The following is a 111,340-nucleotide window of genomic DNA, read 5'->3' on the forward strand; positions in this document are numbered from 1 at the left end:
CATTCCGAACCCGGAAGCTAAGCCTGACTGCGCCGATGGTACTGCAACCGAAGGGTTGTGGGAGAGTAGGACACCGCCGAACTCAACATGAGAAGAAGGGGCGGGACCCCGGTCGAGAACCTGAAAAGGTTTTCCCGGAGTCCCGCCCCTTTTTTTCATGCTCGAAAACGGCAGGCCGAAACGAAGGCCCGCCAGCGTCACTCCGGCCGGCGCAGCAGGTACGTGTCCATGATCCACCCGTGCCGCTCCCGTGCCGCGGCCCGCGTCTTCCGGATCTTCGCCGCCAGCTCGTCATCCAGCGGACCGGACAGCAAAATCTCGTCCGGCGTCCCGACGTACGCGCCCCAATAGATCCACAATCCCTGGCCCGCATACTGATCGAACGTGGTGTGCGCGTCGAGCAGCACGAAGACGTCATCAGTGTCACTCGGCCAGCCGTCCGCCAGCCGGCGACCCGTCGTGAGCTGCACCGCGCGGCCGATCTGGTTCATCGTCGTCCGATGCCGTGCGACCAGCGCGGAAATACTGCTGATCCCCGGCACGACCTCGTAGTCGAACGCCACATTCCCGCGCGCCAGGACGGCCTCGATCAACGCGATGGTGCTGTCGTACAGCGCTGGATCGCCCCAGACGAGAAACGCGCCGGTCTCGCCGTCAGCCAGTTCATCGCGGATCAGCTGCTCGTAGACGTCGGTGCGGAGCTGGTGCCAGTCGGCGACCGCGGTGCGGTAGTCGGCGGGCGTCCGGTCGCGGTCCGGGTCCTTCGCGTTCACCACGCGATACCCCGGCCGATTCACGAACCGCTCCAGGATCTCCTGGCGCAGCTGCACCAGGTCGGCTTTCGCGCTGCCCTTGTCGAGCACGAAGAACACGTCGACACGATTGAGCCGGTCGATTGCCTGCACCGTGAGGTGTTCCGGGTCGCCGGCGCCGATCCCGATCGCGTAGATCTTCCGCATCCTTGCAGTCTCTCCCGGCGGGTAACCGGGTTCACCAGAGGGTCCACTGGCATGCCGCTACCCCCTAGGGGTATAAAGGAGTCATCAGTGAAGAGCACGATAGGGAGTGTGGCGATGACCGAAGCGACTTACACCGTTGAGGGCATGACCTGCGGGCACTGCGTCGGATCGGTGAAAGAGGAGGTAGGCGGCCTGACCGGCGTGCAGACGGTCGACGTCGACCTCACCACCGGCGCCGTGAAGGTCACCAGTTCGGAGCCGCTTTCGCGCGAAGCCGTCGAGGCTGCCGTCGCTGAAGCCGGCTACCAGGTCGTCGCGTAAAAAGGAGTGAGATGAGCACCACGACACCAGCCCCCGTGCAGTCGGTCGAACTCGCCATCGGCGGGATGACCTGCGCGTCGTGCGCTGCTCGGGTCGAGCGGAAGCTCAACAAGGTCGAGGGCGTCAGTGCGAGCGTGAACTACGCGACCGAGAAGGCGCACGTCGAATACCCCTCCACCGTTTCGGTCGACGACCTGGTGGGTGTCGTCGAAGCGACCGGCTACACCGCGCAGGCGCCGCAACCGGAGAAGCCGGAAGAACCCGAGCAGGACGAGACACGGCCGCTGCGCGACCGGCTCCTCTACTCGGCGATCCTCACGGTGCCGGTGATCGTGCTGGCGATGGTCCCCGTGCTGCAGTTCACGAACTGGCAGTGGCTGTCGCTGACGCTCGCCGCGCCGGTCGTGGTCTGGGGTGCGTGGCCGTTCCACCGCGCCGCGTGGACCAACCTCCGGCACGGTGCGGCGACGATGGACACGCTGATCTCGCTCGGCGTCTCGGCCGCCACGCTGTGGTCGCTGTACGCGCTGTTCTTCGGTATGGCCGGGATGCCCGGCCTGCGGCACGGCTTCGAGTTCAGCGTGTCCGGGAGATCCGGGACCGACAACATCTACCTCGAGGTCGCGGCGGGAGTCACCACGTTCATCCTCGCCGGCCGCTATTTCGAGGCGAGGTCCAAGCGTCGCTCCGGCGCTGCGCTCCGGGCCCTGCTCGAACTCGGTGCGAAGGACGTGACGGTCCTGCGCGACGGTCGCGAGCAGCGGATCCCGGTCGAACAGCTGCGGGTCGGGGACACGTTCGTGGTGCGGCCCGGCGAGAAGATCGCGACCGACGGAGTGGTTACCGACGGTGGCTCGGCAGTCGACGTCAGCATGATCACCGGGGAATCCGTGCCGGTCGAGGTCGCGGTGGGTGACGGGGTGACCGGAGCGACGGTGAATGTCGGCGGCCGGATCGCCGTGCGCGCCACCCGGGTCGGCGCGAACACGCAGCTCGCGCAGATGGCCCGGCTCGTCGAAGAAGCGCAGAACGGCAAGGCCGCGGTGCAGCGACTGGCCGACCGCGTCTCGGCGGTGTTCGTGCCCATCGTCTTGGTACTGGCGCTGGCAACGCTGATCGCCTGGCTGCTGACCAGCGGAAACGTCGCCGAGGCGTTCACCGCCGCGGTCGCGGTGCTGATCATCGCCTGCCCCTGCGCACTGGGGCTCGCGACACCGACCGCGCTGCTGGTCGGCACCGGTCGCGGCGCGCAGCTCGGGATTCTGATCAAGGGTCCGGAGGTGCTCGAGTCCACTCGCCGCGTCGACACCGTGGTGCTCGACAAGACCGGGACCGTCACGACCGGGCGAATGAGCCTGGTGGACGTCCACGTCGGGGAAGGCGTCACGGAGCGCGAACTGCTGCGTTATGCGGGGGCGGTCGAGCACGCTTCGGAGCACCCGATCGCGAAAGCGATCGCAGACGGTGCTCGCGAACGGGTCGGTGATCTCCCGTCCGCGACGGAGTTCCGGAACACCGAGGGCCTCGGCGTCTCCGGCCTCGTGGAGGGTGCGGCTGTCCTCGCCGGCCGAGCGGCGTTCCTTGCGGACTGGAGCGTCAAGGTCGACGACCGGCTCACCCAGGCCAAGGCCGCAGCGGAAGAGCAAGGCGCGACGGCGGTATTCGTCGCCTGGGACGGCGTGGCACGAGGCGTGCTGGTGGTCGCGGACACGATCAAGCCGACGTCAGCACAAGCCGTTGCCGAACTTCAGGCGCTAGGGCTGCGTCCAGTCCTGCTGACCGGCGACAACGCTGGTGCCGCGCGGGCGATCGCGGACGCCGCGGGCATCACTGAGGTCGTGGCCGAGGTACTGCCCGAGGAGAAGGTCGCCGTGATCAAGCGACTGCAGGCCGAAGGTCGGGTGGTGGCCATGGTCGGTGACGGTGTCAACGACGCCGCCGCGCTCGCCCAAGCCGACCTCGGACTGGCCATGGGCACCGGAACGGACGCGGCGATCGAAGCCGGCGACCTGACCCTGGTCCGAGGCGACCTGCGCGCAGCGGTCGACGCGATCCGCCTCGCTCGCCGCACGCTCGGCACGATCAAGGGAAACCTGTTCTGGGCGTTCGCCTACAACGTCGCGGCACTGCCGCTGGCGGCGTTCGGCCTGCTCAACCCGATGATCGCGGGCGCCGCGATGGCGTTCTCGTCGGTGTTCGTGGTGTCGAACAGCCTCCGCTTGCGACGGTTCCGGGCGGCGTGATTCGTTCTGGGAACGGGCCAGTGGCGGGATTTCCCGCTGCTGGCCCGTTTTCGCGTTCGCTGGGTACTGCGCTTCGGCAGCTGCGGATCGCTGGCTGCTGAGCTTTGAGCGTTACGGATCGCTGGTTGCTGAGCTTTGACAGTTACGGATTGCCGGGCGCTGATCTGGCCAAAGCGGCACCCTTTGCCTCGGACTTGGTGAGGCGCTGGGAACACCGGACTGCTCGTGCGCTGAGCACCGGGTTTACCGACAGCCGCGCGCCGGGAACCAACTGGGCCTTGCGTCAGGAACGCATCAAGCGGGCAAATCGCGCCGGGAGACCCGGACTTCAGACCTGCTTCCCTCCGCCCGCAGCGGAGGGCTTGGACGCGGCCTCACGGCAAGACCGTAACGCCGGACTACCGGCACTCACGCGCTGCGGAACGAGCCGCGAGTTACGTCAGGAACGCACCAGCCGGGCGATCGCGTCGGAGGCTTCGCGCACCTTCAGGTCCGCTTCCTCCCCGCCCGCCGCCGCGGCCTGGACGACGCAGGTCGCCAAGTGCTCGTCGAGCAGCTCCAGCGAGAAGGACTGCAACGCCTTCGTCGCCGCGGACACCTGGGTCAGGATGTCGATGCAGTACTTGTCTTCCTCGACCATCCGCTGCAGGCCGCGGATCTGGCCCTCGATCCGGCGAAGGCGCTTGAGGTAGGCCTCTCGTTCACTGCCGTAGCCGGTCATCGCACATCGTCCCTTTTCTCGGCATCCCCGTTGGTTCACCCCTGAGTATACCCACCCGGCGTATCCGGGGCCGGTGTTCAGCCAGAGGTGGTGACCGCAGTGACTCCGACAAGCGTCGGTGTGCGGCATCGGCTCGGCACCGGAGTGCGGGCGTGCCTTGGCGCGGCATGTGCTGTGGCCACGGTTTGTATGTCTGCCCAGCGTATCCCGAGGTCAGCGCTCAGCCGGTGGGGTGATCTCAGTGACGTCGGCGACGCGGTGGTACGCGTCGTTGGTTCTGCACAGAGGAGCCGTCCCATCGCAGCGACCAACCGCCGAGCACGCCCACCCCGGCTTGCCCGGGCCGGTGCTTAGCCAGCGGGGGTGGCCGAGATGAGCGCGGACAATCGGGCGAGTTTATGCATCAGGGACAGTCCTTCGGGCTTGTTCTCGCGGCGGATGGCGTTGCGCAGGACCACGCGATTCGTGCGGCGGCACTGGTCGCGCACAAGGTCGCGGCTCATGGTGGCCATCCGTCGAGCGCCGACGGCGGGTCCACGGCTGGCGTTCGACCGGGGATCACCTGGGTAGTTTCGATAAGCGCGGAGGTGTCGGGATGCGGGTTCGTCGCTTGCGATGGCTGCCCGCCGATCGGGCCCCGCAGGCAGCCACGGCTGGCGTTCGACCGGGGATCACCTGGGTGATCTTCGATAAGCGCGGAGGCGTGGGGATGCGGGTTCGTCGCTTGCGATGGCTGCCCGCCGATCGGCCCCCGCAGGCAGCCAGGGCTGGTGCTCGACCGGGTGGGGTTCACCCAGGGACTTCGATAAGCGCGGCGGTGTTTGGGCACCGGTTCGGCGCGAGGTGGCGCTGGTGACGGCTGCCCGCCGAGCGGGCCTCTGCGGGCAGCCAGGGCTGGTGTTCAGCCAGTCGGGGCGGCCTCGGTGACTTCGGTGAGCGCGGAGGTCCGTCGTTGGTTCGGCACGGGGGTGCCGTCCGGGGCGAGGTCGGCGTTCGCGGTGGCCAGCAGTTCGCGGGCACCGCGCAGTGCGGCCTTCACCCGCTGCTGGACAGCGGCGAGTTCGGCGACCCGTTGTTCGGCGTCGGCGACGACTCGGGCGGCGTGGTCGGTGGCTTGGCCGACGTGCGCGTCGGCCTCGGCGCGGGCGGTGGCGGTGCGGTCGGCAATTTCGCGGAGTGCGTCGGTGCGACGGTCGGCCAACGTGCGCGTGAGGTGTTCTTCGAGCCGTCGGCGTTCTTTCGCTGCCGCTTCGTCGGCAGCTTTGCGTTCTTCGACTGCGCGGCGCAGCAGATCTTCGTGTTCTCGCCGTTGCTGCACGCGGTCCGCGGAAACGGCTTCGACGAGCGCGCGTTCCTTTTCGGTGAGGCGGACGGCTTCCGCCTTGGCGTCGGCGATGATCCGCGCGGCGGTGTCCTCTGCCCGCGCGGTGATCTCCGCGGCTTCCTCGCGCGTCAGCTCGACCATGCGGCGGGAGCGTTCCTGCAATGCGTCCGGCTCGATGGGGGTGCGGCTGATCCGGTCGACCGTCGCGCGCAGTTCGCGATTGCGCTCGGCGAGTTCGGCGGCCTGTTGTGCCGCGGCGTCGCGTTCTGCGGCCAGGCGCCGGAATTCCGCCTCGACCCACGTGACGAATTCTTCGACCTGGCCGCGCTGATAGCCGCGCCAAGCCGAGTCGAAGGACGGCCGGACGGACATCAGATCCTCGCCACCGCCGGGGGCCATGCTCTCACCTCCCATTTGGATGGTTTCTCCTCGGCGCTCGTTTTTCTTGCCGCACCGGGGTTTCCGCACTGCCTCCAGTGTGCCTGAAGTCCGGCGATCCGTGTGAGTCCGGGGCGGGTCAATCTTCGAGCGGGTCCTCGGTGCCCGTCGCGGTGCTTCGCACGCCGGGCAATTCGGCCAGTTCCGCGGTGAGTTCGGGAAGATCGCCGCGCCCCTGCAACAGCAACGTGACGACCGCGATCCGTTGTCCCTCTTCGGAAACTGTTTCGCGGTCGACCGCCACCCGGTGGACGGCCCAGCCCCGATCGGTGCAAGTGGCGAGCACGGCTCGCAGCACGCCGTGCCCGTCCGCATAACTCAACCGGAGGATCGGCGGCTGCCGCCGATGGCGCGCGACGAACCGGGAAAGCCGCGGGAATCCGCGAGTGATCACCACGAGCCCGGCGGTCGTCGCGACGGCCAGCACCGGCAGCCCGGCACCGCACGCGACTCCGACGGCCGCGGCGAGCCAGACGGTCGCGGCGGTCGTGAGGCCGCGCACCGCGTCGCGGCGCACGAAGATCAGCCCGCCGCCGACGAACCCGATGCCGGACACGATCTGCGCGGCGATCCGCGACGGGTCGAGCGCGACGTGCTCGATGCCGAGCAAATCGGCGAAGCCGTATTTCGACACCAGCATGAAGACCGCCGACCCGACGCCGACCAGCGTGTGCGTGCGCAGGCCGGCTTGTTTGTTGCCGACCTCGCGCTCGATGCCGATCACCGTGCTCAGCAGCAGGGCGAGCAGCACCGGCGGCAGCAGTTCCCACTGTTCGCCGGTGGACCAGAGAGCATGCACGGACGTACCTCCTCGCCCGTCACTGTGCCCGGCCCGCGGAGAGCCCGCGCGCCCGGCCCGGCGGGCACGCCTAAGCTCGGGCAATGGCCCGTTACTTCGACGTGCACCCGCAGAACCCGCAGCGCCGCGCCCTCGCCCAGGTCGTCGACCTGCTGCGCGACGACGGGCTCATCGCCTACCCGACCGACTCGTGCTTCGCGCTCGGCTGCCGCATCGGCAACCAGCAGGGGATGGAACGGATCCGCACCATCCGCAAGCTCGACCACCGGCACCACTTCACGCTCGTCTGCCAGGACTTCGCCCAGCTCGGCCAGTTCGTGCACATCGACAACGCGGTGTTCCGCGCCATCAAGGCCAGCACGCCCGGCCCGTACACGTTCATCCTCCCGGCGACGAAGGAAGTCCCGCGGCGGCTGCTGCACGCCAAGAAGAAGACCGTCGGCGTGCGGATCCCCGACCACGTGGTGACCCAGGAACTGCTCGGCGAACTGGGCGAGCCGATCCTGTCGAGCACGCTGCTGCTGCCCGATTCCGGCGAGCCCCTCACCCAGGGCTGGGAGATCAAGGAAGAACTCGACCACGTCCTGGACGCCGTGATCGACTCCGGCGACTGCGGCGTGGAACCCACCACGGTGATCGACTTCTCCTCCGGAGAGGCGGAGGTCGTGCGGCACGGGGCGGGAGACCCGTCCCGGTTCGAGTGAGCGGGGTCGTCATCGGTTTCTTGCCTCCTGACGGGTTCTTGATCGGATCCTGATTCGGGTGTTGCGCGGACGGTGGTTTTGCGCCACTCGGCGCGAACGCTGTTGACGCGGATTGCTCGGCTCGACGGCTGCTCATGACAACTTCTTGACGTGACGGTCCTTGAGACGGCGGCTGCGGAGATGGGCCGCGCGAAGCGACGGCTGCGGACGACGGCGGCTCGAACCGTCTGCTGTCGGCTCGGAACATTTCCGGCGACGTTGCAGCGGGGGTCGCTTGACCCGACTGCCGTCAACTGCCGTCTGCTCAGGGCCGCTGCGGATGCGAGCGCACCCTGGTGCAGGCCGCCGGAAGTGCCGACAGCGGAGTGGCAGCGGACCGGTCGCGCGGTTTGCTGGCGAACGTCCTCCTAATGCAGGTTGTGGATAGTTATCGCGGTTCGAGACGTCGCGGTCGTGGTCGCGAAAATCTCGATGGCGACCGCCTCGGCGGTGATCGGCGCGATCCGGTGACGCGTCTGGCGTGAAGCGCAGGGATCGTCGCCGCGCGGGCGCTCTTTCTCAGCCCCGGCCCCGGCCCGGCCCGACCTCAGCCCCGGCCCCGGCCATGGCTCTCCGGCTTCCCGTTGGCGCGGTCCGCAGCCATGCCTCGCTGTCGCTGTCATCAGCGGATGCAGTGTCCTTCAGGCTCGGGCCGCGGGTGGGTGCGGGCTGGCACGGTGGCGCGGCTCAACCTGGAGGGACAGCGGCGGATAGCGGCCGATCGATGCCGAAGCGGGCTGGCAGAGACCGGCACAGGGGGTCCGCGCTTTCAGATGTGTCCGATCAGTGCTCCTCTCTTATGTCGAATGCGTGGCAGATCAGGCGCACGGGGCGGGCGAAACCGGGCGCCGTCGAAGTGATCGCACGGTGGCCTCCGCGGGGGCGTTGAGCAGGCGGGACAGGGCATCGGCGAGCGGGACCTCCGACGTGGAATGCCAACCGACGACAGCGTCCGGCCGCAGCAGCAGTGCGCCGTCGGCAGGCAGTTCCGTCTCGGCCAGCCACCCCTCGTCCGATATCGGAACGAGGCGAAGGCCCAGGCGGTCGGCTTCGGCTTTCCAGCGGACGTTGTCCGGGCCGGTGAGCAAGGCGAGGCCGGGGCCTGCCAAGTCCACTGTGGACGTCGTGGCGTCGAGCCAAGCGTGGGGAACTCGGGTACCTGGACGGCCGGCTGGGCCGTACCGGTCTTCCGGTGCGGGACCGCGTCCGTCCGGCACGAAGGCACCGTGTTCGTACTGCACGCCGAACAGCGCGGCGAGCGGGTCGATGCGCGGCGCGTCCTCGCTGGTGATCGTGGCGATCATGGTGCCGAGATGGCCGCTGGTCATGCTCGAGAACTCCGCCGTCGCGTACCCGATCGGGTATCGCTCGGCGTGGTAGGTGTCGAGCAGGGCGGGCGTCGCTGTGCCGGCCAGTACCGCGGCGAGCTTCCAGGCGAGGTTGGCGACGTCTGCGATCGCGGTATTCGCACCCGCGGCGGCCATCGGCGGCATCGCGTGCGCGGCGTCGCCCGCCAGGAAGACCCGGCCGGAGGAGAACTGGTCGGCCACGTACATCCCCGACTCCCAGCGCATCAGGCTCAGCACCTCGACCTCGAGGTCCGGCACGCCGACGACGGTGCGCAGCAACTCGCGCCAGCCCTCCTCTCCCAGGGATTCCGAGCCGGGGAAGTCAGAGGTGGAGAAGAGCCACCGGTCGGTGCCGTTGACCGACACGAAAGCGCCGGAAGCGGCTGGGTTTTCGATCCGGCACAGGTTGAACGGCTTGTCCCGGACGAGCTCGGCGAGATCGGCGCGGAAACAGACGTCGAGATTGTCGGCCAGGTGCCCGTGCCCGCTGCGCGGAATGCCCAGCGCGGTGCGGATCGGACTGCGCGCGCCGTCCGCAGCGACCAGATAGTCGGCGCTGACCTGGTACGGCGCGCCGCCGGCTGGGCGCAGTTCGGCGGTGATCCCGGCGTCGTCCTGCTCGAACGACACCAGTTCGGTGCCGAACCGGACTGACACGCCGCGCTCCACAGCGGCCTGCCGCAGCACTGGTTCCAGCACGTCCTGCGGGCACAGCACGCTCGGCGCGGGACTGAGGTCGGGCATTTTCGCGTGCTGGTTCAGCCGTTCGCGCAAAGTGTCGGTGACCTCCGGCCAGGTCGCGTCGGCCAGCGTCGTGCCGGAGAGCATCCCGGTGAACGACGCGAGCGGTGCGCTGGCCCGCTCGATCTCGTCGATGAGGCCGAGTAGGCGGAACACCTCCGTGCTGCGCGGATTGAACCGGCGTGCTTTCGGCTGCGGGGACGTGCCGGCGTGCTTCTCCACCAGCACCGGTGCCACCCCCTCGCGGTGAAGCAGTAGCGCCGCGGTGAGTCCGGCGATCCCTCCGCCGCAGATCAGTACAGGAATTCGTGCAGTCATTTCGCAACCCCCAGGGTCGTGTACGTCGTACATCTTGTGTACGTTGTACATGACGATGTACTATGTACGCAAGCGGGCTGGAGACAGGGAGATGAATGGGAGATCAAGGGCCGACACCGCCGATTTGGCTGTTGCCTGAGCCGCCGGAACGCGGATGGGGCCTCGGACGAGTCGACATCGTCCACGCGGCCGTGCGCCTGGCCGACCACGGTGGCGCGGAGGCACTCACGATGCGGGCAGTGGCGAAGGAGCTGGGCGCGTCCACTCCGATGTCGCTGTACCGCTACGTGCACAGCAAAGACGGTCTGGTGGACCTCATGCTGGACCTGGCGAACAGCGAGGTGCACACCCCGGAGGTCCCGGGCGAGGACTGGCGGGGCGAGCTGACGGCTGTCGCGGTCGACACGTGGACGATGACGAAGCGGCATCCGTGGTACGCGCGGCTCGTGCACCAGCGGCCTCCGGCGGGTCCGAACGCGAGCCGGCGGACCGAGTTCGTGCTGGCGACGTTCGACCGGCTGGGGCAGGACCTCTCGTCGGCACTCGGGTACGCGCGGTTGCTCGACGGATATGTCACCGGGCAGGCCCTGCAGTGGGCGGAAGAGCGGGCGATGTGGCAGCGCAACGCGTTCGTCGACGTGGTGGACGTGCAGCGGCAGGCGCGGGCCTGGTTCGGTGACGCCGTGTCGGAGGACGGACCGTATCCGTTGCTCGTGCGGGTGCTGGAGAGCTTTCTGGCCGAGCGGCACGACGCGGACGGCGAGGCGGCCGAGGTTGGCGCTGAGGGTGCCGGTGGTGCGGGAACGGGCGCGGAAGCGGACGAGCCTGGCCGGGTGGCCGGTGCCGGTGGGCCGGACGCTGGGCCGGGTGCGGAGGCCGTCGGGCCTGGGCAGGTGCCGGAGGCGAGTCGCGAGATGGCTGAGGCGGGCCGCGAGGTGACTGGCTCTGATCGGGCGGCCGGGGTTCACCGGGGCGGGGCTGGAGCTGGTCGAGGGGGCGGGAGCCGTCCCGAATCGGCTGGGTCTGGTGAGGCGGTCGCCGGGGCTGGGGCTACCGGGCCGGGTCGGGCTGGAAGCGCCGGGGCAGATCGGGCTAGGGCCGCCGGTGTGAGTCGGGCTGGGGCTGGCGCGGCGGTTGGGACTGCTGGGCCGGGTCGGGCCGGGGCTGCCGGGGCGGATGGAACGGGTCGGTCGGCGGGAGCGGAAGCCGCTGCTGACGTGCGAAAGGTTGCCCAGACAGCGGCCGAGGACGCGCAGTTCGAGCTGGGTCTCGAATGTCTGCTGGACGGGATCGCCGCGCGGCTCCGCTAGGTTGGTGCGCCTGGACCTGCTGTGGGGGAGAACGACGTGAAGTTCCTGCTGACGATGCACATGAACCCCGAAGTATGGGAACAGCTGAGCGAGGAAACCCGCCAGGAGGTGATGGACGGGCACGCGGACTTCGTCGCCAAGATCCGCGCGTCCGGCGAGATGATCAACACGCAGGCGCTCGGCGGGCCGGAGGACAGTGCAGTCGTGCGGGTGCGCGGCGGGGTGCCTGCGGTCACCGACGGTCCGTTCGCGGAGTCGAAGGAGTTCCTCGCCGGGTTCTACCTGGTCGAATGCGAGAGCCGCGACCGGGCGCTGGAAGTCGCCGCGATGATTCCCGACGCGGGGATCGACGGGCTCGGCATCGAGGTCCGGCCCGTCGTGTTCTTCGCTGACGCGGAAACACAGCCCGACCTCGGCTGATGACGGACGTCGGCGAGCTGCTCCGGCCGCTCGTGCCGCAGGTGCTCGGGACGCTCGTGCGGCGGTACGGGCAGTTCGAGGCGTGCGAGGACGCGGTGCAGGAGGCGCTGGTCGCGGCGGTCGAGCAATGGTCGACAGGCGAGGTGCCCGACAATCCGCGCGCCTGGCTGCTCACAGTCGCCACCCGGCGGCTGACCGACCTGTGGCGCAGCGAGAGCGCGCGGCGGCGACGCGAAGAAACCGTTGCGGTGCAGGACGTCGCGCTGACCGCGGTCGTGCCCGGGCCGGAGGACGAGCAGCCGCCGGAACAGGACGACACGTTGACGTTGCTGTTCCTGTGCTGCCATCCGGCGGTCACGCCCAGTTCGCAGGTCGCGCTGACGCTCCGAGCGGTCGGTGGGTTGACGACGGCCGAGATCGCGCGCGCGTTCCTCGTGCCGGAAGGCACCATGGCGCGCCGGATCACGCGGGCGAAGGAAAGCGTCGCGGCGGCCGGTTCGACCTTCGCGCCTCCGTCCGCTGAGGACTGGCCGGCTCGGCTGCAGGTCGTGCTGCACGTGCTGTACCTGATTTTCAACGAGGGATACACGGCGACGTCGGGCGAGGATCTGCACCGGGCCGAATTGTCCGAGGAAGCGATCCGGCTGACCCGCGCCGTGCGCGCGTTGCTGCCGGACGACGGCGAGGTCGCCGGACTGCTGGCGCTCATGCTGCTCACCGACGCGCGACGGCCCGCGCGCACCGGGCCGGACGGAGCGTTGACGCCGCTCGCTGAACAGGACCGTCGACAGTGGACGGTGCCGTTGATCGTCGAGGGCCTGGAGCTGGTGAACCGGGTGCTGGGGCAAGGTCCGGTGGGGCCGTACCAGGTGCAAGCCGCCATCGCGGCGCTGCACGACCAAGCCGCGGGTGCGGATTCCACTGACTGGGCCCAGATCCTGGAGTTGTACGGCCTGCTCGAACAGCTCTCGCCCGGCCCAGTGACGACGCTCAACCGGGCGATCGCGGTCGCGATGGTTCACGGACCGGAGAAAGCGCTGGCGCTGCTGGCCACTCTCGAGGACGACGCGCGACTGAAACAGGGCCACCGGCTCGACGCGGTCCGTGCGCATCTGCTCGAACTCGCCGGCGATACCGCGGGCGCGCACGAACACTATCTGCGCGCGGCGAAACGGACGAGCAGCATGCCGGAACGCCGGTACCTCCAGGCAAAGGCGGCGAAGTTCCTTCCACGGGAAGGGTAGGCGGGTCGGGCCAACCGGAGAGCGGACTGTCAGGCGCTCGGGTAAGCGCAGCGAGTTCGGTCAGGCGGCTGGGTTTGTGCGTTCCAGGAGGAATACCCGGATTTCGCGGTGGGCGGCGCGCTCGGCGTAGCGGTCGTAGGCGGGCCAGTAGGAGGCGACGGCGTCCCACATTTCCTGGCGTTCGGCGTCTTTCAGGAGGCGGCCTCGCACCGGCAAGGTGCGGCCGTGGACGGAGACCGTCGCGTCGGGATGGGCCAGGAGGTTCGCCGTCCACGCGGGGTGGTGTTCGCCGCCCCAGTTGGAGCCGATCACGACGAATCCGCCGGAGCGTTCGACGTACAGCAGCGGGACCTGGCGCGGTTCGCCGGTGGTGCGGCCGATGGTGGTGAGCAGGAGGGTGCGCAGCCCGACTGCCGCGCCTACGCCCAGGCGGCCGCCGCTGATGCGGAGTAGCAGGCGGTCCGCGGGCATCATCGCTTGGCCGAACGCCGCGAATGCCTTGCTGCGGCCCAAACCGGCGAACATCCTGCGCAATTCCATGATCGGCAGCTTACGGGGCGGCGAAGGGGCCAGCTGGCGGGGCGGCGTCTCGGGCGGAGGGGGAGGTGGAGTGGCAGTCGCTCGGGCTTGGTTGGTGCGGGGCGGGAGTGCGACGGGGGTGGGCGGAGGAGCGGTGCTGATGGCAGCAGGGGTGTTGGCGGAGAGCGCGTGCGGTTCGCGGTGGGTCGAGTGGCGGGGGAGTGAGGCTGATGGTTGGCAGCCAGAGTGTGGGGACGGCCTCGTGCGGCTGGCGGTGGGCTGGTCGACGTAGGAGAGGTGTTGATGGTTAGCGGCGGGAGTGCGGGGGTGGGCCTCTTGCGGCTCGCGGTGGGTCGAGCGGCGGAGGGGTGGAGAGGCGCTGGTCGTTCAGCGGCGGGAGTGTGACGGAGGGCCGTGGACAGCACGCGGGTGGGCTGATCGGCGGGCAGACGTTTCAGAAGCAGGTGGCGGGGAGGGCCGGATGCTGGGGACGGTGTCCGACACCGACGAGGGGCGAAGAGACTGCTCGGATCGAGTGGCGGGCGGGTCGCAGAGGCCGACATTGGTGAACTGCACTGGCGGCGGGCGTTCGGGGCGGGGAGAAGGGGCGAAGAACCGGCTCGGGTGCGGCGGCGGGGCAAGCGCAGGCCGAGGAACCGCCGCGGAAAAGGAGGCCGACGAGCCCCGCAGAAGAAAGGGGCCGACGAGCAGCCGCGGAAGAAGGCGAGCAGCCGCGGAAGAGGAGGCCGACGAGCACCCGCAGAAGAAGGCGGCCGACGAGCCCCTCGGCAGAGGGCTAGAAACCGCTCGTCGTCAGCTTCAGCAAGGCGTCCGTGATCGCGGGAGCGTGGTCCACCAGGTAGAAATGGCCGCCTGGGTAGGTGGTCAGGGTGAAGTCTCCTCGGGTGTGCGACGACCAGGCTTGGACGTCCTCGACGGGGGCGTGCGGGTCGGCGTCTCCGGTGTGGGCGTGGATGGGCGCGGCGAGCGGGCCCGCGCTCGGGCGGTACGTTTCGACGGCTGTGTAGTCCGCTCGCAGGGCCGGCAGGAACAGTTCTCGCAGTTCCGGGTCTCGCAGCACCTTCGGATCAGTGCCTGCCAGGCCTTCGATCTCGGACAGCAGGCCGTCGTCGTCTTGGAGGTGGACTTGTTCGTTCACCAGGCGGGACGGGGCTCGGCGGCCGGAGATCACTACTGCTTCCGGGGGTGTGCCCCGTTCCTCCAAACGGAGGCCTACCTCGTAGGCGAGCGTCGCGCCCATGCTGTGGCCGAACAGGACTATCGGGAGGTCCAGCCACGCCAGTAGGGCTTGGGTGACGCCGTCCGCCAACTCCTCGATGGTGCGGAGGGCGGGTTCGGCCATGCGGTCTTGGCGGCCGGGGTATTGCACCGCCAGGACATCGACGGCTGGGGCCAGCGCCTTCGACAGCGGATGGAAGAACGGAGCCGCGCCGCCCGCGTGCGGCAGGCACACCAAACGGGCGGGGGCGTCGTCGGCGGGGTGGAAGCGGCGTAGCCACGGGTCCGTCATGTGCGCGATTTTACCGGGGGGCGGACGTCGTCAAAGGGGCAAGCGCTGGAATTCGATCTTTTCGTACGCGCTGGTGTCGCCGGTTTCGAACAGGACGCCGACGGTGGAACGGTCTGGTTGCACCAGGTCGGAGTAGCCGGCGGGGGCGTCGGCGAGAACTGTCGACGGGTGCCAGGTTTTGCCGCGGTCGGAGCTGGTCCGGAGTTGCATTGTGCGGCGAAGGGCGGGGTCGGAGGGGCCCGAGTAGAGGAGTACCCGGTGCTTGGTGGTTTGCAGGACGCTGCCTTCCACCTTCGGGCCGGACAGGGTTGGTTGCACTTGGTAGGGACGAGTGAGGGTGCGGCCGCCGTCGGTGCTGTAGGCGGCTAGGCGGTGTTCTGCGGCGGAACCCTGGTTGCGGCTGGAGAAATACACCGTGCCGTCCGGCAATTCAGTGGCGGTGGTTTCGTTCGGGGCGATGACGCCGTCGGTGGGGTCGTCGGTGAAGCCGATGTGCCAGGTGCGGCCGTTGTCGTCGCTGTAGAGGTCGTGGCCGCCGTAGTACTTGGCTTCGGTTCCTGCGTCGGCGGAACCGGGCGCGGGTGCGCTGGAGTGGTTGGCGGGCACGATGATTCGGCCTGCGTAGCGGCCGTGTTTGAGGAGCGTCGCGTGGCCGGGGGCGGCGGCGTACCAGCGCCAGGTCGGCAGTTTCGTGGTGGCGGTGATGTCGCGGGCTGGGGTCCAGGTGCGGCCGTTGTCGGGGCTGCGCTGGACGAAAACCCGGCGAGTGTCTTGCGGGGAAACCGTGCCGGACATGATGGCTTTTTCGCTGACGGGTCCGTTGTGGACAGTCAGCAGCACCAGGTCTCCGTTGCGGGCCAGAACCGGGGTCGGGTTTCCGGCGGTGGCTTCGCCGTTGCTGTCTACTACGCGCAGGTTGTCCCAGGTGCAGCCGCCGTCTCGGGACGTTTTGGCGACGGTGTGGATCGCGCCGGAGTCGCCGGGGGAGTCGCGGCGGCCTTCGGCGAAGGCGATCACTGAGCCGTTCGCCGCGCGGACTACGGCGGGGATGCGGAAGGTGTGGTAGCCCTCCGTACCTGAGACGAACGGGGTCGACGACGTGCAGCCGCCGCTCGTGCTGGCGTGCGCGGGCGGAGCGAAGCTCAAGAGCGTTGCGGCGAGCGCAAGCGTGATTGTTCTCGGGAGCACCGGGGGGACCGCCTCTCGCTCCGGACATGGGATGTCCGACGTCCTATGTCCGGAGAACTTAGAGAGGCGGTCGCGCGGCGTCAAGACTCCGGATCGGTGGCGGTCGCGTGGATGGTCTCGGCTGCGGCGGTCGCGGTGACGCGGAGCGGGGCGGTGCCGGTGGGGCGTGCTCGCATGATTTCGGCGGCTACCGGGGCGGCCAGGTGGGTGCGCAGGGTCCGGCGCAGGCCGCGGGCGCCGTATATCGGATCGAAGCCCTGGTCGGCTAGGAGGCGGATGGCGGATTCGTCCACGTGCAGATCGACGCCGCGGCGGCGGAGTCTGGTGCGCAGCAGGTCGGTTTCCAGGCGGGCGACTTGTTCGATGGTGGTGCGGTCCAGTTCGTCGAAGATCACCGTTTCGTCGATGCGGTTCAGGAATTCCGGATCGAAGAACGACTGCAGGGCTTTGTCGACGACGGTTCGGCGGGTGTGGGCGCGGTCCAGGAGCGCGCGCCAGCGGGAACCCCGGCGGCGGGCCAGTTCTTTCGAGCCCAGGTTCGAGGTGAGGAAGACGTAGCTGTTGCGGAAGGAGATCTTCTCCTGCCCGTTCGCCAGGCGCAGGATTCCGTTGTCCAATACGCCTAGCAGGGCGCGGAGGACGGTGGGGTGGGCCTTTTCCACCTCGTCGAAGAGGACGATTCCGGGAGTGTAGGGATCACCCTCCACAGTGGATCGGTCGAAGACGGTGAAGGCTTCTTTGCTTCCCGCGTATCCGGGCGGGGCGCCGTTGAAGGAGGCCGCGTAGTGCTCCTGGGCGAGAGAGTTCATGTCCACCCGGCACAGGTCGTCCGGGCCGGAGCGCAGGGCGGCGGCTACCTGGCGGACCAGTTCGGTTTTGCCGACGCCGGTAGGGCCCAGGAGCAGGACTGTCGCGGGTGGACGGTCCGGTTCGGTCGCGCCCGCGCGGGCCAGGGTGATCGCCCGGACGACGGCCTCGATGGCGGGGTCTTGGCCCAGGACCCGGCCGCGCAGGCGTTCGGTTAGCTCGTCCGGAGCGTCCGGTGTGGACACAACGGGAGCCGGGGCGGCTGGCTGCCGGTTCCGGTTCTGGTCGTGGTACCTGTCGGTGATGAACGGCATGGTGTCCTTCCCTGAACCGAAACCCGGCAGCCAGCCGAAAATCAGGCCTGTTTGGTCTTTTCGACCGGCAGTTCGCCGACCGGGCATTCGGCGACGCCGATGGTGCCGCGCGTGATGGCTTCGACGTTCTCCTGCGCCTTCTGCGCGTCGGTGACCCACGTGCGGTAGAACTCGAACGGGCAGTCCGCGAGACCCTTGTCGCCGTCACCGGCCGCGTGCACGCCGGAGTAACCCCGGTGCAGCAGCTTGAACAAGTGGTTCTGCGACTGGTCGTACTCGCGGGCGTCCCGGATCGCCGAGAGCGACAGCTGGGCGAATTGGATGCCGTACTCCTCCTCGCCGGTTTCGCCGAGCGTCCGGCCGTCGAAACCGATGATCGAGGAGTGTCCGAAATACGAGTACACGCCGTCGAATCCGGCCGCGTTGGCGACGGCGACGTAGCAGTTGTTGGCCCAGGCCATGGCTTTCGCCATCAGCACCTGCTGGTCCTTCGCCGGGTACATGTAGCCCTGGCAGCGGACGATCAGCTCGGCGCCCTTCATCGCGCAGTCCCGCCAGATTTCCGGGTAATTGCCGTCGTCGCAGATGATCAGCGAGATCTTGAGGCCCTTCGGGCCGTCCGTGACGTACGTGGTGTCGCCCGGGTACCAGCCTTCGATCGGGCACCACGGCAGGATTTTCCGGTACTTCTGCACGATCTCGCCGTGGTTGTCGATCAGCACCAAAGTGTTGTACGGCGGCTTGTCCGGGTGGTCCTCGTGCTGTTCGCCGGTGATCGAGAAGACGCCCCAGGTGTCGGCCTCGCGGCAGGCGGCGGAGAAGATCGCGGTCTCCTCGCCGGGGACGGTCGCGGCGGTTTCGTACATTTCCTGCTCGTCGTACATGATCCCCTGCGTCGAGTATTCGGGGAACACGACGAGGTCCATTCCGGGCAGGCCGCTCTTCATGCCGACCACCATGTCGGCGATCTTGCGCGCGTTGTCCAGCACCTCGGCCTTCGAATGCAGCCGCGGCATCTTGTAGTTCACGACCGCGACGCCGACCGTGTCCGGGCTCGAGGAAATGTCACCGTGTCGCATGGGATTTCTCCTTTGGGGTGGACGTTCCGGCCGCGGCGGCGGCGCGGTCGTGGACGGAGCGGGGCCGGCCGCGGAACCCGAGCACCGCGGCGAGGGCGACGAGCAGGACGGCGACCGCCGCCGCGACGAGCGCGGCGGCCGTCGTGGAGCGGTAGCCGCCGGTGAGCGCGAGGAACGCGGGCAGCGTGCAGGTCGGCTGGCTCAACAGGACGGCTGCCCAGCCGGTGAACCGGGTCAGCTCCTCGCGGCCGAGCCCGAGCACGAGGAAGAACAGGCCCCACAGCAGAGCCCAGGAAAGCCAGATGACGCCGAACACCGGATCGTGCTGCCGCCAGAACGCCAAGCCGGCGTACACGATCGCGGCGCCCGCGACGAACAGCGAGAACCAGCCGATGCCCTCGGGTTCGAGCCCGGCGAGGTTGGCGATCCCGACGTACAGATAGGTGAAGCCGAACAGGAACAGCCCGGACGCGCCGAGGATCGCTTCGGAATCCCCGTGCGCCTGGACGATCAGCACCGTCGGCGTCACGCACTGCAGCCCGCCCACGAACAGGTTCAGCGCGGCGGCCGACCGCGCGGGCACGCGCCCGAGCAGCATCAGCCCGTTGACCAGCAGTACCGCCCCGACGTAGAGCAGGCCGACGTTGTTCATCGCACGCTCCTCAGTTGGTACCAGATGAAATACTGTCAAGTGAAAATAAATGGGCGGACGGCGGCCGTCAAGACCGGAACGAACCGGGTCAGAGCCGGGTGATCGGATCGAAGTCGCAGCCGCGCGCGGCGGCGAGGTGCACGTGCTGGGCGGCTTGCTGGCCGTGGAATTCCACCGTGCCGCGCGGTCCGTCGTAGGCGACGCCGTCGATGGCGGCGTTCAGCGCGCGCAGGTCCGGAGTGCCCGCGCGGCGGGCGAGTTCGGCGAGCGTGTGCAAGCCCTCGTAACAGGATTCGGCCGCGTTGTTGAGCGGCGGCGCGGCCGGACCGTGCAGGTGGACGTAGCGGCCGAGCAGGTCCATCGCGTCCGCGGTGACGAGGGAGCGGAAGTACGCGGCGGACGCGAAGAGGTTGCGGGTCGCCTCGGCTCCGCTGGCGAGCAGCATGTTTTCTTCCATCAGCGGGCTGAAGCGCAGCATCTGCTCGTGGAGGCCGCGCGCGGCGAACCGGCGGTTGAACCGGACCGCGTCCTGTCCGACGAACAGCATGAGAACGCCGTCGCACGCCGACGTTTCGACGCGGCGGACGAGCCGTGCCATGTCGCCGGAACCCAGTCCGACGAAGGCTTCTCCGGCGATCCGGAGATCGAGTTCCCTTGCATAGCGCCGGATCGCGTCCGCGGAACCGCGCGGCCACACGTAATCGTCACCCGCCACGAACCAGCTGCGCGCGCCGCAGTTGTCGCGCAGCCACCGCAACGCGGGCTGGATCTGCACGCGCGGGACTTCGCCGGAACAGTAGATGCCAGAACGGCTTTCGCCGCCTTCATAGAGCGACGTGTACACATACGGCACGCGGTCGGCGAGGACCGGCGCGAGTGCGTTGCGCACCGAGGAGATATGCCAACCGGTGACCGCGTCGATCTCGCCCGCGTCGACCAAGCGGCGCACGGCAGCCGCGACCTGGACGGGCGGAGCGCCGCCGTCGACGACTTCCAGCGTCACCTCGCGGCCGAGGATCCCGCCCGCGTCGTTGAGCTCCCGGACCGCGAGTTCGCTGATCGCCTCGCACGAGGGCCCGAAAAGCCCCGCCGGTCCCCGCAGCGGGACGACCAGCGCGACGCGCAACGCGCTCGCGCGGCTGGCGACTCCGAGTCCCATGCCGGCTCCGGGCTTCTTCGCCGGTTGACTTGCTTCCATTTGGAAGTCTTACAATGCGGAGGCATTTGCGCAAGGGCGGGAACGAGGGCGGGCGGATGAGGCAGGCACAGGCGGCCGAGGCGTCGTTGATCCGCGCCCTCACCCGCACCGCACGCGCGGTCACGCTGCGGATCGAGCCGCTGCTCAAGAAGGAGGGGCTGACCCTCGACGGCTGGCTGGTGCTCGACGCGCTCGCCGCGGGCGACGGGCTCACGATGACCGAACTGGCCGGGCACACGCTGGTCACCGGGCCGACGCTGACCCGGGTGGTCGACCGGCTGGTCACCACCGCGGCCGCGTATCGCGAGGTGGACGCGGAGGACCGGCGGCGGGTCCGGGTGTATCTCGCGCCGCGCGGACGGAGTGCGCATCAGCGGGCGACGGCGAAGCTGGGCGAGCTGGAGAAAGAGCTGGATCCGGCAGGGGGTGTGGTGGCGGCTCTCGCGAGTGTCGATCCCGGTTAGAACCGCGATTGCCGCGCACGAGGCGGGACCGGGCTCGTGCACGGCAGCACTGGCTAGGGCCGCTTCTGCCATTCGCGCCGATGCCGGGTCAGCACGTCGATCAGCTCGGCTTTGCGCTCGGCCACTTCGGTGTGGCTGCCCATGATCCCGACCGCGGCGACGGTCCGGCCGTCCTCCACGACAGCGACCGACACGCCGTCCGCCTCGGTCGATGCGCTCGGCGCGGCGACCAGCCCCTCGGCTTGAATCCGGGTCAGGTCCTGGAGAAAGCGCTCGACCAGTTCGGCATCCGCGGGCGGCAGTGCGCCGATCTGCGGCCACAGATCGCGGTTTTCCATCGCTGCCAGCAAAATCCAGCCGGTCGACGTGCGGATCGGCGAGCGGCGCACGAAACCTTCGGCGAGGTAGGCGTAGCGCGGGTCGTGCGAGGCGTAGTCGACGTAATAAAGGTCGCTGCCCACCATGATCGCCAGCACCGCGGTCATCCCGGTTTCCGCGTGCAGCGCTTCGAGATCCTCGTGCGACACCGTGGTGACAGTGGGGCGGCCGACCAGCCGGATGAGCAGGAACGGAGCCGGGCCGAGGGAGTAGCGGCGGTCGTGCTCGTCGAGGTAGCCGGTCGCGACGAGGCCGTTGACCAGGCCCTGGATCGAGCTCATCGGCGCGTCGAGCTCGCGGGCGAACTCGGTGAGCGTGACCCCGTTCCGGGAGCGCGCGGCCCGCTCCAGGATGGTCGACACCCGGTCGATCATCCGGTGGTGCGGCCTCGGGCGGCCGTCCGGCGTGGGGTGCGTCGGCATCGGTGCTTTCTCTCCTCGGGTGATCGGGAACTCTACCCGGACCTGCAGGTTGCGTAAATACGTATTTTGATGCCAGTATGCGTAGCGAGGAGGTGCGCTCGTGAGCATGCCACTGGACGGTGTCGTCGTCGCGGATTTCAGCCGGGTGCTGGCCGGTCCGCTGGCGTGCGTGAACCTGGCCGACCTCGGGGCGACGGTGATCAAGGTCGAGCGGCCCGGTTCCGGGGACGACACCCGCGGCTGGGGGCCGCCGTGGACGGCGCACTCCAGCTCCTATTTCGAATGCGCGAACCGGTCCAAGAAGTCCGTGGTCCTCGATCTCGGCGACCCGGACGACCTGGTGCTGGCGCGCGAACTCGCCGGCCGCGCCGACGTGCTCGTGGAGAACTTCCGGTCCGGCGCGCTGGGCCGGCGCGGGCTCGACTACGAATCCGTCCGCGTGGGTAACCCCGGCATCGTGTACTGCTCGGTTTCCGGCTTCGGCGGCGACGCGGATCTGCCCGGTTACGACTTCCTCGTGCAGGCGATGGGCGGCCTGATGAGCGTCACCGGCGCGGAGGACGGCGAACCGGCGAAGGTCGGCGTCGCGCTGGTCGACGTGCTCGCCGCGAAGGACGCCGCCATCGGCATTCTCGCCGCGTTGCGGGCCCGCGAGAAGACCGGGCGGGGGCAGCGGGTCGAGGTGAATCTGCTGTCCAGTTTGCTCGGTTCGATGGCCAACCAGGCTTCCTCGTATCTCACGACCGGACGCGCGCCGCGCCGGATGGGCAACTCGCATCCGTCGATCGCGCCGTACGAAACGTTGCGCTGCCAGGACGACGTGCTCGCGCTCGCCTGCGGCAACGACGGGCAGTTCCGCCGTCTCGCCGAGGTGCTGGGCGTTCCGGAGCTGGCCGACGACGAGCGGTTCGCGACGAATGCCGAACGCGTCCGCAATCGTCCGGAGCTGAGAGCCGCGCTCGAACGGCAGCTCGCTACCGACACAGTGGTTTCGTGGGCCGCGCGTCTGACCGAGGTCGGCGTGCCGGCCGGTCCGGTCGGCGATCTCGCGGACGGGTTCAAGCTCGCGGAGTCGCTCGGTCTCGCTCCCACCGTGCCGGTCGGCGATTCGCCGCCCCAGGTCCGGCATCCGATCGGCTATTCGGACACGCCGGTCGCCCGTTATTCCGCCCCGCCCCGGCTGGGGCAGCACAGCGACGAGATTCGCCGCTGGCTCGCAGAGGAGAAGAAATGAGCGCCACGAAGTCCCCGCCGCCGCTGGATCCGCGCGACCCCGCCGGACTCGGCGACCTGTTCACCGAAGACGAGAAGGCGATCGCGGCCGCGGTCCGCCGGGTCTGCGCCGAGCGGATCGACCCGTACGTCGGCGACTGGTTCGAGCGCGGCGAACTGCCCGACGTCCGCGGCCTCGCCAAGGACCTGGGGTCGCTCGGGGTGCTCGGCATGCACCTGGAGGGCTACGGCTGCGCGGGGATGTCGGCGACCGAGTACGGCCTGGCCTGCCTCGAACTGGAGGCGAGCGATTCGGGCATCCGCTCGCTGGTGTCGGTGCAGGGTTCGCTGGCGATGTTCGCGATCTGGAAGTGGGGTTCGGAGGAGCAGAAGCAGCAGTGGCTGCCGTCGATGGCGGCGGGCGAGGCGATCGGCTGCTTCGGGCTGACCGAACCGGACGCCGGCTCGGACCCGGCCAGCATGCGCACCCGCGCGCGCCGCGACGGCGACGACTGGATCCTCGACGGCCGGAAGATGTGGATTACCAACGGAAGCGTCGCCGACGTCGCCGTGGTGTGGGCGCAGACGGACAAGGGCGTGCGCGGCTTCGTGGTGCCCACGGACACCCCAGGGTTCTCGGCGCCGGAGATCAAGCACAAGCTTTCGCTGCGCGCTTCGATCACGAGCGAACTCGTTCTCGATGGCGTGCGGCTGCCCGCGGACGCCGTGCTGCCGGAGGTCACCGGACTGAAGGGACCGTTGAGCTGCCTCAACGAAGCCCGCTTCGGCATTGTCTGGGGCTCGGTCGGCGCGGCGCGTTCCTGTTTGCAGGCTGCGATGTCCTACGCCGAGGACCGCGTCCAGTTCGGGAAGCCGATCTCCGCGTTCCAGCTGACGCAGCAGAAACTTGTCGACATGACGCTTGAGTACACGAAGGCGTTGCTGCTCGCGATCCACTTGGGACGGCGCAAGGACGCCGGGGTGCTGCGGCCGGAGCAGGTCAGCCTCGGCAAGCTGAACAATGTCCGCGAGGCGATCGAGATCTGCCGCACCGCGCGCACGATCCTCGGCGCGAACGGGATTTCGCTGGAGTACCCGGTGATCCGGCACATGAACAACCTCGAATCCGTGCTCACCTACGAGGGCACCGTGGAGATGCACACGCTGGTGGTCGGTCAGGCGATCACCGGGCAGTCCGCTTTCCGCTGAGGCGCGGCCATGGCCGCCAGCGCGGCGGCCGCGGCCAGCATCCCGAGCCCGGCGAGCGTCCAGCCGAGGAAGCCGAACGTCAGCACCAGCGGGACCAGCACGATCGGTCCGGTGATGCGGGCGAGTGCGGTGCTGGTGGCGAACAGCGCTTGGTATTGGCCCTGATGTCCTTCGGGGGCGAGGCTGAACGCGAGGTGCCAGGCACCGGCGGAGGCAGTCGTTTCGGCGATGGTGAGCAGGAGTGCGCCCACTAGCGCCAGGACCACCGGGTGCGCGGAAGCTCCGAGCGAGCCGAAGACGGAACAGGCGGCGATCAGGAAGATTCCGGCGACTGCAAGGGATCGGCGGGCGGTGCGGGCGTCGCGGACCTGTCGGCTGATCGGCAGCTGGAGGAGTACGACGAGGATGGTGTTGGCCAGCAGCACGACTGCGGAAGTCCATTGTGGAGCGGAGCTGCGCATGACTATCCACAGTGGAAGGGTGACGCTGAGGATCGGCATGGTCAGCTGGGTGATCGCGGCCAGCAGCGTCAGGGTGACGTAGCGACGGTCGCGCAAGGCTGGCCAGCCCGCCTGGCGTTCGGTTGGTGCGTCTGGCCCGGCGTGCAGGTACAGCGCGGTGGCGAAGACGAACAATCCAGCGTCGACAACAAAAACGGTGACCGCGTTGGTGCCCGCGGCAAGGACGAGCGCGCCCAGTCCGGAGCCCGCGCCGATACCGATGTTGACGGCGGTGTGCAGCAAGGCGCGGGCTCGGACGCGGCCTTCGGGAGCCACGACGGTCGCGACGACGGCTTGACGGCCCGCCGCGAGCGCGCTCTGCCCGCAGGCGAAGAGCGCGCACGCGGCGATGTACAGCGGAACAGTGTGCGCGACGGCGAACAGCAGCAGGCCCGCGACCGCGGCGACGGTCGCCGCGGCCAGTGCCCGGCGGGCGCCGATCCGGTCCAGCAGCGTCCCGAACGGAACGGTGGTGGTCAGGCTCGTCGCGGCGCCGAGCGACAGCCCGAGCGCCACGATTCCCGCCGGCAGGCCGACCCGGGTGGTGAAGTGGACGGCGGAGACGGCCAGTACCGCTCCGTCGCCCGCCGAGGTCAGGGCTTGTGCGGTGGCGAGCCGCCGGATCGCCGTGCGCGCGGTGTTCATGCCGGGCTGACCGACCAGCAGCGGGTCGACACGCCGACCGTGTTCCACATGTTGATCGCGGTGATGAGCGCGATCAACGCGGCCGCGCCTTCTTCGCCGAACGCCGCGACGGCTTCGGAAACGGTCGGCTCGGGCACGTGGGTCTCCGAGAGCCGCGTGACGTCCTCGGTGAGCGCGAACGCGGCCCGCTCGGCCGCGGTGAACAGGCCGGATTCCGCCCAGACGGCGAGCGCGTCGACCCGCTGAGCCGTGACGCCTTCCTTGCGCGCGGCCCGCGAGTGCATGTCGACGCAGTACGCGCAGCCGTTGATCTGGGAGGCCCGGAGGCGGACCAGTTCGCGCAGGCCCGGATCGATGCCGGCGTGGTCGAGCTGCTGGGTCGCGGCGTCGTCCAAAGTGCTCATCGCACGGGAGAAAATCGGGGCCAGAGCGTCGAAATCGAGGCGCTGGGGGATCGGGACCAGAGTGGGGTTCGTCGTTGTCATGGACCTAGATTAGGCCGCGAATGGACTGGGTTCCCGGCCAATCCGGCGCTAGAAACTCAGTCCATTCGCCAGCGCGTCGGCAGCCAGCGCGAGGGCGCGCGAGGCCCGGGCGGACGACACCGCGCCGTAGCCGATGACGACCCCGGCGCGGTCCGGGTCGCCGCCGGGCGCGCGGTAGTCGGCCAGTCCTTCGAGGGCGACGCCGAACTGGCGCGCGGCGGCGAGGGTGCGTTCTTCCGCGGTGGCGTCCGGCAGTTCGACCAGGCATTGGAGACCCGCGGCGAGACCGCCGGGCCGCAGCTCGGGGACGCGTTCGGCGAGCAGTCGGGCGAACAGCTCGCGGCGGGTCCGGAAGGTGGCCCGGCGCCGGCGGACGGCGCGGTCGTACTCGTGGGAATCGAGGAAACGGGCGAGGACCTGCTGGTGCAGTCCGCTGGGAGTGACGCCGCTGAGATTCCGCTGCCGGAGCAGTTCGGGGAGAAGCTCCGGCGGGGCCACCGCCCACGCGACGCCGACGGCGGGGGCGAGGGCCTTGCTCGACGTACCCAGGTACACGACCCGGTCCGGCGCGAGGGCTTGGAGCGCGCCGATGCTGCGGCGGTCGTAGCGGAACTCGCCGTCGTAGTCGTCCTCCAGGATCAGCGCGTCGCGGGCGTTCGCCCATTCGACCGCGGCCCGGCGGCGTTCCGGGGAAAGCGGCACTCCGGTGGGGAATTGGTGGGCCGGGGTGAGGAAGGCCGCGTCCGCCTTGGCTCCGGTGAGGTCGGCGCCGTCCGAGTCGACCGGGATCGGGACGATCTCCAGCCCGGCCTCGGCGATGACGCGCCGGTGCCGTTCGTGCCCGAACTCCTCGACGGCGATCCGCTTTCCGCCGCGGGCGCGAATGCTCCGGCAGGTCAACGAAAGCAGGTCGCCGAAGCCGCTGCCGATCAGGACTTCCGCCGCGGTGACCGCCACGCCGCGAGTCCGGGCGAGGTAACCGGCGAGAGTGTCTCGGAGTTCGGTCGCCCCTTCTGGTGGCGCGTAGGCGAATGCCGAGACCGGCATTTCCGACAGCGCTCGCCGGGTTTGCGCGCTCCATTGGCTGCGCGGGAAGTCGCCAGCATCGGCGAGACCGCCGCGAAGCTCGTACTCCGGTGGCGATTGTCGTTGCGCGGCAACCGGTTGCGACTGGCGGGGAAAGCCAGCGATCCAGGTCCCCGCTCCGACGCGGCTTTCCAGCCAGCCTTCGGCGGCGAGGCGGGAGTAAACCTCGGAGACGGTGCTGCGGGCGATGCCGAGGTCGGTCGCGAGCGCGCGCGAGGCGGGCAGCCGGGTGCCCACCGCAAGGCGGCCGTCGACGACCGCGGCGCGCAGGGCGGTTTCGAGCGCGTGCGCGGGCCGGGTCGTGGACACGGGCAGGTAGAGGTCGAGTCCCTCGGCCACCGATGCGCGCTTCATGGCCGGACTTTAGCCTGGCGCGTCCACAGTGGGCAGACGATTCAGGCGAGCAGAGCTTCGACTTCGAGGTAACGCTCGGGAGGAACTGTCTTCCGTCCGGCTGCCACGGCCAACGGGACGGTGCCGAGATCGGTGCCGCGCAGCGCGACCATGACTCCGGACTCGCCCGCGTGCACCGCGTCCGCCGCGCGCAGGCCGAATCGGGTGCCCAGTTCCCGGTCGGCCGCGGTCGGCCGTCCGACTTCCTGGCTCACCGCGACCGCGCGGGCCTCCTTGCCGGTGTGCCGCGAGATCTCCTCGGACAGCCAAGTCGCGACGCCGCCGGGCACCGGGGATCCTTGCGGGAGCGCGCCTTCGGCGATCACGACGATCGGCGCCCGGCCGCGTTCGAACCGGCGCGTCACCCGGGCCAGCACCCGGTCCAGGTCGAACGGGTGCTCCGGGCCGGCGATCACGTCCGCGCCGCCGGCGAGCCCGGCGTGCAGGGCGAGCCAGCCGGAATCCCGGCCGGCGACCTCGACTACCAGCGCGCGCTCGTGCGATTCGGCCGTCGTGCGGCACCGGTCGAGCGCGTCGGCGGCGATCTGCACCGCGGTGTCGAAGCCGAACGTCGTGTCGGTCGCCGCGATGTCGTTGCGGATCGTCGCCGGAACGACGACGACCTGGACGTTCTCGGCGGCGAGTTTCGCCGCTCCCGCAACGGCGTCCTCGCCGCCGAGCACGACCAGCGCGTCGAGGCCGTGCAGCGAATCGCCCGGTTTGACCGGGCCGTGCGACGAGCCGAGCAGCGGACGGTCGCGGGTCAAGGTCTCGTCGATCTCGCGAGGTTCGATCGGCACGGTGCGGTTCTCCCGCAATCCGGCCCACCCGTCCCGGATGCCGACGATTTCCCAGCCGTACACCTGAATGCCTTTGCGAGCGAAGGCCCGGACCACCGCGTTCGATCCGGGGCAGTCGAGGTCGCCGGCGAGCATGCCGATCCGCATGGGGCGAGAGTGGCGCAGCTGAATCGATGAAGCAAGCGGGCGACTGTGCCGTTGCCCGCGGCGGCGGCCCCGTGCTCAAGTGAAGCCGTTACCGGGGAGGCACTGGATGCTGTCTGCAGATTCTCCGAACGCGGTCCGGTGGCGGGTGCCGTGGTTCGACGGCCGGAGCGTTTTCCGTGCTGACTGGCCGAGGATCCGCGGCCAGATCAACCGCGCGTTCGACAACGACAAGTTCGCCAACGGCGCGCTGACCCGCGAACTCGAGGCGGCGATCGCGAAGTACACCGGAACGAGGTACGCCGTCGGAGTGAACAGCGGAACGGACGCGCTGTACCTGATCCTGCGCGCGGTCGGGGCGGGCGACGGCGACGAAGTGCTCGTTCCTTCGTACGCTCCGCCGTCTGTGGTCGCAGCGGTCCGCCGGGCACAGGCAACGCCCGTCTTCGCTGGTGCTGAGCAGGAATCGTGGCGGTCGGATCGCGCGAAGGCGGTGCTGGAAGTGCATTTCTACGGGCAGCCGTCCGAGCTAGGGAAGGTCGCCGCCGACGCAGGTCTGCCGCTGGTAGAAGCGTCGGCAGGAGCCGAAGCGGACCGGATCGGCGTCGCGGGCGCGTTGTCTTTCGGTCCCGGCGACCCGTTGGGTGCGCTCGGCGACGCCGGGATGGTCGTCACCGACGATCGCGAACTCGCGGAGCGGTGCCTGATGCTGCGTCACCACGGGCGGACCAGCGAGGTCGCCGCGCGCGCCGCGCAGGTGTCCAGCCCGGCCGCGATGACCGGTACGAACAGCAAAATGGACGAGGTGCAGGCAGCGGTGCTGCTGGCGCGGCTGCCGTCGCTGGCCGACGCTTTGGCTCAACGGCGGGAGATCGCCGCCGAATACACCGCGCGCCTGACCGGGCTTTCCGGGCTCCGCCTTCCGGACAACCGGAGCTGGCCCGCTTATCCGCTGCGGACGGACCGGCGAGACTCCTTGGCCGCGCATCTGACCAGGGCTGGCGTCCAAACGGAGGCACCGGAGCGGGCTCCGGCGGCGCTCGCCTTGCCGGTTTATCCCGGCGTCGAAGTCGGCTATGTGTGCGCCGCTGTCACCGAGTTCTGCGAACGGGGCACGGCATGAGGACCTTGCCCTTCTTCCCGCCTAAGGCGTTCGAAGCCGAACGCGCGGCGGCCCTGGACGCGGTGTGGCGGATCGGCACGGACCCTTCCCAGCGGTTCGGTTCCGGCCCGGAGGTCGCGGAGCTGGAGCGCACGATCAGCCAGGACGTCGGCGCACGGCACGTCATCGCGTGCGGATCCGGCTCGGGCGCGCTGGACGCGGCGGTGGTCGGCGTCGGCATCGAACCGGGGGACGAGGTCGTCGTGCCCGCTTTCGGATGCCAGCCGATCGCCGGGATGCTCGCCGAACGGGGCGCGGTGCCGGTGTTCGCCGACGTCGATCCGCGGACGCTCGTGCTCGACCCGGTGGCTGCCGAGGCCGCGGTGACGGCGAGGACGGTCGCGATCGTGCCCGCGCACATTTTCTGCACGATGGCCGATCTTCCGGCCTTGCAAGCGATTGCCGCCGACCGTGGTCTCCGGTTGGTCGAAGACGCCGCGGTCGCCTACGGCGCGACGTGGAACGGCCGCCCGGTCGGACGGTGGGGTGCCGCGGGCGTTTTCTCGCACGCGCAGTTCAAACCGTGGGGCGGGATCGGCGAAAGCGGGGCCGTGGTCACCGACGACGACGAGATCGCCGCGCGCTGCCGGGAAGCGCGTCGGTACCACGGCATGGACGAGCTGACCGCACATTTCCTCTTGCGGCGGCACGCCGCGTTCCCGGATCGGTTGCGGCGCAAGACAGAGATCGCCGCGCGGTATGACGCCGCCTTCGCGCCGTTGGCCGAGAACGGGGTCACGCTGCCTTCCGCGGCGCCCGGACCAGGGAAGTTCTGCCATGTCTACGCGCTGCTGACCGATCGGCGGGACGAACTGGCGGAACACTTGCGGCAGCGGGGAATCGGCACGCACGTCTACTACCCGGTGCCGCTGCCGTACCAGGACGCGTTCGCCCGGTTCGCGGGAGCGGGCCGGTTCCCGAACGCGCAGGCGGTCTGCGACCGCAACCTGGCGCTCCCCGTCTGGCCGGGGCTGAGCGACGCCGAGACCGGCCGCGTCATCCGGGCGGTGCTGGAGTTCTACGGCCGCTGAGGGAGTGTTCATCCGGGCCGGAGCCCCGGTTGCACACCTTCCTTGACGGTTCTCGGCGCGCCCGCTTACGTTCGGCTGGACCGACGCGAACGCTCGACCCCTGGGGGAGTCTCCGATGGCGTTGCCGGATTCCGCGACCTTCGACGACCGGCTGACCGAAGCTTTCCGGGCCGGACTCGACCTGCCCGCCGACGCCGACGTGACGGCGCTGGCCTTCGGCGAGCACCCGCATTGGGACTCGCTCGGGCACATGTCCCTGGTCACCGCGCTGGAAGACGCGTTCTCCGTCTCGCTGGGCGAGGACGACGTGCTGGCGATCGACAGCTACGCGTCGGCCGCGGCGGTGCTCAAGATCGTCGAGCCGTGACGGCGAAACTGTTGTCCTGGCTGGACAACCCGCCGCCGGGAACGGCCTTCGTCGACGCGCCCTCGGGGCGTTCGCACAGCTACGCCGAAGCCGCCGCGGCCGTACTGTCCAAAGCGGACACTCTCGCCGGGAGCAAATCCGTGGTCGGCTGTGTCTGCCGGACCGACCCGGAGACCGCGATCAACTATCTCGCCGCACTGGCCGCGGGCCACGCGGTGCTGATGCTCGACGCCTCCGCCGACCGGGCGGTACTCGATCGGCTGCTCGCGGCGTATCAAGCGGAGTTCGTGCTCGACGGCGACCAGGTCGAGCGGCGGTCCGCCTCGGTCCTGCCGGTGGCCGAGCCGCTGGCCGTGCTGCTGGGCACCTCGGGCAGCACCGGCACGCCGAAGTACGTGCGGCTGAGCCAGGACAACGTCGACGCCAATGCTGCGCAGATCGTCGCGGCGCTGGGCATCGACGCGGGCGAACGGGCGGTGCAAAGCCTTCCGCTGCACTACTCCTACGGCCTGTCGGTGCTGAACTCCCATCTCCTGTCCGGCGCGACGGTCGTCTTCCCCGGCGCGAGCCCGATGCGGCCGAAGTTCTGGGAAGTCATGCGGGACAACAGATGCACGTCGCTGGCCGGGGTGCCGTACCTGTACACCATGCTGGCGCGCATCGGGTTCGAGAAGATCCCCCTGCCGGACCTGCGGACGCTGACCCAAGCCGGCGGCCGGATGGCGGCCGAGCAGGTGTTGCGCTTCGGCCGGTTGGCCGCGGACCGGGGCGGCAGGCTTTGCGTGATGTACGGGCAGACCGAGGCCACCGCCCGGATCGCCTGCCTGCCGCCCGAACGCGTCCTGGACAAGCCGGACCGCGTCGGCCTGCCGGTGCCCGGCGCCGTGCTGTCGCTCGCGCCGGACGGAGAACTGATCTGCCGGGGACCGAACGTGATGCTGGGCTACGCGCAGGGGCGCGCGGACCTCGACGCCGGGGACGTCAACCAGGGCGTGCTGGCCACCGGAGATCTCGCGGAGGTCGACGACGAGGGCTTCTACGCGATCACCGGCCGGAAGCGCCGCATCGCGAAACTCGCCGGGCAGCGGGTGAACCTGGACGAGCTCGAGACGCTGCTGGCCCCGCACGGACCCGTCGCCGCGATGGAGGTCGGCGGGCAGCTGGTGCTCGCCAGGGCGGGCGGCGCGCCGGGCGGCGAGCTGTCCCGGCACGCCCGCGAGCTGATCGGGGTGCCGGCGAAATTCATCCGGGTGCGGGACATCGACAGCTTGCCGCGCACTGGTTCCGGCAAGACCGACTACGCGGCGCTGGCGGCTGTGCTCGAGGCCGGGCCGGAAGGAGAGCAGGGATGACCCAGGTGGCGCCGGACCCGCGCGCGACGGCGGGAGCGGACGGCCTCGACCGGGTGGTCGAGGCGAGTCTCGGCCTGGTCGGTTTCCTGGCCCCGGACGTCGAGCCCGGCGTGGACGTCGCCAGCTGGCTCAACGTCACCCGGTTCGCCGAGGCGCTCGGCGACGAGAACCCGCTGTACACCGACCCGGAATACGGCGCGGGTTCGGCGTGTCACTCGATGCTCGCGCCGCCCGCGTTCCTGCTCGCGGTGCGCATGCCCGGTTCGGCGGGCGCCGCGGACACCGTGCCGCACAAGCTTTCCGCGGAGCTGGCCGCGCTGACCGTGGTGTGGGACGACGTTCTCCGGCTCGGTGATCGCGACCTGACCGGCCGGATGCGGATCACCGGAGCCGTCCGCGACGGGGCGAAGGCCACCGTTTCGTCCACAGTGGACTATCAGCGGGACGGCGCGGAGATCGCCCGCGGCTGGGCCGAGGTCGAGCTGGTTCCGCGCGAAGGCCGGGAGATCCGGCCGATCGCACGGTATTCGCCGGCCGAGATCGACCGGATCAAGCAGGAACTGGACGACGAGCGGCCGCCCCGGGGCACGGTGCCGCGGTTCTGGCGCGACGTCGCGGTCGGCGACACCTTCCCGGTACTGGTGAAGGGCCCGCTGACGCTCGCCGACCTGATGGTCTGGACCTTCGCCGAGGGTCGTCCGGTGCGCGCGGGAAACCTGGTGTACCAGGACGTTTCCCGGCTCGTCGGCCGCCGGGGCACGCATCCGGTCACCGGCTGGCCGGTCTGGGACCGCACCGAGACCGGGCTCGATTCGCTGGCCACCGACCCCGAGGGTCCGCCCGCCCCGGCCGGTCTGGTGTTCTCGCTGGCCAGCCAATACGCGACCCACTGGATGGGCGACGACGGCTTCCTCCGGCAAGTCAGCGCGCGCCTCCACCAGAGCTTCCGGTACGGCGACGTGCTGCGCTTCGCCGGAACCGCGGTGAACCGGTTCCTCGCTGTCGACGAGGCCGGAAACCGGTGCCACGCGGTCACTCTGCGGGTATCCGGACGTAATCAGCTGGACGAACCCGTGGTCACCGCGGACGCCGTGGTGCTCCTGCCCGAACCCGGCAAACCGGTGCGGCTGCCGGTCCGCGGCGGGCTCGCCGTCGTCGCACCAGGGGAGGCGTGATGCAGAGCCACGAGGAAGCGGTGCTCGAGTTCATCGACCGCAGCCGGGACCTGCTGGACCGCGAGAGCCCGGAGGACCTGCCGCCGCCCGCCGGGCCGTACGACCGCACCGCGGTTCCGGTGCCGAGCGCGCTGATGCTGACCCCGGACCTGATCCGCCGGTACGCGGGCGCGATCGGCGACGACAACCCGCTCTACACCGACCCGGCCTACGCCGAAGCCTCCCGGCACGGCACGCAGATCGCGCCCGGTCCGATGCTGATCCACGTGCGCTACCCCGGCGACCACGGGGCGCAGCGGCCGGAGGGTTATCCGGTGGCGAACTTCCTGTCCGGCGTGGCCTGGGAGTTCTACGACGTGCTGCGTCCGGGCATGCGGTTCTCCTCGTCCAAGACTCCCCGGGAACTGGTCGTCAGCCGGAGCAGGCAGTCCAAGGCGATCTCGCACCATTCGGAGACCTTCTACTGGTCGAATTCCGGTGCGCTGCTGGGCAAGGCGTACGGGCGGCTGGTCCACATGTCGGTGGAGGAGATGGGCGCGACCCGCGTGATGCCGGTCGAACGCCTGCGGGAAAGGCTGTTCTACGACCGGAAGCCGCACGAATACTCGGCCGCGGAGATCGACCGGATCCGCACGGCGCTGGACAGCCGGAGCCGCCTCGGTGCGCGGCGCCGGTACTGGGAGGAGGTCGCCGAAGGCGACGAACTGCCCGAACTGGTGCAGCCGCCCTACAGCATGCGGGACGAGCTGACCTACCAGGCGATGGACCACGGCCTGCTCTCGGCGTTCGACGGGACCCGGATGGTGCGGGCGTTCCGGCCCGCCTACCGGCGTGGTCTGGACAACCCCGATTTCGCCCGCACACATCCGGTGACCGGCTGGCCGTACTGCCCGTGGGACGAGCACGAGGACCGGTTCCTTTCGCCGTACCGATGCGAGCCGATGCCCTTCGACTTCGGCATCCAGCGCGCGCAGATGCCGATCCGGCTGCTCACCGACTGGGCCGGGGATTTCGCGTTCGCGCACCGGATGTACACCTCGATGCGCAAACCGGTGTTCTACGGGGACGCGGTGAGCTACCGAGGCACGGTGCTCCGCAAGTACGTCGCGGAGAAAGCCGGCGTCCAGTACGCGGCCGCTGCCATCGAGATCACCGGCCGCAACCAGCGCGACGAGGTGCACTGCCTCGGCTACGGCACGGTGTTCCTGCCCTCTCGCGAGCTGGGCGACCCGGTGCTGCCGGTCCCGCACGCCGAACGTCCGGACTACGTGCCGTTCGACGTCCACCGCCGGGCCGAGTGGTTCTGATGCCCGGACTTGCCGTCAGCGGCGGCGAAGCGCTCATCGGGCCCGGCGAGCACCAGCCGTGGCCGGAAATCACCGAGGCCGACAAGGCAGCGGTCGCGGCGGTGCTCGACCGCGGCGTGCTCGCCGGGCCGAACGCGCCGGAAATCCGGGCGCTGGAAGAGGAATACGCCGCCTACACCGGCGCGCGCTACTGCCTGGCGACCAACGCGGGCACTTCGTCGCTGCACGCCGCACTGGCCGCGGCCGGGGTTGAGCCGGGCGGCGAGGTCATCGTGCCCGCGTACACCTTCGTCGCGTCGGCGTTCGCGGCGATCCACCAGGGCGCCGAGCCGGTGTTCTGCGACGTCGACCCGCGTACGTTCAACCTGGACTCCACCAAGGTCGAGGCGCTGATCACGGACCGGACGCAGGCGATCATGGCCGTGCACGCACACGGCCAGCCGGCCGACATGGCGGAGCTGCGAGAGATCGGGGCTCGCCGCGGGGTGCCGGTCGTGGAGGACAACTCGCAGGCGCACGGCATCCGGTACCGGGGCGAAACGACCGGCTCGCTGAGCGAAACCTCCGGCGCGAGCGTCAATCATTCGAAGAATCTGCCCGCCGGCGAGGGCGGGCTGTTCACCACCGACGACGAGGAGCGCTACCACGTGGCGCGCCGGCTCGTCCTGTACGGCGAGGACGTTCCCGCGGACGCGCCGCGCCGGTACTGGTCGCACGGCCTCGGCTGGAACTACCGCGGCCAGGAAATGGTGTGCGCGCTGGCCCGCAGCCAGCTTCGCCGGCTCGACGCGCACAACGAACGGGCGCGGGAGAACGCGGCGAGACTGAACGACGGCCTGAAAGGGTTGCCAGGCCTCGAATTGCCGTTCGTGCACGCCGATCGCGGCTGCTCGTACTGGAAGTACCAAGTGCTGCTGCGCCCGGCCGAACTGGGCTTCGACGGCGACCCGCGCGATCTGCGCGACCGGATCATGCGGGCGCTGCACGCGGAGGGCGTCGAAGTCAGCATGTGGCAGCCGCAACCGGTGCCCGCCCAGGCGGCGTTCCGCCGTCGCACGCAGGTCTGGCGGCAGGCGACGGAGGACGAGCCGACCCGGCCGTGGACGCCGGAGGCGTTTCCGGTCGCTTCGCGGATCTGCGACACCGGGTTGAGCCTCGGCACGATGTGGCGGCCGTTGTACGTGCAGGAGCCGGAGCTGATGGACCGGTACGCGCAGGCGTTCGAGAAAGTCCTGGCGAACCTGGACTACGTGCTGTCGATGCCGTTCGAACCCTATCCGCGGATGTCCTGAGCCTCCGGATCGGCGGCGCGGACCCGGCACAGCCACTGCGCCGCCGCCCCGGCCGCCGCTGCCGCGACGCCGAAACCGAGCCAGCCCAGCCCGCCTCCGTCGAGCACGATGAACGTGATCGCGGCCGGACCGGCGAAGGTCATGACGCCTTCGCCGACGGCGTAGGCGGACAGGTACTGCCCGCGCCTGCCGTCCGGGGCCAGCGCGAGCGGCACGCTCCAGCCCGCCGCCGAGCTGAAGACCTCGGCGAGCGAAAGCCCGATCACCCCGGCGATCATGCACCCGATCGCGAGCGCGGTCCCGTCGAGGGCCGCGAGCACGAACGCCGCACTGCCGAGCAGCAGGCCCGCCCCGCTGAACAGATACGCCTTTCCCGCCCCGCGAAGGGTTTTGGCCATCTTCCCGAGGCCGACCTGCAGCAGCACGACCAGCACGGTGTTCAGCGTGAACAGCAGCCCGGTGAGCGCGGCCGGCGCGGAGGTGCGGGTCGTGATCCAGAGCGGAACTCCCACCAGCAGCGCCGAATCGCCGGCGAGGAACACGGCGTTGAGCCCGGCAAGAGCGAGGAAACGCCGGTCCCGCACCAGTTTCGCGCGTCCGGCCTTCTTTTCGGCGCGGTGTTCCGGCCGGACCGCGGGCAAGGTCCGGACGAGCAGGCCGGCCACCGCGTAGGACGCCGCGTTGACGAGCACGATCGCGAGATACGCGGCGCGGGTGTCGGCGACGATGGCCGCCGTGGCGCCGAGACTGCCGAGACCGACGGCGGTGCCGCGGATCGCGGCGAGCCCGGCCAGCATGCGGATCCGGTCCTGCTCGTCGGCCAGGCCCGCGACGACCATCGTGCGCGCCGACCGGCCCGCCTGCGCCGCCGCCTGCGCGAGGCACACCAGCGGGACGAACAGCGCGGGGGAGTGCACGAACGGGTAGCCGAGGAACACCGCCGCCCGGATCGCGTAGGACAGGACCAGGACGAGCCGGGGGTGGCGCCGGTCGAGCACGTGGCCGACCAGCGGCGTGACCGCGATCGAGGTGATCCCCGCGCAGGTCAGGCCCAGGCCGACGACAGTGGCGCCGAGACCGGCGCTGCGCGTGAAGAACAGCACGATCGACGGCAGCCACAGGCCGGTGCCGAGCGAGTCGACGAACGACGCGGTCGCCAGCCGGCGCCGCGGCCCGTCGGAGTACACGTCCGCCCCGGTCGCCGCGATCCACAGCCGCGCGGCGCGGCTCATGTCCGCCGCCGTGGTCGATTCCCCATGCTGATCCGGATTCCCCGCTCTTGCCGGTCCCCGTCCGACGATCCCTCTGGCATCATGGCACACGCTGGCGCGTTCGTCGCCCAGCCGCTCGCATGACGTTGACCTGCAAGGTTTTTCACCGGATCAGGGGGAACGCGATGGGCTTGCCACGGCTTCTCGTGGTGGACGGGATGGGCGGCGTCTCGCCGCACGAATACCTGCGGTCGCTGGCGCCGCTGGCCGAACTGAAAGTGCTGTATGTGCCGCCGCCGTTTCCCGAACACGCGGCGCAGAAAGAACGCGAACTGGCCAAACGGGGCGCCGACGTCGAAGTCGTGCAGGTCGATCGGCCGGACCAGGTGACTGAGGCGATCGCGAAGATCGCCCAGACCTGGCGGCCGGACGGGGTGTTCGCGCAGAACGAGCACCTGCTGCACCAGGTGGCCGTGGCGGCCGAACGCCTCGGCCTGCCGTACCACTCGGCGCGCGCGGCGTCTCTGGTGCAGCGCAAGGATTTGCAACGGGCCGCGCTGCTCGAAGCGGGCCTGCCGGGGCCGCGGATGGCGGTGCTCCGGCCGGGCGAGGACCCGGCCGCCGCGCTGGCCGAGGTCGGGCTGCCCGCGGTGCTCAAGCCGATCGTGGGCGTCGGCAGCATCTCGACGATGCTCGTCGACTCGCCGGAGGTGCTGGCCGGCGCGGTGGCCGAGGCGGACCGGCACTACCGGGCCGATCCCCGGATGTACGGCCGGGAACCGGTGCTGATGGTGGAAAGCCTGCTGATCGGGCAGCGCTGGCACCGGGACGAGCGCTACGGCGACCACGCCAGCGTCGAATCCCTGGTCTGCGACGGCGAGATCACCCATCTGGCCGTCACCGACAAATACCCGCTGGCGCCGCCGTTTCGCGAGACCGGCGACCTGCTTCCGTCCATTTTGGACACCGAACGGCAGGACGTGCTGCGCGAGGCCGCCGCCGACGCGATCCGCGCCCTCGACCTCCGGCACGGCGCGACGCACATCGAATTCAAGCTCACCGAGGACGGGCCGCGGGTGATCGAGGTCAACGGCAGGCTCGGCGGGCCGGTGCCGCGCATGCTCGAGCTGACCGCGGGCTACGACGTGATCGCCGACCTCGGCCGGATGGCGCTGGGCGGCAAACCCGAGGCGACGCTGAGCTTCGACTGCCATTCGCTGTTCCTGACGCCGGTCTCGCCGCAGCGGGACGTGGTGGTGCGCGCGATCCACGGCGAGGCCGAGGCCCGCGCCATCGAGGGCGTGCGGGACCTTTCGCTGCGTTATCCCGTCGGCAGCACGCCGGATTGGCGGATGGGCGGGTTCAGCAGTCTGTGGCGGTCGTTCATCACCAGCCCGACCTCCGAGGGCCTGTTCGACGTCGCCGAGAAGCTGGAGAACACGCTGCGGGTGGAGCTTTCCGACGCCAGCTGAACGAACAGGCACCGGTTCCCGCGGGAACCGGTGCCTGGCCGTGATTCAGTGCATGCCGCGGATCGTGCCGCCGTCCACGCCCCAGACGCTGCCGGTGACGAACGACGCGGCCGCCGACGCCAGGAACGCGATCACCGAGGCCACCTCGTGCGGCTGGCCCATCCGGCCGAGCGGAAGCTGCCGCCTGCTCATCTCGTATTCCACGGCCGGTTCGGGGTCGAGGCCGTGCAAGGCCGCCATGCTGTCGGCGAGCCCGCCCGGACGGGTCCACAGCGGAGTCCACACCGGACCCGGCGCGACCGCGTTCACCCGGATCGCCGGTCCCTCGGCCAACGCGAGGCTTTTGGTCAGGCCGACCAGGGCTGTTTTCGAGACCTGGTAGTCGATCAGCGCCGTCTCCGGCTGGCGGGCCAGGTCCGAGGAGACGGTGACGATGCTGCCGCGTCCCTGCTCGCGCATGCCGGGCAGCACGGCGCGGATCGCCCTGACCGCGCTGAGGAAATTGATTTCGAACGTGTGCCGGAAGTCCTCGTCGGTCAGCTCGTCGAAGGACTTGGCCACGCCCTGCCCGACGTTGTTGACGAGGACGTCGGCCGGTGCGCCGAACTCGCCGAGCAGCCCGTCGACCGCGGCCGAAACCCCTTCCGCGGTCGAGAGATCGGCGACCTGGACCGCGGCCTTGGCTCCGCGCTCGCGGACGGATTCGGCCACCTCGGCCAACCCCGCGCCGTCGCGGTCGGTCAGGCCCACCCGCGCGCCCTCGTCGGCGAAGGCCAATGCGGTGGCGGCGCCGATTCCGCCTGCCGCGCCGGTGATCAGGACGACCTGGTCGGCGAGTGCGAACTTCATCCGGCCGCCACCTCCGTGCTGATCAAGGTCAGCGGACCGCGGGCGGTGACCCGCCAGTCCATTCCCGGCTGCATCGCGAAACAGCGGCCGGGCCCGCCGGGGTAGCGGCGACCGTCCACTTCGAACTCCGCGGTGCCGTCCACGAGATACAGCACCTGTGTGTTCTCCGCGGGCGCTTCCCGTTTCGCGGTGCCGCCTTCCGGTACCTCGATCAGGGTGAAATTCCGCCAGTCCCCGGTGAAATACGGGCGAAGGTCGATCGCCGTTCCCGCCCCGGGCAAGGACATCCGGGCGGGCTCGGCGGCCGGGCCCGGCTGGGGGAAGACCTCCGTGACGAAGAACTGCATGTCCTCGCCGGACCGGTTCGCGATCGCGTGCGCCGCGCCGATCGGCGTCGTGATGAGGTCGCCCGCGCGGACGATGAACGGCTCGCCGTTCATCCGCATCTCGGCCTCGCCGCTGAGGATGTAGTAGATCTCCTCGGTGCGGTCGTGGACGTGCTCGCCCACCGACCCGCCCGGTTCGATCGTGAGGTGCTCGACGATGTTCCAGCTCCCGGCGAGGTGCCCGCCGTTGAACAGCGTCTTCCACTGGCAGACCCCGTCGCCGCCGACCTGGTGGTACGTGGTGGCGGCGCCGCTGGTGTCGTTGACGATCAGTCCGTACGGCGCGGCGGGGCCGCGGCTGGTCATGCCCATCAGATCACCTTCCGGCAGTTGCGATGGATTCGATGCCCGCCCGGACGGTCTCGCCGGGCACCTGCGTGATGAGCGTGCCGTCCGTGCGGTGCGGACGGCCGAGGCCGGACAACAGGATCAGGTCGCGCATCCCGGCCGCCGGTTTCACGTAGCCGCGCTTGTTGTCCAGCCGCACGGCGTCGAACACCGCGTCCACCGGGGCGTCGGCGGGCAGCACGGTCGGGGCTCCGGCCCGCTTGAGCAGGTTCAGGTGCGCTGCCTCGTCGGCGCGGTCGAGCAGGCCCAGTTCGCGCGAAATGCGGGCGGCGGCGAGCATGCCGAGCCCGACGCCGTACCCGTGCCGCAGGCCGCCGTGGGTGACCAATTCGGCGGCGTGGCCGACGGTGTGGCCGTATTCCAGGACGAGCCCCTCGCCTTCCTCGCGCGGATCGTCGCGCATGACCAGGGTTTTCGCGTCCACGCACAGGTCGATGAACCAGGCGAGGTCGGCCATCGGGTAGCGGCCGTCCGGGCGGAGGCGGGCGGCGACCTCGTCGTAGCGCTCGGGCACGACGCACAGGACGTTCTTGACCATTTCGCACAGCGCCGACCGGATCTCGTCCGCGGGCAGCGTCGTCAGGAAGTCGAGGTGGTTCCACACCAGCGACGGCGCGTGGAAGGCGCCGAGGTGGTTCTTGCCGACGGTCGAGTTGACCGCCTGTTTCAGCGACAGCACCGAATCCGACATGTTCAGCAGCGTGGTCGGCAGGTGCACCAGCCGGATGCCGCGGAACACGAGCGCGGCCAGCAGCCCGGAGAGGTTGCCCACCAGCCCGCCGCCCATCGCGACGATCACGGACTTGCGGGTCACCCCGGCCCGGAACATCCGCTCGGCGAGGGAATCGGCGACGGCGAGGGATTTGGCGGGCTCCTCGGCGTCGGCGGGCAGGACGTCGGCCGGGGCGACGTCGCCGACCAGACGGCGCACCTGCCCGATCTGGGATTCGGAGAGCCCGGTGTCGGCGACGATCACGAACCGGTCGGCGTTCAGTTCCGCCAGCCTGCGCGCGAAAGCCCGCAGCGAACCGGAACCGTGCCCGGTGCAGAAGTCGTAGCGGACGTCACCGAACTGGACCTCGCGCTGGGAGACGCGGGAAGCCTCGGCTAGCAAAGACACAACTTTCCCATCCACGGTTGGCGAAAAAGAACGTGCTGGTCGTGCTGGCCCGGCCGGATTCACATGGCCGGGCGGACGGACGTTTCCAATTGCCGCGCGAATTGCGCGTACGCTTCCGCGCAGCTGCGGGCGACTTCGGCGACGAGGTCGGCGCGATGCGGCGGCACGGAGGCGCGCAGCCGCGCCCAGTGCGCCGGATCGAGCGACCCGGCCTCCAGCAGCCGCAGCACCGCCCGGCCGGTTTCGCTGAACCGCAGCGACGGATCCTGGCGCAGGTCGTGAAGTGCCGCGCGCGGGTCGGCCTGCGGCGCCGGGCACCCAGGCCGCCCCGCGCCGGGACCCGGGCCCGGCGGCTCCGGCTCCGGGGAATGCCGCGCGGGCACCGGATCGGCCCCGGCCCGCAGCCGGTCGCGGACGTCGCGGACCGTCGCGACCGCGATGCCCGCCGCCCGGGAGATCTCGCGCAGCGAGGACTGCGGGCGTTCGGCGATCAGCCTGGCCGCGAGCCGCCTGCCCGCGGCCGGGTTGATCGGCCGGATCCGGCCGTCCTGGCCGCGCCGGAAATCCGGCCGCGGCACGTCGGCCCCTGGCCGGTGCCGGACGCGCCGCACGGTCTTGTGCGTCAGCCCGGTCATCGACGCGATCAGCCGGTCCGACCACTCCGGATGCGACCGCATGATGCGCGCGGCGGCGGCGAGCCGGTCGGGCAGCGACAGCGGCAGGCCGTGCTGGGTGTTCAGCCGCACGGCGAGAACGAAAGCGTCGCGCTCGTCGCCTTCGTAGAAGCGCGCCGGCACGTGGGTCGCGCCGCGCCCGATCGCCACGCGCAGCCGGTGCATCCCGTCGATGACGTGCATGGTGTCGCGGTGCACGACGATCGGCGGCAGCCGTCCCGCGGACTGGGCCAGCAGCCGGACGTGGCTCTCGTCTTCTCCCTCGGCTCTCGGCGACAGGGCTGTCCGCAGCGAAGCGACGGGAACGGCGACGACCTCGGCTCCGATGAGCCGGTCCGCCTGCGCGGGCCGCTCCGGTTCCGCGCTGTCCCGGGCGTGCTTGTGTCCGGCCATATCCTTGCCCCCAAGTGGCGCACTATCCGTCTCGGAAACTGCCTGCCGAAATCCGGGTAAGCTGACTGGCGTGAAAATCGCGCGATTATGGGAGCGGCAGATAACTGAGCGCGTGAATACCCGAGTGATTCAACGCGCAGTCATTCCGCAGCATTTCACGCGGTGTGGATCCCCATTGAGTTTCCAGCGTAGCAGCGGTTCGTTTGGCGCGTCAAACGATCTTGAACGCCGGCGGCCGGTTCCCGCTGGTCGGCAGCAGCGGTTTTCCGCCGGTGTTTTCGCGGAAATCGTCAGGAATCGGCGGGACGGTTCCGGAAATGGCGCCGCGGCGACGGCTGTGCTGAGCGAGCGGGTGCCTGCCGGACGGGCCCCGGCCGGGAATCCGCGGCGGGAGCGGTGTTCAGGTGGGGACCGGTAGCCAGTCGAACACCGGCGCGGTGCGCCGGAAACGCCGCCGCCCGACCGCCGGGAAGGCGATCGGGCGGCGGCGTCGCGGGATTCAGCGGCGAGGACCGGGGTCGCTGAAGCTGGGACGGCCGGTCTCGTTGTGCCCGGCGAACCGGCGCAGGTAGCCCGGCGCGGCCGGATCGGTCAGCGAGAGGTCGAACCAGCCGAACGCGGACGCCGTTTCGCACGGCACCCGCCGGGTTTCGCCGGGGCCGAGCACGATCGTCCGGGCGGAGCCGGGGCTGTAGTCGTTGCGCAGCTTGAGTTTCCGGCGCTGGCGGCCCGGGTTCGTGACGGTCAGCGTGAGCAGCGGGGCGCCGTAATTGTTCGTGGACACCGAAACCTCGGGCTCAGTGGTGTCCGCGGTGGTGCCGGTGAACTGCGCGAGGTAACCGTTCGCGCCGGTCACGCGAAGGTCGTAGTTGCCGTGCTCGTCGGTGCCCGGCGCGCCTTCCCAGATGTCGCTGACGGTGTCGTGCGCGGCGACCGTGTAGCGGCGCGGGGAATCGCCGTGCGCGTAGGCGTAGAAGTGCGCGCCCACGGTGCCGTTGTTGATGAACTGCACCGAAATCGAGCGACCGTCGCGCTTGCCGGAGACCCCGGTGGTGAACCGGTACGGCAGCGCCCGCGCGGGGCGCACGCCCGGCTCCTGCTTCGGCATCGCCTGCGGCAGCTTCACCGAGAACGGCTGGTTCTTGCTCGGCAGCGGAGCGGGCGTGGGCGTCACGACCGGCTTCGTTTGCGGGCGCGAGAAATCGAACGCCGAGGTGAGGTCGCCGGAGACGGAACGGCGCCACGCGCTGATGTTCGGCTCCGCCACGCCGAAACGGGCTTCGAGGAAGCGCAGCACCGAGGTGTGGTCGAAGGTCTCCGAGCAGACCCAGCCGCCGCGCGACCACGGCGACACGACGAACATCGGCACCCGCGAGCCCAGCCCGGCCGGGTGCTTGCCGGCCAGCCGGTGGCCGCTCGGGCCGGTTCCGGTGCTCGGGCGCAGCTTGTCGAAGTCGAGGAACTCGTCGGCGAGGCTGGCCGAGAGCGACCGCGACACCAGGCCGTCCGTGCCCGGCCGGTTCAGCAGCGGCGGCATCGGCGGGACGACGTGGTCGAACAGGCCGTCGTTCTCGTCGTAGTTGACGAAGAAGACGGTCTTGCTCCACACCTCGGGGTTCGAGACCAGCGCGTCGAGGACGAGGTTCAGGTAGTACGCGCCGTCGCTGGCGGACGCGGCGGCGTGCTCGCTGTACTTGTACGGCGGGACGATCCAGGTGACCTGCGGCAGCGTCCCGGCCTGCACGTCGGCGCGGAACTCCTTGAGCGTGTGCGTCGAGACGCCCTGGTCGACCAGCGGTCCGGACGCGCCTTCCCGGCGGTGGTACTGCGCGAAGAACTCGAGCGAGTTGTCCGTGTAGTTGTCCGTCGGCTCGCCGGGGATGCCGCTGCCGCCCTGGTAGAGCTTCCAGGTGACGCCGGCCTTCTGCAGCCGCTCGGGGTAGGTGGTCCAGGTGTAGCCGTTGGTGTCCGCCCGCTCGTCCAGGCCGGGGCCGTTCGGCTTGGTGCCGAGCCGGTTCTGCGTGTCGATGGTGCCCGACCAGAGCATGATCCGGTTCGGCGCGGTGTCGGCGGGGACCGAGCAGTGGTAGGCGTCGCAGATGGTGAACGCCTCGGCCAGCGCGTAGTGGTAGGGCAGCTCGGAACGCTGCTGGTAGCACATGGTGAACACGTCCTGCTTCTCGTTCACCCAGCCGTCGTAGCGCCCGCCGTTCCAGAGCGGCTCGCCGCTGCCCCAGCTGTGGTCGGTGCCGGCGATGTGCTCGCTGGTGCGCAGGGCGTCGAGCGGGAACGGCAGCACGTACTCGGCGTCGTCGGGAAGGCCGCGGCCGTTGTAGCGGGAGGTGCGCTCCTTCGCCGGCGGCTGGTAGAAGACCGGCCGTCCGTTGGGCAGCAGGTGCGGCCGGGGGTCGCCGTAGCCGCGCACGCCGCGCATGGTGCCGAAGTAGTGGTCGAAGGACCGGTTCTCCTGCATCAGCACGACGACGTGCTCAACGTCCTCGATAGTGCCCGACCGGCGGGCCGGTTCGACCGCGAGCGCCTTCCCGATAGACCCGGGCAGCAGCCCTCCGGCCGCCGCGCCGGCCAGCGAAGCGCCCGCCATGCCGAGAAAATTCCGGCGACTCGTACCCGCCATGTTGCGTCCTCCACGTGTTCGCGGCGAGACAGCGGTCGCCCGGATTTACCGGCCGCCGCTCGCCCGGAGCAGAGCATGAACGAGCTGAGTGTCCCGGATCTGGCGCGCGGGTGAATACTCCGTCCGGGGGCGGCTTGTCGTGGCCCGGGCCGGATTTTTGGTGATCTTGGCGACGGCGGATCTGGTGATTGTCCCGGCACTGTCCGTGGTGCGCCGGGAGCGAAAGCGGCCGCGAAAGGACGCGCGAGGTGACATTTCGCGAGCCGAGTTGACCGCGTTGTTCGAGGCCGCCGGACTGACCGTCGTGGCTGGCGGCGGGGATCGTCGCGGAGGCGGACCGGCCCGCGTCGGCGAAGGACCGCGAGTTCGTCCGGCAGCGGGTGCGGGATGGGGAATTGTGGCTGGAGACCGAAAACGGCCGGGTCCCGGACGCCGCCGACCTGGCCGCGGCGAGCGACTGGACGCAGCGGCGGCTGGGCGGAGTCCAAGGAGCTGTCCGGCCTGATCGAACTGCGCGCCGCGGGCAACGGCAACCCGCACGGCGTCCGGCTTTTGACGGGAAACCCCCGCCGGTTTCGGTCACGCCGAGGGAGCGGCTTCGGCTTCCTCGACCAGTTCGACTAGCTCCGCGATGTGCTGGCGGACGCCCTCGTGGCCCGGATACCACTCTTCGACCGCGGCCGGCAGCTTCTCCCGGATCACCTTCATGATCTCGGCGCCCTGCTCCGCGCTGTAGCTGCTCAGAGCGAGGAACGCGTAACCCCCGGCCGCGAACTCGCGCAGGTCCGCGGCCAGCGCCTGATCCTCGACCTCGCCTGCGATGAACCCGAGAACGCGCAGAAGCATGCCGCGGGAAGGGTTCCAGTCGAGAAACCCTAGGTCGCGCTTGCCGCGCGGATCGATGACGAACACAGCGGACACGGGTCACCTCAAGAGGAAGACGAAGGGCTTGGCGGAGTCCTCGCGCTACGGGATCTGCTGGGAGTTCAGGCCGATCGTATCGATCGGGACCAAGCCGGATTCGGTGAAACAGTGCTTGCGGATCGAAGCCTGGACGGCACCCACTGGCCGCCGAAACCGTCGGCATCGAGGACCAGGTGCTGCGGGTGCGCTCCCGAAAAACACGAACGGCCTGCCGGTAAAGACAATCGGCAGGCCGTTCGCGGAGAAACAGATGGTGGGCGATACTGGGATCGAACCAGTGACCTCTTCGGTGTGAACGAAGCGCTCTCCCCCTGAGCTAATCGCCCGTTGTGCAACGCACCAGCCTGGGGTGGACTGGAGTGCGCGATACTGGGATTGAACCAGTGACCTCTTCCGTGTCAGGGAAGCGCTCTCCCGCTGAGCTAATCGCGCTTGCTGCTGTGCAACGTGTCGTAAACATTAGCGGACGCCCCGGCGACGTCGCACAGGGGGCCCGGTTTCGGGGACCGCGCTGGTCACTGTCCTGCGTGGACAGTCATGCGCACGCCTTCGGCCAGCCGGTAGGGGCGGGTGTCGACGATGGCGCCCAACAGGCGGCGCAGGCGGGACACCTCGGCGCGGACGGTGACCAGATGCTCGGCGTCGCCGTAGAGGGCGTGGCTCAGCGCGACCGCGGACAGGCCGTCGCGGCCGGCCTTCTCCAAGCGGACCAGGATTTCCGCGTGGCGTTTCGTGATCGGGCGGCGCCAGCCGGTGTCGCCGGCTTGGAGGCTGAGCAGGGGAGCGGGCGTGAGGTCCAGGTCGAGCCGGACGGCGCGGGCGGTGCTGGCGGGGCGGACTAGCCAGCCGTCGGCGATGGGTTCGGGGAGGCAGGCGCCCAGGCCGGGGACGGCGACTACCTGGCCGGCTTTGGGGGCGGCGATGCGTTCGCCCGCGGAGACGCCGACGCTGTGCGCGACCCAGCCGTCCTCGTCCACGACCAGCGCGGGGCCGGAAGACAGGACAGGTTCAGCCATTTGGCGCAGTCGTTCGAGGCGTTGACGGTGCGTGCGCCACAGTTCGGATTCGGCTAGCCGCTTGCCGGTTTCGACGAGGGCCCCGATCGCGGGATGCAGAGTCAGGGCGGGGCCGCTGATGTCGATCACGCCGAGCAGTTCGCCGGTGCGCGGGTCGTGGATGGGCGAGGCGGTGCAGTACCACGGGTGCTGGTTCTGCTCGAAGTGTTCGCCGGCGAGCAGTTCGATGGGCGCGGCTTCGGCGAGCGCGGTGCCGATCGCGTTGGTGCCGACGCGGGATTCGGTCCATTCGGAACCCTCGGTGAAGCCCAGCGTGTCCGCTTTGCGCCGGACGGCGGACGAGCCTTCGCGCCACAGGATGATGCCGTCGGCGTCGGTGACCACCAGGAGCATGTGCGCCGAATCGGAGGTCGCGCCGACGACCTGGCGGAGGTCTTCGATGACGTGCCGCAGCGGCGAGCCGTGCCTGCGGCGTTCGACCTCGTCGCCGGGCACCGAATCGCGGGCGTTCATCCCGTCGGCGGTGAGGCCGAGGCTCAGCACTCGGGACCAGGAGCGCGAGACGAGCGGCCGCGGCGGCACGACCGGACGGCTGCCGCCGATGACGGCTTCGTGCATCCGGACGAGATCGCGGGCGTGGGTGGGCAGGTTGCGGCCCGGAGGCACCGCACTGTGCACCACCACAGTCACCTCCCGCACCATCGCGTCAGCGGCCCAGCATAGGTGACCTGCGCCGATGCCGCCACGACCCGGCGCGTGCAACTCGCTGCAACCCTTGCCGCGCCCTTCGCGACAGGAGTGTGATCGGCGCTACACCACGACAGCGACGTCCGAGGAGTAGCGATGACACAGACAGTCGACCGGATCGCGGAGGCGAGTACGCCGCAGGCCCGGGTCGAGGACTGGCTGGCCCGGTTCGAGGCCGCGCTGACCGCCCGCGACGTCGAGGCCGCCGCGGCGTTGTTCGCCGTCGATTCCTACTGGCGCGACTTGGTTTCGTTCACCTGGAACCTCAAGACCGTCGAGGGCCGCGACGGGGTCGCCGGGCTGCTCGGCGGCTGTCTGGAAACGACTGACCCGAGCGGGTTCCGCACCTCCGAACCGGCCACCGAAGCCGGCGGCGTCACCGAGGCGTGGATCGAGTTCGAGACCTCCGCCGGACGCGCGAAAGGGCATCTGCGGCTGAAGGAAGAGGGCGCGTGGACGCTGCTCACCAGCCTGCGCGAGCTGAAGGGATTCGAGGAGTCGCAGCGGGAACGGCGGCCCAAGGGCGTCGAGCACGGTGTGGTCCGCGGCCGTCGGTCGTGGGCGGAGAAGCGGGCCGAGGAGCAGGAAACGCTGGGCTACGACCAGCAGCCCTACGTCGTCGTGATCGGCGGCGGGCAGGGCGGGATCGCGCTCGGCGCCCGGCTGCGCCAGCTCGGCGTGCCCGCGCTGGTGGTGGAGCGCAACGACCGGCCCGGCGATTCGTGGCGCAAGCGGTACAAGAACCTCTGCCTGCACGACCCCGTCTGGTACGACCACCTGCCCTATCTGCCGTTCCCGGAGAACTGGCCGGTGTTCGCGCCGAAGGACAAGATCGCGGACTGGCTGGAGATGTACACGCGCCTGATGGAGGTGCCGTACTGGACGCGTTCGGCGGTCACCTCCGCGGTCTGGGATGACAACGCGAAGCAGTGGCATGTCACGGTGGATCGCGACGGTGAACAGGTCGTCCTGGCCCCGCGGCACGTGGTCTTCGCGACCGGCATGTCGGGCAAGCCGAATCTGCCGTCGTTTCCCGGAATGGACGAGTTCGAGGGCGACCAGCACCATTCGTCGCAGCACCCCGGACCGGACGCGTACGCGGGCAAGAAGGCGGTCGTCGTCGGTTCGAACAACTCGGCGCACGACATCTGCGCGGCGCTGTGGGAGCACGGCGCGGACGTGACGATGGTGCAGCGCTCGTCCACGCACATCGTGAAGTCGGATTCGCTGATGGACCTCGGCCTCGGCGACCTGTACTCGGAGCGCGCGCTCGCCGCGGGCGTCACCACCGAGAAGGCCGACCTGATCTTCGCGTCGATCCCGTACCGGATCATGCCGGAGTTCCAGATCCCGGTGTACCAAGCGATCCGCGAACGCGACGCGGACTTCTACGCCCGGCTCGAGGCGGCGGGCTTCAAACACGACTGGGGCGACGACGGTTCCGGCCTGTTCATGAAGTACCTGCGCCGCGGCTCCGGCTACTACATCGACGTCGGCGCTTCGGAACTCGTCGCCAATGGCAGCGTCAAGCTCGCACACGGCCAGGTCGACCGCCTGACCGCGAATTCGGTGGTGCTGTCGGACGGCACCGAGCTGGAGGCCGACGTGGTCGTCTACGCGACCGGCTACGGCTCGATGAACGGCTGGGTCGCCGACCTGGTCGGGCAGGAAACCGCGGACCGGGTCGGCAAATGCTGGGGACTCGGCTCGGAAACGACCAAGGACCCGGGCCCGTGGGAGGGCGAGCAGCGCAACATGTGGAAGCCCACCCAGCAGGAGGGATTGTGGTTCCACGGCGGGAATCTGCACCAGTCCCGGCATTATTCGCTGTATCTGGCGCTGCAGCTGAAGGCGCGGTTCGAGGGTCTTGAGACGCCGGTGTACGGGCTGCAGGACGTGCATCACCTGTCTTGAGCGTCGACGAAACCCGGTGGCCGCGGCGGGCGGTCACCGGGTTTTTTCTCGCAGTCCGGCGAGAACGACGCTCATCCCGGCGGCGAACTCGGTCTCCGGGTCGCTCGCCGCGGCGGCTTCGGCGATTTCGAGGAGCCCGGCGAACTGGTCTTGACGCAGTTCCGCGATCCGGTCGGTGGTCTCGGCGACGTCCGCGTCGCGCGACAGCGGACCCGCCAGTTCGGCCTGCGCGAAGCCGGTGACGAAAGCGGAAACCGTGCGGAACGCGACCAGCAGTTCCGCTCCGGACCGTCCGCCGCGGGCCAGTGCCCGCACCAGCGCTTCGGCCGGTCGGAGCGTCGCGAGGTCGAAGCTGCGGCGGGTCAGGATCAGCGGGATGGCGTGCGGATGCGCTCGCACCGCCCGCCACATTCCCTCGGCGACGGCGTGCACGTCGGCGCGCCAGTCGCCGGACGGATCCGGCCAGGTCGCCTCTGCCATCACCGCCTCGGTGACCAGCTGCTCCAGCCCGTCGCGGCCGTCGACGTAGTTGTAGATCGTCATCGGCCCGGTGCCCAATCCGGTCGCGAGGCTGCGCATCGTCAGGCCGTCCAGTCCGGCGGCGTCGACCAGTGCGAGCGCGGCGGCCTGCAGCCGTTCGCGCGTGAACTTCCGAGGTGCGGGCAAGGTTCTCCTTGATTAAGTACAAGGTACGTGTTTAGCTGGGTTCACGTACAACGTACTTCATGGAGGCGGCATGCGCACCAGTTTCCGTTCCGGCCGCGACCAGTGCGCGGCCTGGTTGACGCTCCCGGACGGACCGGGCCCGCATCCGGCGATCGTGCTCGTGCACGGCGGCGGCGCGACGCACGGGATGATGCTCGGCCAGTACGAAACCTGGTTCTCCGCAGCGGGTTTCGCCGTGCTGGCGTTCGATTTCCGGCACCTCGGCGAGTCCGGCGGCGAACCCCGGCAGCTGGTCAGCCGGCGGCGGTACGCCGAGGACGTCGACGCGGCGCTGGCGTTCGCCCGCACGCGGCCGGAGATCGACGCCGGCCGGATCGCCTTGTGGGGAACGTCGTTCGGCGCCAGCCACGTGCTCGCCGCCGCGGCGAGGCATCCGTCGCTGGCCGCGGCGGTCGTGCAATGTCCGGTGTTCAGCGGCCGGGCCGTCGTCGCGCGGGCCGGTCCGCGGCACCTCGCGCGCTTCACCGGGCCGATCGTCTCCGACCTGCTGCGGTCCGCGTCGCGCCTGCCGCGCCGGTACGTTCCGCTGGTCGGCCGCCCGGGCGAACTCGCCTTCGTCAACCAGCCCGGCGCGCTGGAAGGCTGGGAATCGGTCACGCCGGACGGCAGCCGGTTCGACAACCGGATCACCGCCGCGTCCGGGTTGGACATGGCGTTCTACAACGCCGCCGCGCAGGCCTCGCGCGTCCGATGTCCGCTGCTGATCTGCGCTTGCGACCGGGAGAACCTCATCGACCCGTCGATCGCCGAGGCGGTGGCCGTCGACGCGCCGCGCGCCGTGCTGAAGCACTACGACGCGGATCACTTCACGGTCTACCATCCGCCTGTGGTCGAAAAGGTCGTCGCGGATCAGCTCGGCTTCCTCGCCGTCCACCTGACCCAGTGAGGACGAGCGATGACGCGTATTCACGACCTGCTCCGCGCCGCCCCCGCGGACGCCGTCGGCTGGACCGCCGGTCCGCGCGACCTCCGGTTTTCCGAGATGGACGCGTGGTCGGACCGGATCGCCGCCGACTTCCTGCGGCGGGGCGTGCGGCGCGGCGACCGGATCGCGGTCAACGGGCGCACAACGCCGGAATGGCTGGCGGTGTACTTCGCCGCCGCGAAGATCGGCGCGGCGGTGGCCGGGCTGAGCCCGCGATACCGGGAAACCGAATTCGCGCACATTCTCGCCGATTCCGGTGCGCGGCTCGTGGTCACCGAACCGTCGGCGGGCGACGTTGATTTCCTTGCCCTGCTGGGAAAACTCGAACTGCCCGGGGTCTCCTTCGTGACGTTTGCCGAGCTGGGTTCGGCGGAGCCGGACACCGACGCCTTGGCCGCTGCTTCGGCGGCGGTCGAAGCGGACGACCCGGTGATGATCATCTACACCTCCGGCACCACCGGCCGTCCCAAAGGCGCGACGCTGACCCAGCGCGGCCAGCTGGCGGCGGCCGCCGCGGAAGCCGATCACCTCCAATTGAGCCCCGCCGATGTGCTGCCGGTGGCCGTTCCGCTGAATCACGTCAGCGGTATCACCTGCTGCGTCTTGTCCGCGTTGGTCGCCGGCAGCCGGTCGGTGTTGTTGCCGTCCTTCGACGCAGGCGCCGCCGCCGAGCTGTTCCGGACCGCCGGCCTGACGATGTGGGTCGGTGTGCCGACGATGCACACACTGCTGCTGAATCACGACCGTTTCGCCGGCGTCGACACTTCCGCGATTCGCGTAGTGGTCACCGGTGGCGCGAACGCGGAACCTGCTCTGCTGCAACGTCTTACGGCCGCGTTCCCGAAGGCGACAGTGATGAATCTGTACGGGTTGAGCGAGGTTTCCGGCGCTGTCGTGATGACGCCGTGGGGTGCCAGCACGGAGGCGACCGAACGCTCGATCGGCGTTCCTTTCCCCGGGGTGGAAGTGAAAATCGCCTCCCCGTCCGGAGAAACGCTGCCAGTCGGCGAAACTGGCGAGCTGGTGTTCCGCACACCGTCGATCATGGCTGGCTATCACAATCTGCCGACGGAAACCTCGGCGGCGGTGGACGCGGACGGCTGGCTGCACACCGGCGACATGGCGCGGGCGGACGAGGACGGATACCTGACATTGCACGGCCGCGCCAAGGACATGTTCGTCCAAGGCGGATTCAACATCTATCCGGTCGAGGTGGAGAACGTCCTCGCCGCGCATCCCGGGGTGCTGATGGCGGCAGGGGTCGGCGTCCCGGACCCGGTGCTGGGGGAGATCGGCCGGTATTACGTTGTCCCAGCACAGGATTCGACGGTCACCGAAGCGGCACTGAAGGAGTTCTGCGCCGGAAAGCTGGCTGACTACAAGGTCCCGCGCCAGATCGTGCTCCGGCCCAGTCTGCCGCTGACGCCGTCCGGGAAGTGCAAAAAGCAGCCCTGCGCGCGGAAAACTAGACGTTCGCCGCGACCGCTTCCTGGATCACCCTCGCCGCGTCGGCGAACGCACCGGGATTCGGCCCGGCGTAGTTGAGCCGGATGAAGCGCCCGGTCGGTTCGGCGGGAAACCATTCGTCGCCGGAGCCGATGACCACGCCGGCGGATTCGCAGTCGCGGACCACGTGCGCCAGGTCGACCGTCCCGGGCAGCCGCGCCCAGAGGTTCAGCCCGCCTTGCGGCACGGATTCCACCTGCACCGCGGGCGCGTGTTCGCGGAGTCCGGTGAGCAGCAGGTCCCGGCGGGTCTTGAGCTGGTGCCGGACCCGGCGCAGGTGGGTGCGCCACGCGGGCTGGGTCACGACGTCGAGCGCGACGGTCTGCAGCACCGTGCTGACGTACATCGACTCCGCCAGCGTGTCGACGAGAATCCGGTCGCGCGCCGGGCCGCGGGCGATCAGCGCGGCGACGCGGATCGCGGGGGAGACGCTCTTGGTGAGGGAGCGGAGGTAGACCACGTGGCCGTCGTCGTCGCGTCCGGCGAGCAGTTGCGGTTCCGCGGTGATGCCGAAATCGTGCGCGGAATCGTCCTCGATCAGGAACGCGCCGTGCTGGCGGACGGTGTCGAGGACGCGGCTGGCCAGGTCGGGATGCCACAGCGCGCCGGTCGGGCTGGCGAAACTGGGCTGCGCGTAGAAGGCTCGCGCGCCGGTCTGCTCGAACGTCCTGGCCAGCACGTCGGGATCCGGTCCGTTCGGCCCGCTCGGCACCGGCACCACCGCTACTCCCGCTTTCGTCGCCGCGAGGATCGCTCCCCAGTACGTCGGGGATTCCAGCAGCAGCGGCTGTCCCGGCCCGACCAGCGCGCGGAACGCGGTGACCAGGCCGCTCTGGCTGCCCGGGGTGATCACGACGTCCCGAGGCGTGACCGGGACGATCCCGGCCGGCGTCACCGCGCGGAGTTCCGCGGCGAACCAGGCCTGCAGTTCGGGGACGCCCGCGGTCGGTGGCCGTCCGACCAGCGCGGCCGTGCGGGCGGCCCGGGAGAACGCACTCCGGACGAGACGCTCCGGCAGCAGTTCGGGGTCGGGATAGCCGGAATGAAGCGCTACTGAGTTAGTGGAAGCCGGCTGCAGCGACGCGGGCTGTTTGAGCAGCCCGTGCCCCGGGCTGCCGAGTGCGGCGGTCTGCCAGCCGTAGTCGCCGGACCCGGTGGCCGGCGCGGCGCGGACGAACGTGCCGACGCCCGGCAGACTCTCCACCAGCCCTTGGGAAGACAGGCTGCGCAGTGCTTTCTGGACAGTCACCGGACTGGCCGAATACCGCGCGACCAGCTCCCGCGACGACGGCAGCTTCGCTCCGGCCGGTGCGGTGCTGATCCATTCGCGCAGTGTCGAAGCGATCCGGGAGCTGCTATCGTCGGACATGAAACTGAAGGATAGCGCTACTCTCCCGGTGGCACCGGCGCTACCCCGGGCCGGTCTCTGGTGGGGACTGCTCGGTGTCGTGGCGTTCTCGTTCACGATGCCGTTCACCCGGCTCGCAGTGGAAAACGGCGGACTCTCGGCGATGTTCATCGGTTCCGCGCGCGCAGTGGTCGCCGCGGTGCTCGCGACCGTCGCGCTGATCGTCACCAAGCAGCGTCTCCCGCGCGGTGCCCAATGGTTCCGCCTCGCAGTCGTCGCGGGCGGCGTGGTGATCGGCTTCCCGCTGCTGACCTCGTACGCCCTCACCACGGCTTCCGCCAGCCACGGCGCCGTCGTCATCGCGCTGCTCCCCGCGGCGACGGCGGTAGTAGCGGTCCTCCGCACCCGCGAACGTCCACCCGCGACTTTCTGGGCGCTGGCCGCGGTCGGCGCCGTCGCCGCGATCGGCTTCGCTGTCCTGCAAGGCGGCGGTCTCAGCGGACTGCAGTGGTCGGACGCGCTTTTCTTCGGCGCGGTACTGGCCGCCGCGATCGGCTACGCGGAGGGCGGTTTGCTCGCGCGGGAATTGGGTGCCTGGCAAACCGTTTCCTGGGCGCTGGTGGTCGCTTCTCCGTTGATGGTCGCGTTGACCGCCGTATCGATCGCGAGGCAACCTCCACATGCGACAGTCGGCGAGTGGGCCGCTTTCGCCTATTTGGCGGTGGTGAGCATGTATCTGGGCTTCTTCGCGTGGTACCGGGGGCTGGGCTTGGGGCCGATGACTCAGGTCAGCCAGGTGCAGTTGGTGCAGCCGGTGCTGAATCTGATGTGGGCAGCGGTATTCCTGGGCGAGGAACTGACCTGGCAGACCATCCTGGGCGGCATGGCAGTGGTGGCCTGCGCGGGCAGCGCGGTGCGGGTGCGGACTGTTCGGCCTCCGGTTCGGGCGGCGGCCGACGGCACGAGCTGACCTCCAGAGGCACGTGATGGGGCCAGGAGGGACGGCTGTACTGACCGAGCTAGAAAGGCGAGGTGACTCCACTGGCCGAACGGACCCGTTGGCTCGACGTGACCGCTCAGGCCGGGCTCGTCGCATCGGGGGAGGTGAAGCCCGGCGAACTCGTCGAGGCCGCGATCGAGCGGATCGAACAGCTCGACCCGGTCCTCGGCGCGGTCCCGCTGCGGTACTCCGGCCACGCGGGCCCGGCGGCACGTTTTGCGCGGACGGACTGCGAGCAGCGAGTTCGGCACTGTGCCGAGCGCGGAGTCCGCCGCGTGGGGAAACACCCGGAACCCTTGGGACACCACGCTTTCGCCCGGCGGGATCCAGTGGTGGCACCGCGGCCGCGGTCGCTGCGGGCATGGTGGCTTCCGCGCACGGCACCGACGCGGCGGGATCCCTCCGCGTTCCGGCGTCCTGCTGCGGACTGGTCGGCCTCAAGCCCTCGCGGACGAGCGGGCGGGACGCGAGTTCGGTGTGGGATTTGCTCCGCGAGCTGGCTGTACCTCGGGCATGGCCGCGGTCCTTGGCGAACTCGGGCGCCAGCTGGGCCACGAGGTCGCCGAAGCGGACGTCGAACCGCTCAACTGGGCTCTCGGCGTGCTGGGCGCCGAGGTGACCGAAGCGGATCGGCAGGCCGCGATCGAGGGCGTCAGCGGGTTCGCGCGTTCCGTGGCGGGCTGGCGGACTGGTAGGAGGAACACGACCTGCTGCTCACGCCGACGCTGGCCGAACCGCCGCCGCCGTCCGGCGCGCTCGGTTCCGATCCGGCGGATCCGCTGGCCCCGTTGCGCCGGAGCCAGCGGTTCGCGCCTTTCACCCCGTTCGCCGACTTCACCGGACAGCCCGCGATTTCCCTTCCCCCGCACACGAATCCCGAAGGGCTGCCGATCGGGGTGCAGCTTGTCGCCGCTCCCGGCCGGGACGACTTGTTGCTGCGGGTCGCGGCGCAGGCGGAAGCCGCGGCACCGTGGCGGGATCGGCGTCCGGACTCTTACCAGTAATCGCGGTCAGGCAGCCGGATCCAAGCGTCGGGCGGCCCGGTGACCGATCGGTTGTCGACGGGCCGCAGCCCCGCGTAAGCGAAGCAGTAGGCGAGTGCGTGGCCCTCGTACAGACAGGACAGCAGCACGTCGCCCTCTTCGTCCGGCTCGCCGCCGGGGTGCAAGTCCCAGCCGATGATCTCGCCGTCGCGGAGGATGCTGCCCTGGTTGCCGCTCTTGGGGTTGGCGTACATGCCGTAGCAGGTCGTCCCCGCCGACAACGCCTTGGTGACGCCCGGCATCTGCGGCGCGTATCCCCACGGCTGCGCGAGCACGCACCCGCCGGGCACGTCCGTGGCCCACATGGTGTGGACGACAGCGGGGTCGAAGAGGTCGTCCCGCCACCTGTCCATCATCTCGTCGTAGTCGCCCTCGACGATCTCGGCGCCGAGCCTGCGCACCGCCTCGGCGACGTCGACGCCCGCGACGCAGGCGATGCCCAGCCCCTCGACGTACGGATCGCCGACCGCGGCGATCAGGCGCCGGCTTTCGTCCACGATCGTGATCTCCTCCTGCGTCAGCGAAATTCCCGAGCCGGGCAACTCCGGCGTGGCGCTCGTGCGGCTCAGCCGGGCCGGTGACCAGCCCGACATCATCTCCAGCAACGGATCCGCGCCCGCGGCGACCAGTGCGCGGGCGTTGTCCGGCCGGTGCGCGGCCACCGCTCGCCACAGCGCGGTCCGGCCGTACGACATCGCGTCCACGTCGTTCACCCGCTGCGCCAGTTCGGCCACGACCTCCGCGGAACCGTTCTCGGCCGCGGCGTGCAGCGGAGGGTCGTAGAGGAAACCGACGTTCGGGTCGGCTCCTGCTTCCAGCCGCTCCCGCACCTTGCCGAGATCCGTCCAGCTTTGCCAGCCGAAGCCTCTCCACCCCTCGTCGCCCATGCCGCCCAGCATGCCGGATCAGGCGCGCGCACGGTACGCGCGACTGAGATGATCCTGAAGCCGCGCATGGCGAAACTGATACACCGCCCCCGCCTGCCTTAACACCCCGCGCCGGTACGCGTCGTCGAGGAACTCCGTCACCGCCCAGGGCAACCGGCCGGTCAGCGGCAGCCAGATCCGCGCCAGCAGCACCCACTGTCCCCAAGCCGTGAACGCCAGCACATAAGAAAGCCCGCCACCAAGGCCGCCGACAGCTCCGATGAGCAGGCCCGACGACAGCGGCCAGCGGAGCGGCCCCAGCGGGCCTTGGAGAAGTTCGACCAGCAGCCACCCGCCGAAAGCGATGGAGAGAGCGACTGCCGGCACGAGAATCAGCAACTGGCGCAACGCGGTCGTGCGGTTCGTGGCCAGCAGGCCGAGCGGGGTGGCGGCCGAGCCGACGTCCAGCGGGATCTCCAGCGAGGCCAGCAGCCCGAACACGAGCCCGGCGGCGAGCCCGAAGACAAGTCCGTAGACGAGCGTCGGCACCAGCATTTTCTCGACCAGCGACCTGCCGTCCGGCGGGAATCCGAAGAGCAGCCCGTGCAAAGCCGTGTTGACCGGGCCGTATCCGAGCCCGATCACGAACCCGCCGAGCAGGGCGGCGCCGAACCTCGTGGTGTAAGCCCGGACGAACTGACGGCCGGTCCGATGCCGTCCCCGCAACCGGATCTGCGCGCGGGACGGTTCGACGGTTCTCCCTCGGCACACGACCACGAGGCCGTGGACCAGCCCGAAGGCCAGGCCGACCATCGGCCCGATCAGGAGCCCGTCCATCAGGCCGGCTCGGAAGGTGAACGCGCTCCCGTGGCCGATGAGGTCCAGCGGAACGAAGACCAGCCAGTTCAGCACGGCGATGGCCAGCGTCGAAGCCAGTACGACGGCGAGGATCCGCGACGACCGGCGCAGCGAACCGCCCAGCTGCCACCAGGCCAGATCGTGGTCGTCGAGCTGGCCGACGTGCTGGGCGAGATAACCCAGCCAGCGCTGGGCTCGTTCGGGATCCCAGCTGCGAAGCGGCCGCGCCACGTGCGAGGGCCGGTGCCGGTACACGGTGGGCACGAAGCTGGCGAGCAGGTGGTCTTCGAGGGCGTCCGAGGTCGGGAACCGGGCGGCGTCCAGCAAAACCGCCGGGTCCCGGCCGGGGACGTCGCTGTAGACGGTCCGCGCGAGCACCACCATCAACGGCGTTTTCAGCGCGGTGGCCAGGGTTCCGTCCGGATAGTCGCGCAGTTCGGCGAGCACCGGTGCCCACAGCTTTCCGTCGCGCCCGGTCGTTCGGGGAAGGTAGTTGGCGACGTCCGCCGGGGTGAGGTCGAGCAGTTCCACGCCCGCGGCCGAAGTCGGCACGTCGGTCGCGGCGACCGCTGTCGCGTATTCGCCGGGACGGCTGGTCAGCAGAAACGGCAGTGCGGTGGCGCTGAGCGCGGCCAGCGCGGCAGCGTGCAACCCGGCGGCGATCTCGTCGAACCCGTCCAGAACCGGGAGGATGCACCCGGTTTCGACCAGCTCGGCGGCCAGGGAAGGGGTCAGGCCCGGATAGTCGGGGTAGTCCTGGGGAAGCCGTTCGATCAGCCAGTCCCGCAGCGTGGCGGCCGTCGGGTCCCACACGCTGAGGTTGAAGATCGCCGGCACCGGTTCGGCGGCGGCGCGCGTCCGGAGGCGGCCCAGCACGAACCGCAGCGTCAGGATCGTCTTCCCGGAACCGGCCCGGCCCAGCACCACCAGCCTGCCGGACGGGATCCGCCGGTAGACCTCCGCGATGTCGTCCAGTTCTCCGTCCAGCTTCAGCGGTTCCGTCGCACCGCCTGGCGGGACGCCGCGGATGTTGTCCCAGCGATCGGCAAGCCGCTCGGACGCCGGCCGCCAGCGGACCGGCAGCGGGAAAGGATCGCGGACCCGGCGTTGCTCTTCCTCGCGCTGCCAGCGGGAAGCGACCACCTGCGCGAATTGGTCGGCGGCCTCGGAAAGGGCGCTCCGGATTCGCGGAGGCCCGTTCTCCTCGGGCGCGGGGGAGACGCCGAACTCGGCCAGCAGCGCGCGACGCTCGGCCGTGGTGCTTCCCAGCGTGTCGGCCAACAGCTTCACGGTGCCCATCCGTGGATCGATGGGTTTGCCGTTCTCCAGCCGCCGGATGGTGCTGACGCTGACCTCGGAGCGCTCCGCCAGCTGCTCTTGCGTCAACCCGGCGTGGCGCCGCATCTCCCGCAGCAGAACGCCGGCCCGGCTCGTCACCGCGGAGACCCCTCACTCTGCGTCCGCCTACCCGAAACGAGCTTACCGCGCTGACCGGTCATGCCTGACCGGCTTGTGCTCTGGTGCGATGACCTGCGCGAACCCCACCATGATCGGCACCGGACCCCGAGCCGGAGTCACTTCGCCGGACGACGGAAGGAAACCGGGTATGGCCGCCGATCACCGGTACTGGTGCGGCGAATGCGGCTATCGGACGCCCTGGCTCACTCAGCCGGAGAGTGCCGAGCAGTGCGCGCGGCACTACGCCCGGTGCCATCCCGGCGTTCCGCCAAGGGGGCAGGCGGAGCGCCGCCGGTCGGCCGGCGGCGGGGTCGGATGCCTGGTGCTGGTGGGCGTGCTGCTGCTGATCTTGGTGGCGGTGGCCGTCTGCCGGTACCAGTCCAGGTAGCCCCGAAACCTTTGAACAGAGGAGAGTTGTGCGCACACTGAGACGGACAGCTTCGATACTGGCCAGCGCCGCTGTCGCGGCAGCGCTGGCCGCTCCGGCGTCCGCGGCCGGCGCCCACGCCGACACCCAGGCTGTCCTCGACGGCTACCAGTCCCACGCCGGACCGGGCGCGGCCGTCTACGCGGGCAACGCGTCCGGGTCGTGGCACCTGTCCACGGGCAGCGCGACGATCACCGGACCCGCGCGTCCCCTGGGGCCGAACGAGCACTTCCGCATCGCCAGCCAGACCAAGACCTTCACCGCCGCGGTCGTCATGCAGCTGGTCGACGAGGGCAAGGTCGTGCTCGACGCGCCGATCGAGCGGTACCTGCCCGGTCTCGTCGACGGCAACGGCTACGACGGCAACCGGATCACCGTCCGCCAGCTCCTCCAGCACACCGCCGGAATCCCCGCCCCGAATGTGATGACCTGGGCCCAGAAAGCCGCCGGGTTCCTCAAACCGGACGGCAGCATCGGCCTGCGCGACCTCGTCCAGGTCGCGCTGAGCAACTTCCCGCCCGCGTCCGAGCCCGGCGCCGGCGTGCTGTACTCCAACCTGGGCTACCTGATCAACGGCCTCTTGATCGAGCAGGCCACCGGGATGTCCGTCGGCGACGCGATCACCGCCCGGATCGTCGACCGGCTCGGACTGGCCCAGACCAGTTTCCCGCGCGCGGGCGACCGCTCCCTGCCCGCGCCGTACCTCCCCGGGTACCGCGGGGTCCGGGCGGGCCCGTTCTTCTTCTGGACCGAGACGACCTCGGGTCCGGTCATCTCCGAACCGTCGATCGAAAGCTCGGCCGGGGCGGTCGTCTCGACGCTGGCCGACCTGTCGGCGTTCTACCGCGCGCTGCTCGACGGAAAGGTCGTCTCCCCGGCGGCGCTGGCCGAGATGCGCCGCACGATCCAGGTGCCGGTGCACGACCCGAGCTACGTCGGCGTGGGTCTCGGACTGCAGGCCTTCACGCTGTCCTGCGGCGGGGAAGCGTGGTTCCACAACGGCCTCGCGGTGTCCGGCTACACCTCGTGGACCGCGGCGACCGACGACGGCCGGTATGCCTCGATGATGACCAATGCTCTCGAGGAGACGAGCATCCGGCCCTCGCCGCTGGAAGTGATCGACTCCGCTCTCTGCGGCAGCAGGCAGTGAACCCTACGAATCAAGGAGCGTGCGTGCGCACCCGAAGTTTCCTCGCCGCGATCGCGGCGGTCGTCCTGATGGTCGCCGGCGCGGCCAGCGCCTCGGCCGAACCCGCCAAACGGGTCTTCAACTCGATGCAGATCCTGTTCAACCTCAGCACTCCCGACCATTTCTGCACGATCGGAGCGGTCGGCACGGACAAGTACGACCGGAAGATCGCGGTCTCGGCGGGGCACTGCCTGATGGACGGTCCCGGGCAGCATTACTCCGACCGCGACATCCCGGAGAACATCCAGCCGGTCTACGACCGCAACGACACCGGGTTCGGCCCGATCGGCTACGTGCGGTACTTCAAGAACCGCGAGGGCTCGATGACGGGCCACCCGACCAAGGACTACATGATCATCGAGCTGCTGCCGACGGTGACGCCCTCCTCGCAAGGGCCGTACCTGAAGCAGACCGGCGAGATGGAGGCCCCGGACGGGCAGCCCAGCCCGAACGCGCTGAACCCGCCGCTGAACAACGAACGCCTCCTCGGGGCCGCGCTGAACAACAACAACGAACTCGTGGTCTCGGGTCAGCTCGGCGTCTGGTACGGCCGGATCACGAACAACTCCAACGGCGTCTACCAGTCCTGGGCCAAGCACCAGGCGAACGACTCCGGCGGCCCGGCGATCTGGCACGTGCCCGGCACCGAATACCCCGGACAGGGCAACAACTTCCAGGCGTCCGGCCCGTGGGCGGGCATCACCAAGGCGATCATTTTGGGCGTCCCGCAGTACGTCTACACCAGCTCGGCGAACATCCTCGCCGACCTGCGCGCCCGCGACGCCGCGCACCCCGGCGCCTACGGCGCCGGTTTCCACGTGACCCAGAACCCGTGACCCCGCTACCGAGAAAGTGACTATGAGACCCTTGTTTACGCGTACGCGCGCCCTGGTGTCCGTTGCCGCGGCGATGCTGGCCGTCGCCTTGACCGGCCCCGCCGCCCACGCCGACACTCCTGCCCTGCCAACCCTGACCGACGGTTACGGCCTCACCCAAGTCGGGACCGCTCAAGGCACCGCGACCAACTTCGTCCTCACCGTGACGACTCCGGCGGTCGCCGGACAGCACCACATCCGCGTCATCGTCCCGAGCAGCTATTACACCGACACCGCCAAGCGCTATCCGGTGTTCTACTTCCTGCACGGCGTCGGCGACGATCCGAGCAACCCGTACCTGGCCTACCCCGCGATGCTGGCCAGCCAGAAGATGATCACGGTGATCCCGGACGGCGGGCTCCGCGGCTGGTACACCGACTGGGTCCGCCAGGACACCGCGGCCGGGGCGCAGAACTGGGAAACCTTCCATCTCAACCAGGTGATCCCGTTCATCGACGCCAACTTCCGCACTATCGCGGCCAAGCCCGGCCGGGCGATCGGCGGGCTGTCGATGGGCGGCTTCGGCGCGCTGCACTACGCCGAGGACCGTCCCGGGTTGTTCAGCCAGACTGTTTCGCTGTCCGGCGCGATCGACTTCAACCTGTACTGGGTCCGCATGGCGATCCGGGGCACGTTGTCCAACGTCGGTTTCGCGATGTCGGGCACGTCCGGCTCCGGTGAGTCCACCGGCGGCAGCGGATTCGGCCCGGCAGTGCCGACCGACTCCGCCTTCGGGCCGCTCAACGAGGCGGGCGACATGTCCGCCGCGCTGTCCCACGGCCCGGTCGTGAACGCCGGGAAACTCGCCACGGTCGGCGTTTCGCTCTACACCGGCTCCGGCAACGGCAACCCGCTCGTCATCCTCGTCGACGAACCGGCGTTCGCCGAGTCGGTCACCGAGGCCGCCCAGCAGAACCTGAAGGCAGCCCTCGACAAGGCCGGACATCCTTACTACGCCGTGAATTACGGCAACGGCAAGACCTGGGGCCCGAACTGCCAGGGCAAGCACACGGCCGGATGCTGGGGACAGGATCTGGTGGACTACCTGCCGCGGCTGGAGCAAGCTTTCGCTGCCGCGTAAGGAATGCTGGATGAGTGCCCCGGACGGAGCTGATCCGTCCGGGGCGCTCGCTCAATTGCCAGGCGACCGCGAGGCAGTCGGATGACGGCGCTAAAGGCTTAGCCGGGCGGCGTCGTCCGCACTGACCGCGACCGCCAGCTCCGCCGGTCGCAGCTCGACCGTTTCCGGTGCCCCGTCGAGCAATTCGAGCAGTCGCAGCAGGTACTTGGTCAGCACACCGGTGTTGTGCGCGTCGAGAGCGGCACGCGAGGGGTACTTCTCGACCACCGTCACCCGCGACGGGTCCTGTTCGACGTAAAAGGCGTAGCGCAGCGTGTCAGGTTCATCGCGCAGCACTTCGGGAACCAGTTCGGAAAACAGCGCGAGCATTTCTTTTTCCTGGCCCGGCTTGGCCTTGAGGCGGGCGATAACCACGATCTCGGACATGGAATTCTCCTGGTCGCTTAGGCGCCGAGCACCGGAAGGCGCAGCGCGGACGGGTAATTTTCGTTGTGGTGCAAGGTGTGCTGCGCGACGACCGCCTCGTCCAGAGTGTCGAACTCCGGCACCGTGCGAGTGTGCAGATTGCGGCTGAAGCGCGGAAAACTGAACCCGGCGATCTGCACCCGAATGCGGTGCCCGCGTTCGAATCGATGCGCGACGTCGTGCAGCGCGACCGTTATGCGGCTGGGTTCTTCGGTATCGAGCCAGTCAGTGTCGCCGCCGTTGCGATAACGGGCTCGCTGCGCGCCCTCGGCGACGTTGAGCGCGAAACCGTCGGGCTCGATGTCCACCAAAGTGACGCAGATGTCGGCATCCGGCGCGGTGCTGGTGACGTAAGCGATCAGTTCGGCTTGCCCGGCGATCGTCACGTCCTCGGTCAATGGGACGCTCGTGTAGCGGAGCACGTCTTCGCGCCCGTCGACCGCACGCTGATCCTGAATGCCGCCCGGTGCCGCGGCCGGATCGCCCTCGAACGCGATCACCCCGCCATGCGTGGGAAACGGATCGCGCGGATCGGCAGTGAACGTGTCGGATCCGTCGTCTCCCTCCCGGGTTAGCAGACCGTCCGAAGAGAGCGCCCATTCTTCGATGGCCGACGCAGGCGGCCACGCGGATGCGCTCGCCCACGCATTCGACCCACCGACGAAATAGCTGACCCGCTCGGACAGATACTGTGCCGCGGAAGGGTAATCCGAGCCGTCTCCGCCGCGCAGATGCCGGTCGAAGAACGCGGCGAGCACCGGACTCCACGTCGGCACCCCGGCCGCCGTGTTCGGCAACACCCGCGCACCGACGTCGCCGAGCGCGCTGTAGGTGCCCGCGTGAGTCCACGGTCCAGCGATCAGGCTGGCTTTTTCGTTGCCAGCCAACCGGTTCGCGAGCCGGAACTGCGTAGGACTCGTGAAGTCTCGATACCCGGCGATCTGCAGGAACGGGATGTCGACCCGCTCGGGCTCGGTGAGCAACGTCGGCCGGTCCCAGAACGGATCGTGCGGCGACCGCAGCCAATCCGTCCAGAACGGCGCGACCCGGTGGTCGTCGAGCGGGGCAAGGCCGGTCAACGGCAACTGGCTCACCGCGGCACGACGATCGGCGAAGGCCTCGTCCAGCAGTTCGCGCACCCGTTCCCGTTCGGCCGCGCTCACCGAGGTGTGGTCCAGACCTTCCTGAACCATCCCGAGCGCGTACAGGGTCAGAAAGCCCAGCTCGAACAGGCCGCCCGGACGCGCGGTATGCCGCATGTCAGCGGTCCCGATCATCCCGACCGCCGCTTTGAGTCGCGGATTCCGGGCAGCGACCGCTTGCAGCACGGTCATGCCCAGGTAGGACGAGCCGTAAATCCCGACGTTGCCGTCGCTCCAGGGTTGCTCCGCGGCCCAGTCGATCGCGTCGGAGGAGTCGTTGTACTCCTGCGTGATGAAGTCGAACTCGCCGCCGGACCCGAATCGCCCGCGGCTGTCCTGCACCAGCACCGCGAAGCCCTGCCGGGCCAGCCACACCGGATCGGCGACGAGTCCCGAAACGCGGAAAACGCCCGTGCGGTCATACGGAGTGCGGTGCAGCAGCACCGGCCAGCGACCGTCCGTGGCCGGGCGGTACAGATCGCCGACAAGGGCGACGCCGTCGCGGGTCTTCATCTCGACACCGGCGTCGATGCGGGGTGGATACACGGTTACTCCCGTTCGGAGAGGAGCTGGCTCGGTGGGGCCGACCGTAACACTAACCGTTGCAAAACACTAACCGTTATTGTTAACGTGGCGGCATGAAAGCAGTGCGCTTCGCCGCATACGGCGGTCCCGAAGTCCTTGACCTGGCAGAAGTGCCCGAACCCCACGCCGGCCCCGGCCAGATCCGCGTCGCCGTGCGAGCGGCGGGCGTGAACCCGCACGATTGGCGCACCCGGGAGGGCCAGTTCCAGCGGATCCGCCCGATCGAACTGCCCTCCGGCGTCGGCCAAGACGCCGCCGGCGTGGTCGACGAGATCGGCGAGGGCGTCACCGATGTCGCGGTGGGAGACCTGGTGCTGGGCCGCGGTTCGAACACCTACGCCGAGTTCGCGGTGCTGAATTCCTGGGCGCGTTTGCCTTCCGGGCTGACCTTCGCCGAAGCAGCCGGGTACCCGTCGGTGGTCGAGACCGCGCTCCGCGTCATCCGCCTGGTCGGTGTCCAAACTGGACAGACGTTGCTGGTGAGCGGCGCCGCGGGCGGAGTCGGTTCGGCGGTGCTGCAGATCGCCCGCGACCGGGGGATCAAGGTGATCGGCACGGCCAGCCCCGCGAACCAGGACTACGTGCGAAGCCTGGGCGCCATCGCGACCACCTACGGCGAGGGCTGGGTCGACCGGGTGCGCCAGCTGGGCCAGGTGGACGCTGCGGTGGACCTCAACGGCGCCGGAGTCATCCGCGGTTTGCTGGACCTGACCGGGGATCCGGAGAAGGTGCTCACCATCGCCGACCTGGAGGCCCCGATGCTGGGAATCCGCTTCGCGGGCGTCGGCGGCGACATGAAGGAAGCGCTGGCCGAGACGATGGACCTTATCTCGCAAGGAAAACTCCACATCCCGGTCGAGAAGTCGTACCCGCTGGCCGAAGCCTCGGCCGCGCACGCGGACAGCCAGGCCGGACATACCCGCGGACGCCGGGTTCTGCTGGTCTGACCACAAGCGGTGCCGCCGGATTCGACCGGCGGCACCGCTTCGGCGCGGTCAGGCCATCGTGGTCCGAAGCACCAGGGTCCGGATGCAGCACGACCCGGTCGGCGCGCCTTGAGTGCCGACCGCCCACGCATCGCCCGCGACCGTCGACACGCCTGCCAAGGCTGTGTCGGACGGAACAGCCTGCTGGGCAGTTTCGCGTTGGCGGGCAAGGCGTTCGTCCACGAATGCCCGTCGCACCGCCGTCTCCGACCGCCCACACGTTGTCCGGCGCGATGCCACGACCCCGGACAGCGCGTTCGACGCTCCGGGGATCGGGTTGACCGTGGGCACGACGGACCAGACGCTGCCGTTCCAATGCATGGAGAAGGTGCGCACTGTCTGGGTCGAGGTGTTGTCGGTGCCGACGACCCAGACGTCATGGGCGGCGCGGGCCGAGATGGCCCGGGGCAGCAGCCGCGCGTTCGAGCTTTGCGCCGGAGGAGCCACGATGCGCCACGAGGTTCCGTTCCAGTGCTCGAACAACGGCACGATGCGGCCGAGTTTGTCGGTGAACCAGCCGGTGGCCCACACGTCCGTCGCCGAGATCGCGGATACCGCGGTGAGTTCCGTGAACTGGCCGGACCCGGTGGGGTGGGTCCGGATTGGGGCTCGGCGCGGGCACGACGGACCAGGCTCTGCCGTCGAAGTGCTCGACGAGCGGGACCAGGGTGTGGGGCGTGGGACGGGACAGCCCGACCGCCCATACGTCGGTGCGGGTCAGCGCCGCCACGCCCAGCAGGTCGGAGTCGCCGTTCGGGTTCGGGCTGGCGACGATCTGCCGGCTGCCGCCGTTCCAGTGCTCGGCGAGAGTGCGGTCCAGGCCGCCGGTCTGGGCACCGGCGTCGTGCCCGACCACCCAGACGTCGTCGGCCGCCATGGCGGAGGACGCCGCCAGGAAATCTTCGGCTTGCCCGGCGCGATCGGCGCTGGGCACGACCCGCCACGTCGCCGCGGCCGATGCCGTGGGGGCGAAGGCGACGGCCAGCGCGGCGAGAACAGGGAGAAAAGAGGATCGAAGGGGCATGATGGGGTCCTCGCGCAGATAATACGGATACTGGCGGACGCGATTTCGCAGATCGGTTTTCACCGCCGTGACACGCCATCGGGCGCCGACGCCGGCGGGTTTCGGGCCGGGCGGCGGTCTGGGCAGCCAGCACGCCGCCGAACCGTGCGATCAGCGGTGAACTTGACTGCCGGCGTCGCCGCAACCCGGCGGTGCGACCGGAAGGTCGACGGCTCCGTCGACGACCTCCCCGGTCTTCTCGTTCTTCGCGTGTGCCGCCAGGTGCGATTTCCCGCCGAGGTACCGCGTCATGCGGACCTCCCGGATCCCGCCCGGCTTCGAGGTGTCCTTCTCGGTGAAGAACGGTTTCCGGTTGCAGGCGAAGGCGATGTCCCAGACCTGCCCGGAAACCTGGGTCATGATCTCGAACTCCTCGCCGACGACCGCCACTCCCTCCTGCGGGCCGTCGTCGTCGTACATCGACTTGAGCGTGAACGGGGTGCCCTTCGTGCCGTGCCCCTTGGTCGCCGCCGGCGGTCCGCAAGGGCGCTTCTGAACCGCGGACGCGGGCAGGGACGGCAGGCTCATCGCCAGCGCGGCGACGCTCGCGGCCACCACGGGCAGGACAACGTTTTTTCGCATCTCGCCGCCTTTCTCGTGTCCGCACAAGAGAAATCGAGGAAAGGGTTGGATTTTCCGTCCATCCGACGTCGGCGGAAACGATTGTTGCCGAGCCTCGTTCCGGTGTCACGGTGACGCGGTCACCATGACCGGACGAGCGCGGGGGAGCCCGCCACCCTTCGCTACTCGTGGACCCATACCGTGCTGAAGGACGCGCCGTGCGGTCCGAGAGCGGACGCGGTCTGCTTGAGGACACCGCTCGTCGGGCTTGCTTGGTTGACATGTCCCAGGTCCCAATGGGCGTTGTCGAGGGCGCCGACGTGCCCGCCGGTATCGGTCACGGAAACCTGGTCGTATCTCACAGCACCGTAGTTGGGCAGGAAGAACACTCCGTCGCCGGCGTTTCCGCCGAGCGGGGTCTCGGTGATCACCTCGGCGTTGACCCGGGGACAGCCGCCCATCTCCGGATAGCAGGGCTGGACTTGGATCAACGTCTGCCCGGTCGACTGGTCCTTGACGACGATGCGGAACTTCTTGGCCGCGGTTTCATAGGTGACGGCGGCGTCGATCAGGTCTCCCGGTTTGATCGGGTTCGCGATCTGGATGTCGTTGTGCGGGAACATCTCCCACCAGAGCGCGTACTGCGCGATGCCGTTCACACAGCGTGCCGAGGAACCGCCTTGCTCGACCACGTCGTTCCACCAGCCGTCCATGCCCACCCAGGAGACGACCCAGGCGTCCTTGGCCGCCGGGCAGGTGATCCTGGGCTGGATCCAGCGCGCGTGCACCGACCGGAAATCGGTCGTGTGGGCCGCGTTGGTGGTGAAGTGGCCCGACCAGTTCCGCGAGGTGAAGTTGGTGACCGTGGCAGTTCCGTGCGGCCGAACCGGCGGCCCGATCTGTGTCTGGTCCTTGGCCGAGGCCGCGTTGGCGGACAACGGTTTCGCGGGCAGGTGCGTCGCAGGCAGCGGAAGCAGCACTCCGGCGGCGAGCACCGTGATCGTTCTCGCCAGGGTTCTCAGCGGGCGGCTTGTCGGCACGGGATTCCTCCTAGTCGGCGGGTTTCGTTGGTGCGCCAGGGAGATGCCGCGGACTGCGGGGAAATCCGGACGGAAGGCCATGAATCCCGCCTCGGCGGTCAGGACCCATTCCGGGGTGCGCTCACGCTCCGGCCGCGCCTGGGAACGGTGCCGGTTTCGCGGTTCAGCCGATCCGGTAGCGGTAGTAGTAATACCAGCCGGCCTGTCCGCCGCCGCTCGGGCCGCGCGGGTCGTTGGTGTGGTATTCGCAGGGATAGGTCAGAAGATCCGGCGGGTCGTTCCGGTTCGCGCTCGAGGCGTCGCAGTTCGTCTTGGCGCCGAACGCTCCCGCCCACGCGCCCCGATAGGTCGCCGCCGGGCCGGCTCCCGCGACGCCGCCGGTGAAGACGAACAGGGCGGCCGTTGCCGCCGCCAGCGTCATCGAACGTTTTCGCGGACTTGTCATTGATCCGTCCCTTTTCGAGAGCTTTGATCGTCATTTCGAAAAAGATCTCGGTTCAGCGGGAATTCGCGGTCCGCGGCCATAGTCGCCCAGTTTGGCACGGTCGCACCGGCCGGACTAGCGGCCAAAGGTCCCTGAACGGACCTGCTTGCCCCGCTTGTGCACCGTTCGGCTGCGAGCGGCTCCACTCCGACGGGCGGTGCGCGGCGGCCTCGGCCAAGGCAAGCAAGCGCTGGCTGAGACGGCAGGCCCTGTCTCGCAAGGAAATCTCCGTATCCCGGTCGACGGGCGTACCCGTGGGACGACGCTTCGGCGGCGCACGCCGACAGCCAGGCCGGACCTGCCGCCCCTGGCGGTTCACGGCGAGAGCAGCGCCTCGGCGTACGCGGCTAGTTCCCCCGTCACGTCGGGCCAGGCGGGGACGTAAACGATCTCTGTCACCCCGGCCGCCGCCGCTTGGTCCGCCTTGTCCCGCAGCTGAGCCGGGGTGCCGGTCCAGCCCGGGGTGAGCAGCGCCGGGCCCGCGGCGGCGGCCAAGCGGCGGTCCCGGGCGGTCAACGTGGTCAGATGACCCTGATGGACGTCGAGGTGCCGTTCCGGCTCCGGCCGGGCGGCCTCGATCTCGGCGCGCCAGCGCTGCCCGCCGGGCAGTTCGTCGACCGCGGCCGGATCGCTTTCCCAGACGGCGTGGACGATGCTGGCCCAGCCGGGCCCGGCGGCCTCGACGACGCGCGGAGCGGCGTGATCCTCGCCCGGCCGCAGCACGGTGCCGAAGCGCAGCAGAGCGCATTCGGGCCAGGGCCTGCCGGGCAAGCCCGTCGTCAGCACGCCGGGGACCTCGAGCCCGGCGGCGGCCGCCGCCACGCTGGACGAGATGGGTGCCCTGTTCGGGGAACTCATCGCGCGACTGCCGGTCGACGACCCCGAGGACGCGACTCACGCGCTGCTGTCCTGGTTGCTGGGAACCGTGGTGCAGCAACAGATCCGGCCGCGTCCGGTGGCGCGGCTCCTCCGGGAGCTGGGCTCCGTCCTCGGAATGGGCGCCGCATAAAGGCGAGGCGTCGGCCGGAGTCGGGAGCGTCCGCGCTGGGCGGATTGCCGGGAAGGGGCCGATCGCTGCCCGAACGCGAACGGTGAAGCCCGGCACGCGTTCCGCGCGCGACGCCCGGGATTGTTCTGTCGTGGTCGAGGCACAGGTGAAACGGCGGTTCGGGGCGAACGGCCTTGCCGGTTAGCCTGGACGGCCCGCGTCGCTCGACGCTGTCGCGCGCGGGAGCCGCGCGGGATACTGCGGTGCCAGTGGAGTCATCGGCCCCCTCTTCGGGAAGTGGTGCGTGATGAACGAATCTGGCTTCCGCGCGGCGATCGCGAGCGCAGCCGCCGTGCTGATCATCGGCTCTCCGATACCGGCGTCAGCCGCCGGTCATCTCCAGCGAACCGCCGCGAGCGACTGGCCGACCTATCACCGCGACAACGCGCGCACCGGCGACGCCGCCGATCTCGCCCCGCTCGGCACGCTAGGCACGGCCTGGCAGTCTACTTTGGACGGTGCGGTGTACGGTCAGCCGCTGGTGGTCGGCGGCCAGATCCTGGCCGCCACGGAGAACAACACCGTGTACGCGCTCGACCCGGCCACCGGCGCGACCCGCTGGTCCGCCCACATCGGCGAGCCTGCCCGCCGGTCCGAGCTGCCGTGCGGGAACATCGACCCGCTCGGCATCACCAGCACCATGGTGTACGACCAGGCCACGTCGCGGGTTTACGCACTGGCCGAACTCACCGGCGGGCAGCACGTGCTGGTCGGGGTGAACGCGAACACCGGTGCGGTGGAGGTGCGCACGCCGCTGGAGCCGCCGAAAGGCGACCCGGTGGCTCACCAGCAGCGAGCGGCGCTGACCCTGTTCGACGGCCGGGTGTATGTGCCTTACGGCGGACTGGCCGGCGACTGCGCCAACTACATCGGCTCGGTGGCGTCGGTGACCACCGCCGGAACCGACCCGATCAGCTACGCCGTGCCGACCACCAGGGAAGCCGGGATCTGGGCCCCGGGCGGCGGCGTCGTCGACGGACAGCGGCTGCTCTATTCGGTGGGCAACGGCGAATCCACCATGGCCTACGACGACAGCGATTCCGTGCTGGCCCTGTCGCCCTCCCTGCAGCGAGTGGACCTGTTCGCCCCGGACACCTGGGCCGACGACAACGCACAGGACCTCGATCTCGGGTCGTCCAGCCCGACCCTGCTCGGCGATCACGTGATCGCGGTCGGCAAACGGGGAACCGCGTACGTGCTGCGCCACGACCAGCTCGGCGGCATCGGCGGGCAACTGGCCCAGGCCGACATCTGCCAGTCCTTCGGCGGCAGCGCGACCAGCGGAGACACCGCGTACCTGCCCTGCACCGACGGCCCGGCCGCAGTGCGCGTCGACGCGAACGGCACCCCCACTGTGGTCTGGCGTGCCGCGGTCTCCGCGAACGGCTCCCCGACCGTGGGCGGCGGCGCGGTGTGGGTGGTGGACTACAACACCGGCGACCTGTACGCACTGGCACCGGCCGACGGCACGGTAAAGGCCCAGATCAATCTGGGCACCGTCCCGCATTTCGCCTCTCCCACCCTGTCCGGTGACCATGCCTACGTGGGCACCATGACCGGCGTGGTGGCTGTCTCCGGCGCCTGACCCGCAGCGGATCAATCTGGATGACGCGCAGCACCGGGATCTTCCGGGCGCGTGCTTCCGCGCCGCATCGATCTCACGATGCGGCGCGGCGTGCCGTGCACAGCCAGGCTTTCGCGGGTGGGGACAAGGACGATGGTGGCCGCAGTGAGAACCGCTGCTGTGCCAAGCAGGATCTGACTGTTGACGTCGTCGTGGAAAGTGGCGGCGGCGAGGCTCCCGAGCGGCGTCGCTCCGTAAGTCAGGGCCCGGAAAACGCCCAAGACTTGGGCTCGTTGGCCAGGGCTGGTCGCGCGTTGGCGCAGATTCATCGCCTGGACCGCCCACATCGCCCCTAACGCGCTTCCTGCGACCATTACCGGTGCGATGAGCCAGGGAGAACGCAGTAATGGGCTGGACACTCCGCCAATCTGCACATGAAAACCGCTTCCTGGTTCGACGCCGTGTGGGTCGGCCGGCTCCCCTAGGGGAATTTCCCTGAAGCGGCGAAAGCGACCCGTGGCTAAGCTGCGGCGATCGCCGGTGTCATAAAACGACCTACGGAGTCCCGCACACCATGGTGTCCTCGCAACAAGCACGACCCTACTTCGGAATCGATGCCCCGCCGGTAATCCTCGCCAACGCGGCTCTCGGCGCCGTCGGCATTGCGATTACCGCACTTTCCCTGGCCGGGGTCTTCGATTTCGCCTGGTTCGGCATCCTGCTCATTGTCGGAGGCGCAGGCACAGCGGCACTGATGCTCCACAGCTCGCTGCGCGGGAAGCATCAGGCGCGCGAACAGCAGCTCGACCGGCTTTCCCTGCGCGGCGACGAAGGGGTCCTCGATCTCGGGTGCGGCAGCGGTCTCCTGCTCATCGGCGCCGCCGCCCGGCTCGCCACCGGCAAAGCCACTGGCATCGACCTCTGGCGCACCCGGGACCAGGCCGGATCGAATCGCAAGACTTGCTTGGAAAACGCCGTGAGAGCCGGTGTTGCCGACAAGGTCGAACTGATCGACGGCGACATGACCAAGCTCCCCTTCCCCGCGGATTCCTTCGACCTCGTCACCGGTTGCCTCTCGGTCCACAACCTGCATCCCGACCGCCGCCGCGCCGAATGCGTCTCCGAGGCTTTTCGGGTGCTGCGTCCCGGCGGGAGGTTGCTGCTCATCGACTTCGCCGGCACCGCCCAGTACGCGCGGCTGGCCGTCGAGGCAGGCATGGCCGACGTCGAACGAAGCGGCCTGCTCCCCGGCATGTTCCCGCCATGCCGGGCGGTCACGGCCACCAAGCCTGCCCAATAGCCGCCGCGGATAATAGTCGGGTCGGTGTGCTCTACCTCGGGTGCGAATGGCTCCATGGTCTCGAAGAAGAGCCAGTTCGTCTCAGCGGGAGATTAATGTCGATGGTTACGAGGTTCGCAAAGTCATGGCCTTTCGCGGTGGAGCATGACGTAGGCTCTTGCCGCTCAGCCAACCGGTGAAGCGGTGTCCGGGTGCGGGGAACCTCGCCGTTTTTCAGGTTTTGGCACCCTTCGTGAATGAGTTGGATGTGTCGTGCGTGGACGAACCCGATTTTCATCCTAACCAGGACGCTGTTCGCGACGAGGTGACCGACGGTCGTATGACAGGCTGCGGCGAGACCGATTCGCGGCTCGGTCTTTCCTCTCCCTCGCCGTAGCTGTCGTCGCCGCAGATTCTTGGTGTCAGGGGTCGGAACCATGCCCGGATTGGAAGCGAACCGGCTTCGTCTGATCGGTGGCTAGGCGGCTTCGTCGCATGCGGTGGCCTCTGTGGACGGCGGTGGCGGTGTTGTCGGCCGGCGGGCGAGGTCGATGCCGAGCGTGAGTTGCTGTGACGGCGGACGCTTTCGTTGGTGTGCTCGGGTCGGCGGGTTGTGGTGCGTTGGCACCTCGACAGCAGGTTCAGTCGCGGTTAGTTGCGGCGTGTTTGCTGTCGGTGAGCGCGGGTGCCGGGCGAGATGATGGAGTTTGCGGAGGTGTCGTTGGACGAGTCCGGCCCGGCGGGCTTCCTCGAAGAGAGCTCGGGCGGCTCCGTTCCGCGACAGCCGGCTGGAGCGGGGTTGATCGAGCATGGACGTTCCCTGGCGTGGGCAAGGCTGGCTGAGGGCAAGATCACGAATGCGTTTCGGCCTGGTTGAGACGTCGTGATCGCGGGAACTGAAGCCGTGCGGCGGCGAGCGCTCGGGGCGACGGGCAGAGACGCTGACGCGGGCGGCGGCCTCGCGGCGAGACGGGCGGTGCGTCCGCCAAACATGTGGGTTTGTTGGGGGTTCGACCACCCGGGTATGAGCTGTGCCTGGTCAGGGATACCCCTGACCAGGCCGTTTGTGCCCCCGGCAGGACTCGAACCTGCGACCTAGAGATTAGAAGGCTCTTGCTCTATCCAGCTGAGCTACGAGGGCCCGGGTGGCTGACAGCTGCTGACCTCCAGCATGGGCAGCTTAGTCATCGCCAATCTCTCGATCGTTCGACACCGTCGAATCGTTTCAGCCCCCGTTCGTCGGATTTGCGGCTCGCCGGGGCGGAATGCCACAGCGCGCGACGGTTCCGGTACGCACTGCTCGACGGAATGGCCTGGGGCGGCGGGCGGGCAGTGGTTTGTGCAGCTTGGGCACCTGGATCTCCTGGGCTCGGCAGCGGGCGGGGCTGGGTCCCGGGGCTTCGGGGCTGGGCAGAATGTGGCGATCTTGTGATGTAAGGCCCTGGTCCGGGGCAGCGACGATTGGGCGCTTCGGCGGTTGTGGCCAGGCTCCGGGGTGTCAGGTCGGCGATGGGGCGGGACCACCCGCGAGTGTGGTTCGGCAAGCGGTGTGGCCTCGTGGGATCGGTGGCAGACCTGTATTCGAACCTGGTGCCGGGCGGTGCCGGTCTGCTGTGAGCGGCAGGGGAGTGTGCAGATCGCGGCAGGACTCAGGCGGGTGCCGGTCTGCTGTGAGCGGCAGCTGAATGCGCGGACCGCGGCAGGACCTAAACGGGTGCTCGTTTGCTGTAAGTGGCAGCGGAGTGCGCGGGCCGCGGCGGGACCGGGGCGGTGCCGGTTTGCTGTAGGTGGCAGCAGAGCGCACGGATCGCTGCAGGATCAAGGTGGTTTCCAAACTGTTGTGAGCGGCAGCGGAGCGTGCGAACAACGGCAGGATCCACCCGGGTTCCGGTCTGCTGTAAGTGGCGGCGGAGCGCACGGATCGCGGCGGGACCGGGATGGGTGCCGGTTTGCTGTAAGTGGCAGCGGAGCCCGCGAACCACAGCAGAACGCAGGCGGGACCCAGCAGGACCCAGGCCTCGCCTCCCGCCCCCAGGTCGGGGCCGGGAGCGGGAGGCGAGGGGTCAGGGGCCCGTGGGCGCGGGTCTTCCGGGCTGCGCGCCCACGGGCCGGGGGCCGCTCGGGGGTGCGGCCCCCGGGCCGGCGAAGTTCGGCTGCGAGTCGACTCGGCCTGGAGCTCGCCTTGTTCGCCTGGCCCGGTCTCGGGTTATTCCCACACTTTCAGGGCACGCACCGCGAACGGGGACTGCGGAACGTACGTGCCGCCGCCCGGATAGGTGATGAAATCGCCCTCGGTGGAACAGTCTTCTCCTTGGTAGATCGTGACGTCGCGGGTCATCCGGTTGGCGAAGGAATGCCCTTGGAATCCCTCGGGCAGGGGAATGCAATCACCCGGATTTGCCGTGCGCAGGTCATAACTCTGTGCCCCGCCGGAATAGGTTTCGGTGTCCCACAGGCAGAACTCTCCCGCGTCGCAGGCGGGGGACGGGGGAGCGGCGGGAGCGGCTTGGGCCAGCCCGGAACCGGTCAGGAGACCGGCGGTGACCAGCAGCAACACCGCGGGCAGGCGGGACGGGGCGGCGGCGGGCCGGGAGCGGCGGCCCGGGAACGGCAGGGACGGCAGCAGGCGACGGAACATAGCGGGAACTCACCCTCAATCGAAAGCGGTGCCGGCGAAGGGCCGGCGGGCATCCCGGGAAACCGGGTGTGCTCTCCACTTTGGCGGGTTCCGTGCGGTTTGTCTGCCCGCATTCCTACGTCTGTGGACAAGTAGTTTCCCTTCACCCGGAAGAGACCTAGTTGTCCACAGATCGCCGAGCGGTCTTGCTAAATCGCCGAGGTGCTTTCGCGGACTGCCAGCGACACCGGGAGTTCGACCGGCGGCGGGACCGGGGAAGCGGCGAGGAGAGCCATCACCAGTTCCCCGGCGACGCGGCCCTTGCCTGCCAGGTCCTGGCGGACGGTGGTGAGAGGTGGTTCAGACCACGCGGCCTGCGGGGTGTCGTCGAAGCCGACAATCGACACATCGGCGGGGACGCGCAGGCCCAGCCGGTGAGCGGCGGCGATCGCGGCGAAGGCGAGTTGGTCGGACATGCAGAGCAGGGCCGTCGGACGCACCGAAGCGGTGAGCAAGTCGGTGGCGGCGGCGCGGGCGGTCGAGGCGGATAGCCAGGGGGCCTCAGTGACGGAGATGTCGGTGATTCCGGCGGAGGCCAGCGTGTCGAGGTACCCCGCGAGGCGTTCCCGGGTGCCGTGGAAGGTGCTGGTGGAGGCGTCGCCGGAAAGGCGTGGTGCGGCCAGGATTCCGAACCGCCGGTGTCCCAGCTCCACTAAATGGCGCGCGGCCAACGACGCGCCGCCGCGGTCGTCGCAGCCGACCCGGGCCGTTTCCGGAAGCGGCGGCTGGTCGATGACCACCAGCGGCAAACCCCGTGCCCGCACGGCTTCCAGCGCGGGAGTGCCGTCGGCGAGCGAGTACGCCACGGCGATATCCGCTTGTGCGGCCAGGACTCGCGAGGCCGGCGGGCCTTCCTGGGCTTCGTGGCCGGGCAACAGCAGCAGCGCGTTGCCGGTGGGTTCCACGGTTTTCGCGAGCGCGTCCAGGGTGATCGACAGCGCGGGATCGGAGAAGGCCGCCGAGAGCGACGAATCGAGCAGGAAAGCGATCGCGCCGGTGCGGCTCGTGGCGAGGCTGCGGGCGGTGGGGTTCGGGCCGGGGTAACCGAGTTCACCCGCCGCGCGCAGAATCTGCTCCCGCAACTGCGCGGACAGCTGGTCAGGCCGGTTGTAGGCGTTGGACACAGTGGCGCGCGACACCCCGACCGCCTCCGCGACGTCGTCCAGCGTCGGGCGGCGGCGACGGCTGCTGGTCATCGGCGGAGCATAGAGGAAAGCCTTGCCACGCCCCGGGTTCCGCCCGGCAACCCGGCTCGACCAGCGCAAACACCGCAAGCGAGCGATCCGGTGCGAAACCCACCCCGGTGCCGGGCCGCGCGCGACCGGCCTAGTCTCGTAGCGTGAGCTCGGAACCTGTGACGAAACCCGCCCCGAACCGCGGCCGCAAGACGAGCGTGCTCCCGCTGCTTTCGGTCGGAGTCGTGCTCGGCGCCGTCGTCGCGGTCGGGCTCGTCGCGCTCACCGGCGGCGCGGGCTACGTCATCGCCGGGTTGCCGGACCCCGGGCTCGTCACCCGGTACGGCGTCACGGTGGTCCGCGTGCTCGCCGAGGCGTCGTCGGTCGTCTGCGTCGGCGCGTTGCTGCTGGCCGCTTTCCTCGTGCCGCCACAGAAATCCGGGACGCTCGCGCCCGAGGGGTACGCCGCGGTCCGCACCGCCGGGATCGCCGCGTGGGTGTGGTTCGCGGCTTCGATCCTGTCGGTCGCCTTCACCGCCGCGGACAGCGCGGGCAAGCCGTTCGGCGACGTCCTTTCCCCGGACACCCTGCTGAGCCTCATCAGCGCGATCGAACAGCCCAAGGCGTGGCTGTGGACGGCGCTGATCGCGATCCTGCTCGCACTCGGCTGCCGACTGGTGCTCAGCTGGGGCTGGACGGCGGTGCTGTTCTTCCTGTCCGTCGCCGGGCTCGTCCCGGTCGCGGTCACCGGGCACTCGGCCAGCGGCGGCTCGCACGACCTGGCCACGAACAGCCTGCTGTACCACCTCGTCGCGGCCGCGCTGTGGGTCGGCGGCCTGCTGGCCGTGCTCGCGCTCGGCTGGCGCCGCGGCAAGAACCTCAGCCTCGCCGCGCAGCGGTTCTCCAAGCTCGCCCTGGTCTGCTGGGTCGTGATGGCGGTGTCCGGCATCGTCAACGCGCTGGTCCGGATCAACCTCGGCGACCTGTTCACCACCGACTACGGCCTGCTCGTCGTCGCCAAGATCGTCGCGCTGCTGCTGCTCGGCGTCTTCGGCCAGCAACAGCGCAGCCGCGGCGTCGCGAACCTCGTCGGCGAGCTGGGCGGCAGCCAGCTGCTCCGGCTCGCCGCGGTCGAGGTGCTGATCATGTTCGTCACCATCGGCATCGCGTCCGGCCTCGCCCGCACGCCACCGCCGCCGGACGCGGTCACCCAGCCGGGCACCGTCGAACTCCTCATCGGCTACGACCTCCAGGGCCCGCCGACGTTCTGGCGGCTGCTCACCGACTGGCGGTTCGACCTCGTCTACGGCACCCTCGCGATCGTTCTCGCCGGTCTCTACCTCGCCGGTGTGCGGCGGCTGCGCAAACGCGGCGACGCGTGGCCGGTCGGCCGGACCGTGGCGTGGCTCGCCGGGTGCGTGGTGATCCTGCTGGCCACGTCGTCGGGCATCGGCCGGTACGCGCCCGCGATGTTCAGCGTGCACATGGGCACCCACATGCTGATGTCGATGGTCGCACCGGTGCTGCTGGTGCTGGGCGGTCCGGTCACGCTCGCCCTGCGCGCGCTGTCCCCGGCCGGCCGCGACGCCCCGCCGGGACCGCGCGAGTGGCTGCTGGCCGCCGTGCACTCGCCGGTGTCGCGGTTCCTGACGAACCCGATCGTCGCGCTGCTGCTGTTCGTCGGGTCGTTCTACGGGCTGTACTTCTCCGGCCTCTTCGACAACGCGCTCAACTACCACTGGGCGCACCTGGCGATGAACGCGCACTTCCTGCTCGTCGGCTACGTCTTCTACTGGCCGGTGATCGGCGTCGACCCCGCGCCGCGGCGGCTCCCGCCGGTCGGCAAGCTCGGGATGATGTTCGGCGCGATGCCGTTCCACGCGTTCTTCGGCGTGATCCTGATGAACATGCAGACCGTGATCGGCCGCGAGTTCTACACCTCGCTGAAGCTGCCGTGGGTCGGCGACCTGCTGACCGATCAGCGGCTCGGCGGCGGCATCGCGTGGGCTTCGGGCGAGGTGCCGGTGCTGCTCGTGCTGATCGCGCTGCTGGTGCAGTGGGCGCGCCAGGACGAGCGCGAGGCGAAGCGGCGCGACCGGCGCGAGGAGAACACCGGCGGCGAGGAACTCGCTGCCTACAACGCGATGCTGAAGAACCTCGCCGACGGCAAACGGGCGGAATGACCCCGCCGGAATGATGTCACCGGAGTGACCTCGACCTGACCCTCGGTAGCACGGTGGTGACCGCCGTCAGGCCGCCGGAGGAGCCACTCTACGATCGATGGCATGGCCGAGTTCATCTACACCATGAAGAAGGTGCGCAAGACCGTCGGGGACAAGGTGATCCTCGACGACGTGAGCACCGCGTTCTACCCCGGAGCCAAGATCGGCGTCGTGGGCCCGAACGGCGCCGGCAAGTCGACCGTTCTCAAGATCATGGCGGGGATCGAGCAGGCCAGCAACGGCGAGGCTTTCCTGCAGCCGGGCGCGACCGTCGGCATCCTCATGCAGGAGCCGGAGCTGAACGAGGCGAAGACCGTTCGGCAGAACGTCGAGGAGGGCCTCGGCGAGACCAAGCGGAAGCTCGATCGCTACAACGAGATCGCCGAGCTGATGGCGACCGACTACAGCGACGCGCTGATGGAGGAGATGGGCCAGCTCCAGGAGGAGCTGGACCACGCCGACGCCTGGGAACTCGACGCGACCGTCGAGCAGGCCATGGACGCGCTGCGCTGCCCGCCCGCGGACGAGCCGGTCACCCACCTCTCCGGCGGCGAGCGCCGCCGCGTCGCGCTCTGCAAGCTGCTTCTCTCCGCGCCCGACCTGCTGCTGCTCGACGAACCCACCAACCACCTGGACGCCGAAAGCGTGCTGTGGCTGGAGCAGTTCCTCTCCAACTACAAGGGTGCCGTCCTCGCCGTCACCCACGACCGGTACTTCCTGGACAACGTCGCCGAGTGGATCATGGAGCTCGACCGCGGCCGCGTCGTCGGCTACGAGGGCAACTACTCCACCTACCTGGAGAAGAAGCGCGAGCGGCTCGAGGTCCAGGGCAAGAAGGACGCCAAGCTGGCCAAGCGGCTCAAGAGCGAGCTGGAATGGGTGCGGTCCAACGCCAAGGCCCGCCAGACCAAGTCCCGTTCGCGGCTCGACCGCTACGAGGAGATGGCCGCGGAGGCGGACAAGCACCGCAAGCTCGACTTCGAGGAGATCCAGATCCCGCCGGGCCCGCGCCTGGGCAGCGTCGTGGTCGAGGTCGAGAAGCTGCGCAAGGGCTTCGACGACCGCGTCCTCATCGACGGGCTGTCGTTCGACCTGCCGCGCAACGGCATCGTCGGCGTGATCGGCCCGAACGGCGTCGGCAAGACGACGCTGTTCAAGACCATCGTCGGGCTCGAGGAGCCGGACGGCGGCTCGGTCAAGATCGGCGAGACGGTCAAACTGTCCTATGTGGACCAGAGCCGCGGCGGGATCGACCCGAAGAAGACCGTGTGGGAGGTCGTGTCCGACAAGCTCGACTACATCCACGTCGGGCAGACCGAAATGCCCTCGCGCGCTTACGTGAGCGCGTTCGGCTTCAAGGGCCCGGACCAGCAGAAGCCGGCCGGCGTGCTGTCCGGCGGCGAGCGCAACCGGCTCAACCTCGCGCTGACCCTCAAAGAGGGCGGGAACCTGATCCTGCTGGACGAGCCGACGAACGACCTGGACGTCGAAACGCTGGGCTCGCTGGAGAACGCGCTCGAGCAGTTCCCCGGCTGCGCGGTCGTGATCTCCCACGACCGGTGGTTCCTCGACCGGGTCGCGACGCACATCCTCGCCTGGGAAGGCACCGACGAGGACCCCGCGAAGTGGTTCTGGTTCGAGGGCAACTTCGAGGGCTACGAGAAGAACAAGGTCGAGCGCCTCGGTGCCGAAGCGGCTCGTCCGCACCGGGTCACCCACCGCAAGTTGAAGCGCGACTGACCGGCGCGGGGGTCCCGAGTGGAAACCAGCAGGCACAACCGGCCCAGCCCGTCCGCGACCGCGGACGGGCGGCCCGCCGTTGCCAGTGGCGGGACCCTCGCCGACCTCGGTCGGCTCATCGACCGGGCGGAATCGCTGCGCTTCCGGGCGCCCGAGCTGTCGCTGGTTCTCGGCGAACGCTCGGCCGCGCTCGCGGAGACGGCGGGCACGGACGGGCACTGGATCCGGGCGGAAGCGCTTGTGGTGTCCGCTCGTGTGCGGATCGGGGCCCGGACGTCCACGGTCGGCCGCGCGGTCGCGGCTCTGCGCGCGGCTGAACACGCCGGATACGCGACGACGGCGGCGCGGTTGCGCGTCGACCTCGCCGTGTGCGCGCGCAGCCTCGGCGTCCCGTTGATGGGGCTGGCCGCGCTGCGGCCGGTGCTGTCGGAGGACGTGCCGCCGTCGCTGCGCGCGGAAGCGTTGTGCCACCTCGTCGGATGCCTCGCCCAGTTCGGCCGGAAGGCGGAGCTGGACCGGGTGCTCGTCGAGGCGGACCGGCTGCTGGTGGCCGACGATTCGCTCGACGCGGACGACCGGCTCCTCATGCGGGCCTTGCTGCGCAACGGAACCGCGGCGCATCGGCGCCGGCACGGCGACCTCACCGCGGCCGCGGACGCCGCGCGCACCGGGCTCGGGTTCCTGGAGAAGATGGACCGTCCCGGCGACGACGGCGGTCTCGTCCGGATCCGGCTCGTGCTGCAGCTGGTGAGCACGCTGCTCGACCGCGGCGACGCCGATATGGCCTACGACATCGCCGAACCCGTGCTGCGGGAACCGGTCCGCGCGGCCGGAGTCGCGCCCGCGGCCTGGCTGCGGCTGGCGGTCGCGACCCGCATCCACCTGCCCTCCGGTGCCGGGGACGCCGCTGCCGAGCTGGTGGGGGAGGCCGTCGCGGCCACCGACCGGCACGGGCTCGCGGCGGTCACCGCACGGTTGTGGCTGGAGCTTGCGCAGATCGAGGAACGGTTCGGCAGCGCGGAAGAGGCCATCGGGTGCCTGCACCGGGCGCGGGCCGCGGAACACGTGCACGCGAGGGCCCGGCGCCAGGCGTGCGGGCTGATCGCGGGCGAACTGGGCGCGGAATCGGTGGCGTCGATGGATCTCGACGACGTCCTCGCCGCCTCCGCCCCGCGCGACGGGCGTCCGGTGTCGATGGAGGTCGAGCCGCGGGTAGCGGCCGAGGAGACCTCGGTGATGCCGGCGATCCGCGATGTCCCCGCCGCGCGGCCGGATCCGGTGGCGGCTCCGCTGCCGGTCGTTCCGGCGCAGATCGAGGTGCCCGCCGAGCCGGTTTCGGCTTCGGCCTGGGTCGAGGCGGCGGAGAAGAAGCCGGCGTGGTCGTTCCGGCGAGCCGCGGCGGAGACCGAGGTCGAGCAGACGTCGGTGCTGCCGGCGATCCGGGAACCGGCCGAGGAGGCTCCGCGGACTGGCGGACGGCGGCGGGCGGAGGACCGCAAGTCGCCGGTGCTGCCGGGGTGGGCGCGGCCGTTCGGGCGGAAGGGCGCGGAAACGCCCGCGCCGCGGAAACGGGCGGCCGAGGACGTTCCGGTGCGGGCGGTTGCCGACGAGCCAGCTGCGCGGGCGGAGACTTCGCGGGCTGGGGATACGTCGGGTCGCCGGGTGGAGACGGCTGGCTCGCGTGTTGCGCGGGTGTCGGAGGACGTGTCGGGTCGCCGGGCGGAGACTGCTGGTTCGCGGGCTGCACGGGTATCGGAGGACGTGTCGGGTCGCCGGGCGGAGACTGCTGGTTCGCGGGCTGCGCGGGTGTCGGACGACGTGTCGGGTCGCCAGGCGGAGACGGCTGGCTCGCGTGCTGCGCGGGCGTCGGAGGACGTGCCGGTGCGCCGGACGGACGCGGCGCAGCGAGCGGAGAGCGCGGCTGGGACGGACGCGCGGGGTCGTCAGGCCGAGACGTCGCAGCGGCCGTCTCGGGCCGCCGAGCACGCGGCGCGGGCCGCGGACGATGCGCCGGTTCGCCGCGCGGACACGTCTCGGGCAGCGGAGAAGCCACCGGCGGCGCGCCGGGAAGAGACGCCGCGGTCCGAGGACGCGTCGGTCCGTCCGTTGCGGGCCGCTGACGACACGAAAACGCCGTGGGCGAGGGAGCAATCTCCTCGCCGCGCGGCCGAAGAAGCGCAGGCCCCGGCCGAGGAGGCGGCGAAGGAGGAGCCGAGGTTCTCCCTGCGGATGCCGGACCTGTCGGACATCCTGCCGGAGCTTCCGCTCGCCCCGGCTCCCGCGGAAGAGGCAGCCGCGCCGTTGTGGGAAAGCGCGGAGTGGGCGCAGGAGGAGGCCGCGCGCCGCGATTCGCGCGGACGCAAGACCCGGCACGACGCCGAACACGGCTCGGTCGCCGCGAAGTCCGTGCTGGACCGGCTGGGCATCACCGCGACCGGCGGGGGCGGGGGACGCCGCCGGGCCGACGAGCCCGGACGTCCCGAATCCGCCGCGGCGGAACCGGAAACCGCGACGCAGGACAAGCCGGAGCTGGCCCCCGCGCCGCGGCCGGAGGAACCGGAGCCGGCCGAGGAGTCCTGGCTGCCCCGGCTGCGGATGCCGCCGGCGCTGGACCCGCTGTCCGACATCGACGCGTGGACCCCGTCCGAACAGCCGTTCCCGGAGGGCTACGCGCGAGCCATCGCGGAGGACGAACCGCCGCCGGACGCCGGGCTCGCGGAACTGCTCGCCCGCGCCCTCGCCGAGCACCAGGCAGGGACGGCGAGCGCGGCGGCGCTGGTGAAACGCCTCGGCCCGAACGACGAGCCGAAGCCGATCAACGGCCGCGCGACCGCGGACCGTCGCCACAACAACGGCGACTGAAAGTTCTTGCGCCGCAGGGCAAGCAGGGCGCGAGCGCTGGCTTGGCCGGGCTGATTCCCCGGCGGGACAGGGGATTGCGCTGTCGCGCGGGTTCGCGGACGGCGGGGTGGCCGAGTGATCCGCCTCGGCGCGAAGAATTCCCGCAGGTTGTCGTGGCGGGCATTGCGACGGTGTCGTAGAGCGTGCGGTGGGGATCGCGGCGGTGCTGCGGTGTGTGCGGCGGGGATTGTGGTGGTGCCGTGGAGTGTGCGGTGGTGCTGCGGTGTGTGCGCGGGCATTGCGGTGGTGCTGCGGTGTGTGCGGTGGGGATCGCGGCGGTGCTGCGGTGTGTGCGCGGGCATTGCGGTGGTGCCGTGGAGTGTGCGGTGGGGATCGCGGCGACGCCGTGGAGCGTGCGGCGGGCATTGCGGCACTGCTGCGGAGCATGCGGTCGATCTGCCGCCGTGGAGCGTGCGGTCGATCGCCGACGTGAAGCGTGCGGTCGATCGCCGACATGGAACGTGCCGTCGATTTGCCGCCGTGGAGCGGTTGATTCGCCGCCGTTCCGTACCGGAGCGAACGAGGTGCTCGAAGCCCAGGTCACCTCCGCGATTTCGCAAGGAGCCCAAAGGTTTCCGAGCCACCGACCCAACGCGCCGAGATTATGCAGCACAACCCACCCGCCCCCGCCGAGCCGCGCGCACTCCGGGCCCGCCCCGTCCCGGAGACCCGTCTGCTCCTCCCAGCCCACCCCGCTCCGTCCTCCGCAACGGAAGAATTAGCCCGTCCGGGTGGGAATTCTCGCAGGGGAGGGACGCAACCTTTTCCGTTCCCGCCGCGGGCGATACCGGAGCTGAACCGATCCCGAAGCAGCCGCCGTGTCCCGGAAACCCGCGCTCCGGCCTCGTGCCAAGCCTTTTGCCGGCAGCCGCCCGAACCGAACCCGCCGGTAGCTGAACCGATCCCGGGCGAGCGCGCCGCCGGGGACCCCGGAAACGAACCTTAAGTCTTTCCCCGCCGCGCACGGGGGCGGTCGAGGGCGGATTAGGGTGAAGGAAGTCCGGCACGTTGTGGTGACGGACGCATCTCGGTCTCGCACACTGGAGAGTTGCTCAATGAGCTCGACGGGAGTCTCGTCCCCGCCCGATGTCGGCACCGAAGCCGGCGCCGCCCGCCGCACGGCCAGCCCGGAACAGATCCGGGACGAGCTGATCGACACCGCCGCGGCGCAGGCGCCGGAGATCGCGGACCTGATCCGCTTGTACTACCGGCACATCCCGGCCGACGAGATCGTCGGCGACGATCCGGTCGCGCTCGTCGGCGCGGTGCGTTCGCACCTGCAGCTGGCGAAGCAGCGCATGCCCGGACGCCCGGCGGTCCGCCTGCTGAACCCGACCACCGCCGAGGACGGCTGGACGCGCGACGCGACCGTCGTGCAGGTCGTCACCGACGACATGCCCTACCTCGTGGACAGCGTCACCGCGGAGTTCGCCCGCGACGGCGTGCAGGTGCAGCGCATCGTGCACCCGATCGTCGTGGTGAGCCGCGGCCTGACCGGCGAGCTGGAGGGCCTGCACCTCGACGCCGACCCGGCCGATCCGCCCGCCGGCGCGTCCGCGGAGTCCTGGATGCTGGTGGAGATCGACCTCGTCACCGACCCGCAGCGAGCGCGCGAGCTGGACAACCGGCTGACGTCGGTGCTCGGCGACGTGCGCGAGGTGGTCGAGGACGCCGAGAAGATGGCGCAGACCGCCTGCTCGCTCGCGGAAACGCTGGAGCAGCACCCGCCGAAGCTGCCGGGCGACGAGGTAGTCGAGGGTGCGCGCCTGCTGCGCTGGCTCGCCGACGGACACTTCACCTTCTTGGGCTACCGCAAGTACGAGCTGGTCGACAGCCCGCAGCCGGACAGCGACGAGCCCGCCCTGCGCGCGGTTCTCGCCTCCGGCCTCGGCGTGCTGCGCCAGGACAGCCTCGCCGCGCGCAGCCTCACCGCGGGCCCGGACAGCTCGGTCGACGCGCTCGCGCCGTCGCTGCTCGTGCTCACCCAGGCCAGCGCGCCGAGCACGGTGCACCGTCCGGTTTACCCGTATTACGTCGGCGTGAAGACCTTCGACGAGCACGGCAAGGTCACCGGCGAGCACCGGTTCCTCGGCATGTTCACCACCACCGCGCTGCACGAGAACGTGCTCGACATCCCGGTCGTCGGCCAGCGCGTGCGCGAGGTCATCCACCGCGCCGGGTTCCCGATGGAGTCGTTCTCCGGCCAGCGGATGCTGGAAGTCCTGCAGAACTGGCCGCGCGCGGACCTGTTCTCCGCGGACACCGATTCGCTCTTCTACACCACCACCGGCGCGATCACCCTGTCCGACCGCCGCCGGCTGCGGCTGTTCCTGCGCCGCGACCCGTACGGCCGCTTCTACTCCTGCCTGGTCTACCTGCCGCGCGACCGCTACACGACGCGTTCGCGGCTGGCGATGCAGGAAGTGCTGCTGGAAGAACTCGAAGGCACGCAGCTGGAGTACAGCGCGCGCGTCGGCGAGACGCTGCTCGCGCAGGTGCACTTCATGGTGCACACCGACCCGACGAACGCGGTCGAACCGGACACGCTGCGGATCCAGGAACGGCTCAACACCGTCGTGCGCAGCTGGGACGACCGGCTGGTCGAGGCGATCATCGCCGAACGCCGCGAGCGGGTCGGCGACGGCAGCCCGACCGGGATGACGGGCGAGGAGTCCGCGGTCGACCGCGGGCAGCGCTTCGGCGCGGTGTTCCCCGAGGCGTACAAGGAAGATTTCACCGCCGAGGACGCGCTGGCCGACCTGGGCAAGCTCGACACTCTCGAAAAAGAGGGCGACCTCGCGCTGTCGTTCTACCTGCCCGCGGACGCCGAACCCGGCGAGCGGCGGTTCAAGCTCTACCTGCGCGGCGAGGGCGTCACCCTGTCCAAGGTGCTGCCGGTGCTGCAGGCGATGGGCGTCGAGGTGGTGGACGAGCGGCCGTACGAGCTGTTCCGCGAGGACGGCGGGGCCAGCTGGATCTACGACTTCGGCCTGCACGTCGACAAGAAGGGCCTCGAAGAAGCCGACGAGGCGGCCGGGATCGCGGTGCGCGAGCGGTTCCAGGACGCGTTCCGCGCGGCGTGGCAGGGCGAGGCGGAGGTCGACGGGCTCAACGCGCTCGTGCTGCGCGCCGGGCTCACCTGGCGCCAGGCCGCGGTGCTGCGGGCCTACTCGCGGTACCTGCAGCAGGCACGCAGCCCGTTCTCCCAGGCCTACATCCAGAACACGGTCGTCAAGCACACCGAGGTCGCGACGAAACTGTTGCGGCTCTTCGAAACCCGCTGCGATCCGCAACTGTCCGATGTGGACCGCAAGACGCACGCGGAATCGCTGACCGCCGAGATCTCCGCGATGGTCGACGAGGTCACCAGCCTCGACGAGGACCGGATCCTGCGCCGGCTGCTCGCGGTCATCAACGCGACGCTGCGCACGAATTACCACGTGCGCGACGCCGACGGGAACCCGCGGCCGTACCTGGCGCTCAAGCTCGACCCGAGCGGCGTGCCGGAGCTGCCCGAGCCGCACCCGAAGTACGAGATCTTCGTGTACTCGCCGCGCGTCGAGGGCGTGCACCTGCGCTTCGGCGAGGTCGCCCGCGGCGGCCTGCGCTGGTCGGACCGCCAAGAGGACTTCCGCACCGAGATCCTGGGCCTGGTCAAGGCGCAGGCGGTGAAGAACGCGGTGATCGTGCCGGTCGGCGCGAAGGGCGGCTTCGTGGTGAAGCGTCCGCCGCGCCCGACCGGCGACGCCGGGGTGGACCGCGACGCCCAGCTCACCGAGGGCATTTCCTGCTACCGGATGTTCATCTCCGGCCTGCTGGACCTCACCGACAACCGCGTCGAAGGCGAAACCGTGCCCGCGCCGAACGTGGTGCGCCACGACGCCGACGACAGCTACCTGGTCGTCGCGGCGGACAAGGGCACCGCGAAGTTCTCCGACATCGCCAACGAGGTCTCGGCGCGGTACGGCTTCTGGCTCGGCGACGCGTTCGCCTCCGGCGGTTCGGTCGGCTACGACCACAAGGCCATGGGCATCACCGCCAAGGGCGCGTGGGAGAGCGTGAAGCGGCACTTCCGCGAGCTGGGCAAGGACACCCAGACCGAGGACTTCACCGTCGTCGGCATCGGCGACATGATGGGCGACGTCTTCGGCAACGGGATGCTGCTGTCCCAGCACATCCGGCTGGTCGCGGCGTTCAACCACATGCACGTCTTCCTCGACCCGAACCCGGACGCCGCGTCCTCCTACGAGGAACGGAAGCGGCTGTTCGACCTGCCGCGCAGCTCGTGGGACGACTACGACCGCTCGCTGATCAGCGAGGGCGGCGGGATCTACCCGCGTTCGGCCAAGACCATCCCGATCACCCCGCAGGTCCGCGCGGCGCTCGGGCTCGACGAGGGCGTCACGAAGCTCGCGCCGATGGACCTGATCCAGGCGATCCTGCTGGCCCCGGTCGAACTGCTGTGGAACGGCGGCATCGGCACCTACGTCAAGGCGGAGAGCGAAAGCCAGGCCGCGGCGGGCGACAAGGCCAACGACGCGATCCGCGTCAACGGCAACCAGCTGCGCGTGCAGGTGGTCGGCGAGGGCGGCAACCTGGGCCTGACCCAGCTCGGCCGGATCGAATTCGCCCGCGGCGGCGGCAAGATCAACACCGACGCGCTCGACAACTCGGCCGGCGTCGACTGCTCCGACCACGAGGTCAACATCAAGATCCTGCTCGACCACCTGGTGGCGGGCGGCGAACTGCAGCACGCGCGGCGCAACGAACTGCTCGGCGAGATGACCGACGAGGTCGGCTCGCTCGTGCTCGCGGACAACTACCGGCAGAACGCGGTGCTCGGCGTCAGCCGGGCGCACGCCGGGCCGATGGTGTCGGTGCACGCGCGGCAGGTGTCCGCGCTGGTCGCGAAGGGCGCGTTCGACCGCAAGCTGGAGGCGCTGCCGACCCCGTCGCAGTTCCGCGCGCTGGAGAAGGCGGGCGAGGGCCTGACGTCGCCGGAGCTGGCGACGCTGCTCGCGCACGTGAAGCTCGACCTCAAGGACGAGCTGCTCGCCTCCGACCTGCCCGAATCCGAGGTGTTCACGCGCAGGCTGCCGGAGTACTTCCCGGCCCCGCTGCGCGAACCCTTCGCCGCGGCGATCGCCCAGCACCCGCTGCGCCGCCAGATCATCACCACGCTGATCACCAACGAGCTGGTCGACGGCGGCGGCATCTCGTTCGTCTACCGGCTGATGGAGGAGATGAACGCGACCGCCACCGACGCGGTGCGGGCGTACGCGGTGGTGACGCACGTCTACGACCTGCCGAAGCTGTGGGCCGAGATCGACGCGCTGGACAACGTGGTGCCGACCGCGATCGCGGACCGGATGGTGCTGGAGACGCGGCGGCTGCTCGACCGGGCCGCGCGCTGGTTCCTCACCAACCGCCCGCAGCCGCTCGCGCCGCTGGCCGAGATCAACCGGTTCGGCCCGGTGCTCGCGGAACTCGGCCCGAAGCTGGGCGAGCTGCTGCGCGGGCGCGAACTGGAGTCGGTGGAGCAGGACGCGGCCGCGATGGTCTCCGAAGGCGTGCCCGCCGATCTCGCCCGCCGGGTGGCGCTGCTGCTGCACAGCTACGGCCTGCTCGACGTGGTCGAGGTGGCGGAGCTGGCCGAGCAGCAGGTCGGGCTCGACGCGACGCACACCCCGGCGGACACCGCCGAGCTGTACTACGCGCTGTCGGACCACCTGGACATCGACAAGATGCTCACCGAGATCAGCGCTCTGGAACGCGGCAACCGCTGGCACGCCCTCGCCCGGCTCTCGCTGCGCGACGACGTGTACGGTTCGCTGCGCGCGATCGCGCTCGACGCACTGCGGCACAGCGACCAGGACCTGTCCGTCGACGAGCAGATCGAGCAATGGGAGAAGGCCAACGCGTCGCGGCTTTCGCGGGCGCGCGTGGCGCTGGACGAGATCACCCGTTCCGGGCGGCTCGACCTCGCGACGCTGTCCGTGGCCGCGCGCCAGATCCGGAGCACGGTGCGGTGACATACGTTTCCCACGTCCAGCCGCGATGGTCGGACATGGACGTGTACGGGCACGTCAACCACGCGAACGTGGTGACGCTGCTCGAAGAGGCCCGGGTGCCCGTGCTGTTCGGCGAAGCCGAGCGCGCGGGGCTCACCGAGCTGCCCAAGGGTGTCGTGGTCGTGAAGCTCGGCGTGCACTACCGCGCGCCGATCGTCGCGGCGCCCGGCCGCTCGGTGCGCGTGGAGATCACGCTCACCGAGCTGAAGGCCTCGACGGTGACGCTCGGGTACGTCGTGCGGACCGGCCCGGACGCGACCGATCCGGTCGCGGTCACCGCGGAGACCGTGCTGGCCCCGTACGACACGGTCAACCTCCGGCCGCGCCGGCTCAGCGACGAGGAATCCGAATTCCTCAAGCGGGTGCTGGCCGATGCCTGAGCTGCGGATTCCCGATCCGGACGACCGGGAGACGCTCAGCGCGTTCGTCGCCCGCGCGGTGCGGCTGGACGGCACGACCGCCGTCCGGCTGCGCCGCCGGGGCGACGACGTGGTCGAGGCGTGGACGGCCACGCCGTTCGAGGTCCTCGCGACCCGCGCGGTCGCGGGGACAGTGACCCCGGCGGACGTCACGGTGTCCGGCAACGAACTGCTCGCGGCGCTCGCCGTCGCGGGCGGCGAGGTGATGGACCCGGGTCCGGCGCGAGATCTGCTGTGGCACGCGGAACTGCCGGTGTCCGACCGCTGGCAGAAGGTCGACGAATTGCCGGTCGGCGTGGTGTCGGAGCTGGCTGACCGCGGCGTCGCGCTCGCCCGCGACAACGCCGGGCCGCACGGCACGCCGCCCGCGTCGCTGATGGACCAGGCGGTGCTCACCGTCACCGGGGGAGACCTCGAGGTCAAGGTCCAGATGCGATGCCTGTTCGCGTTGTCCGGCATGGGTTTGTTCGATTCGTCGATCGACGGCGACGTGGTCCGCGTGACCGCCACCGACTCGTGGCTGCGCCTCGACGCGCGTTACGGCGCGGTGCTGAAGCGGCGTCAAGCGTTGCTGCCGTTGTTGTTCTGAGGCTGGCGGGAGCCGTCTGGGAGTGTCATCGTGAACGGATGACCGAACCCGACGGCGACCCGACCGCGGACTTCCTCGCCGAGGTCCGGGCCGAGGAGACGCCGTGGCGCACCGACCGGCCCGCGGACGCTGTCGAGGATCCCGCGCCGGAAGCCGGACCCGGGCCAGGGCGTGCCCGGTCGGTGGTGCGCGCGGTGGGCGAGGCCGCGCCGTATGTCCAGGCGGGGTTGTTCGCCGCGTGGGTGGCCACGTCGATCGCGGAGTCGGCGGACGGCGGCGACTTCGGCGGCCAGTCGGGGTGAGCTTGGCGGCGGGCGTGTCGCGCCGTCTGTCCTAACGGGACTGTTCGCCGGGCGGATCGCCACGTCGATCGCGGATTCCGCCGACGGCGGCGGCCAATCGAGCGACTTCGGCGGCGGCCAGACGGGTTGATCTCGGCTGCGGGGTTGTCCCAGCGGGTAGAGTCGGAGTCCGATCCAGTCGCCGGATGCCCGATCCGGTGCGACCCCGATCATCGCGACCGCCGGCCTTCGCGCGATTCGACGACCCCGGTTCGCCTTCCGCGCGAAACGGAGGCGGCGGCGGAAGAGGAGACCCATGCTCCTGTCCGGTCCGGAACGCCCGATGTCCCTGCCCACCGCCGACGATCCGCAGGTGCTGCGGCAGGCATTGGCCGCGTATGTGCGCGAGGTCGCTGCCGCGGTCGGGGTGTCGGTGGAGTGCACGTCGTGCGAGGTCACCGACACGATCACCGCGTACGTCGCGCTGAGCGGCCGGTCCCCGCGTTTCCCCGGCCGGGATCTGATGCTGCTGTGGACCATGCGGCAGGGCTGGTCGGTGGCGGTGGAGACGACGCCCGCCGAGTCCCCGCAGCCGGTGGCGCAGCTGGGCGGCGACGTGACGCCCGCGCCCGAGCGGGTGCGGCGGTTCGTCGCGGAGGTGTTGAGTTCGGCCGAGAAGGCCGGGACTCCGGGGCCGGTGCTGGCGGTGTCCAGCCACGGCGACCTGCGGACCCGGCTCGAGGAGCGGGTCCGAAGGGCCTGACTTTCCTCAGGCGGCCTTGAGTTTGCTTGGCGCGGGGCGAGCGGAGTTTGGGAACATCCGGATCAGTCGAGCTGTCCGCGGCCGACGCCGCGGCGGAGTTGTGGGCTCGCTGAAGGGCGCGGGAGGCCAAACGCTCGCTGAACGGTGGCGTGCTTCGAAGCCGGTGCTGGTGGTGTCCAGTCATGGCGACCTGCGGACCCGGCTCGGGGAGCGGGTCCGCAGGGCCTGAACCCTCAGGCGGCCTTGAGTTTGCGGGCGAGCCGATCGGCGCGGGGCCAGCGGACGTGCGAGGCCCAGCGGAACTTCTCGAACATCCAGATCAGCCGCGCGGAGATGTCCAGCTGGCCGCGGCCGACGCCGTGCCGGGCACCGGTCGGGTCGGCGTGGTGGGAGTTGTGCCAGGACTCGCCGAAGGACGCGATCGCCAGCGGCCAGAAGTTCGCCGAACGGTCGCGCGCCTCGAACGGGCGCTCGCCGATCAGGTGGCACAGCGAGTTGACCGACCAGGTCACGTGGTGCAGCACGGCGACCCGGACCAGCCCGGCCCAGAAGAACGCGGTCAGCGCGCCCCACCAGGTCATCGTGATCAGCCCGCCCAGGAGCGCGGGCAGCAGCAGCGTCGCGACGGTCAGCACCGGGAAGAGCCGGTCGATCGTCCGCAGGTCGGTGTCGTCGAGCAGGTCCGGGGCGAACCGGCGCGGGTTGGTCCGGTCGCGGCCGAACAGCCAGCCCATGTGCGCGTGCCAGAAGCCCTTCGCGAGCGCGGCGGGCGAGGTGCCGAAGCGCCACGGCGAATGCGGGTCGCCGTCGCGGTCGGAGTAGGCGTGGTGGCGGCGGTGGTCGGCGACCCAGTCGATCACCGGTCCCTGCATGGCCATGCTGCCCGCGACGGCGAGCGCGATCCGCAGGCCGCGGCGGGCGCGGAACGCGCCGTGGGTGAAGTACCGGTGGAAACCGACGGTGATGCCGAGGCCGCTGACGCAGTAGAACGCGGCGGCGAGGCCGATGTCCAGCCAGCTGAGGCCCCAGCCCCAGGCCAGCGGCACCGCGGCGGCGACCGCGACGAGGGGGACGACGGCGAAGAGCTTCACCAGGAATGCCTCGGTGCCGCTTTTGCGGCCGGCGAGGATGGGCTGGGGCGACTTCGGGGGACGCTGGACGGTGCTCTGGGTGACGATCGGTAACGCTCCTACTCGAGCTGGTCCGGCCGCCGCGCTCTGCGGGGGCCGAGGCCGGTGCCGCGGCGGGAGCCCGGGCGGAAGGGGGAGCCGCCGAGGGCGAGGAGCCGGGCATGCGAACCGACCAGGCAGGGGAGGGCCTCAGGGCCAGTCGCGGCCTGCTCTGGTCAACGGGTGATCTCGCGTCCGGGTTCCCGGGACGCGAAAGATCTTGTGCCGCCGGGAAAATTCACCGGCGCACCAGGGGATGCCGACGAGAATCGGCTGCCGGGGGCGGAAAAGCCCGCTCCGGCGAGGGTCCCCTGGTGCGGAAAGGCTTCCGCACCAGGGGAAACACCAGCGGAACTCAGATGGCGCGGACGCCGGTGGCCTGCGGGCCCTTCTGGCCCTGGCCGACCTCGAACTCCACGCGCGCGTTTTCCTCAAGGCTGCGGAACCCGTTGCCCTGGATCTCCGAGTAGTGCACGAACACGTCGGCGCTGCCGTCGTCCGGGCTGATGAACCCGAAGCCCTTTTCGGCGTTGAACCACTTCACGGTGCCTTGCGTCATAAAAACGATCTCCATCGGACTAAACAGCAGATGCCACCTCGGCATCCGGGCCGGCGACCGATGGTGTGCCTTCCGAAAAGAGAAACACCACGCCCGCTACATCTTGCGAGCGTGGCTGCGGGACGTACCCACCGCACGAACACAAAACACGACCGCAACCAGTAAAGCACGCCCGGGCCGGTCCCACCAGAGCTGTCGCTCCGCGGGTCCACTGTGGACGCCGCGGCGCGCGGAGGGGACGGGCTCGCGGGCAGGTCGGGGGCGGGGAGTAGCGTCAGCAGCGTCGAGAAGTCTCACCGTGCGCCGGCGTTCGAGCCGGCGTCGTCCCCGGCGGACCCGCCCCCGCGGCGCCGCCGGTGGCCCCTTCCACCTCGACGAGGAGCGACATGCGCTCGGAACGACGTCCGCTGTCCGCCGAAACCAGTGAATTCGCCCGTGCCCGGGTCTCCGCCGAACAAGACCTGCGCGTCCAGCAGGAACACGCCGCCCGCACCGTCGCCGGACACGCGCACGACGTCGACGACCTGCGGGGATTGCTCGACATGCTCGGCCTGGAGGCGGGCGCTCGAGTCTGACCCGCTCCTGGTGGGCGGCACGGTCGCGCCGCCCACCAGCAAACGGGACTCGGGCCCGGGCTAGCCGAGCCAGGCCGCCGAATCCGGCGCGAGCCTCCCGTCGACCAGCGGACTGCTGGTCAGCAGCACCTCTCCCGGCGGCAGGGCGATCGAGCTGGCCGAGGTGTTCAGCGCGCAGATCAGGCCGCCCCGGCCGCGGCGGAACGCGAAACAGCCCGCGGGCGCGCCGAACCACTGCAGCTCGTCGCCGCCCCGGAACGCCGGATGGTGTTTCCGCAGCTCCACCGCGCGCCGGTACAACGACAGCGTCGACTCCGGCTCTTCGATCTGCCGTTCCACAGTCAGCGCAGCCCAGTCCGCGGGCATCGGCAGCCAGGTCTGTGCCGTGCGCGAAAACCCGTAGGGCGGGAGCGTGCCCTCCCAGGGCAGCGGCACGCGCTCGCCGTCGCGGCTGAACTCCGGGCCCTGTGAACGGGCGCGCGGGTCGGTCATCGCCTCCAGCGGCAGGTCGGCGTTCGGCAGGCCCAGCTCTTCGCCCTGGTACAGGTAGACCGCGCCGGGCAGGGCGAGTTCCACCAGCGCCATCGCGCGGGCCCGGCGGACACCGGCCGCCCCGCCGCCGTAGCGGCTCGCCGCGCGCCAGACGTCGTGATTGGACAGCGTCCAGGTCGCCGGGGCGCCCGCCGCGCGCGGCACCGCCAGCGAACGCTCGATCGACGTGCGCATCGCGTCCGCGTCGAAATGCGTCAGCACCAGGCGGAAGTTGAACGCCAGATGAAGTTCGTCCGGCCGCAGGTAGCGCGCCAGGCGCTTCTCGTCCTGCACCCAGATCTCGCCGACGGCCATCGCGTCCGGGTACTCGTCGAGCACCTTGCGGATCAGCTGGTGCACCTCGTGCACGCCGTCGTCGTCGAAACGCGGATCGCCGCCCTCGCCGCCGCCGTGCGCGGGCGTGTCCGGGTCCATGTCGGGCAGCCCGGCGGGCTTGGCCATCCCGTGCGCGACGTCGATCCGGAACCCGTCGACGCCCCGGTCCAGCCAAAACCGCAGGGTGCGTTCGAGGTCGGCGCGGACGTCCGGATTGGCCCAGTTCAGGTCGGGCTGCTGCGGGGCGAACAGGTGCAGGTACCACTGGCCGTCCGGCACCCGGGTCCACGCCGGCCCGCCGAACACGCTGACCCAGTTGTTGGGCGGCTCGGCACCGCCGGGCCCGCGGCCGTCGCGGAAGTGGTAGCGCTCCCGCTCCGGGCTGCCCGGCCCGGCGGCCAGCGCGGATTTGAACCACGCGTGCTGGTTGCTCGTGTGGTTGGGCACCACGTCCACGGTGACCCGGATGCCGCGCCGGTGCGCCTCGGTGAGCAGCACGTCGAAATCGCCGAGGGTGCCGAACATCGGGTCGACGCCGCGCGGATCCGCCACGTCGTAGCCGTGGTCGGCCATCGGGGAGGGGTAGAACGGCGTCAGCCACAGCGCGTCGACGCCCAGCAGCTCCAAGTAGCCGAGCTTGCTGCGGATGCCCTCGAGGTCGCCGATGCCGTCCTCGCCCGAATCGGCGAACGACCGCACGTAGATCTCGTAGAACACCGCGTCCGACCACCACGCGGGCCGCGGAAGGCGGTCCGGCCGCCGTCCCGCGACCTCGCGTCTCATCAGACGAAGCTGTTCATCATGCTGTGCGCGGCCATTTCCAGGTACGCCCACAGCTGGCTGAGGTAGGGCTCGGGAAGGTTCTCCTCGTCGATCGCGATCCGGATGCAGCGCAGCCACGCGTCGCGTTCGATCGGGCCGATCTTGAACGGCGCGTGCCGCATCCGCAGCCGGGGGTGGCCGCGCTGGTCGGAGTAGGTGTGCGGACCGCCCCAGTACTGGATGAGGAACAGCCGGAACCGCTCCTCCGCCGGGCCGAGGTCCTCCTCCGGGTAGAGCGGGCGCAGGACCTCGTCGCGGGCCACTTCCTCGTAGAACCGCTTGATGATCCGGCGGAAGGTCGGTTCGCCGCCCACCGCCTCGTACAGGTTCGCCGGTTCCGGCTCGCTCACAGTCGACACCCCTCCATCTTGCCCTGCCTCAGCCGCGCTGCGCGCCCGACTGTTTGTCCTGCATCGACGAGAGCAACCGGCCGAGCGGCGGTTCGAAACCGGCCTCCTCGAGCGCGCCGAGCAGCTGCCCGCGCAGCTTCCGCTGCACCGCCCACTGCTTGCCCGGTCGCACCTTGACCGTCAGCCGCAACACGATTCCCTCCGGCGTGACCTGTTCGACGCCGAGCAGCTCCGGCGGCTCCAGCACGTTCACCGACAGCGCTTCGCTTTCGACCGCCTTCGTGGCCGCGCCGCTGAGCACCTCGGTGGCCTTGTCGACGTCCGCGGAGTAGCTCAGCGGGACGTCCACCACGGCGTAGGCGAAGCCCTGGCTGGAGTTGCCGACGCGCAGCACCTCGCCGTTGCGGACGTACCAGACGGTGCCCTTCAGGTCGCGCAGCGTGGTGATCCGCAGGCCGACCGCCTCGACGGTGCCGGTCGCTTCGCCGATGTCCACGACGTCGCCGACGCCGTACTGGTCCTCGATCATCATGAACATCCCGGAAAGGAAGTCCTTGACCAGGTTCTGCGCGCCGAACCCGAGCGCGACGCCGACGATCCCGGCGGACGCGATGATCGGGGCCAGGTCGATGCCCAGCTCGCCCAGCACGAGGATGAACGCGAGGCCGTAGATCAGGAACGTGGACCCCGACTTCAGCACCGAGCCGATCGTCTTGGCGCGCTGCCTGCGCCGCTCGGTCACCGCGGTGCCGAGCATCTCCGGCGCGCGTTCGCGAAGCGGTCTCAGCAGCGAGGGGATCTTGCCGCCGCTGCCCGAGGCCGGAAGCGTCGTGACCCGCTCGATCAGCCGCTTGGTGAGAAAGCGCACCAGGAAGGCGACGACCAGGATCAGGACGATCTTCAGCGGCTTCGTGAGGAGCCAGCCCGCCGACGCGGCGAGCCACTCGTTGTGCGTGACCGAATAGACCTGGGCGCACCACGTCCCGGTCTCGGAGATGCAGGCGGGTGGGGCGCTGAGCACGGCATTCACTGGCGGAGATTGTCCTTTCGCTCTTCGTTGTCCCGGCGGCGCGCAGGCGGCCGCGGGGTGACCGGCGGGTCGCGGGTATGTGACACGTCACAGAACACGCGTGCGCCGGGGCCCTGATGTGTGGTCGACTATGCCTGCACCGGTGGAGGTGGTCGAGTGCCAGACCGACAACCCGTCCCCCTCGGCGGCGCCGGCCAAGCCATGGCCGAGCTGCCGCCGGAGGCGATCCTGCGTGCCTGCCCGGGAGGGTCCGCATCCGGCGGCTCCGTCCCGTCCGGGCCGGGGACCCGTCCAGGGGGAGCATCCCGTCCGCCCGGACAGCGTAGAGCCCGCGATCCGGTCGCCCCGGCGTGGGGGCGGCGCCGGGTCCTCCTGCTCAACGCCACTTTCGAGCCGCTGACCGCAGTGCCCATGCGGCGCGCGGTGGTGCTCGTCATGTGCGGCAAGGCGGAGGTCGTGCACGGCGACCCGGGCGGCGTGGAACTGCACGCCGCGACGGTGTCGCTGCCCGTGCCCTCGGTGATCCGGCTCAGCACGTACGTGCGGGTGCCCTACCGGGCGCAGGTGCCGCTCACCCGGGCCGGGCTGATGCACCGGGACCGGCACCGCTGCGCCTACTGCGGCGGGCGCGCCGAGACGATCGACCACGTCGTCCCGCGCAGCAAGGGCGGTCCGCACAGCTGGACCAACTGCGTCGCCTGCTGTGCGAAGTGCAACCACCGCAAGGCCGACCGCCTCCTGTCGGAGATCGGCTGGCGGCTGCGCGTGGTGCCGCGCGCCCCGCACGGCCCGCACTGGCGGCTGCTGGCGCATTCCAAAGAGGCCGATCCGCTGTGGCGGCCGTATCTCGGGTCGGCGGCCTAGTTTCCCGGACACGCCGGCACCCCGGCTGCCGGTGCGGCGGCCGGGGCGAGCCGATGGATCGCGCTCGACGTCTCTGATCCGGTGCTGGGCGGAGCCTGGCAGTGCTTGCTTGTGCTGCCTGTGCTGCTCTGCGCTCAGGCGGCGAGGCTGTAGTCGGCCTGGCAGGCGACGCGCGTGCCCATCGTGACCCGGGTGCCCATCGTGACGCGCGTGCCGCAGGTGACGCGGGTTCCCGCCGTGACGCGAGTGCCCCTGGTGACGCGGGTTCCGCGCGTGACGCGGGTGCCCATCGTGACGCGGGTGCCCATCGTGACGCGGGTGCCCATCGTGACGCGAGTGCCCGCCGTGACGCGCGTGCCCATCGTGACCCGGGTCCCGCGGGTGACGCGGGTTCCCCTGGTGACTCGAGTTCCCATGGTGACCCGGGTACCCATTGTCACGCGAGTGCCCGCGGCGACCCGGGTTCCGCGGGCGGCCCGAGTGCTGCGCGTAACCCTGGTGCCGGACGTGACCCGCGTTCCGGGCACGAATTCGGTCTCGCTGGGTGACGAAATGGTCTCGGTGATCGCCTGAGCGGGGGTCTGGACGCTCTGCATGAGGTGTCCTCCTGGGACCGGTGCGTGACGGGCTGGGGCTGGGGAGGTGGGCGCAAGGCCCGTACAGGTGAAAAAGCTACGAGGATTTCAAGGTTCGGACAAGCCGGTATCGCCCGGTACGGCCGCCTGTACGGCGAGTTGCCATCTTTCGGCCCGCAGTCTTTCGCCCCAACGTTCCAGCGGCGGCGGGCCAAGCGGCGGACGGCGCCTCGGCGGCGACGAACGGTAGCGCCGGCTCGCGGTGTCGCGCGGTGGCTCCGGAAGGCATCCGATACGCTCACCGGCGTGAACGTTGTCGAGACGATCCTGGTCTACGCGGTCATCCCCGGGGCCATTTACTTCGTGGTCGGCGCCGCGACCTTGCGGAAGAAGTTCTCGGGGACGCCGCGGTACCGGCCGGGGCAGCCGTGGGAGTACCCCGCTATGTGGTGGACCGCCAACCCGGACGGCGTAGGAGCCGGCCACGGCCCGGCGGTTGACGTGAATGCGGCGCCCGCGGGCGCTTCGACGGCCGCAGGAGGCGCTCGTGGCAAGTGGTGAACTGACCCAGACCGCGGTCGCGGAGAAGGACCTGGCCTTCGGCGAGGTCATCACCAACAGCGGCCGCCTGTCCGCGGCGAAGATGTACGAGCCCGCGGCCCCGACGAGCCCGTTCACGGTGCAGCAGCTCGCGCGCCTGGACGAGGCCCTGACCTTCGCGACCCGCGAAACCGGCCTCGGCTTCAGCATCTACCTGGGCGACCTGGGCGAGGACACCCGCGCCGGCGCGGAAAAGCTGCACGCCTCCACCGACGACCCCTCGAACGCGGTCCTGCTGGGCGTTTCGCCCGCGCAGCGCGCGATCGAGATCGTCACCGGCGAGCGCGCCCACTCCCGCCTGCCCGACCGCGGCGCGAACCTGGCCGTGGCGAGCATGGTGGCCTCCTTCAAGGAAGGGGACCTGACCGGCGGCCTGGTCAACGCCCTGCGCATGCTGAGCGACCAGGCGGGCCCCGCCCCGAAGCACTAACCCCGAACACCCACAGAGCCGGTACGCCAAGGCGTACCGGCTCTTTTACGTCCCCGGGCCCGACACCGTGCGGCCACCCCGAGGAACTCTGATTCCCTCAGCCCCCCTCACGATCCGCGCAAGTCCGGGAGGGGCTCCTTCACGACACTCGCCCACGGCACCCCCGCCGGGATGCGCACCGGACACCACATTCGGTGCGTCAGATGCACCGAACGCCATCGCAGGCACCCAACGTCACCGTGGGGCGCTAGCCCCACCCCACCGCGAACCGCCGCCGAAATACCCAACCCGCCAGGCACCCACACCACCCCCGCACCCCGATGCGAAGCCAAAAACGCGGACGGCGGGTGCTTGTCAAGGCATCTTTCCCGCCTTGACAAGCACCCGCCGTCCGTAGTCACAATCAGCTTCGGGGTGCCCCCACGCAACCACTGACCACAAGCAAACCGCAGCCAATAGCCCCCGTCAAAACACCCCGAAACAATCAACCCTGGCTATCAAAATCCCGAGCAGCCAACGCCCGCACAATCCCCGCCCGCCCCTCGGAAACGAGCCGCCGCAACGCAGCAGGATGCTCCCCGGCAAGCCACTCGTCCGAAGCGTTCACCGTAGCCGCCTCAACCGCCCAAGACGGATACAGCCCGATCGCCGTAGGCTGTGCCCGCTCGCTGGACCGCCGAGCCCACACGTCATCGATGACCTCGAAGTACCGCTCGATGTACTCCCCGAGCAAATGCTTCTGCCCCGGGTGCGAGAACCCGGAAATCAACGCGTCGCTAACCGCGTTGGGAATCTCGTCGTCGTAAATAGCCCGCTGCCAAGTATCAGCCTTAGCCTCAGCCGTAGGCTGCAGCGCCCGGGACCGCTCAGCGTGCCGCCGCCCAGCAGCGGTGTCGTCCCGCTCCTGCTCGGCGTTGATCTCGTCCGCACCAGCCTTGCCATGCGCGACCAGCGCCTGCAGCAACCGCCACCGCAGATCCGTGTCCACAGTCAGCCCGGCCAACGGCGCGGACCCGTCGAGCCACCCGGCGATCTCAGCCAGGATGTCGTCGCTCAACACCCCGCCGGCCAGCGAGTTCACGAACGCCAGCTGATGATCCGACCCAGCCTCCGCGGTACGAGCCAGCTCCAGCAACCGTCCGCTCAACGCGGGCCAGCCCTCTGAAGCCGCCCACTTCTGGTCGGCGTAGGAGTTGAGCGCGGTCTGCGCCTGCAGCAGCAGCCGCTGCACCACGCCGACCTCGCTCTCGGCGTGGATCCCGCGCGCCACCAGGGTGACGAAGTCGCGGGCCTTCAGCTCGGCCTCGCGCGTCATCTCCCACGCGGCCGACCAGCACAGCGTGCGCGGCAGCGAGTCGGTGATGTCGCCGATCCGGTCGATCAGCGTGGTCAGCGACGTCGGGTCCAGCCGCATCCGGCAGTAGGTCAGGTCGTCGTCGTTGACCAGCACAAGTTTGCCCGCGGCCTGGCCGACCAGGTCCGGCACCTCGGTGCGCTCGCCGGTGACGTCCAGCTCGACGCGGCGGGTGCGGACGATCTTGCCGTCGCCGTCCTCGTCGTACACACCGACCGCGACGCGGTGCGTGCGCAGCTCGCCGGCGCCCGGCTTCGCGCCGGTCTGCACGACGGCGAACGACGCGAAAGTGCCGTCCGGAGCGATCTCGTAGCGCGGGCTGAGCGAGTTGAGGCCGGTGGTCTCCAGCCATTCCGCGCTCCACCACGACAGGTCGCGGCCGGACGCCTCCTCCAGCGCCGCCAGCAGGTCGGCGAGCGTGGCGTTGCCCCACGCGTGCTTGCCGAAGTACACCTTGAGGCCGTCGAGGAAGTGCTCGATGCCGACGTAGGACACCAGCTGCTTGAGGACGCTCGCGCCCTTGGCGTAGGTGATGCCGTCGAAGTTGACCTCGACCGCGTGCAGGTCGACGATGTCGGCCGCGATCGGGTGCGTCGAGGGCAGCTGGTCCTGGCGGTAGGCCCAGGACTTCTCGATGTTCGCGAAGCTGGTCCACGCGTTCTTGTACTCGGTCGCCTCGGCCTGGGCGAACACGCTCGCGAAGGTCGCGAACGACTCGTTCAGCCACAGGTCGTCCCACCAGCGCATGGTGACCAGGTCGCCGAACCACATGTGTGCCATCTCGTGCAGCAGCGTCTCGGCGCGCCGCTCGTAGGCGTAGCGGGTGACGCGGCTGCGGAAGACGTAGTCCTCGAGGAAGGTGACCGCGCCGGCGTTCTCCATCGCACCCGCGTTGAACTCCGGCACGAACAGCTGGTCGTACTTGGAGAACGGGTACGGGGTGCCGAATTTCTCGTGGTAGAAGGCGAAACCCTGCTTGGTCTCGACGAACAGCCGCTCGGCGTCCATGTGCTCGGCGAGCGACGCGCGGCAGTAGATGCCGAGCGGGATGGTGCGGTGCTCGTCGCGGAACTCGTCGGTCCATTCCGCGTACGGGCCGGCGACGAGCGCCACCAGATAGGTGGAAATCCGCTCGGAGGTGGCGAACTGGGTGCGGCGCGCGCCGTCCTCGGTGTCCTCGGCGCTTTCGGCCAGCGCGTTGGAAACGACCTTCCAGTCGCGCGGCGCGAGCACCGCGAGCCGGTAGACGGACTTGAGGTCCGGCTGGTCGAAGCAGGCGAACATGCGCTTCGCGTCGGCGGTCTCGAACTGGGTGTAGAGGTAGACGCCGTCGTCGACCGGGTCGACGAACCGGTGCAGGCCCTCGCCGGTGTTCATGTAGCGGCAGTCGGCGGTGACGACGAGTTCGTTCTCCGCGGCAAGGCCGGGCAGCGCGATGCCCTTTTCCTCGGCGTAGCCGCTGACGTCGAGCTCAGTGCCGTTCAGCACGGCGGAGCGGACGCCTTCGGCGACGAGGTCGATCCACGACGCTTCGCCGGGACGGCTGCTGGAGAACCGCACCGTGGTGGTGGAGCGGAAGGTCTTCTCCCCGGGACGGCCGTGGCCGTCGGTCAGGTCCAGCTCGATGTCGTAGGACGACACGTCCAGCAGGCCGGAGCGCTGCTTGGCTTCGTCACGCGTCAGGTTGGGGGCGGGCACGGGCACCTCTGGTCTTCGGTTCCGGTGGGCACGACGTTCAGCATCCAATCATGACGCGCCCGGAACCGGCGACCAGGGAACAATGCGGAGGTCTCCCCGCGTTGCCTCGCAGTGCGGGGGTTTGCCCCGTCCTCCGGCGAATGCCGGGGAGCAGCCTCGCCGAGGAGCCCGTGAAAATGACTGACTCGTCCCAGCCCACGAAGGTGGACTTCTTCTTCGACCCGATCTGCCCGTTCGCGTGGATCTCGTCGCGGTGGATCCTCGAGGTCGAAAAGCACCGTGCGCTGGAGCTGAACTTCCGGGTGATGAGCCTTTCGGTGCTGAACGAAGGCCGCGAAGACCTGCCCGAGCGGTACAAGGCGCTGCTGAGCGAGGGCTGGGCGCCGGTCCGCGTCGCCACCGCGCTGGCGCAGACCGCGGGCCAGGAAGCCGTGCGTGACTTCTACACCGAGTTCGGCACCCGCTACCACAACCAGCACAACGAGGACCGCAAACTCGTCATCAAGGAGGCGCTGGCCGCGATCGGGGCCCCGGCCGAACTCGCCGAAGCGGGCGAATCGACCGAGTACGACGAAGCGCTGCGCAAGAGCCACCACGAGGGCATGGACCCGGTCGGCATGGACGTCGGCACGCCGACCATCCACGTCAACGGGACCGCGTTCTTCGGTCCGGTGCTGTCGTCGATCCCTCGGGGCGAGGACGCGCTGAAGGTGTTCGACGGCGCGGTCGCGCTGGCGAGCTACCCGGACTTCTTCGAGCTGAAGCGCACCCGGACCGGCGACCTGAACTTCGACTGACGTCTTCTAGCGGGTGTTCGCCCCGGTTTCTCGCCGGTGCGAACACCCGCTAGAAGCCCAGCGCGGCCTTGGTGACGTCCTCCGGGTAGGGCGAGCTTTTCAGCGCTTCTTCAAGCGGCGTCTTGGCGGTTTTCAGCTCGTGCAGGCGCAGCAGCCCGTCGCGGTGCGTGCGCACGAACGCTTCGTCGACCGGGTCGCCGTGCCCGGGCACGACGATGCGCGGTTCGAGCGCGAGCACTGCGTCCATCGCGACCGCCCAGGCATCGAGCTGGTCGTCGGGGCCGAACGAGTACGCGGTGAAGCCGTGCGGACCGTGTTCCACGACGTCTCCGGCGAAGACGACGTCGGCGTCCGGCACGTGCACCATCAGGTCGTGGTCGGTGTGCGCGGGGCCGGGGTGCACGAGGGTCACGGTGCGGCCGCCGAGGTCGAGTTCAGCGCGGTCGGCCACCAGGCGGTCCGGCGGCATGAGCCCGGTGCGCTCGATGGCGTCGGCGATTTCCGGCTTGCCCTCTTCGCGGTAGTGAGCCGTCCAGGTTCGCTTGTCCGCTTCGCCGTTCTTCAGCATCGCCTGCAAGCAGCCGGGGTGGGCCCAGACGTCGCACGGCAGGAACGGCGTGGTGCCGAAGGCGTGGTCGAAGTGCGCGTGCGTGTAGACGACCGACCACGGCAGCTCGGTCAGTTCGCGCACCGCGGCGGCGAATTCGGCACCCTGGTCGACGTCGCCGCGGGTGTCGATCACCAGGCACTGCTCCTGGCCGAGCACCAAGCCGGTGGTGAGGTCCAGTTCGTCGTACCGGCGGGCGAAAACCCCGTCGGCCACCTCGGTCCAGCTCATCGCCCCTCCAAAATTCCGTGCGACAGAACCGCCACGCTATCGCTGACGTCGTGCGGCGCGGCGAGGATTACGTCGTTTCCGTGGCCGGTCGCGGCGAGTTCCCGGCCGGAGGTGCAGCTGCGCAGCGCGGCCGGCACGTCGGTGGCCGCGTAGGCAGCCGCCGCGATCGCGGCTTCGGCGGACCGCGAGCCGGTCAGCGCGTCGATGATCGCGCCCGCGCCCAGCTGGTCTTCGACGCACGGCCGCAGCGGGCCGAACTCGCTGCCTTCCCCGAACATGTCGACGCCCCAGCGCTCGCCCGCGGGAATGACGCCGATCGGTCGTCCCTCGGCGATTTCCTCGGCTTTCGCCGCGGTCGCCGACGCATTCCGCAGGCAACCGGCTAATACGTGCGCACCGGTTTTCGCCGCGGCCGCACAGAGCGTCGCGCCGTTGGGGGAGGGGAGGGCGAGCAGCGTGCCGGAGGGGATCTCCGTCACAGAGGACGGCCGGAGCGTCCATTCCTTTTCGCCCGCGACCACCGCCCCGGCCCCGCGCGCCTCGGCGATCCCGCGTTCGTCCCGCCACCGCACCGGCAGCACCCGGCCGCCCCGGCTGACGACGAGATCCGTTGTGGTGCTGAAGGAAAGCACGTCCACGACGATCAGCACGGCGCACTCCCGGCCGAGGATTCCGACGCCTTCGCCGCCCCATTCGAGCCGGACGTCCGCGCCGTGCTGCGCTGCGATGTCCACCCCCGGAGCATGCCGGGTCCGCGGCGAGATGGCACACTCCCGCTGTGCGTGTCTACTTGGGATCCGACCATGCCGGTTTCGAGCTGAAGAACCACCTTGTCCGCCACCTCGGCGAACAGGGGCACGAGGTGACCGACATCGGTCCGTTCGTCTACGACGCGGCCGACGACTACCCGGCGTTCTGCGTCGAAACCGCGCGCCGCGTGGCCGCCGACGAGGGCAGCCTCGGAATCGTCATCGGCGGGTCCGGCAACGGCGAGCAGATCGCCGCGAACAAGGTGCCCGGCATCCGCGCCGGGCTCGGCTGGAGCGTCGAAACCGCGCAGCTGACCCGGGAGCACAACCACGCCCAGGTGCTGGGCGTCGGCGCGCGGATGCACACCGAGGAGCAGGCGACCGAGATCGTCGACGCGTTCCTGGCCACGCCGGTGGACCCGGCCGAGCGCCACGCGCGGCGCGTGCAGCAGCTGCTCGACTACGAGCGCACCGGCACCCCGCCCGCCTTGCCGGAGGCCTGATGCCCGAGGGGCACACGCTCCATCGGCTGGCCCGTCTCCACAAACGCCGGTACGCCGGCGGACCGGTCGGCCTCAGCAGCCCGCAGGGCCGGTTCGCCGCGGAGGCGGAGAAACTCGACGGGCAGGTGCTCGTTTCCGCTGAGGCGTACGGGAAACACCTGTTCCACCACTACGGTCCTTTGGGGACAGTCCATGTCCACTTAGGTCTGTACGGCACGTTCGGCGAAGCGCCGCTGCCCGCTCCCGCGCCGGTCGGCCAGGTACGGATGCGGCTGGTCGGCCAGACCCACTGGACCGACCTGCGCGGCCCGACCCGGTGCGAACTGCTGGACCCGGCGCGGGTCGACGCGATCAAGGCCCGGCTGGGCCCGGATCCGCTGCGCCGCGACGCGAAGCCGGATCGTGCGTGGGACCGGATCTCGCGGTCCCGAACGACGATCGCGGCGTTGCTGATGGACCAGGCTGTGCTGGCCGGCGTCGGGAATGTCTATCGCGCGGAAGTGCTGTTCCGGCACGGGGTTTCGCCGATGGTTCCCGGGCGGGCGCTGGACCGCGCACTGTGGGACGACATGTGGGCGGACCTGGTGACGCTGATGCGCGCCGGGGTGCGGGTCGGGCGGATCGACACTGTCGCGCCGGAGCATCTGCCCGCGGCGATGGGGCGGGCGCCGCGGGAGGACCGGCACGGGGGCGAGGTTTACGTCTACCGGCGGGCCGGGATGCCGTGTTTGGTTTGCGGGACGCCGGTGGCGCAGAAGGAATTGGCTGCGCGGAATCTTTATTGGTGCCCTACCTGCCAGCCTGCTTGAGCTAGGTTCGGCAGAAGTCCGGGAGGGCCACCTTGAGGGAATCAGATTCCCTCAAGGTGGCCCTCACGGATCTCTGCCTCGCGTACCAGGCCCACTGGCGGGGTGGGCGAAAACGGTTGCGGAGACGACGAGGGCCCCGCAGCAACCGCCGCGGGGCCCTCGCTGGCTAGAGGTCAGAAGTCGAAGCCTCCGCCGCCGTCAAATCCGCCGCCGTCGAAGCCGCCTCCGTCAAAACCTCCGCCGAAGTCCTGGCTTCCGTCGAACCCGCCGCCGTCAAAGCCTCCGCCGTCGAACCCTCCGTCCATGCCGCCCGCGTCCAGGGCGTCCGCCTGGCCCGCGTCGTAGCCGGATTCCCAGGCCGAGGCGCTGGCGATGCCGCCCATGCCGGAGAACATGGCGCTGAACAGGAACATCGAGCCGAGACCCCACGCGCCGGCGACGAGCGCGGGCTTCCACCACGGTTCGCTGTACCAGCCCTGCGGCACCGGGCGTCCCGCGACGCGGCCGCCGGGGTAGTAGTACGGCGTGTCCTGGCCGGGGTCGGGCGAGGCCGCGTAGTGCTGGCCTTCGACGTCCACCTCGCGGTGTTCGGTGACCTTGCCCGCCCGTTCGCGTTCGGCCTCGTCCGGCAGCGCCGGGCCGGGGTCCATGCCCATCGCCACGCGCGCGGCGCGCACGTAGTACAGGCCTTCGACGGCGGTTTCCTTCACCAGCCGGGCCTGTTCGACCGTCTTGGCCTGCTCCAGCTGCGAACCGGCGGCGTTGTAGCGCTCGCTCGCGTCGGCCATCGCCTGCTGGGAGGCGGTGTCGGTGCCGGTGATGTTGAGGACCTGGCCGCCGAGGCGCTCGACGAGGCGGCGCGCGTCGGCCTTCGCGTCGTCGAGCTGGCTCTGTCTGGTCGCGGCTTGCTTCCGGAACAGGTACAACCCGCCTCCGACGATGACGACGACCAGCACGATCAAGAGGATCGCGGTGCCCATGGGTCACTCCGTGTCTCGATCTGACGCGACGGCCGGGCAGCCGTCCCTGAAACGGACAACGCGGACCGTGCGCGGAGAGTTCCCGGCGGCGCCTCCGATCGGGCGGTGGCCGACAAAATTAGAACACGTTATAGTCCGCGGCATGAGGTTCTCCCTGTCGATCGCGATGAGCCCGCTCGACCAGCTGGGCGGGCTGGCCCGCGCCGCCGAGGAGGCCGGGTTCTCCTCGATCGTGCTGCCCGATTCGCTCTTCTACTCCGAGAAAGTGTCCGCCGACTATCCCTACACCCCCGACGGCAGCCGGTTCTGGGACGAGAACACGCCCTGGGCCGACCCGCTGGTCGCGACCGCCTCGATGGGCGCGGTGACCGAGCGGATCCGGTTCTACACCTCGGTGCTGAAACTCGGCTCGCGCAATCCGGTGCTGCTCGCCCGCCAGGTCAACTCGGTCGCCGCGCTGACCGGCGGACGGTTCGGCCTCGGGCTGGGGATCGGCTGGTCGCCGGAGGAATTCGAATGGTGCGGCGCGCCGTACGCGCGGCGCGGCAAACGGTTCGACGAGGCGATCGACGTGCTGCGGCTGATCCTCAGCGGCGACATGGTCGAGTTCCACGGCGAGTTCTTCGACTTCGACAAGCTCAAGATGAGCCCGGCGCCGCCGTCGCGCGTGCCGTTCTACATCGGCGGGCACACCGACGTCGCGCTGCGCCGGGCCGCGCGCGTCGCGGACGGCTGGTCGTCCGCGATGATGACGCTCGACCAGCTGCGCGAAACCATCGGCAAGCTGAAGGGCCTGCTCGCCGAGCGCGGGCGCGCCGACGACCCGTTCGAGTTCCAGGCGGTGTGCGTCGACCGGTTCGGGCTCGACGGATTCCGCGAGCAGGCCGAGGCGGGCGTCACCGACGCGATCACCATGCCGTGGGTGTTCGAGGGGCACGGATTCGACGCGGAGCTGGGCCCGAAGGTCGACGCGATCCGCAAGTTCGGCGACGAGATCATCGCGAAAATCGAGGAGTGACATGGGAGTCGAGGTCTGCTGGGACCCCGCGGCCGAGCAGCCGCCCGCGCGGGAAGCGGCGTTCAAGTCGATGACGGCCGCGACCGCCGGGGACAAGGACGGCTGGCTCGCGCTGTTCGCCCCGGACGCGGTCGTCGAGGACCCGGTCGGCCCGTCGATGTTCGACGAGGAGGGCAAGGGCCACCACGGGCGCGAGGGCCTTTCCGCCTTCTGGGACAAGACGATCGGGAACGTCGAGAGGTTCGAGTTCGTGATCCGCGATTCGCACGCGGCGGGTTCGGAGGTCGCGAACGTCGGCACGATCACGACGTACCTGCCCGGCGGCTACCGGGTCGACACCGACGGGGTGTTCGTGTACCGGGTCGACGAGGACGGTTTGGTCGTCTCGATGCGCGCGTTCTGGGAGACCGAGCGCGCGATGGCTACCGCGCGACAGGTCTGACAGGTCTGATGTCAGCCCGGATCCGCTTCTACGAAGTCGAGCACGCGCGCGGTGACGAGATCGGGTTGCTGCAACGTCAGCGCGTGCGTGGTTCCCGGCACGATTTCCGTGCGGATGCGGGGATTCAGGGTCGCGACGCGCGCGGCGACCTCTCGTGCGCGGTGGATATGGCTGCGTTCGCCGAGAACAAGCTGGCCGGGGACTTCGATCGCGCGGAGTTCGTCGTCGGTGAAGACGTGCTGCGGCGGTAGTTGCGGCTGGTATTTGAAGCCGGCGAACAGCAAGGGCCGCAACGTCTGCCGCACGGCCGGATCACCGGCGACGATCCGGCGCTGGATCGCGGCGGGCAGCAGCCACGGGAAGATCTCCTCGAAACTCCAAAGGATGAATTTCGGGACGCTGATCGCCGCGAATCCGGCCGGTTCCAGGCCGATGACGCCCGCGATCTGGCCGGAGGAACGGGTCGCGAGGTTCAGTGCCAGGAATCCGCCGCGCGACACGCCCGCGAGGTAGACCCTATCCTGGCTGAGGCCGGCGAGGACTTCGGAGAGCCATTCGGCGAGGTCGTCGTCGGTGCGTGCGGAGGTGGTCTCGACCGAGTGGCCTGGTTCGCCGATCGAATCGATGGCGTAGACCGGGTGGCGGGCGGCCAGTTCGGCGAGGTGCGGGTACCACGACAACGACGAGCCCATGATGCCGTGCAGCAGGACGAGCGGCGTGCCGTGCCTGGGGCCGCTGCGCCGGACGCGCGTGGGGCCGAACTTTGTCGCGATGTCCAGTTCCTCGGCGGGAACCGGCCATTTCCGCAGGACCTTCGCGTAGGCGGCGAAGTAGCGTTCTTGCGCCTTTGGGTCGGTGAAAGTTCCCGGCATCGTCCCTCCCCGAGACGCCACTGCGGTCAGGAATTGTCCAGGCGCAGCAAGGTGTTCAGCAGATTTCCGCCGGGCAGTCCCTCGTCGCCGAAGATCCGGTGCTGCACCTCGATCACGAGCGGCAGCGCGGCGCGCAGGGCGGCTCCTCCGGGGTCGGTCACCTCGACGCGTTTGGCGCGGATGTCCTCGGCACTGCGCGCGCGGGCGACGAATCCCTTGCGTTCCAGCGTTTTCAGGATCTGCGACACCTGCATGGGATGGATGTCGCCGGAGGCCGCCAGCCCGGATTGGGTGACCGGGCCGCCGGTGCGGTTCAGCCAGGCGGCGAGCGCGAGCGTCTGGAACTGCAGGTGCGTCAGGTCGAGCGGGGCGAGTGCCTGGTCGACCTCGCGGACGTAGCGGTGCACGACGCGCCACATGACGAAGCCCACCGCGTTCTCGGGGGCGCCGAGCGAGGCGGTGGCGAAGAGTTCGGCGAGCGCGTCCTTGTCCATCGGGAGGCATCGTAGCGGTTGCCCGCAGATAGTAAACGCGTTTAGTATTGGCCGGGACAGAGAGGAATGAGTGATGACTGACCTGCGGCTGGACCTCGGCCTGTACCGCTACGACAACACCCGGCCGCTGTTCGACGGCCGGGTCCGCTTCGACGGCGTCGACGCGACCCTGCACACCGCCGACGTCGTCTCGGACCTGTTCGAACGGATGGTGCGGGGGCGCGAGTTCGCCGTCGCCGAACTGGGCCTCACCTTCTACCTGCGCACCTTGGACCTGCCGGATCCGCCGTTCGTCGCGCTGCCGGTGTTCCCCAACCGGCAGTTCCGGCACTCGGCGATCTACGTCAATGCTCGCAGCGGCATCCGGTCGCCGCGGGACTTGATCGGCAAGACGATCGGCGAGTTCGCGACGTACGGGCACGACGCGGGGGTGGTGGCGAAAGGCATTCTGTCCGACGAATACGGCGTGCTTCCGGAACAAAGCCGGTGGGTGATCGGCGGGTTCGACTGGCCGATGGAATGGTTCGACTTCGTTCCGCGGCTGCATCCCGAGGAGGTCGAGGTGCGGCAGGCCCCGGCGGGGAAAGCGCTCGGGCCGATGCTGGAGAGCGGGGAGATCGACGCGTTTATCTCAGCGGATCCGCCGCGGGGGATTCGGGAGGATTCGCCGGAGGTAGCGCAGTTGTTTCCGGATTACGTGAGCGTGGAGCGGGAGTATTACCGGCGTACCGGAATTCGGCCGATCATGCACACGGTGGTCGTGCGGCGGGATCTGCTGGCGGAACAGCCGGGGTTGGCGGAGCGACTGTATCGGGGGTTTGTCGACGCGACGGAGGTCGCGATGGCGGATTACCGGCGCGGGCGGATCTTCAATCATATGGGGGAGGCGGGGATGGTGCCGTGGTTCAGTGCGTTGTATGACGAGAATCGCCGGTTGTTCGGGGAGGAGTGGTGGCCGTGCGGGATTGAGAAGAACCGGCGGTCGGTGGAGGCGTTCTTGCGGTGGCACTTCGAGCAGGGGTTGTCTCAGCGGTTGATGACGGTTGAGGAGATTTTTGTGCCGGAATTGCTCGGTAGTTAGCCGTCCAGCGGGCTGGTCGGTTCATTATGCTGGGTGCATGACCGCGGGGGACGAGTGGTTCGAATACGACGGGGGTCTCGGCGAGGCTGAACGTCGCTTCTCTTGACCTGGCCGATCCGGACGCGCGGCTTGTCATGCTGACCGTCGGGGTGCACCTGGGCGGCCGGACTCTGCGC

102 protein-coding genes, 3 tRNA genes and 1 rRNA gene (1 of these 106 cut by a window edge) are annotated in these 111,340 nt (G+C 69.9%); 52 read left to right on the forward strand and 54 right to left on the reverse strand.

Features of this window, described 5'->3' with window-relative positions:
• Nucleotides 1-82: ribosomal RNA gene (rrf, locus tag ACZ7SW_RS28275) — 5S ribosomal RNA — on the forward strand; the annotation flags it as partial.
• Between the two features lie 115 nt (nt 83-197).
• Here rrf and cobF read toward each other — a convergent pair.
• Nucleotides 198-959, reverse strand: a complete 762-nt coding sequence (cobF, locus tag ACZ7SW_RS28280; protein WP_470233397.1) for a precorrin-6A synthase (deacetylating) — start codon at nt 957-959, stop codon at nt 198-200.
• Nucleotides 960-1,073: 114 nt separating this feature from the next.
• On the opposite strand from cobF, the gene ACZ7SW_RS28285 reads away from it, so the two are divergent.
• Together ACZ7SW_RS28285 and ACZ7SW_RS28290 are read left to right on the forward strand one after the other, a co-directional pair.
• On the forward strand, nt 1,074-1,280 hold the full coding sequence (locus ACZ7SW_RS28285; protein ID WP_470233398.1) for a heavy-metal-associated domain-containing protein: 207 nt from the start codon (nt 1,074-1,076) through the stop codon (nt 1,278-1,280).
• 11 nt (nt 1,281-1,291) lie between these two features.
• The gene (locus ACZ7SW_RS28290; RefSeq protein ID WP_470233399.1) at nt 1,292-3,523 is read left to right on the forward strand and encodes a heavy metal translocating P-type ATPase; all 2,232 of its coding nucleotides are present in this window, start codon (nt 1,292-1,294) and stop codon (nt 3,521-3,523) included.
• 439 nt (nt 3,524-3,962) lie between these two features.
• Here the strand turns inward: ACZ7SW_RS28290 and ACZ7SW_RS28295 are convergent, their stop codons facing one another.
• The 4 genes from ACZ7SW_RS28295 to ACZ7SW_RS28310 form a co-directional block, all read right to left on the reverse strand.
• Nucleotides 3,963-4,244 carry a metal-sensitive transcriptional regulator gene (locus tag ACZ7SW_RS28295; RefSeq protein WP_009081418.1) on the reverse strand — a complete coding sequence of 94 codons (282 nt, stop codon included), beginning with the start codon at nt 4,242-4,244 and terminating at the stop codon, nt 3,963-3,965.
• A gap of 350 nt (nt 4,245-4,594) precedes the next feature.
• Entirely contained in the window at nt 4,595-4,747 is a 153-nt protein-coding gene (locus ACZ7SW_RS28300) for a hypothetical protein (protein WP_470233400.1), read from the reverse strand.
• Nucleotides 4,748-5,145: 398 nt separating this feature from the next.
• Entirely contained in the window at nt 5,146-5,967 is an 822-nt protein-coding gene (locus ACZ7SW_RS28305) for a DivIVA domain-containing protein (RefSeq protein ID WP_470233401.1), read from the reverse strand.
• Between the two features lie 118 nt (nt 5,968-6,085).
• A complete protein-coding gene (locus ACZ7SW_RS28310) occupies nt 6,086-6,805 on the reverse strand; it encodes an MgtC/SapB family protein (RefSeq protein WP_470233402.1) in 720 nt (239 codons plus the stop codon).
• An 83-nt stretch (nt 6,806-6,888) separates the two neighbouring features.
• On the opposite strand from ACZ7SW_RS28310, the gene ACZ7SW_RS28315 reads away from it, so the two are divergent.
• Nucleotides 6,889-7,509: an L-threonylcarbamoyladenylate synthase gene (locus ACZ7SW_RS28315; RefSeq protein WP_470233403.1), complete on the forward strand. Its 621-nt coding sequence runs from the start codon at nt 6,889-6,891 to the stop codon at nt 7,507-7,509.
• Nucleotides 7,510-8,366: 857 nt separating this feature from the next.
• Here the strand turns inward: ACZ7SW_RS28315 and ACZ7SW_RS28320 are convergent.
• Entirely contained in the window at nt 8,367-9,956 is a 1,590-nt protein-coding gene (locus tag ACZ7SW_RS28320; protein WP_470233404.1) for an FAD-dependent monooxygenase, read from the reverse strand.
• A 95-nt stretch (nt 9,957-10,051) separates the two neighbouring features.
• Here ACZ7SW_RS28320 and ACZ7SW_RS28325 point away from each other — a divergent pair, with 95 nt between their 5' ends.
• The 3 genes from ACZ7SW_RS28325 to ACZ7SW_RS28335 are packed head-to-tail and all read left to right on the forward strand — an operon-like array spanning nt 10,052 to nt 12,930.
• Complete coding sequence (locus ACZ7SW_RS28325; protein ID WP_470233405.1) at nt 10,052-11,266, forward strand: TetR/AcrR family transcriptional regulator; 1,215 nt, start codon at nt 10,052-10,054, stop codon at nt 11,264-11,266.
• A gap of 36 nt (nt 11,267-11,302) precedes the next feature.
• Nucleotides 11,303-11,686 carry a YciI family protein gene (locus tag ACZ7SW_RS28330; RefSeq protein ID WP_470233406.1) on the forward strand — a complete coding sequence of 128 codons (384 nt, stop codon included), beginning with the start codon at nt 11,303-11,305 and terminating at the stop codon, nt 11,684-11,686.
• Complete coding sequence (locus ACZ7SW_RS28335; protein WP_470233407.1) at nt 11,686-12,930, forward strand: RNA polymerase sigma factor; 1,245 nt, start codon at nt 11,686-11,688, stop codon at nt 12,928-12,930. Before ACZ7SW_RS28330 ends, ACZ7SW_RS28335 begins: the two co-directional genes overlap by 1 nt.
• A gap of 60 nt (nt 12,931-12,990) precedes the next feature.
• Here ACZ7SW_RS28335 and ACZ7SW_RS28340 read toward each other — a convergent pair whose 3' ends face one another.
• The 7 genes from ACZ7SW_RS28340 to ACZ7SW_RS28370 form a co-directional block, all read right to left on the reverse strand.
• Complete coding sequence (locus tag ACZ7SW_RS28340) at nt 12,991-13,470, reverse strand: nitroreductase family deazaflavin-dependent oxidoreductase (protein WP_470233408.1); 480 nt, start codon at nt 13,468-13,470, stop codon at nt 12,991-12,993.
• 775 nt (nt 13,471-14,245) lie between these two features.
• A complete protein-coding gene (locus ACZ7SW_RS28345; protein ID WP_470233409.1) occupies nt 14,246-14,980 on the reverse strand; it encodes a thioesterase II family protein in 735 nt (244 codons plus the stop codon).
• A 30-nt stretch (nt 14,981-15,010) separates the two neighbouring features.
• The gene (locus tag ACZ7SW_RS28350) at nt 15,011-16,168 is read right to left on the reverse strand and encodes a sialidase family protein (RefSeq protein WP_470233410.1); all 1,158 of its coding nucleotides are present in this window, start codon (nt 16,166-16,168) and stop codon (nt 15,011-15,013) included.
• 80 nt (nt 16,169-16,248) lie between these two features.
• Nucleotides 16,249-17,289 (reverse strand): AAA family ATPase, encoded by a 1,041-nt coding sequence (locus tag ACZ7SW_RS28355; protein WP_470233411.1) that lies wholly within the window; start codon nt 17,287-17,289, stop codon nt 16,249-16,251.
• A gap of 41 nt (nt 17,290-17,330) precedes the next feature.
• A complete protein-coding gene (locus ACZ7SW_RS28360; protein ID WP_470233412.1) occupies nt 17,331-18,368 on the reverse strand; it encodes an aliphatic amidase in 1,038 nt (345 codons plus the stop codon).
• Nucleotides 18,355-19,020 (reverse strand): AmiS/UreI family transporter, encoded by a 666-nt coding sequence (locus tag ACZ7SW_RS28365; protein ID WP_470233413.1) that lies wholly within the window; start codon nt 19,018-19,020, stop codon nt 18,355-18,357. The genes ACZ7SW_RS28360 and ACZ7SW_RS28365 overlap by 14 nt, the downstream gene beginning before the upstream one ends.
• An 88-nt stretch (nt 19,021-19,108) precedes the next feature.
• Nucleotides 19,109-20,179 (reverse strand): substrate-binding domain-containing protein, encoded by a 1,071-nt coding sequence (locus tag ACZ7SW_RS28370; RefSeq protein WP_470233414.1) that lies wholly within the window; start codon nt 20,177-20,179, stop codon nt 19,109-19,111.
• A gap of 95 nt (nt 20,180-20,274) precedes the next feature.
• Between ACZ7SW_RS28370 and ACZ7SW_RS28375 the strand changes: the two genes are divergently transcribed.
• Nucleotides 20,275-20,682, forward strand: a complete 408-nt coding sequence (locus ACZ7SW_RS28375; RefSeq protein WP_470233415.1) for a MarR family winged helix-turn-helix transcriptional regulator — start codon at nt 20,275-20,277, stop codon at nt 20,680-20,682.
• Between the two features lie 53 nt (nt 20,683-20,735).
• Here ACZ7SW_RS28375 and ACZ7SW_RS28380 read toward each other — a convergent pair whose 3' ends face one another.
• Nucleotides 20,736-21,482: an IclR family transcriptional regulator gene (locus tag ACZ7SW_RS28380; RefSeq protein ID WP_470233416.1), complete on the reverse strand. Its 747-nt coding sequence runs from the start codon at nt 21,480-21,482 to the stop codon at nt 20,736-20,738.
• Nucleotides 21,483-21,588: 106 nt separating this feature from the next.
• Between ACZ7SW_RS28380 and ACZ7SW_RS28385 the strand changes: the two genes are divergently transcribed.
• Together ACZ7SW_RS28385 and ACZ7SW_RS28390 are read left to right on the forward strand one after the other, a co-directional pair.
• The gene (locus ACZ7SW_RS28385) at nt 21,589-22,716 is read left to right on the forward strand and encodes a CaiB/BaiF CoA transferase family protein (RefSeq protein ID WP_470233637.1); all 1,128 of its coding nucleotides are present in this window, start codon (nt 21,589-21,591) and stop codon (nt 22,714-22,716) included.
• A complete protein-coding gene (locus tag ACZ7SW_RS28390; RefSeq protein WP_470233417.1) occupies nt 22,713-23,903 on the forward strand; it encodes an acyl-CoA dehydrogenase family protein in 1,191 nt (396 codons plus the stop codon). Before ACZ7SW_RS28385 ends, ACZ7SW_RS28390 begins: the two co-directional genes overlap by 4 nt.
• Here the strand turns inward: ACZ7SW_RS28390 and ACZ7SW_RS28395 are convergent.
• Genes ACZ7SW_RS28395 through ACZ7SW_RS28410 form a run of 4 tightly spaced genes read right to left on the reverse strand, consistent with a single transcriptional unit; the run spans nt 23,870 to nt 27,959 of the window.
• The gene (locus ACZ7SW_RS28395) at nt 23,870-25,048 is read right to left on the reverse strand and encodes an MFS transporter (protein ID WP_470233418.1); all 1,179 of its coding nucleotides are present in this window, start codon (nt 25,046-25,048) and stop codon (nt 23,870-23,872) included. The two genes, ACZ7SW_RS28390 and ACZ7SW_RS28395, sit on opposite strands and share 34 nt — an antisense overlap.
• On the reverse strand, nt 25,045-25,533 hold the full coding sequence (locus ACZ7SW_RS28400; RefSeq protein WP_470233419.1) for a carboxymuconolactone decarboxylase family protein: 489 nt from the start codon (nt 25,531-25,533) through the stop codon (nt 25,045-25,047). The genes ACZ7SW_RS28395 and ACZ7SW_RS28400 overlap by 4 nt, the downstream gene beginning before the upstream one ends.
• Nucleotides 25,534-25,581: 48 nt before the next feature.
• Nucleotides 25,582-26,973, reverse strand: coding sequence for a MocR-like pyridoxine biosynthesis transcription factor PdxR (gene pdxR, locus ACZ7SW_RS28405; protein ID WP_470233420.1), 1,392 nt, complete (start codon nt 26,971-26,973; stop codon nt 25,582-25,584).
• Between the two features lie 41 nt (nt 26,974-27,014).
• Nucleotides 27,015-27,959, reverse strand: a complete 945-nt coding sequence (locus ACZ7SW_RS28410; protein ID WP_470233421.1) for an ATP-dependent 6-phosphofructokinase — start codon at nt 27,957-27,959, stop codon at nt 27,015-27,017.
• Between the two features lie 106 nt (nt 27,960-28,065).
• On the opposite strand from ACZ7SW_RS28410, the gene ACZ7SW_RS28415 reads away from it, so the two are divergent.
• The 7 genes from ACZ7SW_RS28415 (at nt 28,066) to ACZ7SW_RS28445 (ending at nt 35,642) form a co-directional block, all read left to right on the forward strand.
• Nucleotides 28,066-29,079 (forward strand): DegT/DnrJ/EryC1/StrS family aminotransferase, encoded by a 1,014-nt coding sequence (locus tag ACZ7SW_RS28415; protein WP_470233422.1) that lies wholly within the window; start codon nt 28,066-28,068, stop codon nt 29,077-29,079.
• Nucleotides 29,076-30,149: a DegT/DnrJ/EryC1/StrS family aminotransferase gene (locus ACZ7SW_RS28420; protein WP_470233423.1), complete on the forward strand. Its 1,074-nt coding sequence runs from the start codon at nt 29,076-29,078 to the stop codon at nt 30,147-30,149. The genes ACZ7SW_RS28415 and ACZ7SW_RS28420 overlap by 4 nt, the downstream gene beginning before the upstream one ends.
• Before the next feature lie 115 nt (nt 30,150-30,264).
• Nucleotides 30,265-30,516 (forward strand): acyl carrier protein, encoded by a 252-nt coding sequence (locus tag ACZ7SW_RS28425; protein WP_470233424.1) that lies wholly within the window; start codon nt 30,265-30,267, stop codon nt 30,514-30,516.
• Complete coding sequence (locus tag ACZ7SW_RS28430; protein WP_470233425.1) at nt 30,513-31,868, forward strand: AMP-binding protein; 1,356 nt, start codon at nt 30,513-30,515, stop codon at nt 31,866-31,868. The genes ACZ7SW_RS28425 and ACZ7SW_RS28430 overlap by 4 nt, the downstream gene beginning before the upstream one ends.
• Complete coding sequence (locus ACZ7SW_RS28435) at nt 31,865-33,043, forward strand: FAS1-like dehydratase domain-containing protein (RefSeq protein WP_470233426.1); 1,179 nt, start codon at nt 31,865-31,867, stop codon at nt 33,041-33,043. Before ACZ7SW_RS28430 ends, ACZ7SW_RS28435 begins: the two co-directional genes overlap by 4 nt.
• Complete coding sequence (locus ACZ7SW_RS28440) at nt 33,043-34,350, forward strand: FAS1-like dehydratase domain-containing protein (protein WP_470233427.1); 1,308 nt, start codon at nt 33,043-33,045, stop codon at nt 34,348-34,350. The genes ACZ7SW_RS28435 and ACZ7SW_RS28440 overlap by 1 nt, the downstream gene beginning before the upstream one ends.
• Entirely contained in the window at nt 34,350-35,642 is a 1,293-nt protein-coding gene (locus ACZ7SW_RS28445) for a DegT/DnrJ/EryC1/StrS family aminotransferase (protein ID WP_470233428.1), read from the forward strand. The genes ACZ7SW_RS28440 and ACZ7SW_RS28445 overlap by 1 nt, the downstream gene beginning before the upstream one ends.
• On the opposite strand, the gene ACZ7SW_RS28450 is transcribed toward ACZ7SW_RS28445, so the two are convergent.
• On the reverse strand, nt 35,624-36,874 hold the full coding sequence (locus ACZ7SW_RS28450) for an MFS transporter (RefSeq protein ID WP_470233429.1): 1,251 nt from the start codon (nt 36,872-36,874) through the stop codon (nt 35,624-35,626). The two genes, ACZ7SW_RS28445 and ACZ7SW_RS28450, sit on opposite strands and share 19 nt — an antisense overlap.
• A 164-nt stretch (nt 36,875-37,038) precedes the next feature.
• Between ACZ7SW_RS28450 and ACZ7SW_RS28455 the strand changes: the two genes are divergently transcribed.
• On the forward strand, nt 37,039-38,325 hold the full coding sequence (locus ACZ7SW_RS28455; protein ID WP_470233430.1) for an ATP-grasp domain-containing protein: 1,287 nt from the start codon (nt 37,039-37,041) through the stop codon (nt 38,323-38,325).
• Nucleotides 38,326-38,370: 45 nt separating this feature from the next.
• Here the strand turns inward: ACZ7SW_RS28455 and ACZ7SW_RS28460 are convergent, their stop codons facing one another.
• The 9 genes from ACZ7SW_RS28460 to ACZ7SW_RS28500 form a co-directional block, all read right to left on the reverse strand.
• Nucleotides 38,371-39,174 (reverse strand): SDR family NAD(P)-dependent oxidoreductase, encoded by an 804-nt coding sequence (locus ACZ7SW_RS28460; protein ID WP_470233431.1) that lies wholly within the window; start codon nt 39,172-39,174, stop codon nt 38,371-38,373.
• Complete coding sequence (locus tag ACZ7SW_RS28465; protein ID WP_470233432.1) at nt 39,171-39,872, reverse strand: cupin domain-containing protein; 702 nt, start codon at nt 39,870-39,872, stop codon at nt 39,171-39,173. The genes ACZ7SW_RS28460 and ACZ7SW_RS28465 overlap by 4 nt, the downstream gene beginning before the upstream one ends.
• A gap of 4 nt (nt 39,873-39,876) precedes the next feature.
• The gene (locus ACZ7SW_RS28470; protein WP_470233433.1) at nt 39,877-41,028 is read right to left on the reverse strand and encodes a 2-deoxy-scyllo-inosose synthase; all 1,152 of its coding nucleotides are present in this window, start codon (nt 41,026-41,028) and stop codon (nt 39,877-39,879) included.
• Nucleotides 41,029-41,087: 59 nt separating this feature from the next.
• On the reverse strand, nt 41,088-42,095 hold the full coding sequence (locus ACZ7SW_RS28475; RefSeq protein ID WP_470233434.1) for a ParB/RepB/Spo0J family partition protein: 1,008 nt from the start codon (nt 42,093-42,095) through the stop codon (nt 41,088-41,090).
• A gap of 499 nt (nt 42,096-42,594) precedes the next feature.
• Nucleotides 42,595-44,730, reverse strand: a complete 2,136-nt coding sequence (locus ACZ7SW_RS28480; protein ID WP_470233435.1) for a phosphocholine-specific phospholipase C — start codon at nt 44,728-44,730, stop codon at nt 42,595-42,597.
• 579 nt (nt 44,731-45,309) lie between these two features.
• Nucleotides 45,310-45,651 (reverse strand): hypothetical protein, encoded by a 342-nt coding sequence (locus ACZ7SW_RS28485; protein WP_470233436.1) that lies wholly within the window; start codon nt 45,649-45,651, stop codon nt 45,310-45,312.
• Nucleotides 45,652-45,905: 254 nt separating this feature from the next.
• Nucleotides 45,906-45,980 (reverse strand) — tRNA-Val (locus ACZ7SW_RS28490).
• 34 nt (nt 45,981-46,014) lie between these two features.
• Nucleotides 46,015-46,086, reverse strand: a tRNA-Val gene (locus ACZ7SW_RS28495).
• Nucleotides 46,087-46,169: 83 nt separating this feature from the next.
• Nucleotides 46,170-47,360 carry a sigma-54-dependent transcriptional regulator family protein gene (locus ACZ7SW_RS28500; protein ID WP_470233437.1) on the reverse strand — a complete coding sequence of 397 codons (1,191 nt, stop codon included), beginning with the start codon at nt 47,358-47,360 and terminating at the stop codon, nt 46,170-46,172.
• A 153-nt stretch (nt 47,361-47,513) separates the two neighbouring features.
• Between ACZ7SW_RS28500 and ACZ7SW_RS28505 the strand changes: the two genes are divergently transcribed.
• The gene (locus tag ACZ7SW_RS28505) at nt 47,514-49,331 is read left to right on the forward strand and encodes an NAD(P)-binding domain-containing protein (RefSeq protein WP_470233438.1); all 1,818 of its coding nucleotides are present in this window, start codon (nt 47,514-47,516) and stop codon (nt 49,329-49,331) included.
• Nucleotides 49,332-49,364: 33 nt separating this feature from the next.
• Here the strand turns inward: ACZ7SW_RS28505 and ACZ7SW_RS28510 are convergent, their stop codons facing one another.
• Complete coding sequence (locus tag ACZ7SW_RS28510) at nt 49,365-49,997, reverse strand: TetR/AcrR family transcriptional regulator C-terminal domain-containing protein (protein WP_470233439.1); 633 nt, start codon at nt 49,995-49,997, stop codon at nt 49,365-49,367.
• A gap of 70 nt (nt 49,998-50,067) precedes the next feature.
• Between ACZ7SW_RS28510 and ACZ7SW_RS28515 the strand changes: the two genes are divergently transcribed.
• Both ACZ7SW_RS28515 and ACZ7SW_RS28520 read left to right on the forward strand, forming a co-directional pair.
• Nucleotides 50,068-50,943, forward strand: coding sequence for an alpha/beta hydrolase (locus tag ACZ7SW_RS28515; RefSeq protein WP_470233440.1), 876 nt, complete (start codon nt 50,068-50,070; stop codon nt 50,941-50,943).
• 9 nt (nt 50,944-50,952) lie between these two features.
• Complete coding sequence (locus ACZ7SW_RS28520; RefSeq protein ID WP_470233441.1) at nt 50,953-52,527, forward strand: class I adenylate-forming enzyme family protein; 1,575 nt, start codon at nt 50,953-50,955, stop codon at nt 52,525-52,527.
• On the opposite strand, the gene ACZ7SW_RS28525 is transcribed toward ACZ7SW_RS28520, so the two are convergent.
• Complete coding sequence (locus ACZ7SW_RS28525; RefSeq protein WP_470233442.1) at nt 52,448-53,857, reverse strand: aminotransferase-like domain-containing protein; 1,410 nt, start codon at nt 53,855-53,857, stop codon at nt 52,448-52,450. The two genes, ACZ7SW_RS28520 and ACZ7SW_RS28525, sit on opposite strands and share 80 nt — an antisense overlap.
• Here ACZ7SW_RS28525 and ACZ7SW_RS28530 point away from each other — a divergent pair.
• The 3 genes from ACZ7SW_RS28530 (at nt 53,856) to ACZ7SW_RS28540 (ending at nt 55,840) form a co-directional block, all read left to right on the forward strand.
• On the forward strand, nt 53,856-54,806 hold the full coding sequence (locus tag ACZ7SW_RS28530) for a DMT family transporter (RefSeq protein ID WP_470233443.1): 951 nt from the start codon (nt 53,856-53,858) through the stop codon (nt 54,804-54,806). The two genes, ACZ7SW_RS28525 and ACZ7SW_RS28530, sit on opposite strands and share 2 nt — an antisense overlap.
• A gap of 16 nt (nt 54,807-54,822) precedes the next feature.
• Complete coding sequence (locus ACZ7SW_RS28535) at nt 54,823-55,455, forward strand: amidase family protein (protein WP_470233444.1); 633 nt, start codon at nt 54,823-54,825, stop codon at nt 55,453-55,455.
• 91 nt (nt 55,456-55,546) lie between these two features.
• Nucleotides 55,547-55,840 carry an amidase family protein gene (locus ACZ7SW_RS28540; protein WP_470233638.1) on the forward strand — a complete coding sequence of 98 codons (294 nt, stop codon included), beginning with the start codon at nt 55,547-55,549 and terminating at the stop codon, nt 55,838-55,840.
• Here the strand turns inward: ACZ7SW_RS28540 and ACZ7SW_RS28545 are convergent.
• Nucleotides 55,831-56,766: an ankyrin repeat domain-containing protein gene (locus ACZ7SW_RS28545; RefSeq protein ID WP_470233445.1), complete on the reverse strand. Its 936-nt coding sequence runs from the start codon at nt 56,764-56,766 to the stop codon at nt 55,831-55,833. The two genes, ACZ7SW_RS28540 and ACZ7SW_RS28545, sit on opposite strands and share 10 nt — an antisense overlap.
• Nucleotides 56,767-56,784: 18 nt before the next feature.
• Complete coding sequence (locus tag ACZ7SW_RS28550) at nt 56,785-59,040, reverse strand: helix-turn-helix domain-containing protein (RefSeq protein WP_470233446.1); 2,256 nt, start codon at nt 59,038-59,040, stop codon at nt 56,785-56,787.
• A 169-nt stretch (nt 59,041-59,209) separates the two neighbouring features.
• On the opposite strand from ACZ7SW_RS28550, the gene ACZ7SW_RS28555 reads away from it, so the two are divergent.
• From ACZ7SW_RS28555 to ACZ7SW_RS28570, 4 genes are read left to right on the forward strand one after another with little or no spacing between them, the layout of a single operon-like run.
• Entirely contained in the window at nt 59,210-59,449 is a 240-nt protein-coding gene (locus ACZ7SW_RS28555; RefSeq protein WP_470233447.1) for a hypothetical protein, read from the forward strand.
• A 28-nt stretch (nt 59,450-59,477) separates the two neighbouring features.
• Nucleotides 59,478-60,638, forward strand: a complete 1,161-nt coding sequence (locus ACZ7SW_RS28560) for a serine hydrolase domain-containing protein (protein ID WP_470233448.1) — start codon at nt 59,478-59,480, stop codon at nt 60,636-60,638.
• Between the two features lie 23 nt (nt 60,639-60,661).
• The gene (locus ACZ7SW_RS28565) at nt 60,662-61,513 is read left to right on the forward strand and encodes a hypothetical protein (protein WP_470233449.1); all 852 of its coding nucleotides are present in this window, start codon (nt 60,662-60,664) and stop codon (nt 61,511-61,513) included.
• A gap of 22 nt (nt 61,514-61,535) precedes the next feature.
• Nucleotides 61,536-62,633, forward strand: a complete 1,098-nt coding sequence (locus tag ACZ7SW_RS28570; protein WP_470233450.1) for an alpha/beta hydrolase — start codon at nt 61,536-61,538, stop codon at nt 62,631-62,633.
• A 90-nt stretch (nt 62,634-62,723) separates the two neighbouring features.
• Here the strand turns inward: ACZ7SW_RS28570 and ACZ7SW_RS28575 are convergent, their stop codons facing one another.
• Both ACZ7SW_RS28575 and ACZ7SW_RS28580 read right to left on the reverse strand, forming a co-directional pair.
• Complete coding sequence (locus ACZ7SW_RS28575) at nt 62,724-63,059, reverse strand: putative quinol monooxygenase (protein WP_470233451.1); 336 nt, start codon at nt 63,057-63,059, stop codon at nt 62,724-62,726.
• Between the two features lie 17 nt (nt 63,060-63,076).
• On the reverse strand, nt 63,077-64,786 hold the full coding sequence (locus ACZ7SW_RS28580; protein WP_470233452.1) for a CocE/NonD family hydrolase: 1,710 nt from the start codon (nt 64,784-64,786) through the stop codon (nt 63,077-63,079).
• 92 nt (nt 64,787-64,878) lie between these two features.
• Here ACZ7SW_RS28580 and ACZ7SW_RS28585 point away from each other — a divergent pair, with 92 nt between their 5' ends.
• Complete coding sequence (locus ACZ7SW_RS28585) at nt 64,879-65,772, forward strand: NADP-dependent oxidoreductase (protein WP_470233453.1); 894 nt, start codon at nt 64,879-64,881, stop codon at nt 65,770-65,772.
• Between the two features lie 415 nt (nt 65,773-66,187).
• On the opposite strand, the gene ACZ7SW_RS28590 is transcribed toward ACZ7SW_RS28585, so the two are convergent.
• From ACZ7SW_RS28590 to ACZ7SW_RS28610, 5 genes are all read right to left on the reverse strand, one after another.
• The gene (locus tag ACZ7SW_RS28590; RefSeq protein ID WP_470233454.1) at nt 66,188-66,898 is read right to left on the reverse strand and encodes a hypothetical protein; all 711 of its coding nucleotides are present in this window, start codon (nt 66,896-66,898) and stop codon (nt 66,188-66,190) included.
• Between the two features lie 87 nt (nt 66,899-66,985).
• On the reverse strand, nt 66,986-67,456 hold the full coding sequence (locus tag ACZ7SW_RS28595; protein WP_470233455.1) for a hypothetical protein: 471 nt from the start codon (nt 67,454-67,456) through the stop codon (nt 66,986-66,988).
• Nucleotides 67,457-67,617: 161 nt separating this feature from the next.
• Complete coding sequence (locus ACZ7SW_RS28600; RefSeq protein WP_470233456.1) at nt 67,618-68,475, reverse strand: G1 family glutamic endopeptidase; 858 nt, start codon at nt 68,473-68,475, stop codon at nt 67,618-67,620.
• A 163-nt stretch (nt 68,476-68,638) separates the two neighbouring features.
• Nucleotides 68,639-68,920: a hypothetical protein gene (locus ACZ7SW_RS28605; protein ID WP_470233457.1), complete on the reverse strand. Its 282-nt coding sequence runs from the start codon at nt 68,918-68,920 to the stop codon at nt 68,639-68,641.
• Between the two features lie 354 nt (nt 68,921-69,274).
• Nucleotides 69,275-69,781, reverse strand: a complete 507-nt coding sequence (locus ACZ7SW_RS28610) for a hypothetical protein (protein ID WP_470233458.1) — start codon at nt 69,779-69,781, stop codon at nt 69,275-69,277.
• Nucleotides 69,782-69,791: 10 nt separating this feature from the next.
• Here ACZ7SW_RS28610 and ACZ7SW_RS28615 point away from each other — a divergent pair, with 10 nt between their 5' ends.
• The 3 genes from ACZ7SW_RS28615 to ACZ7SW_RS28625 all read left to right on the forward strand — a co-directional run bounded on the left by ACZ7SW_RS28615 (nt 69,792) and on the right by ACZ7SW_RS28625 (nt 72,871).
• Nucleotides 69,792-69,968 (forward strand): hypothetical protein, encoded by a 177-nt coding sequence (locus ACZ7SW_RS28615; RefSeq protein ID WP_470233459.1) that lies wholly within the window; start codon nt 69,792-69,794, stop codon nt 69,966-69,968.
• Nucleotides 69,969-70,254: 286 nt separating this feature from the next.
• Nucleotides 70,255-71,592, forward strand: coding sequence for an outer membrane protein assembly factor BamB family protein (locus tag ACZ7SW_RS28620; protein WP_470233460.1), 1,338 nt, complete (start codon nt 70,255-70,257; stop codon nt 71,590-71,592).
• Between the two features lie 553 nt (nt 71,593-72,145).
• The gene (locus tag ACZ7SW_RS28625) at nt 72,146-72,871 is read left to right on the forward strand and encodes a class I SAM-dependent methyltransferase (protein ID WP_470233461.1); all 726 of its coding nucleotides are present in this window, start codon (nt 72,146-72,148) and stop codon (nt 72,869-72,871) included.
• A 1,046-nt stretch (nt 72,872-73,917) separates the two neighbouring features.
• Here ACZ7SW_RS28625 and ACZ7SW_RS28630 read toward each other — a convergent pair.
• From ACZ7SW_RS28630 to ACZ7SW_RS28640, 3 genes are all read right to left on the reverse strand, one after another.
• Nucleotides 73,918-73,991: transfer RNA gene (locus ACZ7SW_RS28630), tRNA-Arg, on the reverse strand.
• 1,065 nt (nt 73,992-75,056) lie between these two features.
• Complete coding sequence (locus ACZ7SW_RS28635; RefSeq protein ID WP_470233462.1) at nt 75,057-75,488, reverse strand: peptidase inhibitor family I36 protein; 432 nt, start codon at nt 75,486-75,488, stop codon at nt 75,057-75,059.
• A 188-nt stretch (nt 75,489-75,676) separates the two neighbouring features.
• Nucleotides 75,677-76,723, reverse strand: coding sequence for a LacI family DNA-binding transcriptional regulator (locus tag ACZ7SW_RS28640; protein ID WP_470233463.1), 1,047 nt, complete (start codon nt 76,721-76,723; stop codon nt 75,677-75,679).
• Nucleotides 76,724-76,866: 143 nt separating this feature from the next.
• Between ACZ7SW_RS28640 and ACZ7SW_RS28645 the strand changes: the two genes are divergently transcribed.
• The 8 genes from ACZ7SW_RS28645 (at nt 76,867) to ACZ7SW_RS28680 (ending at nt 91,688) form a co-directional block, all read left to right on the forward strand.
• Nucleotides 76,867-78,885, forward strand: a complete 2,019-nt coding sequence (locus tag ACZ7SW_RS28645) for a bifunctional copper resistance protein CopD/cytochrome c oxidase assembly protein (protein WP_470233464.1) — start codon at nt 76,867-76,869, stop codon at nt 78,883-78,885.
• Nucleotides 78,886-78,987: 102 nt separating this feature from the next.
• Nucleotides 78,988-80,664 (forward strand): energy-dependent translational throttle protein EttA, encoded by a 1,677-nt coding sequence (gene ettA / locus ACZ7SW_RS28650; RefSeq protein ID WP_470233465.1) that lies wholly within the window; start codon nt 78,988-78,990, stop codon nt 80,662-80,664.
• An 18-nt stretch (nt 80,665-80,682) separates the two neighbouring features.
• Entirely contained in the window at nt 80,683-83,526 is a 2,844-nt protein-coding gene (locus ACZ7SW_RS28655; RefSeq protein WP_470233466.1) for a hypothetical protein, read from the forward strand.
• Between the two features lie 1,094 nt (nt 83,527-84,620).
• A complete protein-coding gene (locus ACZ7SW_RS28660) occupies nt 84,621-89,597 on the forward strand; it encodes an NAD-glutamate dehydrogenase (RefSeq protein WP_470233467.1) in 4,977 nt (1,658 codons plus the stop codon).
• Nucleotides 89,594-90,016, forward strand: a complete 423-nt coding sequence (locus ACZ7SW_RS28665; RefSeq protein ID WP_470233468.1) for an acyl-CoA thioesterase — start codon at nt 89,594-89,596, stop codon at nt 90,014-90,016. The genes ACZ7SW_RS28660 and ACZ7SW_RS28665 overlap by 4 nt, the downstream gene beginning before the upstream one ends.
• Nucleotides 90,009-90,644 (forward strand): DUF8010 domain-containing protein, encoded by a 636-nt coding sequence (locus ACZ7SW_RS28670; protein WP_470233469.1) that lies wholly within the window; start codon nt 90,009-90,011, stop codon nt 90,642-90,644. The genes ACZ7SW_RS28665 and ACZ7SW_RS28670 overlap by 8 nt, the downstream gene beginning before the upstream one ends.
• A 38-nt stretch (nt 90,645-90,682) precedes the next feature.
• Nucleotides 90,683-90,946 carry a hypothetical protein gene (locus ACZ7SW_RS28675; protein WP_470233470.1) on the forward strand — a complete coding sequence of 88 codons (264 nt, stop codon included), beginning with the start codon at nt 90,683-90,685 and terminating at the stop codon, nt 90,944-90,946.
• 295 nt (nt 90,947-91,241) lie between these two features.
• A complete protein-coding gene (locus ACZ7SW_RS28680; protein WP_470233471.1) occupies nt 91,242-91,688 on the forward strand; it encodes a DUF6292 family protein in 447 nt (148 codons plus the stop codon).
• Between the two features lie 233 nt (nt 91,689-91,921).
• Here the strand turns inward: ACZ7SW_RS28680 and ACZ7SW_RS28685 are convergent, their stop codons facing one another.
• Together ACZ7SW_RS28685 and ACZ7SW_RS28690 are read right to left on the reverse strand one after the other, a co-directional pair.
• Nucleotides 91,922-92,818: an acyl-CoA desaturase gene (locus ACZ7SW_RS28685; protein ID WP_470233639.1), complete on the reverse strand. Its 897-nt coding sequence runs from the start codon at nt 92,816-92,818 to the stop codon at nt 91,922-91,924.
• Between the two features lie 394 nt (nt 92,819-93,212).
• Nucleotides 93,213-93,416 (reverse strand): cold-shock protein, encoded by a 204-nt coding sequence (locus tag ACZ7SW_RS28690; RefSeq protein ID WP_037814060.1) that lies wholly within the window; start codon nt 93,414-93,416, stop codon nt 93,213-93,215.
• Between the two features lie 386 nt (nt 93,417-93,802).
• Here ACZ7SW_RS28690 and ACZ7SW_RS28695 point away from each other — a divergent pair, with 386 nt between their 5' ends.
• Nucleotides 93,803-93,991: a hypothetical protein gene (locus tag ACZ7SW_RS28695; protein WP_470233472.1), complete on the forward strand. Its 189-nt coding sequence runs from the start codon at nt 93,803-93,805 to the stop codon at nt 93,989-93,991.
• Nucleotides 93,992-94,051: 60 nt separating this feature from the next.
• On the opposite strand, the gene ACZ7SW_RS28700 is transcribed toward ACZ7SW_RS28695, so the two are convergent.
• The 3 genes from ACZ7SW_RS28700 to ACZ7SW_RS28710 are packed head-to-tail and all read right to left on the reverse strand — an operon-like array spanning nt 94,052 to nt 97,060.
• A complete protein-coding gene (locus tag ACZ7SW_RS28700; RefSeq protein ID WP_470233473.1) occupies nt 94,052-95,641 on the reverse strand; it encodes a glycoside hydrolase family 13 protein in 1,590 nt (529 codons plus the stop codon).
• Entirely contained in the window at nt 95,641-96,030 is a 390-nt protein-coding gene (locus tag ACZ7SW_RS28705; RefSeq protein WP_369806064.1) for a globin, read from the reverse strand. The genes ACZ7SW_RS28700 and ACZ7SW_RS28705 overlap by 1 nt, the downstream gene beginning before the upstream one ends.
• A gap of 28 nt (nt 96,031-96,058) precedes the next feature.
• Nucleotides 96,059-97,060, reverse strand: a complete 1,002-nt coding sequence (locus tag ACZ7SW_RS28710; RefSeq protein ID WP_470233474.1) for a mechanosensitive ion channel family protein — start codon at nt 97,058-97,060, stop codon at nt 96,059-96,061.
• Between the two features lie 411 nt (nt 97,061-97,471).
• Here ACZ7SW_RS28710 and ACZ7SW_RS28715 point away from each other — a divergent pair, with 411 nt between their 5' ends.
• Complete coding sequence (locus tag ACZ7SW_RS28715) at nt 97,472-97,924, forward strand: HNH endonuclease (RefSeq protein WP_050788293.1); 453 nt, start codon at nt 97,472-97,474, stop codon at nt 97,922-97,924.
• A 134-nt stretch (nt 97,925-98,058) separates the two neighbouring features.
• On the opposite strand, the gene ACZ7SW_RS28720 is transcribed toward ACZ7SW_RS28715, so the two are convergent.
• A complete protein-coding gene (locus tag ACZ7SW_RS28720; protein WP_470233475.1) occupies nt 98,059-98,340 on the reverse strand; it encodes a hypothetical protein in 282 nt (93 codons plus the stop codon).
• Between the two features lie 28 nt (nt 98,341-98,368).
• Between ACZ7SW_RS28720 and ACZ7SW_RS28725 the strand changes: the two genes are divergently transcribed.
• The 3 genes from ACZ7SW_RS28725 (at nt 98,369) to ACZ7SW_RS28735 (ending at nt 99,529) form a co-directional block, all read left to right on the forward strand.
• Nucleotides 98,369-98,497 (forward strand): hypothetical protein, encoded by a 129-nt coding sequence (locus tag ACZ7SW_RS28725; protein WP_470233476.1) that lies wholly within the window; start codon nt 98,369-98,371, stop codon nt 98,495-98,497.
• Nucleotides 98,498-98,805: 308 nt separating this feature from the next.
• Entirely contained in the window at nt 98,806-99,060 is a 255-nt protein-coding gene (gene ctaJ / locus ACZ7SW_RS28730; protein ID WP_037814055.1) for an aa3-type cytochrome oxidase subunit CtaJ, read from the forward strand.
• Complete coding sequence (locus tag ACZ7SW_RS28735; RefSeq protein ID WP_470233477.1) at nt 99,047-99,529, forward strand: DUF5130 family protein; 483 nt, start codon at nt 99,047-99,049, stop codon at nt 99,527-99,529. The genes ctaJ and ACZ7SW_RS28735 overlap by 14 nt, the downstream gene beginning before the upstream one ends.
• A gap of 484 nt (nt 99,530-100,013) precedes the next feature.
• On the opposite strand, the gene pepN is transcribed toward ACZ7SW_RS28735, so the two are convergent.
• Nucleotides 100,014-102,581, reverse strand: a complete 2,568-nt coding sequence (pepN, locus tag ACZ7SW_RS28740) for an aminopeptidase N (protein ID WP_470233478.1) — start codon at nt 102,579-102,581, stop codon at nt 100,014-100,016.
• Nucleotides 102,582-102,757: 176 nt separating this feature from the next.
• Here pepN and ACZ7SW_RS28745 point away from each other — a divergent pair, with 176 nt between their 5' ends.
• On the forward strand, nt 102,758-103,378 hold the full coding sequence (locus ACZ7SW_RS28745) for a mycothiol-dependent nitroreductase Rv2466c family protein (RefSeq protein ID WP_470233479.1): 621 nt from the start codon (nt 102,758-102,760) through the stop codon (nt 103,376-103,378).
• 49 nt (nt 103,379-103,427) lie between these two features.
• Here the strand turns inward: ACZ7SW_RS28745 and ACZ7SW_RS28750 are convergent, their stop codons facing one another.
• Entirely contained in the window at nt 103,428-104,216 is a 789-nt protein-coding gene (locus ACZ7SW_RS28750) for an MBL fold metallo-hydrolase (protein WP_470233480.1), read from the reverse strand.
• Nucleotides 104,213-104,950: a 2-phosphosulfolactate phosphatase gene (locus ACZ7SW_RS28755; protein ID WP_470233481.1), complete on the reverse strand. Its 738-nt coding sequence runs from the start codon at nt 104,948-104,950 to the stop codon at nt 104,213-104,215. Before ACZ7SW_RS28755 ends, ACZ7SW_RS28750 begins: the two co-directional genes overlap by 4 nt.
• A 44-nt stretch (nt 104,951-104,994) precedes the next feature.
• On the opposite strand from ACZ7SW_RS28755, the gene ACZ7SW_RS28760 reads away from it, so the two are divergent.
• Entirely contained in the window at nt 104,995-105,468 is a 474-nt protein-coding gene (locus ACZ7SW_RS28760; RefSeq protein WP_470233482.1) for a ribose-5-phosphate isomerase, read from the forward strand.
• Complete coding sequence (locus tag ACZ7SW_RS28765; RefSeq protein ID WP_470233483.1) at nt 105,468-106,277, forward strand: Fpg/Nei family DNA glycosylase; 810 nt, start codon at nt 105,468-105,470, stop codon at nt 106,275-106,277. Before ACZ7SW_RS28760 ends, ACZ7SW_RS28765 begins: the two co-directional genes overlap by 1 nt.
• 173 nt (nt 106,278-106,450) lie before the next feature.
• Here ACZ7SW_RS28765 and ACZ7SW_RS28770 read toward each other — a convergent pair whose 3' ends face one another.
• Nucleotides 106,451-107,257 carry a hypothetical protein gene (locus ACZ7SW_RS28770; RefSeq protein WP_470233484.1) on the reverse strand — a complete coding sequence of 269 codons (807 nt, stop codon included), beginning with the start codon at nt 107,255-107,257 and terminating at the stop codon, nt 106,451-106,453.
• A gap of 142 nt (nt 107,258-107,399) precedes the next feature.
• Here ACZ7SW_RS28770 and ACZ7SW_RS28775 point away from each other — a divergent pair, with 142 nt between their 5' ends.
• Together ACZ7SW_RS28775 and ACZ7SW_RS28780 are read left to right on the forward strand one after the other, a co-directional pair.
• On the forward strand, nt 107,400-108,275 hold the full coding sequence (locus ACZ7SW_RS28775; RefSeq protein WP_470233485.1) for a TIGR03619 family F420-dependent LLM class oxidoreductase: 876 nt from the start codon (nt 107,400-107,402) through the stop codon (nt 108,273-108,275).
• A gap of 1 nt (nt 108,276) precedes the next feature.
• On the forward strand, nt 108,277-108,717 hold the full coding sequence (locus ACZ7SW_RS28780; RefSeq protein ID WP_470233486.1) for a nuclear transport factor 2 family protein: 441 nt from the start codon (nt 108,277-108,279) through the stop codon (nt 108,715-108,717).
• Between the two features lie 11 nt (nt 108,718-108,728).
• On the opposite strand, the gene ACZ7SW_RS28785 is transcribed toward ACZ7SW_RS28780, so the two are convergent.
• The gene (locus ACZ7SW_RS28785) at nt 108,729-109,589 is read right to left on the reverse strand and encodes an alpha/beta fold hydrolase (RefSeq protein WP_470233487.1); all 861 of its coding nucleotides are present in this window, start codon (nt 109,587-109,589) and stop codon (nt 108,729-108,731) included.
• Between the two features lie 26 nt (nt 109,590-109,615).
• Nucleotides 109,616-110,083 (reverse strand): MarR family winged helix-turn-helix transcriptional regulator, encoded by a 468-nt coding sequence (locus ACZ7SW_RS28790; protein ID WP_470233488.1) that lies wholly within the window; start codon nt 110,081-110,083, stop codon nt 109,616-109,618.
• Between the two features lie 73 nt (nt 110,084-110,156).
• On the opposite strand from ACZ7SW_RS28790, the gene ACZ7SW_RS28795 reads away from it, so the two are divergent.
• Both ACZ7SW_RS28795 and ACZ7SW_RS28800 read left to right on the forward strand, forming a co-directional pair.
• Nucleotides 110,157-111,164, forward strand: a complete 1,008-nt coding sequence (locus ACZ7SW_RS28795) for a substrate-binding domain-containing protein (protein ID WP_470233489.1) — start codon at nt 110,157-110,159, stop codon at nt 111,162-111,164.
• A 134-nt stretch (nt 111,165-111,298) separates the two neighbouring features.
• Nucleotides 111,299-111,340, forward strand: partial view of a hypothetical protein gene (locus ACZ7SW_RS28800; protein ID WP_470233490.1) — the beginning only. Its footprint extends 105 nt past the window's final position; the window shows 42 of its 147 coding nt (coding positions 1-42); the start codon lies at nt 111,299-111,301; the stop codon falls past the right edge of the window.

The organism is Amycolatopsis sp. NPDC114484 (genome assembly GCF_055633755.1).

What these genes read in the sequence shown, in the direction of transcription:
- cobF (WP_470233397.1), bottom strand. Translation starts at nt 959, where the DNA reads ATGCGGAAGATCTACGCGATCGGGATCGGCGCCGGCGACCCGGAACAC.
- ACZ7SW_RS28285 (WP_470233398.1), top strand. Translation starts at nt 1,074, where the DNA reads ATGACCGAAGCGACTTACACCGTTGAGGGCATGACCTGCGGGCACTGC.
- ACZ7SW_RS28290 (WP_470233399.1), top strand. Translation starts at nt 1,292, where the DNA reads ATGAGCACCACGACACCAGCCCCCGTGCAGTCGGTCGAACTCGCCATC.
- ACZ7SW_RS28295 (WP_009081418.1), bottom strand. Translation starts at nt 4,244, where the DNA reads ATGACCGGCTACGGCAGTGAACGAGAGGCCTACCTCAAGCGCCTTCGC.
- ACZ7SW_RS28300 (WP_470233400.1), bottom strand. Translation starts at nt 4,747, where the DNA reads ATGAGCCGCGACCTTGTGCGCGACCAGTGCCGCCGCACGAATCGCGTG.
- ACZ7SW_RS28305 (WP_470233401.1), bottom strand. Translation starts at nt 5,967, where the DNA reads ATGGCCCCCGGCGGTGGCGAGGATCTGATGTCCGTCCGGCCGTCCTTC.
- ACZ7SW_RS28315 (WP_470233403.1), top strand. Translation starts at nt 6,889, where the DNA reads ATGGCCCGTTACTTCGACGTGCACCCGCAGAACCCGCAGCGCCGCGCC.
- ACZ7SW_RS28320 (WP_470233404.1), bottom strand. Translation starts at nt 9,956, where the DNA reads ATGACTGCACGAATTCCTGTACTGATCTGCGGCGGAGGGATCGCCGGA.
- ACZ7SW_RS28325 (WP_470233405.1), top strand. Translation starts at nt 10,052, where the DNA reads ATGGGAGATCAAGGGCCGACACCGCCGATTTGGCTGTTGCCTGAGCCG.
- ACZ7SW_RS28335 (WP_470233407.1), top strand. Translation starts at nt 11,686, where the DNA reads ATGACGGACGTCGGCGAGCTGCTCCGGCCGCTCGTGCCGCAGGTGCTC.
- ACZ7SW_RS28340 (WP_470233408.1), bottom strand. Translation starts at nt 13,470, where the DNA reads ATGGAATTGCGCAGGATGTTCGCCGGTTTGGGCCGCAGCAAGGCATTC.
- ACZ7SW_RS28345 (WP_470233409.1), bottom strand. Translation starts at nt 14,980, where the DNA reads ATGACGGACCCGTGGCTACGCCGCTTCCACCCCGCCGACGACGCCCCC.
- ACZ7SW_RS28355 (WP_470233411.1), bottom strand. Translation starts at nt 17,289, where the DNA reads ATGCCGTTCATCACCGACAGGTACCACGACCAGAACCGGAACCGGCAG.
- ACZ7SW_RS28360 (WP_470233412.1), bottom strand. Translation starts at nt 18,368, where the DNA reads ATGCGACACGGTGACATTTCCTCGAGCCCGGACACGGTCGGCGTCGCG.
- ACZ7SW_RS28365 (WP_470233413.1), bottom strand. Translation starts at nt 19,020, where the DNA reads ATGAACAACGTCGGCCTGCTCTACGTCGGGGCGGTACTGCTGGTCAAC.
- ACZ7SW_RS28370 (WP_470233414.1), bottom strand. Translation starts at nt 20,179, where the DNA reads ATGGGACTCGGAGTCGCCAGCCGCGCGAGCGCGTTGCGCGTCGCGCTG.
- ACZ7SW_RS28375 (WP_470233415.1), top strand. Translation starts at nt 20,275, where the DNA reads ATGAGGCAGGCACAGGCGGCCGAGGCGTCGTTGATCCGCGCCCTCACC.
- ACZ7SW_RS28380 (WP_470233416.1), bottom strand. Translation starts at nt 21,482, where the DNA reads ATGCCGACGCACCCCACGCCGGACGGCCGCCCGAGGCCGCACCACCGG.
- ACZ7SW_RS28385 (WP_470233637.1), top strand. Translation starts at nt 21,589, where the DNA reads ATGCCACTGGACGGTGTCGTCGTCGCGGATTTCAGCCGGGTGCTGGCC.
- ACZ7SW_RS28390 (WP_470233417.1), top strand. Translation starts at nt 22,713, where the DNA reads ATGAGCGCCACGAAGTCCCCGCCGCCGCTGGATCCGCGCGACCCCGCC.
- ACZ7SW_RS28395 (WP_470233418.1), bottom strand. Translation starts at nt 25,048, where the DNA reads ATGAACACCGCGCGCACGGCGATCCGGCGGCTCGCCACCGCACAAGCC.
- ACZ7SW_RS28400 (WP_470233419.1), bottom strand. Translation starts at nt 25,533, where the DNA reads ATGACAACGACGAACCCCACTCTGGTCCCGATCCCCCAGCGCCTCGAT.
- pdxR (WP_470233420.1), bottom strand. Translation starts at nt 26,973, where the DNA reads ATGAAGCGCGCATCGGTGGCCGAGGGACTCGACCTCTACCTGCCCGTG.
- ACZ7SW_RS28410 (WP_470233421.1), bottom strand. Translation starts at nt 27,959, where the DNA reads ATGCGGATCGGCATGCTCGCCGGCGACCTCGACTGCCCCGGATCGAAC.
- ACZ7SW_RS28415 (WP_470233422.1), top strand. Translation starts at nt 28,066, where the DNA reads ATGCTGTCTGCAGATTCTCCGAACGCGGTCCGGTGGCGGGTGCCGTGG.
- ACZ7SW_RS28420 (WP_470233423.1), top strand. Translation starts at nt 29,076, where the DNA reads ATGAGGACCTTGCCCTTCTTCCCGCCTAAGGCGTTCGAAGCCGAACGC.
- ACZ7SW_RS28425 (WP_470233424.1), top strand. Translation starts at nt 30,265, where the DNA reads ATGGCGTTGCCGGATTCCGCGACCTTCGACGACCGGCTGACCGAAGCT.
- ACZ7SW_RS28435 (WP_470233426.1), top strand. Translation starts at nt 31,865, where the DNA reads ATGACCCAGGTGGCGCCGGACCCGCGCGCGACGGCGGGAGCGGACGGC.
- ACZ7SW_RS28440 (WP_470233427.1), top strand. Translation starts at nt 33,043, where the DNA reads ATGCAGAGCCACGAGGAAGCGGTGCTCGAGTTCATCGACCGCAGCCGG.
- ACZ7SW_RS28445 (WP_470233428.1), top strand. Translation starts at nt 34,350, where the DNA reads ATGCCCGGACTTGCCGTCAGCGGCGGCGAAGCGCTCATCGGGCCCGGC.
- ACZ7SW_RS28450 (WP_470233429.1), bottom strand. Translation starts at nt 36,874, where the DNA reads ATGAGCCGCGCCGCGCGGCTGTGGATCGCGGCGACCGGGGCGGACGTG.
- ACZ7SW_RS28455 (WP_470233430.1), top strand. Translation starts at nt 37,039, where the DNA reads ATGGGCTTGCCACGGCTTCTCGTGGTGGACGGGATGGGCGGCGTCTCG.
- ACZ7SW_RS28460 (WP_470233431.1), bottom strand. Translation starts at nt 39,174, where the DNA reads ATGAAGTTCGCACTCGCCGACCAGGTCGTCCTGATCACCGGCGCGGCA.
- ACZ7SW_RS28465 (WP_470233432.1), bottom strand. Translation starts at nt 39,872, where the DNA reads ATGGGCATGACCAGCCGCGGCCCCGCCGCGCCGTACGGACTGATCGTC.
- ACZ7SW_RS28475 (WP_470233434.1), bottom strand. Translation starts at nt 42,095, where the DNA reads ATGGCCGGACACAAGCACGCCCGGGACAGCGCGGAACCGGAGCGGCCC.
- ACZ7SW_RS28480 (WP_470233435.1), bottom strand. Translation starts at nt 44,730, where the DNA reads ATGGCGGGTACGAGTCGCCGGAATTTTCTCGGCATGGCGGGCGCTTCG.
- ACZ7SW_RS28505 (WP_470233438.1), top strand. Translation starts at nt 47,514, where the DNA reads ATGACACAGACAGTCGACCGGATCGCGGAGGCGAGTACGCCGCAGGCC.
- ACZ7SW_RS28515 (WP_470233440.1), top strand. Translation starts at nt 50,068, where the DNA reads ATGCGCACCAGTTTCCGTTCCGGCCGCGACCAGTGCGCGGCCTGGTTG.
- ACZ7SW_RS28520 (WP_470233441.1), top strand. Translation starts at nt 50,953, where the DNA reads ATGACGCGTATTCACGACCTGCTCCGCGCCGCCCCCGCGGACGCCGTC.
- ACZ7SW_RS28530 (WP_470233443.1), top strand. Translation starts at nt 53,856, where the DNA reads ATGAAACTGAAGGATAGCGCTACTCTCCCGGTGGCACCGGCGCTACCC.
- ACZ7SW_RS28525 (WP_470233442.1), bottom strand. Translation starts at nt 53,857, where the DNA reads ATGTCCGACGATAGCAGCTCCCGGATCGCTTCGACACTGCGCGAATGG.
- ACZ7SW_RS28535 (WP_470233444.1), top strand. Translation starts at nt 54,823, where the DNA reads ATGGGGCCAGGAGGGACGGCTGTACTGACCGAGCTAGAAAGGCGAGGT.
- ACZ7SW_RS28545 (WP_470233445.1), bottom strand. Translation starts at nt 56,766, where the DNA reads ATGGGCGACGAGGGGTGGAGAGGCTTCGGCTGGCAAAGCTGGACGGAT.
- ACZ7SW_RS28555 (WP_470233447.1), top strand. Translation starts at nt 59,210, where the DNA reads ATGGCCGCCGATCACCGGTACTGGTGCGGCGAATGCGGCTATCGGACG.
- ACZ7SW_RS28570 (WP_470233450.1), top strand. Translation starts at nt 61,536, where the DNA reads ATGAGACCCTTGTTTACGCGTACGCGCGCCCTGGTGTCCGTTGCCGCG.
- ACZ7SW_RS28575 (WP_470233451.1), bottom strand. Translation starts at nt 63,059, where the DNA reads ATGTCCGAGATCGTGGTTATCGCCCGCCTCAAGGCCAAGCCGGGCCAG.
- ACZ7SW_RS28585 (WP_470233453.1), top strand. Translation starts at nt 64,879, where the DNA reads ATGAAAGCAGTGCGCTTCGCCGCATACGGCGGTCCCGAAGTCCTTGAC.
- ACZ7SW_RS28595 (WP_470233455.1), bottom strand. Translation starts at nt 67,456, where the DNA reads ATGCGAAAAAACGTTGTCCTGCCCGTGGTGGCCGCGAGCGTCGCCGCG.
- ACZ7SW_RS28605 (WP_470233457.1), bottom strand. Translation starts at nt 68,920, where the DNA reads ATGACAAGTCCGCGAAAACGTTCGATGACGCTGGCGGCGGCAACGGCC.
- ACZ7SW_RS28615 (WP_470233459.1), top strand. Translation starts at nt 69,792, where the DNA reads ATGGGTGCCCTGTTCGGGGAACTCATCGCGCGACTGCCGGTCGACGAC.
- ACZ7SW_RS28620 (WP_470233460.1), top strand. Translation starts at nt 70,255, where the DNA reads ATGAACGAATCTGGCTTCCGCGCGGCGATCGCGAGCGCAGCCGCCGTG.
- ACZ7SW_RS28625 (WP_470233461.1), top strand. Translation starts at nt 72,146, where the DNA reads ATGGTGTCCTCGCAACAAGCACGACCCTACTTCGGAATCGATGCCCCG.
- ACZ7SW_RS28635 (WP_470233462.1), bottom strand. Translation starts at nt 75,488, where the DNA reads ATGTTCCGTCGCCTGCTGCCGTCCCTGCCGTTCCCGGGCCGCCGCTCC.
- ACZ7SW_RS28640 (WP_470233463.1), bottom strand. Translation starts at nt 76,723, where the DNA reads ATGACCAGCAGCCGTCGCCGCCGCCCGACGCTGGACGACGTCGCGGAG.
- ettA (WP_470233465.1), top strand. Translation starts at nt 78,988, where the DNA reads ATGGCCGAGTTCATCTACACCATGAAGAAGGTGCGCAAGACCGTCGGG.
- ACZ7SW_RS28660 (WP_470233467.1), top strand. Translation starts at nt 84,621, where the DNA reads ATGAGCTCGACGGGAGTCTCGTCCCCGCCCGATGTCGGCACCGAAGCC.
- ACZ7SW_RS28670 (WP_470233469.1), top strand. Translation starts at nt 90,009, where the DNA reads ATGCCTGAGCTGCGGATTCCCGATCCGGACGACCGGGAGACGCTCAGC.
- ACZ7SW_RS28675 (WP_470233470.1), top strand. Translation starts at nt 90,683, where the DNA reads ATGACCGAACCCGACGGCGACCCGACCGCGGACTTCCTCGCCGAGGTC.
- ACZ7SW_RS28680 (WP_470233471.1), top strand. Translation starts at nt 91,242, where the DNA reads ATGCTCCTGTCCGGTCCGGAACGCCCGATGTCCCTGCCCACCGCCGAC.
- ACZ7SW_RS28690 (WP_037814060.1), bottom strand. Translation starts at nt 93,416, where the DNA reads ATGACGCAAGGCACCGTGAAGTGGTTCAACGCCGAAAAGGGCTTCGGG.
- ACZ7SW_RS28695 (WP_470233472.1), top strand. Translation starts at nt 93,803, where the DNA reads ATGCGCTCGGAACGACGTCCGCTGTCCGCCGAAACCAGTGAATTCGCC.
- ACZ7SW_RS28700 (WP_470233473.1), bottom strand. Translation starts at nt 95,641, where the DNA reads ATGAGACGCGAGGTCGCGGGACGGCGGCCGGACCGCCTTCCGCGGCCC.
- ACZ7SW_RS28715 (WP_050788293.1), top strand. Translation starts at nt 97,472, where the DNA reads ATGCGGCGCGCGGTGGTGCTCGTCATGTGCGGCAAGGCGGAGGTCGTG.
- ACZ7SW_RS28720 (WP_470233475.1), bottom strand. Translation starts at nt 98,340, where the DNA reads ATGGGAACTCGAGTCACCAGGGGAACCCGCGTCACCCGCGGGACCCGG.
- ACZ7SW_RS28745 (WP_470233479.1), top strand. Translation starts at nt 102,758, where the DNA reads ATGACTGACTCGTCCCAGCCCACGAAGGTGGACTTCTTCTTCGACCCG.
- ACZ7SW_RS28750 (WP_470233480.1), bottom strand. Translation starts at nt 104,216, where the DNA reads ATGAGCTGGACCGAGGTGGCCGACGGGGTTTTCGCCCGCCGGTACGAC.
- ACZ7SW_RS28765 (WP_470233483.1), top strand. Translation starts at nt 105,468, where the DNA reads ATGCCCGAGGGGCACACGCTCCATCGGCTGGCCCGTCTCCACAAACGC.
- ACZ7SW_RS28770 (WP_470233484.1), bottom strand. Translation starts at nt 107,257, where the DNA reads ATGGGCACCGCGATCCTCTTGATCGTGCTGGTCGTCGTCATCGTCGGA.
- ACZ7SW_RS28775 (WP_470233485.1), top strand. Translation starts at nt 107,400, where the DNA reads ATGAGGTTCTCCCTGTCGATCGCGATGAGCCCGCTCGACCAGCTGGGC.
- ACZ7SW_RS28780 (WP_470233486.1), top strand. Translation starts at nt 108,277, where the DNA reads ATGGGAGTCGAGGTCTGCTGGGACCCCGCGGCCGAGCAGCCGCCCGCG.
- ACZ7SW_RS28785 (WP_470233487.1), bottom strand. Translation starts at nt 109,589, where the DNA reads ATGCCGGGAACTTTCACCGACCCAAAGGCGCAAGAACGCTACTTCGCC.
- ACZ7SW_RS28790 (WP_470233488.1), bottom strand. Translation starts at nt 110,083, where the DNA reads ATGGACAAGGACGCGCTCGCCGAACTCTTCGCCACCGCCTCGCTCGGC.
- ACZ7SW_RS28795 (WP_470233489.1), top strand. Translation starts at nt 110,157, where the DNA reads ATGACTGACCTGCGGCTGGACCTCGGCCTGTACCGCTACGACAACACC.